At 57.4% G+C, this 115,343-nt stretch carries 90 protein-coding genes, 2 tRNA genes, 3 rRNA genes and 5 pseudogenes (2 of these 100 cut by a window edge); 48 read left to right on the top strand and 52 right to left on the bottom strand.

Annotated elements, in window-relative coordinates:
- The 14 genes and pseudogenes from BLU75_RS18820 to dksA all read right to left on the bottom strand — a co-directional run.
- Positions 1-905 carry the 5' portion of a class I SAM-dependent rRNA methyltransferase gene (locus BLU75_RS18820; protein WP_084379088.1) on the bottom strand. It extends 112 nt beyond the left edge of the window, so the window shows 905 of its 1,017 coding nt (coding positions 1-905); the start codon lies at positions 903-905; its stop codon lies beyond the left edge, outside the window.
- Between the two features lie 76 nt (positions 906-981).
- Entirely contained in the window at positions 982-1,851 is an 870-nt protein-coding gene (locus BLU75_RS18815) for an oxygenase MpaB family protein (RefSeq protein ID WP_084379089.1), read from the bottom strand.
- A gap of 16 nt (positions 1,852-1,867) precedes the next feature.
- On the bottom strand, positions 1,868-3,805 hold the full coding sequence (gene acs / locus BLU75_RS18810; protein WP_084379090.1) for an acetate--CoA ligase: 1,938 nt from the start codon (positions 3,803-3,805) through the stop codon (positions 1,868-1,870).
- A 106-nt stretch (positions 3,806-3,911) separates the two neighbouring features.
- A complete protein-coding gene (gene pgi / locus BLU75_RS18805; RefSeq protein WP_084379091.1) occupies positions 3,912-5,576 on the bottom strand; it encodes a glucose-6-phosphate isomerase in 1,665 nt (554 codons plus the stop codon).
- Between the two features lie 235 nt (positions 5,577-5,811).
- A complete protein-coding gene (gene panC / locus BLU75_RS18800; protein WP_084379092.1) occupies positions 5,812-6,666 on the bottom strand; it encodes a pantoate--beta-alanine ligase in 855 nt (284 codons plus the stop codon).
- Positions 6,663-7,463, bottom strand: a complete 801-nt coding sequence (panB, locus tag BLU75_RS18795; RefSeq protein ID WP_084379093.1) for a 3-methyl-2-oxobutanoate hydroxymethyltransferase — start codon at positions 7,461-7,463, stop codon at positions 6,663-6,665. The genes panC and panB overlap by 4 nt, the downstream gene beginning before the upstream one ends.
- 215 nt (positions 7,464-7,678) lie before the next feature.
- Positions 7,679-7,777: pseudogene (locus BLU75_RS27940) on the bottom strand (outer membrane lipoprotein carrier protein LolA); the annotation flags it as partial.
- 8 nt (positions 7,778-7,785) lie between these two features.
- Positions 7,786-8,268 (bottom strand): 2-amino-4-hydroxy-6-hydroxymethyldihydropteridine diphosphokinase, encoded by a 483-nt coding sequence (gene folK / locus BLU75_RS18790; protein WP_084379094.1) that lies wholly within the window; start codon positions 8,266-8,268, stop codon positions 7,786-7,788.
- 5 nt (positions 8,269-8,273) lie between these two features.
- A complete protein-coding gene (locus BLU75_RS18785; protein WP_084379095.1) occupies positions 8,274-9,680 on the bottom strand; it encodes a polynucleotide adenylyltransferase PcnB in 1,407 nt (468 codons plus the stop codon).
- A 723-nt stretch (positions 9,681-10,403) separates the two neighbouring features.
- A complete protein-coding gene (locus BLU75_RS18780; RefSeq protein WP_084379096.1) occupies positions 10,404-11,837 on the bottom strand; it encodes a sigma-54-dependent transcriptional regulator in 1,434 nt (477 codons plus the stop codon).
- Positions 11,838-11,859: 22 nt separating this feature from the next.
- Positions 11,860-14,814 carry a sensor histidine kinase gene (locus BLU75_RS18775; protein ID WP_165447498.1) on the bottom strand — a complete coding sequence of 985 codons (2,955 nt, stop codon included), beginning with the start codon at positions 14,812-14,814 and terminating at the stop codon, positions 11,860-11,862.
- On the bottom strand, positions 14,798-14,974 hold the full coding sequence (locus BLU75_RS18770) for a hypothetical protein (protein ID WP_003176118.1): 177 nt from the start codon (positions 14,972-14,974) through the stop codon (positions 14,798-14,800). The genes BLU75_RS18775 and BLU75_RS18770 overlap by 17 nt, the downstream gene beginning before the upstream one ends.
- Positions 14,975-15,143: 169 nt before the next feature.
- On the bottom strand, positions 15,144-16,031 hold the full coding sequence (gluQRS, locus tag BLU75_RS18765) for a tRNA glutamyl-Q(34) synthetase GluQRS (protein ID WP_084379098.1): 888 nt from the start codon (positions 16,029-16,031) through the stop codon (positions 15,144-15,146).
- An 84-nt stretch (positions 16,032-16,115) separates the two neighbouring features.
- Entirely contained in the window at positions 16,116-16,559 is a 444-nt protein-coding gene (gene dksA, locus BLU75_RS18760) for an RNA polymerase-binding protein DksA (protein ID WP_084379099.1), read from the bottom strand.
- A 309-nt stretch (positions 16,560-16,868) separates the two neighbouring features.
- Between dksA and BLU75_RS18755 the strand changes: the two genes are divergently transcribed.
- Together BLU75_RS18755 and sfsA are read left to right on the top strand one after the other, a co-directional pair.
- Positions 16,869-18,041 (top strand): pyridoxal phosphate-dependent aminotransferase, encoded by a 1,173-nt coding sequence (locus tag BLU75_RS18755; RefSeq protein ID WP_084379100.1) that lies wholly within the window; start codon positions 16,869-16,871, stop codon positions 18,039-18,041.
- Complete coding sequence (gene sfsA / locus BLU75_RS18750) at positions 18,041-18,754, top strand: DNA/RNA nuclease SfsA (protein ID WP_084379101.1); 714 nt, start codon at positions 18,041-18,043, stop codon at positions 18,752-18,754. The genes BLU75_RS18755 and sfsA overlap by 1 nt, the downstream gene beginning before the upstream one ends.
- Here sfsA and BLU75_RS18745 read toward each other — a convergent pair.
- On the bottom strand, positions 18,751-19,068 hold the full coding sequence (locus tag BLU75_RS18745; RefSeq protein ID WP_084379102.1) for a Rieske (2Fe-2S) protein: 318 nt from the start codon (positions 19,066-19,068) through the stop codon (positions 18,751-18,753). The two genes, sfsA and BLU75_RS18745, sit on opposite strands and share 4 nt — an antisense overlap.
- A gap of 206 nt (positions 19,069-19,274) precedes the next feature.
- Between BLU75_RS18745 and BLU75_RS18740 the strand changes: the two genes are divergently transcribed.
- Genes BLU75_RS18740 through BLU75_RS18730 form a run of 3 tightly spaced genes read left to right on the top strand, consistent with a single transcriptional unit; the run spans position 19,275 to position 21,954 of the window.
- The gene (locus BLU75_RS18740; protein WP_084379103.1) at positions 19,275-20,153 is read left to right on the top strand and encodes a heme/hemin ABC transporter substrate-binding protein; all 879 of its coding nucleotides are present in this window, start codon (positions 19,275-19,277) and stop codon (positions 20,151-20,153) included.
- Between the two features lie 50 nt (positions 20,154-20,203).
- A complete protein-coding gene (locus BLU75_RS18735; protein ID WP_165447499.1) occupies positions 20,204-21,187 on the top strand; it encodes a FecCD family ABC transporter permease in 984 nt (327 codons plus the stop codon).
- Positions 21,187-21,954: a heme ABC transporter ATP-binding protein gene (locus tag BLU75_RS18730; protein ID WP_084379105.1), complete on the top strand. Its 768-nt coding sequence runs from the start codon at positions 21,187-21,189 to the stop codon at positions 21,952-21,954. The genes BLU75_RS18735 and BLU75_RS18730 overlap by 1 nt, the downstream gene beginning before the upstream one ends.
- Before the next feature lie 256 nt (positions 21,955-22,210).
- Here BLU75_RS18730 and BLU75_RS18725 read toward each other — a convergent pair whose 3' ends face one another.
- From BLU75_RS18725 to BLU75_RS18715, 3 genes are all read right to left on the bottom strand, one after another.
- Positions 22,211-22,483, bottom strand: coding sequence for a TfoX/Sxy family protein (locus tag BLU75_RS18725; RefSeq protein WP_084379106.1), 273 nt, complete (start codon positions 22,481-22,483; stop codon positions 22,211-22,213).
- 206 nt (positions 22,484-22,689) lie between these two features.
- On the bottom strand, positions 22,690-23,034 hold the full coding sequence (locus BLU75_RS18720) for a pentapeptide repeat-containing protein (protein ID WP_084379107.1): 345 nt from the start codon (positions 23,032-23,034) through the stop codon (positions 22,690-22,692).
- Positions 23,035-23,126: 92 nt separating this feature from the next.
- Positions 23,127-24,683, bottom strand: coding sequence for a bifunctional aminoglycoside phosphotransferase/ATP-binding protein (locus BLU75_RS18715; protein WP_084379108.1), 1,557 nt, complete (start codon positions 24,681-24,683; stop codon positions 23,127-23,129).
- Between the two features lie 117 nt (positions 24,684-24,800).
- On the opposite strand from BLU75_RS18715, the gene mrcB reads away from it, so the two are divergent.
- The 17 genes from mrcB (at position 24,801) to BLU75_RS18625 (ending at position 44,095) form a co-directional block, all read left to right on the top strand.
- Positions 24,801-27,125, top strand: coding sequence for a penicillin-binding protein 1B (gene mrcB / locus BLU75_RS18710; protein ID WP_084379109.1), 2,325 nt, complete (start codon positions 24,801-24,803; stop codon positions 27,123-27,125).
- A 16-nt stretch (positions 27,126-27,141) separates the two neighbouring features.
- Positions 27,142-27,873 (top strand): tetratricopeptide repeat protein, encoded by a 732-nt coding sequence (locus tag BLU75_RS18705; RefSeq protein ID WP_090221524.1) that lies wholly within the window; start codon positions 27,142-27,144, stop codon positions 27,871-27,873.
- Positions 27,873-28,202, top strand: a complete 330-nt coding sequence (locus tag BLU75_RS18700; RefSeq protein WP_084379111.1) for a YqcC family protein — start codon at positions 27,873-27,875, stop codon at positions 28,200-28,202. Before BLU75_RS18705 ends, BLU75_RS18700 begins: the two co-directional genes overlap by 1 nt.
- Positions 28,203-28,633: 431 nt before the next feature.
- Positions 28,634-30,358, top strand: a complete 1,725-nt coding sequence (locus BLU75_RS18695; protein WP_084379121.1) for an acetolactate synthase 3 large subunit — start codon at positions 28,634-28,636, stop codon at positions 30,356-30,358.
- A gap of 2 nt (positions 30,359-30,360) precedes the next feature.
- The gene (ilvN, locus tag BLU75_RS18690) at positions 30,361-30,852 is read left to right on the top strand and encodes an acetolactate synthase small subunit (RefSeq protein ID WP_003176102.1); all 492 of its coding nucleotides are present in this window, start codon (positions 30,361-30,363) and stop codon (positions 30,850-30,852) included.
- Between the two features lie 47 nt (positions 30,853-30,899).
- Positions 30,900-31,916 (top strand): ketol-acid reductoisomerase, encoded by a 1,017-nt coding sequence (ilvC, locus tag BLU75_RS18685; protein ID WP_007948647.1) that lies wholly within the window; start codon positions 30,900-30,902, stop codon positions 31,914-31,916.
- Between the two features lie 144 nt (positions 31,917-32,060).
- Complete coding sequence (gene pssA / locus BLU75_RS18680; protein ID WP_084379112.1) at positions 32,061-32,918, top strand: CDP-diacylglycerol--serine O-phosphatidyltransferase; 858 nt, start codon at positions 32,061-32,063, stop codon at positions 32,916-32,918.
- Positions 32,919-32,980: 62 nt separating this feature from the next.
- Positions 32,981-33,994 carry a protein-methionine-sulfoxide reductase catalytic subunit MsrP gene (gene msrP, locus BLU75_RS18675; RefSeq protein WP_084379113.1) on the top strand — a complete coding sequence of 338 codons (1,014 nt, stop codon included), beginning with the start codon at positions 32,981-32,983 and terminating at the stop codon, positions 33,992-33,994.
- On the top strand, positions 33,994-34,614 hold the full coding sequence (gene msrQ, locus BLU75_RS18670) for a protein-methionine-sulfoxide reductase heme-binding subunit MsrQ (protein ID WP_084379114.1): 621 nt from the start codon (positions 33,994-33,996) through the stop codon (positions 34,612-34,614). Before msrP ends, msrQ begins: the two co-directional genes overlap by 1 nt.
- 544 nt (positions 34,615-35,158) lie before the next feature.
- Positions 35,159-36,695, top strand: a 16S ribosomal RNA gene (locus BLU75_RS18660).
- A gap of 81 nt (positions 36,696-36,776) precedes the next feature.
- Positions 36,777-36,853: transfer RNA gene (locus tag BLU75_RS18655), tRNA-Ile, on the top strand.
- 30 nt (positions 36,854-36,883) lie between these two features.
- A tRNA-Ala gene (locus tag BLU75_RS18650) sits at positions 36,884-36,959 on the top strand.
- Between the two features lie 233 nt (positions 36,960-37,192).
- A 23S ribosomal RNA gene (locus BLU75_RS18645) occupies positions 37,193-40,086 on the top strand.
- Positions 40,087-40,247: 161 nt separating this feature from the next.
- Positions 40,248-40,363, top strand: a 5S ribosomal RNA gene (gene rrf, locus BLU75_RS18640).
- The 16S, 23S and 5S rRNA genes sit together here with 2 tRNA genes alongside, the layout of an rRNA operon.
- Positions 40,364-40,529: 166 nt before the next feature.
- Entirely contained in the window at positions 40,530-41,189 is a 660-nt protein-coding gene (locus tag BLU75_RS18635) for a paraquat-inducible protein A (protein WP_084379239.1), read from the top strand.
- Entirely contained in the window at positions 41,176-41,799 is a 624-nt protein-coding gene (locus BLU75_RS18630; RefSeq protein WP_084379240.1) for a paraquat-inducible protein A, read from the top strand. Before BLU75_RS18635 ends, BLU75_RS18630 begins: the two co-directional genes overlap by 14 nt.
- On the top strand, positions 41,792-44,095 hold the full coding sequence (locus BLU75_RS18625) for a PqiB family protein (protein WP_084379241.1): 2,304 nt from the start codon (positions 41,792-41,794) through the stop codon (positions 44,093-44,095). The genes BLU75_RS18630 and BLU75_RS18625 overlap by 8 nt, the downstream gene beginning before the upstream one ends.
- A gap of 66 nt (positions 44,096-44,161) precedes the next feature.
- On the opposite strand, the gene mksF is transcribed toward BLU75_RS18625, so the two are convergent.
- The 3 genes from mksF to mksB are packed head-to-tail and all read right to left on the bottom strand — an operon-like array spanning position 44,162 to position 48,973.
- Entirely contained in the window at positions 44,162-47,002 is a 2,841-nt protein-coding gene (mksF, locus tag BLU75_RS18620) for an Mks condensin complex protein MksF (RefSeq protein WP_084379242.1), read from the bottom strand.
- Positions 46,999-47,706 carry an Mks condensin complex protein MksE gene (mksE, locus tag BLU75_RS18615; protein WP_084379243.1) on the bottom strand — a complete coding sequence of 236 codons (708 nt, stop codon included), beginning with the start codon at positions 47,704-47,706 and terminating at the stop codon, positions 46,999-47,001. The genes mksF and mksE overlap by 4 nt, the downstream gene beginning before the upstream one ends.
- Positions 47,696-48,973 (bottom strand): Mks condensin complex protein MksB, encoded by a 1,278-nt coding sequence (gene mksB / locus BLU75_RS18610; protein WP_084379369.1) that lies wholly within the window; start codon positions 48,971-48,973, stop codon positions 47,696-47,698. The genes mksE and mksB overlap by 11 nt, the downstream gene beginning before the upstream one ends.
- Before the next feature lie 198 nt (positions 48,974-49,171).
- Between mksB and BLU75_RS18605 the strand changes: the two genes are divergently transcribed.
- Both BLU75_RS18605 and rimI read left to right on the top strand, forming a co-directional pair.
- The gene (locus tag BLU75_RS18605) at positions 49,172-49,924 is read left to right on the top strand and encodes an energy transducer TonB (RefSeq protein WP_084379244.1); all 753 of its coding nucleotides are present in this window, start codon (positions 49,172-49,174) and stop codon (positions 49,922-49,924) included.
- The gene (gene rimI, locus BLU75_RS18600) at positions 49,917-50,369 is read left to right on the top strand and encodes a ribosomal protein S18-alanine N-acetyltransferase (RefSeq protein ID WP_084379245.1); all 453 of its coding nucleotides are present in this window, start codon (positions 49,917-49,919) and stop codon (positions 50,367-50,369) included. Before BLU75_RS18605 ends, rimI begins: the two co-directional genes overlap by 8 nt.
- Positions 50,370-50,457: 88 nt before the next feature.
- On the opposite strand, the gene BLU75_RS18595 is transcribed toward rimI, so the two are convergent.
- Positions 50,458-50,862 carry a serine kinase/phosphatase gene (locus BLU75_RS18595; protein ID WP_084379246.1) on the bottom strand — a complete coding sequence of 135 codons (405 nt, stop codon included), beginning with the start codon at positions 50,860-50,862 and terminating at the stop codon, positions 50,458-50,460.
- A 151-nt stretch (positions 50,863-51,013) separates the two neighbouring features.
- Here BLU75_RS18595 and can point away from each other — a divergent pair, with 151 nt between their 5' ends.
- Complete coding sequence (gene can / locus BLU75_RS18590; RefSeq protein WP_084379247.1) at positions 51,014-51,658, top strand: carbonate dehydratase; 645 nt, start codon at positions 51,014-51,016, stop codon at positions 51,656-51,658.
- On the opposite strand, the gene BLU75_RS18585 is transcribed toward can, so the two are convergent.
- From BLU75_RS18585 to BLU75_RS18570, 4 genes and pseudogenes are all read right to left on the bottom strand, one after another.
- On the bottom strand, positions 51,655-52,176 hold the full coding sequence (locus tag BLU75_RS18585; RefSeq protein ID WP_084379248.1) for an SET domain-containing protein: 522 nt from the start codon (positions 52,174-52,176) through the stop codon (positions 51,655-51,657). The genes can and BLU75_RS18585 overlap by 4 nt on opposite strands.
- A gap of 156 nt (positions 52,177-52,332) precedes the next feature.
- Positions 52,333-53,502, bottom strand: coding sequence for a hypothetical protein (locus BLU75_RS18580; protein ID WP_084379249.1), 1,170 nt, complete (start codon positions 53,500-53,502; stop codon positions 52,333-52,335).
- 125 nt (positions 53,503-53,627) lie between these two features.
- Positions 53,628-54,063, bottom strand: a pseudogene (locus BLU75_RS18575) (alkaline phosphatase family protein); the annotation flags it as partial.
- A 116-nt stretch (positions 54,064-54,179) separates the two neighbouring features.
- The gene (locus BLU75_RS18570; protein ID WP_084379250.1) at positions 54,180-55,598 is read right to left on the bottom strand and encodes a short-chain fatty acid transporter; all 1,419 of its coding nucleotides are present in this window, start codon (positions 55,596-55,598) and stop codon (positions 54,180-54,182) included.
- Between the two features lie 260 nt (positions 55,599-55,858).
- Between BLU75_RS18570 and BLU75_RS18565 the strand changes: the two genes are divergently transcribed.
- The 3 genes and pseudogenes from BLU75_RS18565 to BLU75_RS28345 all read left to right on the top strand — a co-directional run bounded on the left by BLU75_RS18565 (position 55,859) and on the right by BLU75_RS28345 (position 58,560).
- Positions 55,859-57,160: an MFS transporter gene (locus BLU75_RS18565; protein WP_084379251.1), complete on the top strand. Its 1,302-nt coding sequence runs from the start codon at positions 55,859-55,861 to the stop codon at positions 57,158-57,160.
- Between the two features lie 83 nt (positions 57,161-57,243).
- Positions 57,244-57,972 (top strand): annotated as a pseudogene (locus tag BLU75_RS28350) (PAS domain-containing protein); the annotation flags it as partial.
- 156 nt (positions 57,973-58,128) lie between these two features.
- On the top strand, positions 58,129-58,560 hold the full coding sequence (locus tag BLU75_RS28345; RefSeq protein WP_414860573.1) for a methyl-accepting chemotaxis protein: 432 nt from the start codon (positions 58,129-58,131) through the stop codon (positions 58,558-58,560).
- Positions 58,561-58,563: 3 nt separating this feature from the next.
- Here the strand turns inward: BLU75_RS28345 and BLU75_RS18555 are convergent, their stop codons facing one another.
- Positions 58,564-59,079 carry a GNAT family N-acetyltransferase gene (locus BLU75_RS18555; RefSeq protein ID WP_084379253.1) on the bottom strand — a complete coding sequence of 172 codons (516 nt, stop codon included), beginning with the start codon at positions 59,077-59,079 and terminating at the stop codon, positions 58,564-58,566.
- Between the two features lie 995 nt (positions 59,080-60,074).
- Entirely contained in the window at positions 60,075-60,887 is an 813-nt protein-coding gene (locus BLU75_RS18550; protein WP_084379254.1) for an AraC family transcriptional regulator, read from the bottom strand.
- 141 nt (positions 60,888-61,028) lie between these two features.
- Here BLU75_RS18550 and BLU75_RS18545 point away from each other — a divergent pair, with 141 nt between their 5' ends.
- Positions 61,029-61,667, top strand: a complete 639-nt coding sequence (locus BLU75_RS18545; protein ID WP_084379255.1) for a LysE family translocator — start codon at positions 61,029-61,031, stop codon at positions 61,665-61,667.
- Positions 61,668-61,712: 45 nt separating this feature from the next.
- Positions 61,713-62,807, top strand: coding sequence for a D-alanine--D-alanine ligase (gene ddlA / locus BLU75_RS18540; RefSeq protein ID WP_084379256.1), 1,095 nt, complete (start codon positions 61,713-61,715; stop codon positions 62,805-62,807).
- 60 nt (positions 62,808-62,867) lie between these two features.
- On the opposite strand, the gene ggt is transcribed toward ddlA, so the two are convergent.
- Together ggt and BLU75_RS18530 are read right to left on the bottom strand one after the other, a co-directional pair.
- On the bottom strand, positions 62,868-64,712 hold the full coding sequence (gene ggt, locus BLU75_RS18535) for a gamma-glutamyltransferase (RefSeq protein WP_084379257.1): 1,845 nt from the start codon (positions 64,710-64,712) through the stop codon (positions 62,868-62,870).
- A 34-nt stretch (positions 64,713-64,746) separates the two neighbouring features.
- The gene (locus BLU75_RS18530; RefSeq protein WP_084379258.1) at positions 64,747-65,526 is read right to left on the bottom strand and encodes a PhzF family phenazine biosynthesis protein; all 780 of its coding nucleotides are present in this window, start codon (positions 65,524-65,526) and stop codon (positions 64,747-64,749) included.
- A 174-nt stretch (positions 65,527-65,700) separates the two neighbouring features.
- Here BLU75_RS18530 and BLU75_RS18525 point away from each other — a divergent pair, with 174 nt between their 5' ends.
- A complete protein-coding gene (locus BLU75_RS18525; RefSeq protein WP_090221523.1) occupies positions 65,701-70,077 on the top strand; it encodes an AvrE-family type 3 secretion system effector in 4,377 nt (1,458 codons plus the stop codon).
- Between the two features lie 72 nt (positions 70,078-70,149).
- Here the strand turns inward: BLU75_RS18525 and BLU75_RS18520 are convergent, their stop codons facing one another.
- From BLU75_RS18520 to BLU75_RS18510, 3 genes are all read right to left on the bottom strand, one after another.
- A complete protein-coding gene (locus BLU75_RS18520) occupies positions 70,150-71,433 on the bottom strand; it encodes an OprD family outer membrane porin (protein ID WP_084379260.1) in 1,284 nt (427 codons plus the stop codon).
- Positions 71,430-71,861, bottom strand: a complete 432-nt coding sequence (locus tag BLU75_RS18515) for a DoxX family protein (RefSeq protein WP_084379261.1) — start codon at positions 71,859-71,861, stop codon at positions 71,430-71,432. The genes BLU75_RS18520 and BLU75_RS18515 overlap by 4 nt, the downstream gene beginning before the upstream one ends.
- Before the next feature lie 96 nt (positions 71,862-71,957).
- Positions 71,958-73,187, bottom strand: a complete 1,230-nt coding sequence (locus tag BLU75_RS18510; protein ID WP_084379262.1) for an MFS transporter — start codon at positions 73,185-73,187, stop codon at positions 71,958-71,960.
- Positions 73,188-73,289: 102 nt separating this feature from the next.
- On the opposite strand from BLU75_RS18510, the gene BLU75_RS18505 reads away from it, so the two are divergent.
- Entirely contained in the window at positions 73,290-74,258 is a 969-nt protein-coding gene (locus tag BLU75_RS18505) for an AraC family transcriptional regulator (protein ID WP_084379370.1), read from the top strand.
- Positions 74,259-74,337: 79 nt separating this feature from the next.
- Here BLU75_RS18505 and BLU75_RS18500 read toward each other — a convergent pair whose 3' ends face one another.
- A complete protein-coding gene (locus tag BLU75_RS18500; RefSeq protein WP_084379263.1) occupies positions 74,338-75,231 on the bottom strand; it encodes a LysR family transcriptional regulator in 894 nt (297 codons plus the stop codon).
- 94 nt (positions 75,232-75,325) lie between these two features.
- On the opposite strand from BLU75_RS18500, the gene BLU75_RS18495 reads away from it, so the two are divergent.
- Both BLU75_RS18495 and BLU75_RS18490 read left to right on the top strand, forming a co-directional pair.
- On the top strand, positions 75,326-76,492 hold the full coding sequence (locus BLU75_RS18495) for an MFS transporter (RefSeq protein WP_084379264.1): 1,167 nt from the start codon (positions 75,326-75,328) through the stop codon (positions 76,490-76,492).
- A 132-nt stretch (positions 76,493-76,624) separates the two neighbouring features.
- Positions 76,625-77,032 (top strand): annotated as a pseudogene (locus BLU75_RS18490) (transposase); the annotation flags it as partial.
- 67 nt (positions 77,033-77,099) lie between these two features.
- Here the strand turns inward: BLU75_RS18490 and BLU75_RS18485 are convergent.
- From BLU75_RS18485 to BLU75_RS18475, 3 genes are all read right to left on the bottom strand, one after another.
- Positions 77,100-78,344, bottom strand: coding sequence for a serine hydrolase domain-containing protein (locus BLU75_RS18485; protein WP_084379265.1), 1,245 nt, complete (start codon positions 78,342-78,344; stop codon positions 77,100-77,102).
- A gap of 293 nt (positions 78,345-78,637) precedes the next feature.
- The gene (locus BLU75_RS18480) at positions 78,638-79,666 is read right to left on the bottom strand and encodes a DUF4238 domain-containing protein (protein WP_084379266.1); all 1,029 of its coding nucleotides are present in this window, start codon (positions 79,664-79,666) and stop codon (positions 78,638-78,640) included.
- Between the two features lie 66 nt (positions 79,667-79,732).
- The gene (locus tag BLU75_RS18475) at positions 79,733-80,263 is read right to left on the bottom strand and encodes a hypothetical protein (protein WP_130909322.1); all 531 of its coding nucleotides are present in this window, start codon (positions 80,261-80,263) and stop codon (positions 79,733-79,735) included.
- A gap of 78 nt (positions 80,264-80,341) precedes the next feature.
- Between BLU75_RS18475 and BLU75_RS18470 the strand changes: the two genes are divergently transcribed.
- Entirely contained in the window at positions 80,342-82,447 is a 2,106-nt protein-coding gene (locus BLU75_RS18470) for an AAA family ATPase (protein WP_231982577.1), read from the top strand.
- Positions 82,448-82,973: 526 nt separating this feature from the next.
- Here the strand turns inward: BLU75_RS18470 and BLU75_RS18465 are convergent.
- The 10 genes from BLU75_RS18465 to phnD all read right to left on the bottom strand — a co-directional run bounded on the left by BLU75_RS18465 (position 82,974) and on the right by phnD (position 93,145).
- Entirely contained in the window at positions 82,974-83,420 is a 447-nt protein-coding gene (locus BLU75_RS18465; protein WP_084379268.1) for a GNAT family N-acetyltransferase, read from the bottom strand.
- Positions 83,421-83,516: 96 nt separating this feature from the next.
- Positions 83,517-84,293, bottom strand: a complete 777-nt coding sequence (locus BLU75_RS18460; protein ID WP_084379269.1) for a nucleotidyltransferase domain-containing protein — start codon at positions 84,291-84,293, stop codon at positions 83,517-83,519.
- Positions 84,294-84,638: 345 nt separating this feature from the next.
- On the bottom strand, positions 84,639-85,865 hold the full coding sequence (locus BLU75_RS18455) for an MFS transporter (RefSeq protein ID WP_084379270.1): 1,227 nt from the start codon (positions 85,863-85,865) through the stop codon (positions 84,639-84,641).
- A 306-nt stretch (positions 85,866-86,171) separates the two neighbouring features.
- Positions 86,172-86,996, bottom strand: coding sequence for a phosphonoacetaldehyde hydrolase (gene phnX, locus BLU75_RS18450; RefSeq protein ID WP_084379271.1), 825 nt, complete (start codon positions 86,994-86,996; stop codon positions 86,172-86,174).
- A gap of 88 nt (positions 86,997-87,084) precedes the next feature.
- Positions 87,085-87,957: a LysR substrate-binding domain-containing protein gene (locus tag BLU75_RS18445; RefSeq protein WP_084379272.1), complete on the bottom strand. Its 873-nt coding sequence runs from the start codon at positions 87,955-87,957 to the stop codon at positions 87,085-87,087.
- A gap of 54 nt (positions 87,958-88,011) precedes the next feature.
- Positions 88,012-89,307 carry an MFS transporter gene (locus BLU75_RS18440; RefSeq protein ID WP_084379273.1) on the bottom strand — a complete coding sequence of 432 codons (1,296 nt, stop codon included), beginning with the start codon at positions 89,305-89,307 and terminating at the stop codon, positions 88,012-88,014.
- Positions 89,308-89,436: 129 nt separating this feature from the next.
- Positions 89,437-90,528, bottom strand: a complete 1,092-nt coding sequence (gene psrA / locus BLU75_RS18435; protein WP_084379371.1) for an iron-containing alcohol dehydrogenase PsrA — start codon at positions 90,526-90,528, stop codon at positions 89,437-89,439.
- Between the two features lie 132 nt (positions 90,529-90,660).
- Positions 90,661-91,479 (bottom strand): phosphonate ABC transporter, permease protein PhnE, encoded by an 819-nt coding sequence (gene phnE / locus BLU75_RS18430; RefSeq protein WP_084379274.1) that lies wholly within the window; start codon positions 91,477-91,479, stop codon positions 90,661-90,663.
- Positions 91,476-92,279, bottom strand: coding sequence for a phosphonate ABC transporter ATP-binding protein (gene phnC, locus BLU75_RS18425; RefSeq protein ID WP_084379275.1), 804 nt, complete (start codon positions 92,277-92,279; stop codon positions 91,476-91,478). Before phnC ends, phnE begins: the two co-directional genes overlap by 4 nt.
- Positions 92,276-93,145, bottom strand: a complete 870-nt coding sequence (gene phnD, locus BLU75_RS18420) for a phosphonate ABC transporter substrate-binding protein (protein WP_084379276.1) — start codon at positions 93,143-93,145, stop codon at positions 92,276-92,278. Before phnD ends, phnC begins: the two co-directional genes overlap by 4 nt.
- Positions 93,146-93,254: 109 nt before the next feature.
- On the opposite strand from phnD, the gene BLU75_RS18415 reads away from it, so the two are divergent.
- A complete protein-coding gene (locus tag BLU75_RS18415; RefSeq protein WP_084379277.1) occupies positions 93,255-94,118 on the top strand; it encodes a LysR substrate-binding domain-containing protein in 864 nt (287 codons plus the stop codon).
- 15 nt (positions 94,119-94,133) lie between these two features.
- Here the strand turns inward: BLU75_RS18415 and BLU75_RS18410 are convergent.
- A pseudogene (locus BLU75_RS18410) lies at positions 94,134-94,496 on the bottom strand (transposase); the annotation flags it as partial.
- 334 nt (positions 94,497-94,830) lie between these two features.
- Here BLU75_RS18410 and BLU75_RS18405 point away from each other — a divergent pair.
- The 9 genes from BLU75_RS18405 (at position 94,831) to BLU75_RS18365 (ending at position 103,796) form a co-directional block, all read left to right on the top strand.
- On the top strand, positions 94,831-95,607 hold the full coding sequence (locus BLU75_RS18405; RefSeq protein ID WP_090221522.1) for a transporter substrate-binding domain-containing protein: 777 nt from the start codon (positions 94,831-94,833) through the stop codon (positions 95,605-95,607).
- 64 nt (positions 95,608-95,671) lie between these two features.
- Positions 95,672-96,349: an amino acid ABC transporter permease gene (locus tag BLU75_RS18400; protein WP_084379279.1), complete on the top strand. Its 678-nt coding sequence runs from the start codon at positions 95,672-95,674 to the stop codon at positions 96,347-96,349.
- A complete protein-coding gene (locus BLU75_RS18395; protein ID WP_084379280.1) occupies positions 96,346-97,080 on the top strand; it encodes an amino acid ABC transporter ATP-binding protein in 735 nt (244 codons plus the stop codon). Before BLU75_RS18400 ends, BLU75_RS18395 begins: the two co-directional genes overlap by 4 nt.
- A 21-nt stretch (positions 97,081-97,101) precedes the next feature.
- Entirely contained in the window at positions 97,102-98,337 is a 1,236-nt protein-coding gene (locus BLU75_RS18390; RefSeq protein WP_084379281.1) for a cysteine desulfurase-like protein, read from the top strand.
- Positions 98,338-98,370: 33 nt separating this feature from the next.
- Positions 98,371-99,243, top strand: coding sequence for a MurR/RpiR family transcriptional regulator (locus BLU75_RS18385; RefSeq protein ID WP_084379282.1), 873 nt, complete (start codon positions 98,371-98,373; stop codon positions 99,241-99,243).
- Between the two features lie 54 nt (positions 99,244-99,297).
- Positions 99,298-100,194: an allantoinase PuuE gene (locus BLU75_RS18380; protein ID WP_084379283.1), complete on the top strand. Its 897-nt coding sequence runs from the start codon at positions 99,298-99,300 to the stop codon at positions 100,192-100,194.
- Between the two features lie 178 nt (positions 100,195-100,372).
- The gene (locus BLU75_RS18375; RefSeq protein ID WP_084379284.1) at positions 100,373-101,506 is read left to right on the top strand and encodes an aminotransferase class V-fold PLP-dependent enzyme; all 1,134 of its coding nucleotides are present in this window, start codon (positions 100,373-100,375) and stop codon (positions 101,504-101,506) included.
- A gap of 110 nt (positions 101,507-101,616) precedes the next feature.
- Positions 101,617-103,053, top strand: coding sequence for a dihydropyrimidinase (gene hydA, locus BLU75_RS18370; protein WP_084379285.1), 1,437 nt, complete (start codon positions 101,617-101,619; stop codon positions 103,051-103,053).
- Entirely contained in the window at positions 103,050-103,796 is a 747-nt protein-coding gene (locus BLU75_RS18365) for a 2-keto-4-pentenoate hydratase (protein WP_084379286.1), read from the top strand. Before hydA ends, BLU75_RS18365 begins: the two co-directional genes overlap by 4 nt.
- 502 nt (positions 103,797-104,298) lie before the next feature.
- Here BLU75_RS18365 and BLU75_RS18360 read toward each other — a convergent pair.
- Entirely contained in the window at positions 104,299-105,564 is a 1,266-nt protein-coding gene (locus BLU75_RS18360; RefSeq protein ID WP_084379287.1) for a hypothetical protein, read from the bottom strand.
- A gap of 1,571 nt (positions 105,565-107,135) precedes the next feature.
- Here BLU75_RS18360 and BLU75_RS18355 point away from each other — a divergent pair.
- Genes BLU75_RS18355 through BLU75_RS18345 form a run of 3 tightly spaced genes read left to right on the top strand, consistent with a single transcriptional unit; the run spans position 107,136 to position 111,305 of the window.
- Entirely contained in the window at positions 107,136-108,974 is a 1,839-nt protein-coding gene (locus BLU75_RS18355) for an AAA family ATPase (RefSeq protein ID WP_084379288.1), read from the top strand.
- Positions 108,974-109,891: a sensor histidine kinase gene (locus BLU75_RS18350; RefSeq protein WP_084379289.1), complete on the top strand. Its 918-nt coding sequence runs from the start codon at positions 108,974-108,976 to the stop codon at positions 109,889-109,891. Before BLU75_RS18355 ends, BLU75_RS18350 begins: the two co-directional genes overlap by 1 nt.
- The gene (locus BLU75_RS18345; protein WP_084379290.1) at positions 109,872-111,305 is read left to right on the top strand and encodes a phosphotransferase; all 1,434 of its coding nucleotides are present in this window, start codon (positions 109,872-109,874) and stop codon (positions 111,303-111,305) included. The genes BLU75_RS18350 and BLU75_RS18345 overlap by 20 nt, the downstream gene beginning before the upstream one ends.
- A gap of 309 nt (positions 111,306-111,614) precedes the next feature.
- Here BLU75_RS18345 and BLU75_RS27335 read toward each other — a convergent pair whose 3' ends face one another.
- The 3 genes from BLU75_RS27335 to BLU75_RS18330 all read right to left on the bottom strand — a co-directional run.
- Positions 111,615-112,547: an HNH endonuclease gene (locus tag BLU75_RS27335; protein ID WP_084379291.1), complete on the bottom strand. Its 933-nt coding sequence runs from the start codon at positions 112,545-112,547 to the stop codon at positions 111,615-111,617.
- Positions 112,548-112,790: 243 nt separating this feature from the next.
- A complete protein-coding gene (locus tag BLU75_RS18335) occupies positions 112,791-113,633 on the bottom strand; it encodes a chromosome segregation protein SMC (protein WP_084379292.1) in 843 nt (280 codons plus the stop codon).
- A 98-nt stretch (positions 113,634-113,731) separates the two neighbouring features.
- Positions 113,732-115,343 carry the 3' portion of a DUF927 domain-containing protein gene (locus BLU75_RS18330; RefSeq protein WP_090221521.1) on the bottom strand. 1,277 nt of this gene lie beyond the right edge of the window, so only the last 1,612 of its 2,889 coding nucleotides appear in the window; its start codon lies off the right edge, out of view — the gene reads right to left on this strand; its stop codon occupies positions 113,732-113,734.

Below are 115,343 nucleotides of genomic sequence, written 5' to 3'. Positions count from 1 at the left end.
CAGCGCAGTACTTGCTCACGCCAGTCATTCATGCTGACTTTTGCCAGGTTGTTGCAACAGATCAGCGCGCCGTTATCGGCCGTCGCCAGCAACGCAGGCTTGAGCAAACTCTGGTAGTCGCGCAGCAGGTCGACGGTACCAAAGGCGCTTTTGGCCCAGGCTGGAGGGTCGAGCAGCACAAGGTCGTATCGGCGTTGCTCCAGGCGTGGGTAGCTGGGCAGTTTTTGACCGCGCCGCTGGGTAATCGGCAAGCCTGCCAATTGGCGGATGGCGGGGAAATAGTCGGATTGCACAAACTGCATTTCCGGCAGTTGTGGGTTCAACAGGCCGTTTTCGCGACCGACCGCCAGATTGCCCTCGGCAAAGTCCAGGTTACACACTTCGCGGGCGCCACCGGCTGCTGCGCTCAGGCCCACGCCACAGGTGTAAGCGAACAGGTTCAGCACACGTTTGCCGGCACTGTGTTCCTTGACCCAGCCGCGCGTGTTACGCAGGTCTAGAAACAGCAACGGGTCTTGTCCGGCATGGCGACCGCGTACGCGATAGTTCAAGCCCCACTCATGGCCGACCAGGTCTTCCAGGGCTGCGGGTTCGGCGTGGTAGACCATGTCTTCACGGTCGATGCGCGAGTTGCCACGGGAGCGATCGTTGTAGACCAGCAGCAGCTCAAGGCCCATGTGCTGGTTGACCTGCTGGTGCAGTTGCAGCAGGACGTCGCGTTCCAGGGACTGGTGAAAACTCTGCACCAGCAATTGCGGACCATAGCGGTCGATGGTCAGGCCACCTGCGCCTTCCTGGCTACCATGGAACAACCGATAGCAATCGCTGCCTTGGGCATGCAGCTCGGCGAGCAGGTCTTGGCGATGATCGAGAGCGGCGCGCAGCGCCTGATTCAGGGAAGACATGGAGCGCGCCTTGCTGGTTGATTGGGGCGCAGGAGTTTAACAGCTATGAGGTTTTCTGTAGGCCTCCCCCTTACCCCTACAGTAACCCCATCCGTCGATGAGCTCTTTGTGCCGAACCATTGCGCATCGCCCAGCGCAACAACGGCGCGCTACGCCTGACACCGGCGCGGATCAGCTGGCGTTGCAGCGGGTTTAGTTGTTGTCCAAGCATGCTGGCGGCCCAATCCGGCAACAGGTCGATGCCGGCGCGCATCATCAGCGAGCCGAAAGGCTTGGCCAGCGTGCTTGGGGCCGGCGCATCCAGCAGCAGGCGCAGTACTTCATGGCTGCGCGCGTCACACAGCAATTGCGGGCGGATACGTTGCAGGTAATCAGCCACGTCCTGGCGTGAACGCGGCACATGGCGCGCCCCCAGTCGTTCGGCAACCAGGGCAATCTCGCTGTAGTACCGATCCTGATCCCGGGGCGATAAATCGGGGTTTCGGTAGCGCAGGTGTGCGGCGAGGAAGCTACTGACCTCGGCAACATGAACCCAGGTCAGCAATTCAGGATCGCTGGCCGCATAGGGACGGCCGTCAGGTGCATGGCCGACCACTTGCAGGTGGATGGTGCGCACTTTTTCAATCAGCCAATCGGCGTCGCGGCGTGAGCCGAATGTAGTGCCGGAGATAAACTGCGAAGTACGCCGTAAACGGCCGAGCATATCCTGGCGAAAGTTCGAGTGGTCCCACACACCGGCCAGGGCCAGAGGATGTAGCGCTTGCAGCATCAAGGCACTGATGCCGCCGATCAACATGCTGCTGAAGTCGCCATGGACTTTCCAGCTTACCGAATCCGGTCCGAACAGTCCGGGATCGCCCTTGGGGTGTTCCAGGTCCAGGTTGCCCAGGGACAGGCCGGTCAGGCTCATCAACTGGGATTCGATGCGGCTACGCAGAAATTCCATGGCGGTTCAGGGGTTCCTATCGGTTCAGGCGCTTGTCGATCAAGCCGTCGACCACGCTGGGGTCAGCCAAGGTAGAAGTGTCCCCCAGGCTGTCCAGCTCATTGCAGGCGATTTTGCGCAGGATACGTCGCATGATCTTGCCTGATCGGGTTTTGGGCAAGGCTGGCGCCCATTGGATCAACTCAGGCTTGGCGAAGCTGCCGATCTCTTTGCTGACCAGATCCAGCAAGTGTTTTTTCAACGCGTCGCTGGGCTCGACGCCGTTCATCGGCGTGACGAAGGCATAAATGCCTTGGCCCTTGAGATCATGGGGATAGCCCACCACTGCTGCTTCGGCCACTTGGTCGTGGAGCACCAGCGCGCTTTCCACCTCGGCGGTGCCGATGCGGTGCCCGGAGACGTTGATGACATCGTCGATCCGCCCGGTGATCCAATAGTCACCGTCCGCGTCGCGCCGTGCGCCATCGCCGGTGAAGTAATAACCGGGATAGGGTTTGAAGTAGGTGTCGAGCATGCGCTGCGGGTCGCCGTAGACACTCCGGATCTGCCCCGGCCAAGTGGATTTTATGGCAAGCACGCCGCTTCCCGCGCCGCTGATTTCCTTGCCCTGTTCATCCAGCAGGACGGGCTCTACACCAAACATGGGCCGGGTCGCGCAACCGGGCTTGATGGTTTGTGCGCTGACCAGCGGACTGAGCATGATGCCGCCGGTTTCAGTCTGCCACCAGGTGTCGACAATCGGGCAGCGCTGCTCGCCGACGGCGTTGAAGTACCAGTCCCAGGCTTCGGGGTTGATCGGTTCGCCGACGCTGCCCAGCAAGCGCAAACTGGCGCGTGAGGTATTTTCCAGAGGGCCATGACCTTCGCGCATCAAGGCGCGCAGTGCGGTGGGCGCGGTATAGAAAATATTCACCTGATGTTTGTCGATCACTTGCCAGAAGCGCGAGCTGTCCGGGTAGCTCGGGACGCCTTCGAACATCAGCGAGGTCGCGCCATTGGCCAGCGGCCCGTAGACGATGTAACTGTGCCCGGTGACCCAGCCGACGTCAGCGGTACACCAGAACACCTCGCCGTCGCGGTAATCGAGCACGTATTTGAAGGTCATCGCCGCTTGCAGCAGGTAGCCGCCGGTGGTGTGCAGCACACCTTTGGGTTTGCCGGTGCTGCCGGAGGTGTAGAGGATAAACAGCGGGTCTTCGGCGTCCATTGGCTCGGGAGTGCAATCTTCGCTGGCACTGTCCACGGCCTGTTGATATTTCAGGTCGCGGCCTTCAACCCAGTCGATTGCCACGCCGGTACGCTCTACCACCAGCACCGAGCTGACATTCGGACAACTGGCCAGGGCCTTGTCGACATTCTGTTTCAGCGCCACGAGTTTGCCACCGCGCACGCCTTCGTCGGCGGTGATCAGGGTACGGCAGTCGGCATCGAGAATTCGGTCACGCAGGGCGTCCGGCGAGAAACCACCGAACACGACTGAATGCACGGCGCCGATGCGGGTGCAGGCCAGCATCGCATAGGCAGCCTCGGGGATCATCGGCATGTAGATGCAGACGCGATCACCTTTCTTCACGCCGCGACTTTTCAGCACATTGGCCAGGCGGCAGACGTTTTGATGAAGTTGGTGGTAGGTGATGCTGGACGCTTTCGTCGGATCATCGCCTTCCCAGATAAACGCCGGTTGTTCGGCGCGCTGGGGCAGGTGGCGATCGATGCAGTTGTAACTGACGTTCAGTTGGCCGCCGGCAAACCATTGGGCCTCACCGGTCTTGATGTCCGAGTGCCGGACGCGGTTCCAGGGCGTGATCCAGTCGAGAAATTCCCTGGCCTGTTCGGCCCAGAACGTCTCCGGTTGCTCGATGGACTGACGATAGAGGCGCTGATAATCCTCTTGACTGAGTTGCGCAGCCCGGCGGACGGCGTCGGCCTTGGGGAAAGTGCTGATATCGAACATGAGGGATCCTTATTCTTGTTATGTGCGACAAGAGATAAAGATGCACCCTGTGGCGGGTAGGTTCAAGGCCAACGTCCAAACGGACGTTGGCCCTGGTGACCGCGTATCAGCCGCGGTGGCGACCGCGGAAGTAGTTGATCAAACCCTGGGTCGACGCGTCCTCGGCAGACGTTTCCTCGTTGCCGGTCAGGCGATTATAGACGCCTTTGCCCAGCTCCTTGCCCAGCTCGACGCCCCATTGATCGAAGGCGTTGATGCCCCAGATGACGCTTTGCACGAACACTTTATGTTCATACATCGCCACTAGCGCGCCCAGGCGGCGCGGACTGATGCGTTCCACCACCAGCGTGTTGCTCGGGCGGTTGCCGGGAATCACCTTGTGCGGGGCCAGCTTCTGCACCTCGTCTTCGTCCAGGCCCTTGTCACGCAACTCGGCTTCGGCTTCGCTGCGGGTCTTGCCGAGCATCAGCGCCTGGCTTTGCGACAGGCAGTTGGCATACAGCCATTGGTGGTGGTCGGAAACCGGGTTGAAACTGACGATCGGCACAATGAAGTCGGCCGGGATCAGTTGGGTGCCCTGGTGCAGCAACTGGTGGTAAGCATGTTGACCGTTGCAGCCCACGCCACCCCAGATCACCGGGCCGGTATCGGTGGCGACCGGCGTGCCGTCCTGGCGCACGCTTTTGCCGTTGGATTCCATGTCCAGTTGTTGCAGGTGTTTGGTGATGTTCCGCAGATAGTGGTCATACGGCAGGATTGCGTGGCTTTGCGCGCCCCAGAAGTTGCCGTACCACACGCCAAGCAGCGCCAGTAGCACCGGCATGTTCTGCTCGAACGGCGCGCTCCGGAAATGCTGGTCCATGGTGTAGGCGCCGGACAGCAACTCCTTGAAGTTGGACATGCCGATGGCCAGGGCGATAGGCAAGCCGATGGCCGACCACAGCGAGTAGCGACCGCCCACCCAATCCCACATCGGAAAGATGTTTTCTTCACGGATACCGAAGGCCACGGCCGCGGCGTTGTTGCTGGATACGGCGATGAAGTGGCGATACAGCTCAGCTTCCGAGCCACCCTGGGCCAGATACCAGGCGCGTGCGGCCTGGGCGTTTTTCAGGGTTTCCAGGGTATTGAAGGATTTCGACGAGACGATAAACAACGTGGTCTCGGCGCGCAGCTTCATGGTCAGCTCGTGGAACTCGCTGCCGTCGATGTTCGCCAGGTAGTGGCAGCGCACACCTTTGTGGGCGTAGGACAACAGCGCCTCGGACACCAGCTGGGGACCGAGGAACGAGCCACCGATACCGATGTTGACCACGTCGGTGATCGGCTTTTCGGTATAGCCGCGCCACAGACCGTCGTGGATGCGGCCCACCAGATCGGTGATCTGGTTCAGCACCTTGTGCACGTCCGGCATGATATTCGTGCCATTGATCGACAGTTTGTCACCCACAGGCCGACGCAATGCGGTATGCAGCGCTGGGCGACCTTCGGAGGAGTTGACCGGCTCGCCGTCGAACAATGCCTTGATCGCACCTTGCAGGTCGACTTCGTTGGCCAGGCCCACCAGCAGGTCGCGGGTTTCACGGGTGATGAGGTTTTTTGAGTAATCGAGGAAAAGTCCGCAGCTGCTCAAGGTGAACTGGTTAAAGCGCTGGGGATCGGCATTGAAGGCTTCGCGCATGCTGAAGTCCTGCATGGCTTGGCGATGTTGATTGAGCGCTTGCCAGGCGGGCAGAGCGGTAACGTCGTGAGGGGTGCGGTAGTACGCCATCGCTGCGGGTTTCCTTGTTATTGCTGGGACTGCCTTTAAGACACTTGAAAGCCCGGAACGTCCAGCTTTTATAGTTGATGTTATAAAAGGGCGGGTTCCGACCAACTGCGTCAACGCTACAAATAGCGCCGGGCGATTACATTAAACCTAGCGTGTCGATATGTCTTGGCTTTGTCTGCGCTGCGGCCGGTACTTTTTTATACCGGCCCATCAGGTTGGGCCACGCAAGGGCTATTTAGGCGGGCAGATTCAGGTGCAGGTTGTCGATCAAGCGGGTCGCGCCCAGGTAGGCGGCCACCAGGATGACCACATCCCGATCCTCGGCGGTTGCCGGGCGCAGGTGCAGGCCCTGGCGAACTTCCAGGTAGTCCAGGCGCAGGCCGGCGGCCTCGATCTGCTGGATTTGCTCGGTGCGCAGCCTGGCAAAGTCCCGATCACCGTTTTGAATGGCGCTGGCCATGTGGCGCAGGCTGCGGAACAGCACCGGTGCAATGGCCCGCTGTTCTTCGGTGAGGTAACCATTGCGCGACGACAGGGCGAGACCGTCTTCGGCACGGACCGTGGGCTCGCCGATGATCTGTATCGGCATGTTCAGGTCGCGGACCATGGCGCGAATGACCGCCAGTTGCTGGTAATCCTTTTGGCCAAATACCGCCAGATCGGGTTGCACCATATTGAACAGCTTGCTGACCACTGTCGCCACGCCTTCGAAGTGACCGGGACGGCTGGCGCCGCACAGACCTTCGGAAAGCTGCGGCACACTGACGCGAGTCTGGACACTCATGCCGTCGGGATACATTTCATCGACAGTCGGGGCGAACAGCAAGTGACAGCCGGCCTGCAGGAGCTTTTCCTGATCGGCTGCGAGCGTGCGTGGGTATTTGTCCAGATCTTCGCCGACGCCGAATTGCAGCGGGTTGACGAAAATACTCGCCACCACGAAGTCTGCTTGTTCGGCGGCCTTGCTCACGAGTGTCGCGTGACCGTGGTGCAGGTTACCCATCGTGGGTACGAAGCCGATGCGTTTGCCGGCACTGCGCGCGTGGGTGACGGCCGCTCGCAGTTCGCGCAGGGTCTTGACGGTGTTCATGCGGAGAATCCGTGTTCGGTGCCAGGGAAAGTGAGCGCCTTGACTTCGCTCACGTAGGCGCTCAGGGCCGCTTGAATACTGTCCTGGCCAACCATGAAGTTCTTCACGAATTTCGGCGCGCGACCGGTGAGGGCCAGGCCGAGCATGTCGTGCAGGACCAGGACCTGGCCGTCGGTGGCAACCCCCGCGCCGATGCCGATGACAGGGATTTTCACCGCTTGAGTGATTTCTTCGGCCAGTTCGCTTGGCACGCACTCCAGCACGATCATGGCGGCGCCGGCCTGCTCCAGGGCAATGGCATCGGCGCGCATCTGCCGCGCCTGGGCTTCGTTCCGACCCTGAACTTTGTACCCGCCGAGGATATTCACTGACTGGGGCGTCAGGCCCATGTGCGCGCACACGGGGACGCCACGCTCAGCCAGCAGACGAATCGATTCCGACAACCAGGCGGACCCTTCCAGCTTGACCATGTGCGCGCCAGCCTGCATCAGTTGCGCACTGTTGTGCAGTGTCTGCTCAAGGGTCGCATAAGCCATGAAGGGCAGGTCGGCAATGATCAGGGCGCCATCGTTGCCGCGTTTGACACTGGCCACGTGATAGGCGATTTCCGCAGTGGTGACCGGCAGTGTGCTGTCATTCCCTTGTAGAACCATGCCCAGTGAATCGCCCACCAGTAACACCTCGACTCCGGCCTGGCAGCACGCCTGGGCAAAGGTGGCGTCGTAGCAGGTCAGCATGGTGATTTTTTCACCGTTGAGTTTGAGGTTCTGCAAGGTGGTCAGGGTAATGTCTGGCATGAAAAGGGTCCTCGTTCAGGCGCTTGGAAACAGCGAGTAACGCGCGTGAGTCTTCGTTTATACAGGCGCACTTTCTTCAGAGCAGTGCTTATAAGGCCTGGATTGCGCCCTTTAGCGCCGGGTTGGCGGCAGCGGGACGCCTATAGTCGTGAGGAGAACTCTGGAAGTCAATTGCATGTGTTACCGCATTGTTACGAGCGCGATGTTACCGCTGTTACGGATACAATCGTAGGAGCGAGCTTGCTCGCGAAAAACCTGAGGACGCCTTGGGTTGTCAGGTTTCCCATGTCATCGTTGACGACCTTCGCGAGCAAGCTCGCTCCTACAGTGGTAAGCGTTCCAAGCCGACAAACGGACAGGCCGCCAGCAAGTCGCCGAGTGTTGTCCCGTTGGGCAGTTGCAGGTCGGCCGGCGCCAGTTCCGCCAGCGGGTACAGCACGAATGCCCTTAGATGCATTTGGTAATGCGGCACCTTGAGGCGCGGCTCATTGATCAGTCGGTCGCCGAACAGCAGGATATCCAGGTCGAGAGTGCGTGGGCCCCAGCGTTCAAGGCGTTCGCGGCCCTGATCGTTCTCGATGGACTGCAGCGCATCAAGCAATGCCAGTGGCGCAAGGGCGCTGTCCAGCGCCGCGACCGCATTGGTGTAGCGCGGTTGGCCTGGGAGCAGGGAGTCACTTTGATAGAAGGCGGACACGCCGACGAAGGCGCTATCCGGCAATTGCGCCAACGCCTCGATGGCGTTGCGCAATTGTTGGTCCGGAGCGGCGAGGTTGCTGCCCATGCCGATGTAGATACGCTCCACGGCGCTTACTCGCCTACTGCGCCCGGGGTGTCGGCGGCGCTGCGCTTGCGTTTGCTGCCACTGCTGCGGCGACGCTTTTTCGGTGCATCGCCGCTGCCATCACCCTTGCCGCTCAGCTCACGAATCATCTCGCGGCGCTCGCTGTCGTTGGCGTCCTGATAATCGGTCCACCATTCGCCGAGGCCGTCGGTCTGCTCGCCGGCGCTTTCACGCAGCAGCAGGAAGTCGTAGCCGGCACGGAAGCGCGGATTGTCCAGCAGCAGGTCGGCGCGTTTGCCGCTGCGCCGTGGCAGGCGTTCCTGCATGTCCCAGATTTCGCGGATCGGCAGGGTGAAACGCTTGGGAATTGCGATGCGGTGGCACTGTTCGGCGATCAATTCGTGAGCGGCTTCCTGCATGGCAGGAATTGGCGGCATGCCACGGTTCTGCAAGCGCAGGACTCGCGCTGGCAGCGCGGGCCATAGCAAGGCCGCAAACAGAAACGCCGGGGTCACAGGTTTGTTCTGTTTGATCCGCAAGTCGGTGTTGATCAACGCCTCACTGATCAGCGTGTGGGTGTAGGTCGGGTTGCGCTCCAGGGCTTCGGCGCTGGCCGGGAACAATGGGTCGAACAATTGCAGGTCCACCAGCATTTCGAAGGTGTCAGCGGCATAGCCCGAAAGAAACAACTTGAGCACTTCTTCGAACAGGCGCGCCGAGGGGATTTCCCGCAGCATCGGCGCCAGGTCACGAATAGGCGCGGCGGTGTGTTTCTCGATACCGAAGTTCAGTTTGGCGGCGAATCTGACGGCCCGCAGCATCCGTACCGGGTCTTCCTGGTAGCGCTGCGTCGGATCGCCGATTAGGCGCATGAGGTTATTCCGAATGTCGTGTACGCCGTTGGCGTAATCGAGGATGCGTTCGCTGACCGGATCGTAATAAAGGGCATTGATGGTGAAGTCACGACGTTGCGCATCGTCTTCCAGGGTGCCGTAGACGTTGTCCCGCAGAATTCGCCCGCTTTCGTTGCGGGAAGACTGGTTACTGTCCTCATCTTCATCGTTTTGCGGATGGTTGGCGCGGAAAGTTGCGACCTCGATGATCTCGCGACCAAAGTGGATATGCACCAGTTTAAAGCGCCGGCCAATGATCCGCGCGTTGCGAAACTCGGCGCGCACTTGCTCTGGCGTGGCGCTGGTGGCGACGTCGAAATCCTTGGGCGTGATGTTAAGCAACATGTCCCGCACACAACCGCCTACCAGATAGGCCTGATAGCCAGCGTTCTGCAATCGTTCGACGATGTTCACCGCATAACGGCTGAATTGGGCGCGTTGCAGCGAATGCTGGCTGCTATTGAGCACTTCAGGCGTGCTGCGTTTGTGTTGCGTACGACGCAAGGGGGAACGGAATGACTGGAACAACTTCTTCAGCATGGGATGCACTGTTTGAAGGAATGTTCGGCCAAAACGAAGAATGACCGCATGATGGGCCGGGATTCTAGCATTTAGTCAGGGGATGGTGTAGGAACTAGCTGCAAACGTTGAGCCGTAAGCTCAAATGAGAAGGGGAGGACAGATCCCGAAAGCTAAATTTCAGAAACTACAAGGGGAGCCGAAGCTCCCCCAGAAAGTAGTTGCGTGCTCTATTTTTATTATTGGTTGCGGGCTTCTTGTTTTTGTTGATCGCCCTCGCCATGAGATTTCACCTTCATGACACTCCCAATCGGGAGTCAAGAGCAAACGGATTGCTTTGGTCGCTGTGTTGCTATGATCAATGATCCAACCAGTTCAGGCTCTGCCTTAGGGCAGTTTTTTGTTGTTCTCGGCCTGGTTGCGGGGCAAGCCCCAAATGCAACGCCTCTCCAAAAGAATCAGTTAGCTGCGCCTCCGCCGTGTTGTTTTTATTGTGCGTGAGTCGATTCGTCTTATTTTTATTGTCTTTGTACGGTGCTTGTTATTGTTCTTGTACCAAACATATAGCAGGGTGCGTGCCAACTTTTGTAATCCCCAGCAAAACAAAGGGTTCGGCGGGTTTTCTGGCTTTTGTTGGACAAAAAAAGCCGGGGCTTCGTTACCGTAAGCCCCGGCTTTTTGTTACGCGAATATCTGAGGTAACAGTTTTTTCACGTTTGAGGTGTTACCCCGTGTGAAGTGGCCTCAGCTTTCGCTGGCAACCCCGGTCTTGCGACGTGGAATCCCCAGGCGTTGGCGGCGCTCCCACAGGCACTTGCGGCTCACGCCCAGTTTGCGGGCCAGCTCTGTTTCGGTCATGTGGTCCTGATGTTCCAGAACGAAGTGCTGGAAGTAGTCTTCCAGTGACAAATCCTCCGTGGGTTCATGACTGGTGTTAGTGCCGCCCTGCTGCGGTGCCAGGCCGATGAAGTCGTCATCATCCAGGTCGCTCAGTTCGATATCGATTCCGAGCAGCTCAGCAGAGATTTCCGGGTTCTCCGACAGAATCACTGCCCGCTCCACGGCGTTTTCCAGCTCTCGCACGTTGCCTGGCCAGGCGTAATGCCGAATGGCCTGTTCGGCGTCTGCGGCGAACTTCAGGTCGGTGCGGTTGACGCGTGCGCTCTGGCGTACCAGGAACGCATTGGCAATTTCGTTGACGTCGGCCCCGCGCTCGCGCAAAGCCGGCAGTTTGAGAGCGATGACATGCAGTCGGTAGTAAAGGTCTTCACGGAACTGGCCGACTTTTGCCAGGCTTTTCAGGTCCCGGTGAGTGGCCGCGATCAGGCGTACGTCAACCTTTTGCGATTGGACCGACCCGACGCGGCGGATTTCACCTTCCTGTAGCACCCGCAGCAGACGTGCCTGGGCTTCCAGAGGCAGCTCGCCGATTTCGTCGAGGAACAGGGTTCCGCCGTCTGCCGCTTCCACCAGGCCCGCACGGCCGGCGCTGGCACCGGTAAAGGCGCCTTTTTCGTGACCGAACAGTTCGGACTCGATCAAGGATTCAGGGATCGCCGCACAGTTCACCGAGATCATCGGTGCCTTGGCGCGTTTGGACAAGTTATGCAGGGCGCGGGCCACCAGTTCCTTGCCGGTACCTGACTCGCCCTGGATCAGTACATTTGAGTCAGTGGGCGCCACTTTGCGGATCTTGCTGTACAGGTCTTGCATCGGCGGGCAGGAACCAATGATGCCAATCTCGCCGTTAGCGTTATCGGCTCCCGGCTTGTCAGCACCGTTGACGGTCTTGCTGGCGGGACGTTCAGCCGGTGCGTTGTTGGCCGTCTGTCGGTCGCGCAGGATCCGCGCCACGGCCTGGAGCATTTCATCGTGATCGAAAGGCTTGGCGATGTAGTCCACCGCGCCCATCTTCATCGAGTCCACTGCCGAGCGCAGGCTGGCGTAACTGGTCATGATCAGCACCGGAGTGCCCTGGCCGAGCTTGATCAGCTCGGTGCCAGGCGCGCCGGGCAGGCGCAGGTCACTGACGATCAGGTCGAACGTGGGAATGCTGAAACGCTCCTGGGCTTCCTGCACCGAGCCGGCTTCGCTGACCTGGTACTGATTACGTTCAAGTAGGCGACGCAAGGCAGAGCGGATAATGGTTTCGTCTTCGACGATCAAAATGTGCGGCATTGATTCAATTCTCTCGACGGTCTCAGTTCACAGCGGACGTCGCTTCGACATGACGCGGCAAGGTCACCCGAATACGGGTGCCGCGTTGGCTTTCGGTGTCAGCCGGGCTGTCGATGGTGATTTGTCCATAATGCTCTTCAACGATGGAATAGACCAGAGCAAGGCCCAGACCGGTACCTTCACCTGGATCCTTGGTGGTGAAGAAGGGTTCGAACAATCGGTCCATGATGTTCTGTGGAATACCGCTGCCTTCGTCCTCGATGATCAGGTCGACCGTATGCTCGAAAGCCTCGCTCTTGACACGTACCGCGCCCCCGGCCGGGGTCGCGTCGCGGGCGTTGGACAGCAGGTTGATCAACACTTGGGCCAAGCGTTGAGAGTCACCGTCGACCCAGTGTTCCGGGTCGCACAAGTTAAAGAACTGTACTTCGAAATTCCGTCGGTTCAAGGCCAGCAGCCCAATGGCATCCTGGGCGACTTCGGCGAGGCACACCGCTTCATCGAGATTTTGGTGACCGCCGGCGTGGGCGAAACTCATCAACGACTGCACGATGCGTGACACGCGCTTGGTCTGCTCAAGGATCTGCCCGCTGATTTCAGTGATTTCGGCGTCTTCTTCACGCTCTTCCCGCAGGTTTTGCGCCAGGCACGCGATACCGGTGATCGGATTGCCGATTTCATGGGCCACGCCCGCCGCCAGTCGGCCAATGCTGGCCAGGCGCTCGGAGTGAACCAACTTGTCTTCGAGCATCTGGGTGTCGGTCAAGTCCTCCACCAGCAGTACCAGGCCGCTGTTGCCTGGGGCCAACGGCTCGTCGATCGCGGCTTTGTGCAGGTTGAGCCAGCGGGTCTGGCCGTCCAGGGCCAGGTGTTGTTTGTGCAAGTGCTCGTCAGGCAGGTCGATAAACCCCTGGAGCAATTCTTTCCAAGGCTCGCCAATCGTATTCAGGCGCGAACCCACCACCCGCTGCGCGGCGATCCCGGTGAGTTCCTCCATGGCCTTGTTCCACATCAGGATTTCCTGATCCTTGGCCAGCGAGCAGACGCCCATGGGCAACTCCTGCAGCGTTTGGCGGTGGTAGCGGCGCAGGGCGTCGAGTTCGGCGGCAAGGCCGGTCAGGCGCGAATGGTAGTCCTCCAGCCGGCTCTCGATGAAGTGGATGTCTTCGGTGACATAGTTTTCGCCACCGGCCTTATAGGGCAGGAAGGTTTCCACCATGTCCTGGGACACGCTGGGGCCCATCAGGCCCGAGAGGTTGGCTTCGATGCGGTCGCGCAGGCGGCGCAGGGCGTAGGGACGGCGCTCGTCGAAAGGCAGGTACAAGTCGCGCAGCGCCTGCTCCACTTCCTTCTGCGCAGCCTTGGCGCCCAGGGGCTTGGCCAACTGCGTGGCGAACTCCTGGGGCGAGGCGGCGTGCAATTCACGTCGTTGCGGACGGCGCACGTTATCCACCGCGCAGGCTTCGGCGGCGCTGATTTCTTCCGGGCTGGCATTGGTGAACAGCGACGTGAGGGTGAACATCAGCACGTTGGCCGCCAGTGAGGCGATCGCCGCCATATGCCAACTGGTGTCGTCCAGCACGTAGATCATGTTCAACAGCGGAATGTAGAAGCCCTGCAGATTACCGATCAGCGGTAACAACATGGTCACCACCCACACCAGGATGCCCGCCAGCAAACCGGTAATGAAACCGCGCCGATTGGCGGTTGGCCAATACAGGACCGACAAGACACCCGGCAAGAATTGCAGCGTGGCAACGAAGGCCACGATGCCCAGGTTTGCCAGGTCTTGCTCGGCGGCCATCATCAGGTAGAAACCGTAACCGGCCATGATGATGGCCACAATCAGCGCGCGACGCGTCCATTTCAGCCAGCGGTAGATGTTTCCCTCGGCCGGCGGTTGGTACAGCGGCAGCACCAGGTGGTTGAGCGCCATGCCCGACAGGGCCAGGGTGGTGACAATGATCAATCCGCTGGCTGCCGATAAACCGCCGACATAGGCGAGCAACGCCAAGGCCTTGCTGTTGGCGGCGATGCCGATGCCGAGGGTGAAGTACTCCGGGTTGGTGGTCGCGCCCAGCTTCAGGCCTGCCCAGAGGATCAGCGGCACCGCCAGGCTCATCAACAGCAGGAACAGCGGCAGGCCCCAGCTGGCACTGACCAGCGAGCGCGGGTTGAGGTTTTCGGTGAAGGTCATGTGGTACATGTGCGGCATGACGATGGCCGAGGCGAAGAACACCAGCAGCAGCGTGCGCCACGGGCCCTCTTGCAGCGGCGTGTGCAGGGCGGCGAGGGCCGTCTGGTTTTGCAGCAGCCATAACTCCAGCTGATGCGGGCCGTCGAACACACCGTACAGCGCATACAGGCCAACACCGCCGATGGCGATCAGTTTGATCACCGATTCAAAGGCAATCGCAAACACCAGTCCTTCGTGTTTTTCGCGGGTGGCGATATGTCTCGAACCGAAGAAGATCGTGAACAGGATAATCAGCGCGCAGAAGCTCAGGGCGACCCGATGCTGCACCGGCTCCTGGGTGAGAATGCCGATGGAGTCGGCCACCGCCTGAATTTGCAAGGCGAGTAACGGCAGTACGCCGATCAGCATGAAAATAGTTGTCAGTGCGCCAGCCCAGGTGCTGCGAAAGCGAAAGGCAAACAGGTCCGCCAGTGACGACAGTTGGTAGGTGCGGGTGATTTTCAGAATCGGGTACAGCAGCACTGGCGCCAGCAGGAAGGCTCCGGAAACGCCCAGGTAACTCGAAAGGAAGCCGTAACCATATTGGTAGGCCAGGCCCACCGTGCCATAGAACGCCCAGGCGCTGGCATACACACCCAGCGACAAGGTGTAGGTCAGCGGATGGCGAATGATCGCCCGCGGAATCATTCCGCGCTCACTGATCCAGGCGACTGCGAACAGCGTGGCCAGGTAGGCGGCGCTGATCAGCAGCATCTGGGTCAGGCTAAAGCTCATCGGCATCTTTTTGGCTCTGCAGAATGAAGGTCACCACGATCAGGATCAGCCAAAGCAGATAGGGGCGGTACCAGGCACCCGTGGCGTCGATCCACCAATCCATGATGGCGGGGGAAAACAGATAGATCCCGACGACCAGCAGGAGGACCAATCGATAGATATACATACTGGCCTCTGATTGAAAATACGGCAGTGCGGTGGTTTTTTGTAGGAGCAAGCTTGCTCGCGAAGGGCGTCAAATGTTGACGCGTGTACTCCGGAATAAGGCGCGTTGTCTGTCAGTTCTTCGCGCTACCACGCGATGGTAACGGATGGCTGGCAGGCTGCAAGCGTCTTCAGCGCAATTGCGCTTCGGCCAGGGTCAGCACACCTGGGATTTGGCTGGCATCCCAGTGCTGGATGCCCCAGTCCAACAGCTCCCGTGGACTGGCGTGGTGCAGTTCATCTCCCGCATGTTGCCCGAGGGCACGCAACGCTCTGAGCAGCAACGCAGTGGCTTGATCACTGTCCAGCGGCGGGGAGCGGTAGGACTTGCCCAACTTGTTGCCGTCCGGCTGGGTGATCAGCGGAACGTGGAGGTAGCGGGGCTGGGGCAGACCGAGCAGTTCTTGCAGATACAGTTGGCGTGGGGTGGAGTCGAGCAGGTCGGCGCCGCGCACGATATCGGTTACCCCTTGCCAGGCATCGTCGAGGACTACGGCCAACTGATAGGCATAAAGTCCATCGCGGCGCTGGATGATGAAGTCGCCGACCTCTCGGCCCAGGTGTTGTCGGAATGCACCTTGAACCCGGTCGGTAAAGTGGTATTCCAGTTCCGGTACCCGCAGCCGGATGGCCGCATCTGCCTGGTTGTGGCCGGCGTTGCGGCATAAACCTGGGTAAATGCCGTGATACGGCTCGAGTTGCTTGCGCGAACAGGTACAGGCGTAGGCCAGGCCCTGGTTGAACAAGCGATTGAGAACTTCGGCGTAGGCCTCGTGTCTTTCGCTTTGTCGGACCAGTTCGCCGTCCCACTCAAAGCCATAGCGTTCCAGGGCATCGAGAATCGCCGCCTGGGCGCCTGGTTCTTCTCGGGGTGGGTCGAGGTCTTCCATGCGCATCAGCCACAAGCCCTTGTTGGCACGAGCGTCGAGGTAAGAGGCGAGGGCGGCAACCAGGGATCCAAAATGCAAATGGCCGCTGGGGGTGGGGGCGAAACGCCCGATGTAAGAAGAGGCTGTCATGGGCTGGATATTACTGGAAAAGACGCAAGCGCCAGAAACAAAAATGGAGCGTTCGCACGCTCCATTCGGTCAGCTCGGCGGTAATTACTTGCCGACCTGTTTTTCCTTGATTTCCGCCAAGGTCTTGCAGTCCACGCACAAGTCTGCGGTCGGACGGGCTTCCAGGCGGCGAATACCAATCTCGACGCCGCAGGATTCGCACCAGCCGTATTCTTCGTCTTTGATCAGTTGCAGGGTCTTGTCGATCTTCTTGATCAGCTTGCGCTCGCGATCACGGGCGCGCAGTTCCAGGGCGAATTCTTCTTCCTGGCTGGCACGGTCCGCCGGGTCCGGGAAGTTGGCTGCTTCGTCCTTCATGTGGTCAACGGTGCGGTCGACCTCCTGCATCAAATCCTGTTTCCACTTGTTCAGGATTTGCGTGAAGTGCGTGCGCATGGGCTCGCCCATGTACTCCTCGCCCTTCTTTTCCACGTAGGGTTCGAAGCCGCCGAGGCCTTGAGTCTGCTGTTGCTTTGCTTGGGTGGACATGAATAGACCGCCTCTCACTCTTCTAATCCATTGCGCAGGATTGCAACATCACCGACACCTGTCGGCCCTGCGGCTGCAAGCGGGCGAACTTACCAGATAGATTCAGGACGCGCCACTCCCGGTTGTCGAGGCGCCATCGCGTCGGGGTTGCAAGCTGCGAACTCTTTGGCAAGAGGGCCTTGAACGATAATTTTAGCCGCTTTGCCGGGCCCTGCCCGGAACATCTGCCGTGATGCGATGGAATACGACATGTTTTACGGCGCCGGTTGGGTAGAATCGTGGTTTGCATTTAACCGTTAAGGAAGGCAGATGGCTCAGCCCTACAGCGCACGCAGTCGCGCTATCGAACCTTTTCATGTCATGGCGTTGCTGGCGCGTGCCAATGAGCTGCAGGCCGCCGGTCATGATGTGATTCACCTGGAGATCGGTGAGCCGGACTTCACCACGGCTGAGCCCATCATCAAGGCAGGGCAGGCCGCCCTGGCGAATGGCAAGACCCGTTACACCGCCGCGCGTGGCCTGCCGCAACTGCGTGAAGCCATCAGTGGTTTCTACCAGCAGCGTTATGGCCTGGATGTCGATCCCGAACGAATTTTAATCACCCCGGGCGGTTCGGGCGCATTGCTGCTGGCCAGCAGTCTGTTGGTGGATCCGGGCAAACACTGGCTGCTAGCGGATCCGGGCTATCCCTGTAACCGGCATTTCCTGCGCCTGGTGGAGGGTGCCGCGCAACTGGTTCCGGTGGGGCCCGAAGTGCGTTATCAATTGACGGCCGAACTGGTGGCGCGCCACTGGGATCAAGACAGTGTTGGTGCGCTGGTGGCTTCCCCGGCCAACCCGACCGGGACAATCCTCACGCGTGACGAGTTGGCCGGGCTCTCGGGCGCGATCAAGGCGCGTAACGGTCATCTGGTTGTGGATGAGATTTATCATGGTTTGACCTATGGCACCGATGCTTCCAGTGTGCTCGAAGTCGATGACGAAGCCTTTGTGTTAAACAGTTTTTCAAAGTACTTCGGGATGACCGGCTGGCGCCTGGGTTGGCTGGTGGCACCACCGGCGGCGGTCGGGGATTTGGAGAAGCTGGCGCAGAATCTGTATATCAGTGCGCCGAGCATGGCGCAGCATGCCGCGTTATCCTGTTTCACCCCGCAAACACTGGAGATTCTTGAAGCGCGGCGTGACGAATTTGGCCGACGTCGTGATTTCCTGCTGCCGGCATTGCGGGAGTTGGGTTTCACGATTGCGGTCGAGCCGGAAGGTGCGTTTTACCTGTACGCGGATATCCGCGCATTCGGTGGCGACGCCTTTGCGTTTTGTCGGCACTTTCTCGAGACCGAGCATGTGGCGTTTACTCCAGGCCTGGATTTCGGACGTCATCAGGCCGGTCATCACGTGCGGTTTGCCTACACACAGAATCTTGATCGCCTACAGGAAGCAGTTGAGCGAATCGCCCGTGGCCTGCAGAGCTGGCAAGGCTGATGCGTTTTAATCCTCCCCTCGAAGAAGGTCGGTTGATTCGCCGTTACAAGCGTTTTCTCGCGGATATCGAAACCGTTGGTGGCGAGTTCCTGACCATTCACTGCCCGAACACCGGATCAATGCTCAATTGCATGGTTGAGGGCGGCCCCGTCTGGTTCAGTCGCTCCAATGACCCCAAGCGCAAGCTGCCCGGGACCTGGGAGATTACGCAAACCCCGCAAGGACGGCTGGCCTGCGTCAACACCGCGCGCGCCAATCAGTTGGTCGAAGAGGCGCTGCGTGCGGGAATCATTGACGAGCTCAACGGGTTTACCGGCTTGAAGCGCGAGGTAGCCTACGGGCAAGAGAAAAGTCGTATCGATTTTCGCCTGGATTACCCCACGGGCGCGGCCTATGTCGAGGTCAAGAGTGTCACGCTGGGATTTGACGGAACGTCCATCGCCGCGTTTCCCGATGCGGTGACCCAGCGTGGGGCCAAGCACTTGCGGGAATTGGCGCATCTGGCACGCTCGGGTGTGCGGGCGGTGCAGTTATATTGTGTCAACCTGTCCGGTATCGACGCGGTGCGTCCTGCCGAGGAAATAGACGCGGGTTACGCGGCGGCGTTGCGTGAAGCCAAGGCCGCCGGGGTGGAAATCCTGGCTTATGGCGTACGCCTCACCGCGCAGGAAATGTGTATCGACCGGCCCTTGGGCGTGCTGCTCGGCGACTAGAGTTGTACCCACACACCCTGTTCGTCCTCACGACAGTCCAGGGCAGTCAGGCTTTGGCCTGCGCAGGGGCCGGCCACGCATTCGCCACTTTCCACAAGAAACAGTGCGCCGTGGGTGGCGCACTGGATCAGGCTGGCGCTTTGGTCGAGAAACCGGTCGGGCTGCCACTCCAGTGGGACGCCTCGATGGGGGCAACGGTTGATGTAGGCGTAGGCGACACCGTCCCGACGCACGGCGAACAGCTTGCGGCCATCCATATTGAAGCCGCGGCTGCTGGCTTCGGCGAGTGCATTGGAGGCACAAAGAAACTTCATGTGGGTCCTCGAAGGGCGTGGATAAAGGGTTGCAGGATTCTCCAGGGCTCGCTGGTGTGCCCGGCGCTTGACGTTCAAATGCAAACAATTATCAAATGCCGTCTCCGCCCCGTAGCTGATTGACGTTCAATGCGATGCCAGATCATGGCGATCTGTCACATGACTGACTGTTTCAGCGGGCCTACCCTTTGCAAGGAAACCCTTTTATGCGCCTGAGTGCCAGCGCTGTCGCGCTTGTTGTCGGATTGCTGGTCAATCATGGAGTGCAGGCTTCGGAACTGCCGCAACGCTGGGTCAGCGCCGGCGGTGCGTTGTCGGAGTGGGTCACGGCACTGGGGGGCGAGTCAAGGCTGGTGGGGGTCGACACCACCAGTCAACATCCAGAATCTCTCAAGGCGTTGCCGAGCATTGGCTATCAACGCCAGTTGTCGGCTGAAGGTATTCTCAGCCTACGCCCGCAAATCCTCGTGGGCACCGAAGAAATGGGCCCGCCGCCGGTGCTGGCGCAGATCCGCAAGGCGGGCGTGACGGTCGAGATGTTCTCGGCCCAGCCTGATTTGCCGACACTTGAGCGCAACCTGCAACATTTGGGCAAGTTACTCGGCAGCGATGCCAAGGCGTCGGCGTTGTTCAGCGGCTATGAAAAACAACTTGAGCAACAGAAAGACTGGGTGGCGCACGCCCAGGCCACGCAAAAAGCGCCGGGCGTGCTGCTGGTGCTGGGGCACGCTGGCGGCAAGCCGCTGATCGCCGGTAAAGACACGGCGGCCGATTGGGTGTTGCAGCAGGCAGGCGGGCGCAATCTGGCGGAGCATAGTGGTTATAAGCCGTTTTCCGTCGAGTCCCTGGCGGGCTTGAGTCCCGAGGTGCTGGTGTTCTCGGATCGTGCCCTCAGTGGCGACGCGGCCCGCGTGGCGCTGTTCAAGGAAAATCCGCTGCTGGCCTCCACGCCGGCGGCCCGGCAGGGGCGGGTGTTCGAGTTGGATCCCACGTTGTTGGTCGGTGGCCTTGGTCCGCGGCTGCCGGCCAGTCTGACAAGGCTGTCCAAAGGCTTCTATCCGGCTCAGGGTGAAACCGCTCCATGAGCACACAGGTTAAACCTCGAACCTTGTTTATTGGCCTGACGCTGCTGTGCGTGTTGGCGATCTGGCTGTCATTGGCGCTGGGGCCGGTCAGCCTGCCGTTGATCGACACGCTGCGTGCCGCCTTGCGCTTGTCGGGCCTGCCGATTGACGCCGCGGGCCTGGAGCAGGCTGAGTTGATTCTCGGTCAGATCCGCTTGCCGCGGACCTTGTCAGGGCTGGCGGTGGGTGGCGTGCTGGCGCTGTCGGGGGTCGCGATGCAGGGATTGTTTCGCAACCCGCTGGCCGATCCCGGGCTGGTCGGGGTTTCCAGTGGTGCGGCGCTGGGGGCCGCGCTGGCGATTGTCGGAGGAACGTTTTTTGGCGGCCTGCCGGACATCTTGGGACCTTATGTACTGTCGTTATGCGCCTTTCTTGGTGGCCTGGGAGTGATAGCGCTGGTCTATCGCCTGGGACGGCGCAATGGCCAGACCAACGTCGCGACCATGTTGCTGGCGGGGATCGCCTTGACGGCATTGGCGGGGTCAGCTGTGGGGTTGTTTACCTACCTTGCAGATGACGCCACGTTACGCACGTTGACGTTCTGGAACCTTGGCAGCTTGAATGGCGCCAGTTACTCACGGTTATGGCCGCTGTTGTTGGTCAGTCTCGGCGTGGCCTTGTGGTTGCCGCGCCGAGCCAAGGCGCTGAATGCCCTGTTGCTGGGTGAGTCTGAAGCCAGTCACCTGGGGGTCGATGTGGAACGGCTCAAGCGTGAGTTGGTGTTTTGCACCGCGCTGGGCGTGGGTGCGGCGGTCGCGGCGGCGGGGATGATTGGTTTTGTCGGGTTGGTGGTGCCTCACCTGGTGCGCCTGTTGGCGGGACCTGACCATCGTGTGCTATTGCCCGCTTCGCTGCTGGCGGGCGCGAGCCTGCTATTGTTTGCCGATCTGGTGGCTCGATTGGCCTTGGCACCCGCGGAGTTGCCCATTGGTATTGTCACTGCATTTATCGGTGCCCCGTTCTTTCTTTACCTGTTAGTGCGAGGGCGCGCCTGATGCTGCGAGTGGAAAACCTGCAGATCCTGCGCGGTCGCAAAACCGTCCTCGCCGATGTGACCCTGGATCTCAAGCCAGGCGAAGTGCTGGGCGTGCTGGGCCCCAATGGGGCCGGTAAAAGTACCTTGCTCGCCGCGTTGTGCGCGCAGTTGCCTGTCGATAGGGGCCAGGTATGGCTCGACCAGCGCGAGTTGAAAGACTGGAGTGGGGCCGAACGGGCCCGGCGCCTTGCGGTATTGCCACAGACATCCACCCTGGATTTTGCTTTTCGGGTTGAGGAGGTGGTTGGCATGGGACGCCTGCCGCATCACACCGGTCAGCTGCGTGACGATGAAATTATCAGTGCTGCCTTGCAGGCCGCAGACGTCAGTCATTTGAGTGGGCGCAGTTATTTGGCCTTGTCTGGCGGCGAACGGCAGCGGGTGCATCTGGCGCGTGTGCTGGCGCAACTCTGGCCGGGTGAAGCGGGGCAAACGTTATTGCTCGATGAACCCACTTCGATGCTCGATCCGCTGCATCAGCACACGACTTTGCAGGTGATTCGCAGGTTTGCTGATCGGGGTGCTGCCGTGCTGGTGATCCTCCACGACTTGAACCTGGCTGCCCGCTACTGTGACCGCATCCTGCTACTGGAGAACGGCCGTCCCCATGCCCTTGACGTTCCGTCGAGCGTTCTGCGTCCGGAGCCGTTGAAGGCGGTGTTCGGTCTGGATGTATTGGTGCAACCCCATCCCGAACGAGGACATCCGCTGATCATCGCCCGTTGAAGGACGGCATCAGCGGTTTTTCCGCAGACAAAAAAAGACCCGGCAAGAGCCGGGTCAAATAACCGTGATTAGCCTGATGAGGAGATAATCTGAGAGTCCGAACCAATGGTCTTTCAGTTATCGGCTGATCTCGCGACCAGTTGTGATAATCATAACGATTCTCATTTGAGAGTCAACCTTTGTTTTTAGGCTTTTTCAGTTTTCATCAAGCGCCTGTCTGAAATGTCGGGAAGTACATGTCGTCCTGCAGCTCCTTTCAGTCTTTTTGTCCTTCTGACATGTGCTCGAACTGCCGTTTCAAGGCTTCTTTACGTTCCGCTGGGAGGTCATTCCAATGCACATCCATCAACGCTCCCTCGATGGCGTACAACAACACTTTGGATGCCCGGAAGCCGCGAGTACGGACCGCCCGGTAAGCGTCTACCGCGCCCAGGCGCCGCAGGTCCGAAGCGCTATGGATGCCCACCGCATGCAGCCATTGCGCTGACGTCTTGCCCAGATTTTTCAGGTGTTGCAGCTCATCATTCATCAAGCCTCCTTGCAACGGCCGAACGGTGCGATGGGTTTCGTGACCAGGCAAGCCTGCAAGGGAGTGTAGCGCTCAGTAGGAAAAGTGCAGTTCTTTGCTAAGAAACGACCTAAATGCTTCTAAGGCTGACGCTGGAATTTTGACGGGGGGGCAGCCAGCAAATGCCCGACCTGCGTTGCGCAGGATCGGGAATCGATGCAGAAAAATTACTTGGTGCTGTACCGCAGCCGTGTCCCGAAATTGACTGACATGAGGATTTCGTCAGCGGTCAGCGCGGCGGGGAAGTAAGTGCCCGAGATTTGTGCATGGGCCAGGCTGGCGCCTTCCAGGGAGCACTCGCGCAAGTCCAGCCCGCGCAAGTCGGCGGAGCGGAAGTAGGCATCGGTAAAATCCACGCCTTCGGCATGCAAGTCGCGCAGATCAAGTCCGCGAAAGTCGCCGCTGCGCATATCAACAGTGCCTTCCTTGGGGCGCGCCTGATTGAAGCCGCGAATATCATCTTTATGCAGCAGCGCGTAAAGCGGGGAGTCAAGAAGCTTCGGCTGGCTCACAACGGCATCTCCTGTTGAATATGTTATGCCATTATAGTGCCACTATTTCTTGGTCGTGAGTGGCTGGAGACTGCACGACCAAGAAATTTATCTTACAGGCCTGGTAGGCGCTGACGGATGTGCGCAACCAGTGCGTCCAACGTGCCGCTTTCATTGGTCTCGACCCGTTTGCTCAACAGCACCTCTTCGGCGCTGAGCGGATCGCGGTTGACCTGTTGCGTTTCGATGATCGCCAGTGTGGCGTCGGACGGATCGTTCTGGTCGGCCTGACGTTGCGCGAGCCAGCTGGCGATAACCGCCTGAGGTGCATTGCAATCGAGAATCAGAAACGGTGCTCCGGTCGCTTCAGCGACCTTGGCGGCGGCGTCGCGCTGAGCATGCTTGAGGTAGGTTGCATCGAGCACCACGGGGAAGCCTGCGCGCAGCACGGTATCGGCGATCTCGTGCAACCGCGTATAGGTCGCGGCGCTGGCGTCAGTTGCATAGATCCCGGCGTGCGCGGTGTTTTCGATTTTCTGTTCGCCGAACAGGCGCTTGCGCTCCACGTCGGAGCGTACGCGTATGGCGCCCAAGGCTTCCACCAGGCGCATGGCCACGTGGCTTTTACCGGTGGCCGATACGCCATGGGTGATTGCCAGGAAACGTGACGGGATGGTGCTGTAGCTTTCCGCCAGGTTCGCGTAGTTTCGGTATTGGCGCAGGGTCGTTGCGCGTTGCACGGCGGCCGCTTCAGCCGGCATGCTGAACAGCGCGACTTTAGCCCGAACCAGGGCGCGGTAGGCTTTATAGAAGTTCAGCAGCTCGAGGCCTTGATAATCGCCGGTCAGTTCCAGGTATTGGCTGATAAAACGTCGGGCCAGGGATTTCAGGCCACGGTCTTCCAGGTCCATGGCCAGGAAGCCGGTATCGGCATAGACGTCGGTGAAGCGAAATGGCTCATTGAACTCAATGCAGTCGAAGATCACCACGTGCCCGTCAATCAGGGTGGCGTTGCCCAGGTGAATATCACCGTGGCATTCACGTATGAAACCGTTGAGCTTGCGTTGTTCGAACAGTGGCTTGAGGCGCTCGTAACTGCTTTCGGCCCACGCCTCAAGCGCGGCTAGTTGCGTCAGGTCAGCCTTGTCGCTGAGGAACGGACGGATCTGCTCGAAGTTCTGGCGCACCGGGGCCATCACATCGTCCGGGGTTCCGGCGGAGTGCGCCTTTGGAACCTCGGGCGCGTTCAGGTGGAAGTGGGCAATCTGCCTGGCCATTTCATCGATGTGGGCGGCGGTCAACTCACCGTTGGCCTGCAAGGTGCTGAGCAATTGGCTTTGCGGGAACTGGCGCATTTTCAGCAGGTAATCGACGACCGGCCCTTCGCCGTTGAGTTGCGGCGCCTCTAGGCTGCCGGTGACCGGTAAAACCTCAAGATACAAATCTTCTGTCAGGCGCTGGTTAAGGCGCAATTCCTCGTTGCAGAAGTGGCCGCGGGCGTCCAGTTGGGTAAAATCGAGGAAGCCGAAATTCACCGGCTTCTTCATCTTGTAAGCGTAAGGGCCGGTGAGCAGAACCCAGGAAATATGGGTTTCGATGACTTGAAACTCATCTACCGGATGTGGAAACAGGGCCGGGTCTTGCAGGGCAGCAATCAGGGACTGGCTCACGGGCGATCCTTCAGAGTCTGGAAAAATAATGGCGCTCATTATGGCGGCTCACGCTGGTCGTGCAAACCGCTGTCCGGTTCATGTTGAACATCAATAAAGTGCGTATAATCCGCCGCCATGACTCGTACCCGATCTCCCCGTTCCCGAAAAAAACCTCCTTCTCGCAGCCTGCGTCCGTGGCTGGGCTGGGCGTTAAAGCTTGGCCTGGTTGGCCTGGTGATAATCGCTGGCTTTGCGGTTTACCTCGATGCCGTTGTCCAGGAGAAGTTCTCCGGCAAGCGTTGGACCATTCCGGCGAAGGTCTACGCGCGTCCGTTGGAACTGTTCACCGGTCAGAAGTTGAGCAAGGCCGACTTCCTCACCGAACTCGATGCCCTGGGCTATCGACGTGAAAGCGTGAGCAATGGTCCCGGTGCGGCCGCCGTCAGCGGCAACACGGTCGACTTGAACACTCGTGGCTTCCAGTTCTATGAAGGTCTGGAAAAGGCGCAGCAGGTGCGCGTGCGCTTTTCCGGGGACTACGTCGCCGGGCTGTCGTTGCTTGACGGCGGGAAGTTGCCGGTGGTTCGTCTGGAACCGTTGATGATTGGTGGGATTTACCCGAAGAACCTTGAAGACCGCATTCTGATCAAGATCGATCAGGTGCCACCTTATCTGTTGGAAACCCTGGTCGCCGTGGAAGACCGGGACTTCTACAGTCACTGGGGTGTATCACCCAAGTCGATTGCCCGTGCGCTCTGGGTCAATACGTCGGGCGGCAAGATGACCCAGGGCGGCAGTACGCTGACGCAACAGCTGGTGAAGAATTTTTACCTGACCAGCGAGCGTAGCCTGACCCGTAAGCTCACCGAAGCGATGATGGCGATGTTGCTGGAGTTGCATTACAGCAAGCAGGAAATTCTCGAGGCCTACCTCAACGAGGTGTTCGTCGGCCAAGACGGGCAGCGCGCGGTGCATGGTTTTGGCTTGGCCAGTCAGTTCTTCTTTGGCCAGCCACTGTCTGAACTGAAGTTGCATCAAGTGGCCTTGCTGGTGGGCATGGTCAAGGGACCGTCTTATTACAATCCACGACGCAACCCTGAGCGAGCCCTGGAGCGTCGCAATCTGGTGCTTGATGTGTTGGAGCAGCAGGGCGTTGCCACACCCGAGCAGATCGCTGCCGCGAAGAAAATGCCGCTGGGGGTCACCACTCGCGGCAAATTGGCGGACAGCTCGTTCCCGGGCTTTATCGATCTGGTCAAGCGCCAGTTGCGTGAAGACTATCGTGACGAGGACTTGACTGAAGAAGGGCTGCGGATCTTCACCAGTTTCGACCCGATCCTGCAGATGAAGGCTGAAGCCTCGGTCACTGACACCTTCAAGCGTCTGGCTGGACGTAAAGGCGCCGATGCAGTGGAAGCGGCGATGGTCGTGACCAATCCGGAGACGGGGGAAGTGCAGGCGATGATTGGCAGTCGCCAGGCCAGCTTCGCCGGGTTCAACCGTGCGCTGGACGCCGTGCGACCGATTGGTTCGTTGATCAAGCCGGCGGTCTATCTGACCGCGCTGGAAAAACCGAGCAAGTACACACTGACCAGTTGGCTGTCCGACGAGGCCTTTTCGGTCAAGGGCGCCGATGGGCAAGTCTGGAAGCCGCAGAATTATGATCGTCGCTCCCACGGTACGGTGTTTCTGTACCAGGGCCTTGCGCACTCCTATAACTTGTCCACGGCACGACTGGGCCTGGAGTTGGGCGTGCCGAACGTGCTCAAGACTTTGGCGCGACTGGGCGTGAGTCGGGAATTCCCGGCGTTCCCGTCGATGCTGCTGGGGGCGGGGGGCTTGAGTCCGATGGAAGTGGCGGCCATGTACCAGACCCTGGCCAACGGCGGCTTCAATACGCCGATGCGCGGGATTCGCAGCGTATTGACCGCAGAAGGGGAGCCACTCAAGCGTTACCCGTTCCAGATTCAACAACGCTTTGATCCGGCGTCCATCTATCTGGTGCAGAACGCCATGCAACGGGTGATGCGCGAAGGCACGGGTCGCTCGGTCTACCGTACATTGCCGGCCAACCTGACGCTGGCCGGCAAGACCGGTACCAGTAACGACTCCCGGGATAGCTGGTTCGCCGGCTTCAGCCAGGACTTGCTCGCGGTGGTCTGGCTGGGGCGTGATGATAACGGCAAGACACCGTTTACCGGCGCCACCGGCGCGCTGCAAGTCTGGACCAGTTTCATGCACAAGGCTGACCCGTTGCCTCTGAACATGCCGCAGCCTGACAATATCGTCCAGGCCTGGATTGACCCCCATACCGGCCAGGGCTCCGATGCAAACTGCCCGGGCGCGGTACAGATGCCGTATATTCGCGGCAGCGAGCCGCCCGCCGGTCCCGCGTGCCGTAGCGCAATTCCCACAGACGCCGAGTCGGTGATGGATTGGGTCAAGGGCTGGATGAATTAAGCAAAGAGGGTTTCAAGTGAACAAGTGGATGATTCCAGCTATTACAACACTGGCTTTGCTCAGTGGCTGCTCCAGCGTGCAGCGCGGGTCCATCCCCGTGGTGGATTCCGGTACCGCCGTTTCCAATAATGACCGGATCTCGGCCACCGGTGGTTTTCGGCAGACCGTGACCACACGTCCGACCGCGGCGACCACTCAAGCCGTCCCGCAGGATTCGGGTGTGGTGGTGATGGTGCCAGGCGGCGGTGCGACCACCTCCGCGCCGATCAGTACCCAACCATTTACGCCGGGGCCGATCACACCGGGTCCGGTGGACTCGGCGCCGATCCAGCCCAGCCCGGTCAATCAGGGCAGCTACAACCTGCCCTCGACGCCGAGTGGAATTCCATCCGCCAATACCGGTGGCTTGTCGGCCGACGAGCAGTTGGACGGTCCAGTCCTGGCCTTGCTCACTACGGCCCAGCAACAACAGGCCGGCGGCGACTTGAATGGCGCATCGTCGAGTCTTGAGCGCGCTCAGCGCGTGGCACCGCGTGAGCCGCAAGTGCTCTATCGCCTGGCGCAAGTACGCCTGGCCCAAGGCGATGCGCCGCAAGCCGAGCAGTTTGCGCGCCGTGGCCTGACACTGGCCAACGGCCGTCCAGACTTGCAGGCAAGCCTTTGGGGGGTCATTGCCCAGGCTCGCGAGAAACAGGGCGATGCCACCGGTGCGGCCCAGGCGCGCCAAAAGGCTAAGGTTAGCCTCTGATGGATGTGCGTTTTCCGGCGATTGCCGAACAACTGTTGTTGATCGAGCGTGAGCTGCGCCTGCAGGGCTGGTGGGATGAAGAGTCTCCCGGTGTCGAGGCGTTGAGCAGCGTCGAGCCGTTTTCGGTCGACACCCTGGACTTTCACCAGTGGCTGCAATGGATCTTCCTCGCTCGCATGAAGCAGATTCTCGAGCAGGACCTGCCGTTGCCGAATGCCTCGGGCATTCTGGAAATGGCCGAGATGGTCTACGCAGACCGGCCGAAAGAGAGCCAGGGCTTGCGCACGGCGCTGAAAAAATTCGATCAACTGATCGTCGACGCTGGTTAATTGCCTGACTGCCGGTTTTTCCGGCAGTCTTGCGCACATTTCTACCGCTTGACGACATTCAGGCGAGTTTTATCCCTCCTCAAACCTCTTTCTTATGCGTTCTCATGCGCTTAGATGGAAAAAAGCGCAATTATTGCTTGACTTGAAGAGGCTGAAACAGAAGAATCCAAAGTCCGCTGTAGAGGGACTGCCAGAAGCAGACCCATTCAGCAGATCATGAGGCGCACATCCGCGCCGACCTGTTACACCCGCAACGCGTTACCTCGCGCTGGGTGGGAAAAGCCCGCAACACTTGGGACGATCCCAATACTTGCTCAGTCAGTGCTGACGTAGTCGGCGACCACCGTCGCTCATGCTCTGTTGAGAAGTAAACCTATTAAGACCCGTCGGTTTTCAACGGACGGTATTCTGGCGTTTTAGAGGTGAACAACGTGGAGCTTTTATCTGGCGGTGAGATGCTCGTCCGCTTTTTGCGTGACGAAGGCGTCGATTATATCTACGGGTACCCGGGTGGTGCTCTGCTGCATGTCTACGACGCGCTGTTCAAGGAACCGGCTGTCAACCACATCCTGGTTCGCCACGAACAGGCCGCGACCCATATGGCTGACGGTTATGCCCGTGCCACCGGTAAAGCCGGCGTGGTTCTGGTGACTTCCGGCCCAGGCGCAACCAATGCCGTGACCGGTATCGCGACTGCCTATATGGACTCCATTCCGATGGTGGTTATTTCTGGCCAGGTGGCAAGCACCATGGTCGGTACCGATGCATTCCAGGAAACCGACATGATCGGTATCTCCCGGCCGATCGTGAAACACAGCTTCATGATCAAGCATGCCTCGGAAATCCCGGAAGTCATGAAAAAGGCGTTCTACCTCGCACAATCCGGTCGTCCGGGGCCTGTGGTGGTCGATATCCCGAAAGACATGACCAACCCGGCGGAAAAATTCGAATACGTCTTCCCGAAGAAAGCCAAGCTGCGTTCCTACAGCCCGGCGGTTCGTGGGCACTCGGGGCAAATTCGCAAGGCCGCGGAGATGCTCCTGGCGGCCAAGCGTCCGGTGCTTTACTCGGGCGGTGGCGTGATTCTGGGAGGCGGTTCCGCACCGCTGACCGAATTGGCCAAGATGCTCAACCTGCCGGTGACCAATACGTTGATGGGCCTGGGCGCATTTCCGGGTACCGATCGCCAATTCGTCGGCATGCTTGGCATGCACGGCAGTTACACGGCGAACCTGACCATGCACCATGCCGACGTGATTCTTGCGGTCGGTGCGCGGTTCGATGATCGGGTAATCAATGGCGCGAGCAAGTTCTGCCCGAATGCCAAGATTATCCACGTCGACATCGATCCGGCGTCCATCTCCAAGACCATCAAGGCCGATGTGCCGATCGTGGGACCTGTGGAAAGCGTGTTGAGCGAAATGGTTGCTGCGCTCAAGGACATCGGCGAGACGCCGAACAAAGAGTCCGTTGCCAGTTGGTGGAAGCAGATTGATGAGTGGCGCGGTGATCGTGGTTTGTTCCCTTACGATAAGGGCGACGGCAGCATCATCAAGCCGCAGACCGTGATCGAAACCCTGTGCGAAGTCACCAAGGGCGATGCCTTTGTCACTTCGGACGTGGGCCAGCACCAGATGTTTGCCGCGCAGTACTACAAGTTCGACAAGCCTAACCGCTGGATCAACTCCGGTGGCCTGGGCACCATGGGCTTTGGTTTCCCGGCGGCCATGGGGGTGAAACTGAGCTTCCCGGACACTGATGTTGCGTGCGTTACCGGCGAAGGCAGCATCCAGATGAACATCCAGGAGCTGTCGACCTGCTTGCAATATGGCTTGCCGGTGAAGATCGTTTGTCTGAACAACGGTGTGCTGGGCATGGTTCGCCAATGGCAGGACATGAGCTACAACAGTCGTCACTCTCATTCCTACATGGAGTCGCTGCCGGATTTCGTAAAATTGGTTGAAGCCTATGGCCACGTCGGCATTCGCATCACGGATCTGAAGGATCTGAAGCCGAAGATGGAAGAGGCGTTCGCCATGAAGGATCGCCTGGTGTTCATCGATATCAAGGTCGACACCAGCGAGCACGTCTACCCGATGCAGATCAAAGACGGCTCTATGCGCGACATGTGGCTGAACAAGACGGAGCGTACCTAATCATGCGGCACATTATCTCCCTGCTTCTGGAGAACGAACCGGGCGCTTTGTCTCGTGTGGTCGGCCTGTTTTCGCAACGCAACTACAACATCGAAAGCCTGACTGTGGCCCCGACCGAAGACCCGACGCTGTCGCGTCTGACATTGACTACAGTGGGGCATGATGAGGTGATCGAGCAGATCACCAAAAACCTCAACAAGCTGATCGAAGTGGTCAAGCTGGTCGACCTGTCGGAAAGTGCCCACATCGAACGTGAGTTGATGCTGGTCAAGGTCAAGGCCACTGGCGCCCAGCGTGCCGAGATCAAACGCACTACTGATATTTACCGCGGGCAGATCGTCGATGTGAGCGCCAGCGTTTACACCGTCCAACTGACCGGTACCAGTGACAAGCTTGACAGTTTCATCCAGTCGATCGGAACAGCTTCGATTCTGGAAACGGTACGCAGTGGTGTCACCGGGATTGCCCGTGGCGACAAAGTACTCAGCATCTAACCCAAATTAGTGAATGGCCTTACGGCCTGGATATATAGAGGAACCTCATGAAAGTTTATTACGAAAAAGATTGTGACCTGTCGATCATCCAGGGCAAGAAAGTCGCCATCATCGGCTACGGCTCCCAGGGTCACGCGCAAGCCTGCAACCTGAAAGATTCCGGTGTTGACGTGACTGTCGGCCTGCGTAAAGGCTCGGCCACTGTTGCCAAGGCAGAAGCCCACGGCCTGAAAGTGACTGACGTTGCTTCCGCCGTTGCTGCTGCCGACCTGGTCATGATCCTGACCCCGGACGAGTTCCAGTCCGCGCTGTACAAGAACGAAATCGAACCGAACATCAAGAAGGGCGCTACCCTGGCCTTCTCCCACGGTTTCGCGATTCACTACAACCAGGTTGTGCCGCGCGCTGACCTCGACGTGATCATGATCGCGCCGAAAGCGCCAGGCCACACCGTGCGTTCCGAGTTCGTCAAGGGCGGCGGTATTCCTGACCTGATCGCGATCTACCAGGACGCTTCGGGCAACGCCAAAAACGTTGCGCTGTCCTACGCCGCTGGCGTCGGTGGCGGTCGTACCGGCATCATCGAAACCACCTTCAAGGACGAGACTGAAACCGACCTGTTCGGCGAACAAGCCGTTCTGTGCGGCGGTACCGTTGAGCTGGTCAAGGCTGGTTTCGAAACCCTGGTTGAAGCTGGCTACGCGCCGGAAATGGCCTACTTCGAATGCCTGCATGAACTGAAGCTGATCGTTGACCTCATGTACGAAGGCGGTATCGCCAACATGAACTACTCGATCTCCAACAACGCCGAATACGGCGAGTACGTGACTGGTCCGGAAGTGATCAACGCCGAGTCCCGTCAGGCCATGCGCAACGCCCTGAAACGCATTCAGGACGGCGAGTACGCCAAAATGTTCATCAGCGAAGGTGCAACCGGCTACCCTTCGATGACCGCCAAGCGTCGTAACAACGCCGCCCACGGTATCGAAATCATCGGTGAGCAACTGCGCTCCATGATGCCGTGGATCGGTGCCAATAAGATCGTCGACAAAGCCAAGAACTAAGTCGAACGGATCAACGAAAAACGCGGCTTAGGCCGCGTTTTTTCGTTTGGGGGGCTGGTTCTGGTATAAAGCTGCATCGTTTGCGGGCGAACATTCGCCGCAAGCTTCTGTCGAATTTTTTCACACCGTTGCAAGGTAAAGTCCATGAGCGAACGTCCCGAAGAGCCAAACCAGGCCTCTGACGCCGAAAGCCTGCTACCGATCGATGAGCATGTCGAGGAAGGCCATGATGCTGAAGGCCGTAAAGTCCGGCACCGTGGCATCTATCTTCTGCCAAACCTGTTCACCACGGCGAACCTGTTTGCCGGGTTCTACTCCATCATTAACTCCATGAGTGCCCAGAGCGCGCTGGCGGCCGGCGATGCAGCCAGTGCGAGCAAGTACTTTGGTTTCGCCGCAATCGCGATCTTTGTTGCCATGGTCCTTGATGGCCTGGATGGACGCGTCGCACGGATGACCAATACCCAGAGTGCCTTCGGCGCCGAGTATGACTCGCTGTCGGACATGGTTGCCTTTGGCGTGGCGCCTGCGTTGCTGGCATTTGCCTGGGCGCTGGGGGATATGGGCAAAGTCGGCTGGATGGTGGCCTTCATCTATGTGGCGGGTGCCGCGTTGCGCCTGGCGCGCTTCAATACCCAGGTGGGTACCGCCGATAAACGCTATTTCATCGGTCTGGCCAGTCCGGCAGCGGCGGGTGTCGTGGCGGGTATTGTCTGGGCGTTCAGCGATTACGGAATCCAGGGTTCCAGAATGTCGTTCCTGGTTGCCTTGATGGTGGCGGCAGCGGGCATGCTGATGGTCAGCAATATAAAGTACAACAGCTTCAAGGAGCTGGACCTCAAGGGGCGCGTGCCGTTTGTTGCAATCCTTGCGGTAGTGCTGGTGTTCGCCGTGGTGTTCAGTGATCCGCCACGTATTCTGCTGCTGGTGTTCCTCGCGTATGCCGCGTCGGGCCCGGTGCAATACTTGCTGCATCTGCGCAGACGCAAAACATTGCCTTAATGTAATGTTCCCCATACTCCGCAGTCTATTGGTGCATCACCCTCCAAAACTGCGGAGTTGCCATGTTGATCAAAGTACCCAAAGCTTCCGACTGCCAAGAGTCGGAAGTGACCCCTGAATCCCTCTATTTTTCTCGTCGCAGCCTGCTCGGTGGCGCGCTCGCAGGTATTGCCGCGAGCAGCCTTCCTCGCTGGGCCAGCGCCGACGAAGCTGCGCGTTATGCGGATGTAGCGCCCGGCAAGGCTCCAGACTGGTTTGCCGAAAAACTGCCGAGCACCCAGTGGCAGGCCGTTACCGTCAAGGACGAGGCTATTACACCGTTCAAGGACGCAACCCATTACAACAACTTCTATGAGTTCGGTACTGATAAAGGGGATCCGGCAGCCAATGCGGGATCGCTCAAGACCGAACCCTGGAGTGTGGTGATTGATGGTGAGGTCGCGAAGCCTGGGCGTTATGCCCTGGAAGACTTCATGAAACCCTATCAGTTGGAAGAGCGGATTTATCGTCTGCGCTGTGTCGAAGCATGGTCGATGGTTATTCCGTGGATCGGTTTCCCGATCTCGGCCCTGCTCAAGCAGGTCGAGCCGACATCCAAGGCCAAGTACATTCGCTTCGAGACCCTGCAGGATCCGAAAAGCATGCCGGGGCAGCGCTCCGGTTTTGCCTTGATCGATTGGCCTTATGTAGAAGGGTTACGCCTGGATGAAGCGATGAATCCTTTGGCGATCCTGGCGGTGGGGATGTATGGCCGGGAGTTGCCCAATCAGAATGGTGCACCGTTGCGGTTGGTGGTGCCTTGGAAGTACGGCTTCAAGAGCATCAAGTCGATCGTGCGGATCAGTCTGGTCAGCGAGCAACCGAAAACCACCTGGCAAAGCATTGCCGCGGATGAGTATGGCTTTTATGCCAACGTGAATCCCACGGTTGATCACCCGCGCTGGACGCAGGCACGGGAGCGTCGCCTACCGAGTGGGTTGTTCAGTCCTAACGTGCGTGAAACGCAGATGTTCAACGGCTACTCCGAAGAAGTCGCTGCTCTCTATACCGGCCTTGACCTGCGGAAGAATTATTGATGCGTTACTCGATCTGGCGAGTCGGCGTGTTTATTGCGGCCTTGGTGTGGCCGTTGCTTTGGCTGTATGAAGCCTGGAGTTTTGCGCTTGGGCCTGACCCGGGCAAAGTGCTGGTGGATCGACTCGGCTTGGGCGTGCTGATTCTGTTGCTGATCACCTTGAGCATGACGCCTTTGCAAAAGCTGAGTGGTTGGGCGGGGTGGATCGCCGTACGACGGCAATTGGGATTGTGGTGTTTTGCTTATGTGGTGCTGCATTTGGCGGCTTACTGCGTGTTCATCCTGGGGCTTGATTGGTCGCAGTTGGGCGTGGAGCTGAGTAAGCGTCCCTACATCATCGTCGGCGCGTTGGGGTTCCTGGGGCTGTTGGCGTTGGCAGTAACCTCTAACCGCTACAGTCGGCGCAGGCTGGGCGTGCGTTGGAAGAAGCTGCATCGTCTGGTCTATGTGATTCTCGGGCTTGGTTTGTTGCACATGTTGTGGATCGTGCGTGCGGACCTCAAGGAATGGGTTATCTATGCCTCGATAGGGGCGCTGCTTCTGATCATTCGCGTGCCACCGGTGATGCGTCGAATCCCTCGTCTGACGGCTAAAAAGACTTCTTCTGCAACAAAAGCGTAATTAACGGTTGACGGGGAATTATATCTGTCTATAATTCGCCCCACTTCCGGCGCAGTCGAAACGGAAAACTCCTTGGTAAACAAAGAGTTATGCAGAGTTCGACAGCGGCCTGCTTCAGATCATCGAAGCCTGGAAGAAGTTGCTGGAGCAAGGTTGTATGGCTCTATCAACGGTTCGATCTTCTCGGTCGAAAGTGGTAAAAAAGAGGTGTTGACAGCAGCGTGTAACGCTGTAGAATTCGCCTCCCGCTAACGAGAGATCGGAAGCGCAAGTGGTTGAAGTTGCAGAGGAAACTTTGAAAACTTCTTAAAATAACCGCTTGACAGCAACAGAGGCTGCTGTAGAATGCGCGCCTCGGTTGAGACGAAAGATCTTAACCAACCGCTCTTTAACAACTGAATCAAGCAATTCGTGTGGGTGCTTGTGGAGTAAGACTGATAGTCAACAAGATTATCAGCATCACAAGTTACTCCGCGAGAAATCAAAGATGTAACCAACGATTGCTGAGCCAAGTTTAGGGTTTCTTAAAAACCCAAAGATGTTTGAACTGAAGAGTTTGATCATGGCTCAGATTGAACGCTGGCGGCAGGCCTAACACATGCAAGTCGAGCGGTAGAGAGAAGCTTGCTTCTCTTGAGAGCGGCGGACGGGTGAGTAATGCCTAGGAATCTGCCTGGTAGTGGGGGATAACGTTCGGAAACGGACGCTAATACCGCATACGTCCTACGGGAGAAAGCAGGGGACCTTCGGGCCTTGCGCTATCAGATGAGCCTAGGTCGGATTAGCTAGTTGGTGGGGTAATGGCTCACCAAGGCGACGATCCGTAACTGGTCTGAGAGGATGATCAGTCACACTGGAACTGAGACACGGTCCAGACTCCTACGGGAGGCAGCAGTGGGGAATATTGGACAATGGGCGAAAGCCTGATCCAGCCATGCCGCGTGTGTGAAGAAGGTCTTCGGATTGTAAAGCACTTTAAGTTGGGAGGAAGGGTTGTAGATTAATACTCTGCAATTTTGACGTTACCGACAGAATAAGCACCGGCTAACTCTGTGCCAGCAGCCGCGGTAATACAGAGGGTGCAAGCGTTAATCGGAATTACTGGGCGTAAAGCGCGCGTAGGTGGTTTGTTAAGTTGGATGTGAAATCCCCGGGCTCAACCTGGGAACTGCATTCAAAACTGACTGACTAGAGTATGGTAGAGGGTGGTGGAATTTCCTGTGTAGCGGTGAAATGCGTAGATATAGGAAGGAACACCAGTGGCGAAGGCGACCACCTGGACTGATACTGACACTGAGGTGCGAAAGCGTGGGGAGCAAACAGGATTAGATACCCTGGTAGTCCACGCCGTAAACGATGTCAACTAGCCGTTGGGAGCCTTGAGCTCTTAGTGGCGCAGCTAACGCATTAAGTTGACCGCCTGGGGAGTACGGCCGCAAGGTTAAAACTCAAATGAATTGACGGGGGCCCGCACAAGCGGTGGAGCATGTGGTTTAATTCGAAGCAACGCGAAGAACCTTACCAGGCCTTGACATCCAATGAACTTTCTAGAGATAGATTGGTGCCTTCGGGAACATTGAGACAGGTGCTGCATGGCTGTCGTCAGCTCGTGTCGTGAGATGTTGGGTTAAGTCCCGTAACGAGCGCAACCCTTGTCCTTAGTTACCAGCACGTAATGGTGGGCACTCTAAGGAGACTGCCGGTGACAAGCCGGAGGAAGGTGGGGATGACGTCAAGTCATCATGGCCCTTACGGCCTGGGCTACACACGTGCTACAATGGTCGGTACAAAGGGTTGCCAAGCCGCGAGGTGGAGCTAATCCCATAAAACCGATCGTAGTCCGGATCGCAGTCTGCAACTCGACTGCGTGAAGTCGGAATCGCTAGTAATCGCGAATCAGAATGTCGCGGTGAATACGTTCCCGGGCCTTGTACACACCGCCCGTCACACCATGGGAGTGGGTTGCACCAGAAGTAGCTAGTCTAACCTTCGGGAGGACGGTTACCACGGTGTGATTCATGACTGGGGTGAAGTCGTAACAAGGTAGCCGTAGGGGAACCTGCGGCTGGATCACCTCCTTAATCGACGACATCAGCTGCTCCATAAGTTCCCACACGAATTGCTTGATTCATTGAAGAAGACGAAAGAAGCAGCCCGAAATTGGGTCTGTAGCTCAGTTGGTTAGAGCGCACCCCTGATAAGGGTGAGGTCGGCAGTTCGAATCTGCCCAGACCCACCAATTTTGTGTGGGAAACGCCTGTAGAAATACGGGGCCATAGCTCAGCTGGGAGAGCGCCTGCCTTGCACGCAGGAGGTCAGCGGTTCGATCCCGCTTGGCTCCACCACTACTGCTTCTACTGTTTAAAGCTTAGAAATGAGCATTCCATTGTGATGATGGTGAATGTTGATTTCTAGTCTTTGATTAGATCGTTCTTTAAAAATTTGGGTATGTGATAGAAAGATAGACTGAACGTTACTTTCACTGGTAACGGATCAGGCTAAGGTAAAATTTGTGAGTGATTGCGAATTTTCGGCGAATGTTGTCTTCACAGTATAACCAGATTGCTTGGGGTTATATGGTCAAGTGAAGAAGCGCATACGGTGGATGCCTTGGCAGTCAGAGGCGATGAAAGACGTGGTAGCCTGCGAAAAGCTTCGGGGAGTCGGCAAACAGACTTTGATCCGGAGATGTCTGAATGGGGGAACCCAGCCATCATAAGATGGTTATCTTGTACTGAATACATAGGTGCAAGAGGCGAACCAGGGGAACTGAAACATCTAAGTACCCTGAGGAAAAGAAATCAACCGAGATTCCCTTAGTAGTGGCGAGCGAACGGGGACTAGCCCTTAAGTGGCTTTGAGATTAGCGGAACGCTCTGGAAAGTGCGGCCATAGTGGGTGATAGCCCTGTACGCGAAAATCTCTTAGTCATGAAATCGAGTAGGACGGAGCACGAGAAACTTTGTCTGAATATGGGGGGACCATCCTCCAAGGCTAAATACTACTGACTGACCGATAGTGAACTAGTACCGTGAGGGAAAGGCGAAAAGAACCCCGGAGAGGGGAGTGAAATAGATCCTGAAACCGTATGCGTACAAGCAGTGGGAGCCCACTTTGTTGGGTGACTGCGTACCTTTTGTATAATGGGTCAGCGACTTATTTTCAGTGGCGAGCTTAACCGAATAGGGGAGGCGTAGCGAAAGCGAGTCTTAATAGGGCGTCTAGTCGCTGGGAATAGACCCGAAACCGGGCGATCTATCCATGGGCAGGTTGAAGGTTGGGTAACACTAACTGGAGGACCGAACCGACTACCGTTGAAAAGTTAGCGGATGACCTGTGGATCGGAGTGAAAGGCTAATCAAGCTCGGAGATAGCTGGTTCTCCTCGAAAGCTATTTAGGTAGCGCCTCATGTATCACTGTAGGGGGTAGAGCACTGTTTCGGCTAGGGGGTCATCCCGACTTACCAAACCGATGCAAACTCCGAATACCTACAAGTGCCGAGCATGGGAGACACACGGCGGGTGCTAACGTCCGTCGTGAAAAGGGAAACAACCCAGACCGTCAGCTAAGGTCCCAAAGTTATGGTTAAGTGGGAAACGATGTGGGAAGGCTTAGACAGCTAGGAGGTTGGCTTAGAAGCAGCCACCCTTTAAAGAAAGCGTAATAGCTCACTAGTCGAGTCGGCCTGCGCGGAAGATGTAACGGGGCTCAAACCATACACCGAAGCTACGGGTATCATCTTCGGATGATGCGGTAGAGGAGCGTTCTGTAAGCCTGTGAAGGTGAGTTGAGAAGCTTGCTGGAGGTATCAGAAGTGCGAATGCTGACATGAGTAACGACAATGGGTGTGAAAAACACCCACGCCGAAAGACCAAGGTTTCCTGCGCAACGTTAATCGACGCAGGGTTAGTCGGTCCCTAAGGCGAGGCTGAAAAGCGTAGTCGATGGAAAACAGGTTAATATTCCTGTACTTCTGGTTATTGCGATGGAGGGACGGAGAAGGCTAGGCCAGCTTGGCGTTGGTTGTCCAAGTTTAAGGTGGTAGGCTGGAATCTTAGGTAAATCCGGGATTCTAAGGCCGAGAGCTGATGACGAGTTACCCTTTGGGTGACGAAGTGGTTGATGCCATGCTTCCAAGAAAAGCTTCTAAGCTTCAGGTAACCAGGAACCGTACCCCAAACCGACACAGGTGGTTGGGTAGAGAATACCAAGGCGCTTGAGAGAACTCGGGTGAAGGAACTAGGCAAAATGGCACCGTAACTTCGGGAGAAGGTGCGCCGGTGAGGGTGAAGGACTTGCTCCGTAAGCTCATGCCGGTCGAAGATACCAGGCCGCTGCGACTGTTTATTAAAAACACAGCACTCTGCAAACACGAAAGTGGACGTATAGGGTGTGACGCCTGCCCGGTGCCGGAAGGTTAATTGATGGGGTTAGCTAACGCGAAGCTCTTGATCGAAGCCCCGGTAAACGGCGGCCGTAACTATAACGGTCCTAAGGTAGCGAAATTCCTTGTCGGGTAAGTTCCGACCTGCACGAATGGCGTAACGATGGCGGCGCTGTCTCCACCCGAGACTCAGTGAAATTGAAATCGCTGTGAAGATGCAGTGTATCCGCGGCTAGACGGAAAGACCCCGTGAACCTTTACTATAGCTTTGCACTGGACTTTGAATTTGCTTGTGTAGGATAGGTGGGAGGCTTTGAAGCGTGGACGCCAGTCTGCGTGGAGCCAACCTTGAAATACCACCCTGGCAACTTTGAGGTTCTAACTCAGGTCCGTTATCCGGATCGAGGACAGTGTATGGTGGGTAGTTTGACTGGGGCGGTCTCCTCCTAAAGAGTAACGGAGGAGTACGAAGGTGCGCTCAGACCGGTCGGAAATCGGTCGTAGAGTATAAAGGCAAAAGCGCGCTTGACTGCGAGACAGACACGTCGAGCAGGTACGAAAGTAGGTCTTAGTGATCCGGTGGTTCTGTATGGAAGGGCCATCGCTCAACGGATAAAAGGTACTCCGGGGATAACAGGCTGATACCGCCCAAGAGTTCATATCGACGGCGGTGTTTGGCACCTCGATGTCGGCTCATCACATCCTGGGGCTGAAGCCGGTCCCAAGGGTATGGCTGTTCGCCATTTAAAGTGGTACGCGAGCTGGGTTTAGAACGTCGTGAGACAGTTCGGTCCCTATCTGCCGTGGACGTTTGAGATTTGAGAGGGGCTGCTCCTAGTACGAGAGGACCGGAGTGGGCGAACCTCTGGTGTTCCGGTTGTCACGCCAGTGGCATTGCCGGGTAGCTATGTTCGGAATAGATAACCGCTGAAAGCATCTAAGCGGGAAACTAGCCTCAAGATGAGATCTCACTGGAACCTTGAGTTCCCTGAAGGGCCGTCGAAGACTACGACGTTGATAGGTTGGGTGTGTAAGCGCTGTGAGGCGTTGAGCTAACCAATACTAATTGCCCGTGAGGCTTGACCATATAACACCCAAGCAATTTGCGTCGGCTCTCTAATCCAGAGCAACCAGATTGCGGTGTGTGAAGACGATACAAACCGAAAGTTTGCAGCACACACAAATCTATTACATACCCATTCGCTGGAACGTGATCTCGTTAGAGAAAACGCGCCGGCCACCGAATTTCTTGACGACCATAGAGCATTGGAACCACCTGATCCCATCCCGAACTCAGTAGTGAAACGATGCATCGCCGATGGTAGTGTGGGGTTTCCCCATGTGAGAGTAGGTCATCGTCAAGATTAAATTCCAGAACCCCTGTCTGCCTACGCAGACAGGGGTTTTGTTTTTGGGCGTTCGGAAAGTGACGGCGAACAAACACTGTAACTTGCCGACAAATTTGCACAGTTATTTCCGGGCCAGAACACTAGAATAGGCACCTGATCATTTTTAGAGCTCGAGCCCTATATGCCCGATCCGGTTGATACCTTAAAGGTGTCGGATTTGCCGCTGGACGATTTGCTGGCATGTCACGAATGCGACTTGCTGATGCGCAAGCCAGCGCTGGCCCATGGTGAAAAAGCCCAATGCCCACGCTGTGGCTATGAGCTGTACGCCCATCGCTACAACGTCATCGAGCGAAGCCTCGCCTTGGTGCTCGCCGCGTTGTTGTTGTACGTCCCTGCGAACTTTTTACCCATCATGCAGCTCAATCTACTCGGGCTGACTTCTGAGGACACGGTATGGAGTGGTGTCGTCGCCTTGTTCAATACCGGCATGCAAGGTGTTGCCGTGGTGGTGTTCCTTTGCAGTATGGGTATTCCGCTGGTCAAGCTGCTCTGCCAGCTCGCGGTACTGCTCAGTATTCGCTGGAATATCGGTCGTAACTACGGCCTGCTGCTCTACCGTATTTATCATCACCTGCGGGATTGGGGAATGCTTGAGGTCTACCTGATGGGAGTGCTGGTCGCGATCGTAAAGCTGGTCGATATAGCTTCTCTCACCTTGGGCCTGGGACTGGTGTGTTTTATCAGCCTGTTGATGGTTCAGATTCTGCTGGAGGTAGTGATGTCGCCTCACCAGATCTGGCAAGCTTTGTCTGGAGAGGATGTTCATGCGGGCGATTGATGCAGGCATTCTGATCTGTACGGAATGTCACGAACTGAACAAGCAAGATCCCAATACCGACGAACAAACGTGCACCCGGTGCGGCGCGCTGGTCCACGCTCGGCGTCCGAACAGTTTGATGCGCACCTGGGCATTGCTGATCACCGCTGCGATTCTATATATCCCGGCGAATCTGCTGCCGATCATGACGATCAGCTCTTTGGGGCAAGGCGCTCCTAGCACGATCATGGCCGGTGTGATCGAGCTGGTTCAGCATGGCATGTTCCCCATTGCCGCCGTGGTGTTTATCGCCAGTATCCTGGTCCCGACCTTCAAACTGGTAGGTCTCGCGTTGTTACTTTTTTCGGTACAGCGCCATCAGCCGATGTCTGCCCGCCAACGCATTATCATGTACCGCTTTATCGAATTCATCGGTCGCTGGTCCATGCTGGATATCTTTGTGATCGCCATCCTCGTGGCGGTTGTCAACTTTGGTCGACTTGCCAGCGTCGAGGCCAATCTCGGCGCCGTGGCTTTCGCCAGCGTAGTTATTTTGACAATGTTTGCCGCAGTAACCTTTGATCCCCGACTGATTTGGGATAACACGGAGTCGGACGACGACCATGACTGATTTGCCAACGGCTAAAACCCGCCCCGCTTCGAACTGGTCGGCCATTTGGGTGCTGCCTCTGATCGCCTTGGTGATCGGCGGCTGGCTCGGATGGCGTTCCTACAGCCAGACAGGCATCGAGATCCAGGTGCGCTTTGAAAGTGGCGAAGGCATCCAAGCCAACAAGACCGAAGTGGTCTACAAAGGCATGCCCGTGGGTAAGGTCAAAACCCTGGCCTTGGATGATGAAGGCAGTAATCGCGGGGTGATTGCGACCATCGAGATGGACAAGGACGTTGATCAGTACCTCAAGTCCAACACGCGCTTCTGGCTGGTCAAGCCCAGTGTCACTCTGGCCGGGATCACTGGGCTCGAAACCCTGGTCTCGGGTAACTACATCGCCGCCAGCCCCGGTGATGGCGAACCCACACGCAAGTTCAAGGCGCTCTCCGAAGAGCCGCCATTGTCCGACGCCAAGCCCGGTTTGCACCTGACCCTCAAGGCCGATCGACTCGGTTCGCTCGACCGCGGCAGCCCGGTATTCTACAAACAGATCCAGGTGGGCCAGATTAAAAGCTACCTGTTATCCGCCGATCAGAACACCGTCGAGATCAAAGTCTATATCGAGCCGACCTACGCCAATCTGGTGCGCAAACACACACGTTTCTGGAACGCCAGCGGCATCAGCATCGACGCGAACCTGTCTGGCGTCAAAGTGCGCAGCGAATCCCTGGCCAGCATCGTGTCCGGTGGTATCTCCTTCGCCACACCGGAGAATCGTACGGATAGTCCGCCCACGGATCCAAGCCTGCCGTTCCGTCTGTATGAAGACTTTGATGCCGCCGCCGCAGGTATCCGGATCAAGGTCAAACTCAGCGACTTCGAGGGCCTGCAAGCCGGTCGTACGCCGGTGATGTACAAAGGCATCCAGGTGGGTAGCCTGAAAGCCCTGAAGGTCGATTCTGACCTGTCCAGCGCCACTGCCGAATTGACCCTGGACCCATTGGCCGAAGATTATCTGGTCGACGGCACGCAATTCTGGGTGGTCAAACCTTCCATCTCCCTGGCGGGTATCACCGGCCTGGAAGCCCTGGTCAAAGGCAACTACATTGCTATTCGCCCCGGCGACAAGGGCGCCACACCCCAGAGAGAATTCGAGGCTCGGGCCAAAGCTCCGCCGCTGGACTTGCGCTCGCCAGGCTTGCACCTTGTCTTGCTGACCGACAGCCTTGGTTCCCTGGAGGTCGGAAGCCCGATCCTCTACAAGCAGGTCAAGGTCGGTTCGGTCCAGAGTTATCAGTTCTCGCGCAAGCGCAAACAACTGGTGATTGGCGTTCACATCGAGAAGGAATACGAAGGTCTGGTCAACGGTTCGACGCGTTTCTGGAACGCCAGCGGCGTGACGTTGACGGGCGGGCTCACCGGCGGCATCCAGGTGAAAAGTGAATCCCTGCAAAGCCTGATGGCCGGTGGTATTGCTTTTGAAACCCCGGAGCAGAATGTCCCGCTGAAAAAACGTATTCCACGTTTCCGCCTGTTTGCCGATCATGAAACCGCCAGTCAGAGCGGAACACTGGTGACGATCAAGCTTGATCGGGCCGATGGCCTGCGTGCCGGCTCACCGATTCGCTTCAAGGGGCTGGACGTGGGCAAGATCGAAAGCGTCGATCTGAGCGCCGACATGCAATCGGTGATACTCAGCGCGCGCATCACGCAAGTGCCTGAGAAAATTGCCCGTGCCGGCAGCCAGTTCTGGGTGGTCAAGCCAGAGCTGGGCCTGATGAAAACCGAGAACCTGGAAACGCTGGTTACCGGTCAATACATCGAAGTCTTGCCGCCGGTGAAAAGTACCGGCCCACAAAAGAACTTCGTGGCCCTGGCTCAACCGCCTGAGGTCGATGTGCCGGAAGCCGGTTTGAGCCTGGTGCTCAGTGCCGCTCGCCGGGGTTCGCTGAAAGTTGGCGTGCCGGTAACGTACCGAGAAGTCACCGTGGGCAAAGTCACCGGTTACGAACTGGGCAAGACAGCCGACCGTGTGCTGATCCATGTGCTGATCGAACCCAAGTACGCGCCATTGGTGCGCGGCGGCAGTCGCTTCTGGAACTCCAGCGGTTTTGGTCTCGACTTCGGCCTGTTCAAGGGGGCGACTGTGCGTACCGAATCGTTGGAAACCCTGATCCAGGGCGGTATCGCCTTTGCCACTCCGGAAGGCGAACGCATGGGTAACAGGGCCCTGCCCGAGCAGACGTTCCCGTTGTTCGACAAGTTTGAAGATGAATGGCTGATCTGGGCGCCCAAGATTCCGCTGGGTAAATAAAGGCAGCGCCCAAAAAAAGGCCGCGATCCATGGGATCGCGGCCTTTTTGCATTTCAGTGCGGCAGATCAGACCTCATCCAACTCCGGCTCATCCGCCTGCACATTGACCGTCGCTTTCACCACATCATGGCGACGGATGTATTTCCAGTCCGCCTCGTCGATGTAGATTCCGTTCGGCCCGCTACCGCCTTCCAGGTCAATCGCGACCTGGGCGGAAACCTGTGGTTTCACACTGGCCAGAATCGGCACAAAGCCCAGTTGCAAGCTGGTTTCCAGCAACGCCGCCTGGTTCTTCTCGTCGATGTCTGCCGCTTCGTCGAGATAGTAGGGCAAGCGCACACGACCCGCCTGTTCGCGATCCATCAAGTGCAGCAACAAGTACATGTTGGTCAGCGCCTTGATGGTCATGGTGGTGCCGTTGGACGCGGCGCCGTCGATGTCGGTATGGATCACCGGCTGGCCGTTGACCTTGGTGATCTCGAAAGCCAGCTCGAACAGATCCTTGAGACCCAATTGGTTATGGTTCGCCGCTACCAGGCGTGCCAGGTACTCTTTGGCCTCTTCGTTCTTATTGTCCTGTTCGGCGCTCTGACTGAGGTCGAACACCGACAGGGTTTCGCCTTCCTCATACTGTCCGGCGCTGTGGATGATCTGATCGATGTGCTTGAGGGCTTCCTTGTTCGGCGCCAGCACAATGCGGAAACTCTGCAGGTTGGATACCTGGCGTTTGTTGATCTCACGGTTGAACAGCGCCAGTTGATGCTCAAGGCTGTCGTAGTCGCTGCGAATGTTGCGCAGGGTCCGTGCGATATCGGTGACCGCCGCGCGTCGTGCCTTGCCCAGGGTCAGGGCTTCGTCGGTGCGGTGAGCGTAGGCGTTTATCAGCAGTTGCAGGCGACGCTCCATATCGTCTTCGCTGTCGAACTTGGCCACACCCTTGAGGCGGACCTGAGCGTACAGCGCTTCGATCTGCCCATCAGCGCGCAGCAGACCTTGCCAGCTGTCCTGATAGTCATTGAGCAGCGGCAACAGGTTGTCCATGGGGTCATCGACGGGATCCATGAACGGCGTGCCGAACGGCAAGTCTGCCGGCAGCAACTGGCGACGACGCAAGGCGTCATCCAGGGTGCGCTGCTTGGCTTCCATGTCGGCGATCTGGCGACCCACCAGTTGCAGCTTCGCCGACAGTTGCTGGACGCGCTCGGTAAAGGCATCGCTGGAACGCTTCAATTCGTCCTGCGCCGCTTCCATCTGCGCCAGTTGCTCGAGTTTTTCGCCTTCTTCGGCACTCAGGGTTTGCGTGCGACGGAAATCTTCCAGGGCCTTCTGCGCGTCCAGCACCTGTTGGTACAGCGCTTCGGTCTGGGTCTTGCTCGCCGCGCGGTCAGATACCACTGCCGCCTGGGTCTTCAGTTGCTTGAGTTCTTTTTCCAGGCGTTCTTTCTGGTCGCGTAACGCCGCGCGGTCGGCGAGGGCCTGCAATGCGGGTGGTTCGATGTGCGAGATATCGATGCACAACCCCGGCACTTCGAAACGCTCGCCCTTGAAGCCATCGAGGATCAGTTCCAGCGACTTTACCCACTGGCCGTCTTCATCCAGGGTGATGCCATGCTCACCCAGCGGCAGGCTGAACAGCGAACTGTTGAACAGACGCATCAGTCGTTCGACATCTTGCTGTGAGAACTCTTCCCGCAGCTTGGCGTAGCTGTTGTTGTCCGCATGATCGAGCTGTTGCTTGACCGACTTCAGGCGTTTTTCCAGGTCGCGCAGGCGTTCGTCCAGATCCTCCGCGCTGAACTGCCGCGACTGCGCCAGGGCGCCCGCCAATTCATCGTGGGCATCCTTGGCCGCCAGCAGTTGCTGTTCCAGGACCTTGACGTTATCCACCAGGGCAAAGCGATGCTTGAGCACCGACAGCTCGCCCAGCCAGCGCTGAACCCCGCTGATTTCCCGCTCCAGGCGCATCAGCTCTTGAGTACCGCCGCGCTGATCATTCTGCAGGGCGTCTTGCTCGTTGCGGTAATGCTCGGCCTGGATTGTCAGTTCTTCCTTGCGCGCGCCGGCGTAATCCGACCAGGTACCCAGCAGCGAATCCAGCAGTGGCGACAGACGATGCAATTTGCCGCGCAGGGTGTCGCGGTGTTTCACGCCATTGGCCAGCGCTTCGACCAGCGGCCCGGCAGCCACCAGCGAGTTGTAATCCTGCTCCATGCGTCGTACGTCGCGGAAGGCTTCTTCACACGCGGCGATGTAGTCGACACTGCCGGAGCGCAAGCTGTGCTCGAAGGCATCGAGGAACAGCTGCTTGAGCTTGGCCGCGGTGATTTCGCGCATGTGCAGCAAGTTGATGAACAGCGCGCGGAAGGTCTTCAGGCTCTGCTCGCTGGTAGAGCGCAGCGGAATCAGGGTCAGGTCCAGCGGAATCGAGGTGTGACCGCCGACCAGCAAGCGCCGCAGTTCATCGGGCTTGAGTTCGTAGGCTTTCAGGCCTTCGCGCTCAAGGTTGGTGAACAGTTCTTTCTGGCGCAGACAGGTGTCATTCTTCTGGTAATGCGCCAGGTCCAGTTTGCCCGCGTAGGCAAAGAACTGGTGACCGAAACCGCCGCCCGGGCCACGACCGACCACGCCAATCACATGCGGGCCATGGGGCAGAGACACTTCCACGAGAATGTAGCTGGTGTCGGTGGCAAAGTAGAAACGCCGGGATTGCTCCAGGGTGTACTTGCCGAAACTCATGTCCGACATGCGCGCCAGAATCGGGAACTGCAAGGCGTTGATCGAGGCCGACTTACCCAGGTTGTTCGCGCCGTATACCGACAGCGGTTCTTCCAGCGGGAACAGACCCAGGCTGTAACCCGCAGTGTTCAATAGGGCGAAGCGGCGAATGCCGTAGCGTTCCTTGCTCATGCATCGGTCTCCTGTTCTTCGGCAATGGCGCGGGCCAGGGCGTCTTCTTCGCTTTCTTCAGCGAAGTCACTGAGGTCCAGCGGATCTTCGGTCTGCAGCAGCTTTTCATCGCTGTCTTCGTCGATGATCACCGGCGCCGGTAATGGCAACACACTGTGGACGCTGGCAGCGAGGTCGCGGTCTTGCTGCACCGACAGGCACACGTCAAGGAAGCGGTGCATCGGCGGCAGGAAGCGGTAGGTACCGTTGTCCTCGCTGGCAAACCCGAGTTGGGTCATGCGGCGCATGATTTTCTCTTCCAGCTCCTCCTGGGTCTGCACTTCGGCCTGGATAAACAGGTCGCGGTACTTCTCCAGCAACGACGGCAGTTCATCGCGGCCCAGACTGCCGCCGTCCAGCACGGCAATCGGATCGCGACCCTGGTCGGCCAGGTGTTCGACCAGGATGAAGGTGAACAACGCCAGGCGCTGAGCGGTCTTATTGACCTGCGCGGCGGCAGCGGCGGTGTCCGGGACGAAGTAGTAGAAACCACGGGTATCGCATACCAACTCAAAGCCCAGGGCCTTGAACAGGGTGCGGTACTGATCCTGGAAATTCGACAATTGCGCGTACAGCTCCGGGTCGCGGCGGCTGACGTGGTAACCCTTGAACAGCTCGCGAAAAATCGGCGCCAGCTGGGACAGTTCGGATAGATCAAGATGCATAAGGGGTGCTCGCAGAGTGCTCGGCCGCATCAGTGCTGGCCGGGAGCAGGGCGAATGAGCGCAGGCTGACCTGGTGCTCGTGAGTGTGGTAATCCCGGCGTTCCAGGCGCTCGCGCTTGAAACGCTTTTCCCGCGACAGGCGCGAGAACCAGTACAGCAACTCGTCGGTGGCGCCGTCCGGTTCCTGTTCCAGCAGCCAGGTCATCAGGTCCGGCATCGGCAGCGCGTCTTCGCAGCGTTCGAGCATTTCCTTGACCGTGCGCGGTGCGCGAGGCGCCTGGCCCTTGTGGGATTTGTGAGTCTTGGGGAAGCGCGCCGGCTTGGGTTCGAAATTCGCCAAGGCGTACACATAGGCTTCGACCTGGCTGGCGCTGCCGAGAAAGGTGCTTTGCGGCCGGGTGAACATCGGCATTGCCGCTTGCGGCACCGCGTCCAGGCCCTTGCGGCGGATGGCCGACAAGGCCAGGGCCGCGCCACGGGTCACGGCATTGTGCCGGCGTGCTTCTTCACGCAATGGCAACAGCAGCTCGCGGGCATGACGCAAGGTCAACTGGGCGCTGGTCTGCATTTCGAGGATGCGCGCGTGAGTGCGCAACAGCATGTCGTCGTCCACCAGGTGGCCGAGGCGCTGTTGCTCGGTGAGCATGCGCAGCAGCACGTTCTCGACCTTGCGCACACCTTGCTCGAACGCGCCGTCGGCGTTCACCAGCTGAATCATCGGTTCGACGTATTCGTCCCAGGTGGCCAGCACTTCGGCATAGCGCTGGCGCAACGGGATTTGCCGGTCGCTGGTCTTGGCCCGGTCGGCCACGGCGGCGAGGGCCTGTTCGTCGTTGGCGAGTTTTTTCAGCACGTCGCGCACACGCATGTCCAACAACCGCAGTTGGCGGGCCAGATCATGCCCGTCGCGGATGTCGAAGGCATCCTGGATATAACCGGCCAGGCGCTCAAGGTGGCGCAGGTAGGCTTCGATTTCCAGGCACAGGCCTAGCCGGTGCTCCTTGCGAAGATAGGCGAGGAAGTCGTGGATCTGTGCGTTGAGCTCGAAACGGTTCGGGCTCTTGGCGACAGGCACCAGGATATCCAGGCGAATCCACACGTCCAGCAGGTTGGTGATGTCCTGCGGCGTGCTGTCCAGTTGTTGGGCGGCCAGTTGTGTACGCAGCTCGCCAAGGCTCAAGGTACCTTGGTCGAAGTGTTCGCACAGTGGCTCAAGCAGGGCCCAGTGTTCGGCGAGGGCGCGCAAGACGCGCTTGGGTTCGATCATTGGAATGGCCGGCTGGTTGGCGATTAAAAGCGGCGATTGTACTGCATCGGCGCCGGGATTTATCCACAGCCGGTCAGGGCGCTGACTGTAACGGTGGGCGATCAACCCCGAAGGGCGGTAGAATCCCCGCTCTTTTAGTTATCCACAAGTGGCTGAGCTGTGCTTATCGAGTCCCGACGTCGTGCTTATTTGACCGCCATGCAAGTGGTCAACTGGCTGCCGCGCACCGAGTTGCCTTTTGCCGCCCCATCGCGGCCCGAACTGTTGCAGGCGCTGGAGCCGTTCGAGCCTTTTGAAGTGTCGGGCGAGGAAGCTGCCGCAGCTGTGGCAGTGGCCAAACCCGCCGCTCAAGCCCTGGAGCGACCGACGGAGCGGGCCAGGGTCGAAGTACCGCGCCCTTCATCGGCTGCCAGGCCGACCCCGGTGGTCGAGGACACTCCGGCTCCGGTGGTCAAGGCGCCCGTCGTGCCGCCGCCGCGCTTTGCCTTGCAACTGCTGCGGGCCGGGCGTTGTTTGCTGTTGGTGGAGTTGCCCACCGGCGAGCGCTTCCAGACCCGCGATCCCGCCTATTTGCTGCTCAAAGACATGTTGCGCGCCGCCGGCCTGCCCGACAGCCCGCAAATCGTTGGCGAGCCGGTGCGCTGGCCGCTGCTGGTGCGTGGCACCATGGATCAGGGCCCGGAGGCTGCGCGTGATTTTGTGCAAAGTTTTGTGTCGGCCCGCCTGGAGGACGAACCTTGTGCCTGCCTGTGGCTGATCGGCCTGCCCGCCGTGCGTTTCGCCGGTGAAGCCAACGCCGAAGCCTGGTACCGCCAGTTGCAGGTCGAGGGCCTCGGTGTTGTCTGGGCATTGCCGGGTCTCGAATTATTAATGGAAGAGCCACAGCGTAAGGCTGAAGTCTGGCAAGCCATGCGCCGGCTGATGGCGCTTTGGAAAAGTACCCATGAGTGACGCTGTATCCTTTCGCCCGATGACCGAGGCGGACCTCGACGCCGTACTGAAAATCGAATACGCGGCATTCAGCCATCCCTGGACCCGGGGGATTTTTCTCGACGGACTGGGCAAGTACCAGATCTGGCTGATGTTTGAAGGCGAGCAGCAAGTGGGGCACGGCGTGGTGCAGATTATCCTCGACGAGGCACACCTGCTGAACATTACCGTCAAGCCCGAAAGCCAGGGGCGTGGCCTGGGATTGGCACTGTTGGAGCATTTGATGTCTCGCGCCTATGCGGCCAATGCTCGGGAGTGTTTTCTTGAAGTGCGTGACAGCAATGCCGGCGCATTTCGGTTGTATGAGCGCTACGGCTTCAATGAGATTGGCCGCCGGCGGGATTACTACCCCGCCGTCGGGGGGCGCGAAGATGCGGTCGTCATGGCCTGCACCCTGGTCGACTAAACACACGTGCACTGTGGGCATAGGTTGTAGGTATCTACACAACGTTTAGAAACTGACGAATTCCCCTGTGGGAGCGGGCTGCGGTGTGTTAGCGATTACCGTCTACCGGGTCTCGCTCCGCCAATTCCGCCTCGTCCAGCCCATTGCCGCCACCAATCTCATCCTCATCGACAATACTCAGGTCGTAGTCCGCCGGGCCGTCCTCTCCTTCCTCCCGCGCATCGCGCGCGCCATCTTCGTGAATTAGCGTTTCGGGACTCATGTCATCATCGGTCGATGCATGATCCTCGGTGGCGGCCCCGGTCAGCCCGGCTTCACGTACCCGTTCGTCGGGCATCAGGTGCTCGCGCTCACCTGCCGGAATCTCGTCGCCAATCTCGGCGGTGGGCTCCTTCTCGTCAAAATCCAGCTCTCGCATCGAACCCATGCGATCTTCATTGTCATCAATCGGTTCCGGCTGTGTAGCGCCGTAAGGACGTCGTGATTCAGTCATGGCCAATCCTCATACTGTGGGGCTTATAGTGTGTGGACTGGTATGACGCCCTAAGATTCAAGCTAATTTGTCTTGGCTTTCTGCCGGCAGGGCGTGACCCGGACGAACGCACCTGTGTCATACGTGAGCATCATTCCTGAGGCTTTCCCTGATGAACGAACTACAAGACCTGCTAGATAACAACGAACGCTGGGCGGATGCGATCAAACAGGAAGATCCCGAATTTTTCGCCAAGCTCGCCCGCCAGCAAGCTCCGGAATACCTGTGGATCGGTTGTTCCGACGCACGGGTTCCGGCCAATGAGATCGTCGGCATGCTGCCCGGCGACCTGTTTGTACACCGCAATGTGGCCAACGTGGTGCTGCACACTGACCTCAATTGCCTGTCGGTGATCCAGTACGCGGTAGATGTACTCAAGGTCAAACATATCCTGGTGACCGGCCACTATGGCTGCGGCGGTGTGCGAGCCTCGATGCAGGACCGTCAGTTTGGCCTGATCGACGGCTGGTTGCGTACGATCCGCGATCTTTACTACGAAAACCGCGAAACCCTGGCGCAATTGCCCACGGAAGAAGAACGCGTCGACCGCATGTGTGAACTGAATGTCATCCAGCAAGTGGCCAATGTCGGTCACACCAGCATTGTGCAAAATGCCTGGCATCGCGGACAGAGCCTGTCGATTCACGGCTGTATCTACGGGATCAAGGATGGTCGCTGGAAAAGCCTGAACACCACCATCAGTGGGTTCGAGCAGTTGCCGCCGCAATATCGCTTGCGTCCGCTGGGCGAAAGTTAAACGCGCTTACGCTGGCGTCGCTGCTCCATGAACCGTTGTCCTTCCTCGTTCAACGGTTCTTTATTGCCCGTGATCCAGCCTCGGCAGTTATCGGCGCCGCAATGGCACTGGAACTGCTGATGCAACACGTTCTCGGTGCTGGCGTAGTCCATCGTCAGCAGTGTGCCTGGGTGTATGGCCTGAGTTGTCCATAGCTCGAGCTCGGTGATGTCGAGAAAAACGTTCGGATCGCACGAGTGCATCAACAGGCCGCTGAACCAGGGATCGTAAAGATAGATGTGCGAAGACATCTGCAGGGTATGCAGGCGTCGCTCGTCCACGACATGTCCCGACACCTTGGCAATGCTTATCCGTTTGTCGAAGGCCACCTTGGCCTTGATGCCGGTGCTCCGACCGTTGCGGGTACGCACGACCTGGAAATGTTGGTCAGAAGGATAGCCCTGCGCTGTCTGCAGCGTCTCGAAAGGATACAGACAGTGACTGGCAGTGGAGGGCGGTTCCGTGCGTTGCGTTTTCATAAGACTCCTTGTCGGGCTGCATTGACCTCCTGGTATTGATATGACTGCCAGTCTTGCAGCGAATGGGACGTCTCAGCCTCGCGCAAATTGGATCCGATATCTACTGTCAAATCTAACAGTAGATATCGGCTATTGCTGGCGTAGGCTAAGGCTGACTTAAAGCACCGGTGCGCTGATGGAGAGTGCCGGTGTGGGTTTTTTCAAGTGTTTCAATTGCTCCTTGATTGACGGGGTGGCGCATTTTTCCTTTGCCTGCTCAGGGGGCAACTCGCGAATCGAGGTGTAGAACAACTCGCATGTCTGCTCCTTGCGAGTCACTTGCCAAGTATTTATGCAGCCTTTGAGTTGCACATTGGGGTCGCTGCCAGGCGCCTGGCCCATTGCGGCCTGCCAGCACGCGGCACTCAAATCCTGGCCCATGATCTTCAAGCCGGCCTCGTCGGCTTTTTTCTGGTCGTCGTCGTAGGTGTCGGGGTTGGCGCCGAACCAGATATAACTGGGGTGATTGGCGCCCAGTACCGCGACCGTCGCGCCTTCGACCGGATTGATCGGTGCCAGGCCCAGCACCGGCAGGGTTGGCCCGTACTGTTGTTTGATCCAGTTGCGCACGGGAGCCCCGAAGGCCACCATCGGCAGCGCCCCGTCGGGGCGCACGCTCAATTCCCGGACCATCCGCGTCTGGTAAGCGGTGAAGTAGCTGTAGACACCTTCCAGGTCCTTGCCGGCCGAAGAAGGCGCAGCGATCGGCGCAATATCGATAATGGTCTGGTACTCCGGCGTCTGGGCCGCCGGTATGCCGTTGGCCGTCAACAGCGTGGCCCAACGATCGGTGGTGGCTGACTCCAGGTAGTCCTGGTAATGCGTGAGGGAATAATCCGGCGGAAAATGCAGCAACTCAATGCTTTTGCGGTTTTCCAGGGCCATGCCCAACGGCAGGAACAGAGACCAGTCGAACTGCCATTTGCCATCGCGATTGAGTTGACTGGCGCCCTGGTAGGCCAGATCCGCGGTGTTCAACAGTGAGGTCAAAGGTTGGCCGTAGCCCTCAGGGACACCACTGAACTGGGCGAGCACCTGATTGTCAGCGGTTTTCACGCTGACTCGGGCGCGGTTGTAGCCGTCCCGCTGCAGGCTTTGGGTGAGGTAATGCTCGACCGTCTGTTCCAGTGTCCAGGGTCGAAAACAGATCACGTTGCAATTGTTGGGGTAGGCGAACAGTTGGGTGACCCGTTGCGGGGTTCCCAGGTCAAGTTCGACATCGGCGTGTACGACTGCGCTCAAGGTGAGTGAGGCGAGGGTGAAGGACAGCCTGGTCAGTTTAAACATGCGTGGTTCCTTGTCAGCGAAAGCCCGTCTGCGCGGGGTGGGTGCCCACCCTCACACAGTAGCGCTTGACCAGGAAAAAGCGCGTCGGTTGATCCAATTTTTTGCCGGGCACCTGGCAAAACTGCTTAATTCGCGAAGCGCAGGGCGTTGCTCAGATCACCCATGGCGGCATCCCGTTGCTTGAGGCCGTCCAAGGGTTCCAGTTGGAACACGCGGTAACCAGACGCAGTATCGAGGCGGTGTCGTAGACCGTATGGTCGACTGTGCCTTTACGTGCAAAAGGCGAGACCACCAGCCGCCGTTTTCATCGACCGTGACGATGACCACCCTGTTTTCGCTCTGCGGGCTTTCCTGCAGCACCTTCAAGACGCGTGTGATATGCCGATCACCCGAGGCCACGTCGACGTAACCGGCGCGCATATTCAGGTTGCCCTGGGGGTTGTAGAAGGTCACGGCGGGCAGCTTGCCCGCTTCGGCATCGGCCAGGAAACGGTTGCTGCTCGACTCATCCCCCAGTCCGCCAGCGCGCAGGCGGTCGTCGTGCTCATCACTCATCGCGGGCATTCCTGGCTAACTGTTACAAGATACTTTGTTGGAGCGCTAGCCATGAAATATGACGCAATGAAGATGGTTGCAAGCTGCAAGCTTCAAATCTCAAGGCTTGCAGCTAACCCCCTCTAAGGTATTAGCGGCGGCATATACGTCAATGTCGTCCCCAGCGCCCACAGCAGGAACAGCACCAGCGGGGTGTGCACCAGCAACTGCACAAACGAAAACCCGATCAAGTCTCGCGCCTTCAGCCCCAGGACCCCCAGCAACGGCAGCATATAGAACGGATTGATCAGGTTCGGCAGCGCCTCGGCGGCGTTGTAGATCTGTACCGCCCAGCCCAGGTGATATTGCAGGTCATTGGCCACTTGCATCACGTAGGGGGCTTCGATGATCCATTTGCCGCCGCCCGAAGGGATAAAAAAGCCCAGTACGGCCGAGTACACACCCATCAGCAGTGCGTAAGTGTCATGGGAGGCGATAGAGGTGAAGAATGTCGAGATGTGGTGAGCCAAGGTCTGGCCGTCGCCGCCTTTCACGACAGTGATCAATGCCGCGATCGAGCCGTACAACGGGAATTGGATCAACACCCCGGTGGTGGTCGGTACCGCACGGGCCACCGCGTCGAGGAAACTGCGCGGGCGCCAGTGCAGCAAGGCGCCGACCATCAGGAACAGAAAGTTATAGGTATTGAGCCCCGAGATCGCACTGATCGCAGGTTTGCTGGAAAACTCATGGAACAGCCACCCGGCCGCCAGCAATGCCAGCAGAATCGTCAGCAACGGACTGTGTTCCAGCCATTCTCCCGGACGGCTCGGTGGCTGTGGCTTGGGCAGGTTGAACGCCGGATCAACACCGCAGGCCTTGGCGTCACGCGCGGAGTTGGGGCCGGGCGCGGTGACATAGGCAATAACCAGTGACACCACAATCAGCGCCAGCAACAGCACGCCTGATTGCCAGAGAAAGATGGTGTCGGTGAAGGGAATCATCCCGGTGATCGCCAGAATCGACGGTGGCAAACTGGCCGGGTTGGCCTGCAGTTGCGCGGCCGACGACGACAAGCCCAGCGCCCACACCGCGCCAAGTCCCAGATAAGCCGCCGCTCCGGCTGCGCGATAGTCCATGCGCAAATCCGTGCGCCGCGCCAGGGCTCGTACCAGCAACCCGCCAAACACCAGGGACAGGCCCCAGTTGAGTAATGAAGCGACCATCGAGATCAACGCGACCCAGGCCACGGCGGAGCGACCGTTCCTGGGGATGCGCGCCAGGCGGTCAATCAACTTCACGGCGGGTGGCGAGCTGGCGACCACATAGCCGCCAATCACCACGAAGGCCATTTGCATGGTGAACGGGATCAGGCTCCAGAAACCATCGCCGAAGGCCTTCGCGGCCTCGGTCGGCGCCGCGCCCATGCCGAGTGCCGCCACCGCGACGATGATCACGGCGAGGGCGGCAAACACCCAGGAGTCAGGAAACCAGCGTTCGGCGAAGTTGGAGCAACGCAGGGCAAATCGGGCATAGCGGCTTTCTTCGATAGGATCGGCCACGTTTGATTACCTCTTGTATTTATAATGGGGGCGGGATGACGGCAGCGAACACGCAAACCGGAGCCGCCAATCCCGTTGCCGGGGTGAGCGCCAGTGACGTGTCTTTACAGGGTTTCGAGCATCATCGCTCAGGGGGCGCGCGTTGGGAATGTTGTTATTTTCATCGATCAATGAGTAAAACCAATATATCGCCGGTGATTGCCATGACCGTGCGCAGCTCATAACCTGCACGCCATTTTGTTTGTCTGCCGAGCCTCTTCATGACTGCCACCGCTTATCCACAGGCGCAGCGTTTTTCCCGCTCCGACTACAGAACCCTGGGCCTGGCCGCCTTGGGCGGTGCCCTGGAAATCTACGACTTTATTATTTTCGTGTTTTTTGCGCTGACGCTCAGCCAACTGTTTTTTCCGCCGGAAATGCCCGAATGGCTGCGCCTGCTGCAAAGCTTCGGGATCTTTGTCACTGGCTATCTCGCGCGTCCCTTGGGCGGAATTCTGATGGCGCATTTCGCCGATCACTTGGGACGCAAACGGGTGTTCAGCCTGAGCATTCTGATGATGGCCTTGCCGTGCCTGCTGATCGGCATCATGCCGACCTATGCGCAAATCGGCTATTTCGCACCGCTGATCCTATTGCTGCTGCGCGTCCTGCAGGGCGCCGCGGTCGGTGGTGAAGTGCCCAGTGCCTGGGTATTTGTCGCCGAACACGCGCCAGATAATCATCGGGGTTATGCCCTGGGTTTCCTGCAGGCCGGGCTGACCTTCGGCTATCTGCTCGGGGCGCTGACGGCGACGCTGCTGGCGCAGGTTTATACCCCGGAGCAGATCCTCGATTACGCCTGGCGTTTCCCGTTCCTGCTGGGCGGTGTGTTTGGTGTGATCGGCGTGTGGCTGCGGCGTTGGCTCAGTGAAACCCCGGTGTTCCTCGAAATGCAGGCCCGCCGCCAGGCGGCTGCCGAACTGCCGCTGCGCACGGTCTTGCGCGATCACCGCCACGCGTTGTTGCCGGCGATGGTCCTCACCTGTGTCCTTACCTCGGCGGTGGTGGTGCTGGTCGTCATCACCCCGACCATGATGCAAAAAATATTTGGCATGAGCCCTGGCGATACCTTTGCTTTGAGCGCGTTGGGCATTGTCTTCCTGAATATCGGTTGCGTGCTGGCGGGCTTGCTGGTGGACCGCATCGGCGCCTGGCGTGCGGTGCTGGTTTACAGCCTGTTGCTGCCAGTGGGGATTGCCGTCTTGTATGCCAGCCTGATCGGTGGCGGAGTGTGGCTGGGCGCTGCATACGCAGTGGCGGGCTTGAGTTGTGGGGTGGTGGGCGCGGTGCCCTCGGTGATGGTCAGGCTGTTTCCGGCGCAAATCCGTGTCTCGGGGATTTCCTTCACCTACAACATCGCCTATGCCGTGTGGGCGAGTACCACGCCATTGATGTTGATTGCGTTGATGCCCACCAGTCCGTGGATTTGCGTGGGCTATTGCGTGGTGATGGGCGCGGTGGGAGTGGTGTGTGTAGCGCTGTTCAGCCAGCGTCATGCCTCAACCTGTACTAAATATAATTGAGTGGGGCGATCCCCTGCTCTTCAGAAAATGTCCTTCGCGCCGATGGCTAAGATATCCGTGTCCCCTTACCCTTCGGTGCTCTCATGTTCAATACCCGCTTAAAACAGGAGTTGGCCGCTCTTCGCGAAGAACTGTCCAGTTTGCATCAGATCAAAGAGAGCCTGGATCGTGAGATGCTTGCCCTGAAACTTGATTGCGAAGGGCGTGTCGAGTCGGTCAACCAGAACTTCCTCGATGAAATGGTCTACAAGGCCAGCGACTTGCTCGGCCGTGTGATTCATGAGTTTGTACCGCTACATGTGAAAAACGATGAGTTTCAGCAGCGCTTTAACCACGCATTAAGCCGTGGCGAGCACTTCGCGGGCACTGTGCGCCTGCTGCGGGGCAACGGCAAGGACGCTTGGCTGCGCTCGATCGTGCAACCCGTGCTTGGTGCGGACGGGCGTATCAAGTGTTTTTCGATGTACTCCAGCGACCTGACCCGTACCATCGAGACCTCCCGCGACCACCAGAACCTGCTCACCGCTCTGCTGCGTTCCACGGCGGTTATCGAGTTCGACCTCAGCGGTAACGTGCGGTCTGCCAATGAACGTTTCCTCAACGGCATGGGTTACAGCCTGGCGCAGATCCAGGGCAAGCATCACCGCTTGTTTTGCGACCCGCAGGAATACAACAGTCCCGAATACCAGGATTTCTGGAAGCGCTTGAACACGGGTGAGTTTGTCGCCGGGCGCTTCAAGCGTATTGACGCGCATGGTCAAGAGGTCTGGTTGGAAGCCTCCTATAACCCGGTGTTGGATGCCAACAACCGACTGTATAAAGTGGTCAAGTTCGCCACGCTGATCACCGATCAAGTCAACCGCGAGCGAGCCGTCGCCGAGGCCGCGGATATTGCCTACAGCACCTCCTTGCACACCGACAGCAGCGCCCAGCGCGGCACCGCAGTCGTCACTCAGGCGGTGACTGTGATGCGTGACCTGGCCAAGCACATGCAGCAGGCCGGCGAGGGTATCGAGGCGCTCAATGCCCAGTCCCAGGTAATTGGCAGCATCGTCAAGACCATCAGCGGGATCGCCGAGCAGACCAACTTGCTGGCGCTGAACGCGGCCATCGAAGCCGCCCGCGCGGGTGAGCAGGGGCGCGGCTTCGCGGTGGTGGCCGATGAAGTGCGGCAATTGGCGTCCCGCACCAGCAAAGCGACCGAGGAAATTGTCGGCGTGGTACGTCAGAACCAGGACATGGCTCGTGACGCCGTGGCGTTGATGACCGACGGCCGCTCCCAGGCCGAACAAGGTTTGTCCCTGGCGGCAGAGGCGGGCACGGTGATCGTCGAGATTCAGGATGGTGCGCAAAAAGTGGTCAATGCCGTCGGACAGTTTGCCAACCAGCTGTCCACGTAAGCCTCAGGGGGCGTGGATTTCGAAGTGCAACAGGTCGAACCATTGGTCGTGAAACAGAAAGCTCTTGTGTGAGTGGCCATACTGGGTAAAACCACTGCGCTGCAACACGCGCAATGAACCCGGGTTTTCTGGACGTACCGTGGCTTCGACCCGCTTCAGGGCGTGCTCGCCGAAGGCTTTCTGCAAACCCAGCGCGACGGCGTGTCGAGCCACGCCACGGCCAGTGTATTCGGCGCCCATGCGATAACCCAGGGATGCGGAGTGATAATAGCGGCGGCGCACCTGACTGAAGTTGATCCGTCCCACCAGCACACCGTTTTCGCGTATCAGGTACTGATAGGCGCGGTCTTCATTGGCTTCCTGTAATGCGCTCTCGATGGCTCGGGTTACCCCGTCGACGCTGTAATAGGTGTCCAGTCGGGCATTGATCCAGCGCTCGAAAAACGCCCGGTTGGTCAGCTCGAACGCAAGTAATTCGCTTACGTCATCCCACTGTGGGGGCGTCAATGTCAGGTTCATCCTTGGCTAGCCTCGCGGTTGGTGTGGCCCACGGTGTTTATTCTCACACCCGGCGCGTGGATTCAAGCGTTGGCCCACACGGCGCGCGCCCCAAGGCTTCTGTAAATGCTATTAGCTTCCGGGAATATTGTCGGCATCAGGCGGCCTGAAAACCGACCTGTTTTTGCGCACGCATTCCATCCCCTGTAGGAGCGAGCTTGCTCGCGAAGGTCGTTAACGATGACGCGCAAAGCCTGATACCTCGAGGTGTCCTCAGGTTTTTCGCGAGCAAGCTCGCTCCTACACGGGGCTAAGCTCAGGTACGCCCCAGCATCCTCACCCAGCGCGAAGGCGGCAACAATGTCAGGTTCATCCTTGGCTAGCCTCGCGGTTGGTGTGGCCCACGGTGTTTATTCTCACACCCGGGGCGTGGATTCAAGCGTTGGCCCACACGGCGCGCGCCAAGGTTTCTGTAAATGCTATTAGCTTCCGGGAATATTGTCGGCATCAGGCGGCCTGAAAACCGACCTGTTTTTGCGCGCGCATTCCATCCCCTGTAGGAGCGAGCTTGCTCGCGAAGGTCGTTAACGATGACGCGCAAAGCCTGATACCTCGAGGTGTCCTCAGGTTTTTCGCGAGCAAGCTCGCTCCTACACGGGGCTAAGCTCAGGTACGCCCCAGCATCCTCACCCAACGCGAAGGCGGCAACAATGTCAGGTTCATCCTTGGCTAGCCTCGCGGTTGGTGTGGCCCACGGTGTTTATTCTCACACCCGGGGCGTGGATTCAAGCGTTGGCCCGCACGGCGCGCGCCAAGGTTTCTGTAAATGCTATTAGCTTCCGGGAATATTGTCGGCATCAGACGGCCTGAAAACCGACCTGTTTTTGCGCACGCATTCCATCCCCCGTAGGAGCGAGCTTGCTCGCGAAGGTCGTTAACGATGACGCGGAAAGCCTGATACCCCGAGGTGTCTTCAGGTTTTTCGCGAGCAAGCTCGCTCCTACAAGGGGCTAAGCTCAGGTGCGTCCCAGCATCCTCACCCAGCGCGAAGGCGGCAACCCATAGGTACTGCGAAATTGCCGGGTCATATGACTCTGGTCGGTAAACCCTGCCGTCAACGCCGCATCCACCAGCGAATGCCCCTGACCGAGCAAGGTACGCACCAGATCGAGACGGCGCATGGTCAGATAACGGTAAGGGCTGGTACCGAACAACAAGCGAAAATCCCGCGACAAGGCCCAGCGATCACGCCCGCAGTGCTCGGCCATTTCGTCCAGGGTGATGGTACGGGTCAAGGCGCCGTGGATAAACTCTCGGGCGCGCTCGGCGGCCTGGTAATCAAAGGTCTTGCGGCTGGTGTTCACGCCCGCCGCATTATTCAGTGCGTGGGCCAGGTCGAACAGCGCATCCTGTTCCAGCAATGGATCAAGCCCGCAGTCGAGGCGTTGCACCAGCACTTGGCAGGCGCGGTACAGCCACGGGTCGTTGGACAGTCCGTTGTGGATAAAGGGTAGCGGCTTGCCGCCGAGAATCTGTTGGATCAGCGCCGGTTCCACATAAATCATCCGGTACTTGAAGCCTTCGTCACTGCCGGCCCAGCCGTCGTGGACTTCATCGGGGTGCAGCACCATAGTCGTGCCCGGCAGGCTGTGGGTTTTTCTGCCGCGATAGTGAAAACTCTGCACGCCAAGCAGCGTGTGGCCGATGGCGTAGGTGTCATGGCGATGCGGGTCGTAACCGAACCCGGAAAAATACGCTTCGATGCGCTCCAGGCCACTGACAGGTGGTGCGCGATGCAGCCAGTCGATACTCGCGGTGGATTTGCCCATGGGATATTTTTCGAAAAGTGTCAGATGGAGTGACGTTAACCGAGTATGCGCCGGTTGTCTGCCGGCAGCTTGTACGATTGTGCACCGCCTGAGCGCTGGCCTATGCTTGCTTTTCCAACACTGCCTTGGCGGACGTTCACCATGGACTTTTTCAATCCGGCCTATGCCACGCCGCTGGTGTCGCTGGCTTTGCTGTGGACCGTCGCCGTGGTAACCCCGGGACCGAATTTTTTCAACACGGCGCGGCTGGCCGCCAGTTGCTCGCGCCGCCATGGTGTGATGACCTCCGCAGGCGTGTCCACCGGGACCATGATATGGGGCCTGGCGGGTGGGTTGGGGATCAAATCGTTGTTCACTGCCGCGCCCATGCTATACCTGGCGTTCAAGATCATCGGTGGCTGCTACTTGATTTACCTGGGGCTCAAGCTGTTCAAGCGCGCTGCACCGGACGTGGACCAGAGCCTGCTGCCCGACGGGCCTCGGCGTTCGTTGTTCTGTGCGTGGCGCCTGGGGTTGCTGGGCAATCTGTCCAATCCCAAGGCGGCGCTGTTTGTCGCCACCATCTTCGCATCCACCATGCCACCGGCGCCTTCGCCGATGTTGTTGACGCTGGCTGTGATCACCATGGCGAGCTTGTCATTCAGTTGGTACACCAGCGTGGCGCTGGTATTTTCCAGCGCGCGCATGACCCATCTCTACAGCCGTTCGCGCAAGTGGCTGGACCGCGTTGCCGGCGGTTGTTACGTGCTTTTCGGCGCACATCTGGTGGCTAACCGCTGACGGCTCGTGGTAATAAACCTTATTTTTTAAATGTGAGGCGGACGCATGAGCAAGTTGCGGGTAGGGATTATTTTTGGTGGGCGCTCGGCAGAGCACGAAGTGTCCTTGCAGTCGGCCCGCAACATCGTTGATGCCTTGGACCGTTCGCGTTTCGAGCCGATCCTGATCGGCATCGACAAGGCTGGCCACTGGCATCTCAATGACACCTCGAACTTCCTGATTAACCAGGAAGACCCCGCTTTGATCGCCCTCAACCAATCCAACCGCGAACTGGCGGTGGTGCCAGGCAAGTCCAGCCAGCAACTGGTCGAAACCTCCGGCCAGGGCTTGCTGGAACACGTCGATGTGATCTTCCCCATCGTTCACGGCACACTCGGCGAAGACGGTTGCCTGCAAGGTTTGCTGCGCATGGCGGACTTGCCGTTTGTAGGCTCCGACGTGCTGGGTTCGGCGGTCTGCATGGACAAAGACATCAGCAAGCGCCTGCTGCGTGATGCCGGAATTGCGGTGACGCCTTTTATTACCCTCAACCGTGGCAATGCGGCGCGCACCTCGTTTGCGCAAGCGCAACAGAAGCTCGGCCTGCCCATGTTCGTCAAACCGGCGAACCAGGGTTCCTCGGTGGGGGTGAGCAAAGTCGCTAACGAAGCCGAATACCACGCCGCCGTCGAACTGGCCCTGGGTTTTGATCAAAAGGTGTTGGTGGAGTCTGCCGTCAAAGGTCGGGAAATCGAATGTGCGGTACTCGGCAACGAGCGCCCCATCGCCAGCGGTTGTGGCGAGATCGTGGTGCGTGACGGTTTCTATTCCTACGACAGCAAGTACATCGACGAACAGGCCGCGCGCGTGGTGATCCCCGCCGATATCAGCGCGCAATCCAGCGAGCGCATTCGCGCGCTGGCCGTCGAGGCGTTCGAGACCCTGGGCTGCTCGGGTTTGGCCCGGGTCGACGTGTTTCTCACCGAAGCGGGCGAAGTGCTGGTCAACGAAATCAATTCGCTGCCTGGCTTCACCCGTATCAGCATGTACCCCAAGCTGTGGCAGGCGGCGGGGATGAGCTACAGCGAACTGGTCAGCCGCTTGATCGAGCTGGCGCTGGAGCGGCATGCGGGGCGCAAGGACTTGAAGATCAGTCGGTAAATCGGCGTGGGGGACCAGGCTCGACGCACAAAATCCCCCACCTCTAATAACCGCTCTACCTCAATCCCCCAACGCCTCCCCCTCGCGCCGAGGGTCCGCGCCGCCACTCCATGCCGCCTTGCCCTGGGCATCACGCACACGCACGACGGCTTGGGTGCCGCTGGTCATGTCGATCTCGCTGAGCGCGTGCCCCTTGTCCTTGAGTGCCTGTTTCAACGCCGGGCTGAACAGTCCTTGCTCCAGCTCGGTAGCGCCATTGCGGCTGCCGAAGTTGGGCAGGCCGATGGCGGTTTGCGGGTCGAGGTTCCAGTCGAGCATGGCCACCAGGGACTTGCTGACGTATTCGATGATCTGTGAACCACCGGGCGAGCCGACAGCCGCCAGCAACTCGCCTGTCTGTCGATCAAATACCAACGTTGGCGCCATGGACGAGCGCGGGCGTTTGCCGGGTTCGATACGGTTCGCCACGGGTTGACCGTGTTCGTCGGGGATAAAGGAAAAGTCCGTCATCTGATTGTTGAGCAGAAAACCCTGGACCATGACGTGTGAGCCGAACGCAGCCTCGATGGTGGTGGTCATCGACACCGCGCCACCTTGGTCATCCACCGCCACCACCTGGGAGGTGGAAATGCGCAAGGGCGAGCGATCGGGTGCATACGCCACTTGAACCCCCGCCGGTTGACCAGGCTTGGCGACCCCCATGCTGCGCTCGCTGATCAAGGCGGCGCGCGCCTTCAGGTAAGCCGGCGCGACGAGACCGGCGACCGGCACCGGGACAAAGTCCGAGTCAGCGATGTACTGCGCCCGGTCGGCGTAGGCCAGGCGATCGGCTTCGGCGATCAAATGCACGGCTTCAGGCGCGGGTTCGAGGCCGGCGGGCGTCGTGGTCTTCAGTGGTTTGAGCGGCGCCAGCGACCAGCGTGGATCGCGCGCTTCCAGGGCCTGTAAGGTGCCGAGGATCTGCGCGATGGCGACGCCACCCGACGACGGTGGTGGCATGCCGCAGATTTGCCAGCGCTTGTAGTCGGTACACAGCGCTGCGCGTTCCTTGGCGCGGTAACCTTTGAGGTCGCTCAGGGACAGGCTTCCGGCGTTACGGTGGCCCTGGACCTTACGCGCAATCTCCTCGGCAATCGGGCCCTGGTACAGCGCCTGCGGACCTTCCTCGGCGATGCGTTTGAGTACGCGGGCCAATGCTGGATTTTTCAGCAGCGTACCGATGGCTTTTGGGGTGCCGTCGGCATTGAGAAAGTAGCTCGCCATATCCGGCGACTGACTGATGTAACGGTCGGCGGCGAGCAGGTTGTGCAGGCGCGAAGAAATCGGAAAACCGTCCTCGGACAAACGGATCGCAGGCTCAAACAATTGCGCCCAAGGCAGCCGACCGTTCTGTTCGTGGGCCATTTTCAACGCACGTAGCACGCCGGGCGTGGCCACCGAGCGGCCACCGATCTGCGCCTGGGGAAACGCCATCGGTGTGCCGTCGGGGTTCAGGAACAGATCGGCGGTGGCGCCGGCCGGCGCGGTTTCGCGTCCGTCATAGGCGCGCACCTGCTGGCCATCCCACACCATGATGAAGGCACCACCGCCGATCCCGGACGATTGTGGCTCCACCAGCGTCAACACCGCTTGCATGGCGATGGCGGCATCAATCGCCGAGCCACCCTGGCGCAAGATTTCCCGCCCGGCTTCGGCCGCCAGCGGGTTGGCGGCGGCGGCCATATGGCGTTCGGCGTGGCGCACGCGCATGTCGGTGCGATAACCCGAACCCAGCTCCGGAGCCGGTGGCAGTTCAGGGACCGTGGCGCTGTGACAGGCGCTCAGGGTCAGGGCGGCGACAAGTACCGAAAGGGGCGCAAGGCGTTGGAAGCGGTGGATGCAATGCACGCGGTGAACTCCGTTCATGTTGAGAATGATCTGTTGCTCCAGGGATGACGCGCTACAGGTAAATCGTGCCTTGTAGATACAGCGTGGCCTTGCCGGAAATAAACACGCGATCGCCTTTGACTTCGCAGGTCAACTGGCCGCGCCGCGTGCCGCCTTGTTCGGCGCTTAACCGGTGCTTGCCCAGGCGCTCGGCCCAGAACGGTGCCAGCGACGTGTGGGCGGAACCGGTGACCGGATCTTCATTGATCCCGACATTGGGGCCGAACCAGCGGGAGATGAAATCAACGCGTGAACTTTTGGCGGTCACCGCAATACCGCGCTTGGGCAGGCCGGCGAGGCGAGAAAAGTCCGGGGCGAGGGCCGCGACCAACGCTTCATCGTCCACCTGCACAATGTAGTCGTCGGTGGCGAATACCTCGGCATTCTCGATGCCCAGTGCTTCGAGCATACCGGCCGGCGCTGCACACGGTTGAGGCGTCTTGGCCGGAAAATCCATCACCAGCTCATCGCCGTTACGGCTCACTCGAAGCTCTCCGCTGCGCGTGGCAAAACGCAGCATGTCGGGTGCCGCCGCCAACGCATGGATCAGCACCCAGGCCGTGGCCAATGTCGCATGGCCGCACAGGTCGACCTCCACCTGCGGGGTGAACCAGCGCAATTCGTAGACGTCGCCGCGTGACACGAAAAACGCGGTTTCGGACAGATTGTTTTCCGCGGCGATGGCCTGGAGTTGTTGATCGGGCAGCCACTCGGTGAGCGGGCAAACAGCGGCCGGGTTACCGCCGAAAGGCTGGTCGCTAAAGGCGTCGACTTGGTAAATGTCCAGTTTCACCGTGGGGGCTCCGTCTCGAGGGATGAGACCGGACACTAACAGTGCATGGCGGGAGCGTCAAAAGCCGGTTTCGCCTGGCGCGCCGAGGTTGATGCGTTATCGGTGCCCCGCAGTGGAACCGGGAGCTGCAGAAGATCACTACGGTTTATCCACAGGCGTATTCTGGAGTTTGCTATGCATCTGAGATTTGAAGGTTGGGTGGGAACGCTGCGCAATACAATCGACAAGTCGGCGGCACGGCCTGCACATGCATCTTCTCGAGAAACACTCGGCGAGTGTCTGCCTCGAGATCGAGGTATTGCCAAACCGTTATCGAAAAAGTCCACGGCAGCCGCGGCGATCGAACTGACGCGTTTTCAATCGCTGCGTCCGACCTCGATGTTGTTTGGTGTCACCCTGGAGCACGGGCGCGTGCAGGCGGACGCGACCCTGGCGGGTCAAGACATCGCGCGTCATCTCAACCAGGCCAGCCCGCATTACGTCGCGGATGACCTCGGTGGCGATGCCCACACGCTGCGTCTCACCTATGGTCGGCAGCGCGTGCTCTATCTCCACTCCACGCCGGCTGTGGCGGCGGTTATCAACAGCAGCCGCACCGCCGACAGTGGGCCAGCTCCCGACAACCCCGGCCGCGCGCACCTCGGGCCTGTCAGCCAGGTGCAGACCACGCTGGATGGCAAGCAGTATCGCCTGGAGCAAGGCCGCCTGTTTCGATTTGAACCACAGACCGATCGCTGGCTGGCGGACGCAGACACACGCCTGCTCAACCGCATTGGCCTGACCGCACAGGGCCAGTTGCTGAAGATGCCGCAGGGCGTGGCAGATAGCAGCGTCGAAGGCAACAACGTGCTGTGTCTGAGCCATGTCGAAGGCGCTTCGGTGTTGTCGCTGCAGGGCGTTGGCGAGCAGTCTCTGAGTCCGCTGGATGAGTCCGGCCGGCCTTTGCAACTCACGCGCATTGGGCTGGCCGGCGATACGCTGTATGGCTGCACGGTGCAGGGCGAACTGTTTCGAGGCAGCCGCGAGCAGGCTCGCGACGGGCAGCTGCCGATGACCTGGCAACCCCTCGAGTCACTTGAGCAGGCGCTGAGCGGCGAGGTCAGCGTTGAAGGGTTTTTCCATGCGGATGGCGGCCAGCTCAACGCGCTGATACGTGATGCACGTGAGCAACTGCACAGTTGCCCATTGATCGAGCCGCATGCCCTGAGGCCTGAATGGAACCTCAGTGATGCGCTGGTCAAGGGCATTGAGCAAGGTTTGCCTCAGCCGAGTCTCCAGGCGCTGGCGTCGGCGATTGATCTCGGGCCACGCGGAAAGGTCACGTGTGACGAAGGCAACCTGTTGTGCTGGGACGCCCGGTCGCAACGTTGGGAGGACAGCTCTCAGGGTGTTGAACGGATGGCGCGCGGGCTTGATGGGCGTGCCTATGTCTTGCAGGAAGGCCAGTTGAAGGCCGTGACGAGCCAACAGGTCTGCGCGCCGAGCTATGAAGGCGCCAGCTACATGCTTTCAGGGCTTGCGGTGCCGCGCACTCAGGCCACGCTTGACGAGGTCATGGCGCAAGGACCGTCGCGCATCACCGGGTTCGCCGTCGAAGACGGGCGCAGCTTCGTCACGCTCGATGAACATGGGCGGCTTCAGGCCCAACTAGATGGCCGGGTCCAGCCGTTGACGTTTACCCAGGCAGTCACCGCGCAAGCGCTGGCGCTGGACGCTGAGGCAAACCTCTACGCGCACAGCAAGGGCGGTGAGTTGTTCAGGGTGGCGCGCGCAGACTGGCAGGGCGCGGGTCATGCGGCATTGAGCTGGACCCGGATTATCTTGCCCAAGGCGCAACGACTGGATTCGCTGCGGATGGGCGCGGACAAGCAACTGATCGGCGGCTGGGCCAAGGCTTTTCATCGCTTGGAAGTCGCTGCCGACGGGGCGTTGACGTGGGGCGCGGTGCAGCCCTCGACGCCGGCGCCGGGTGTGTCGCTGGCGGAAAAAATGGCCGGCACTCAATGGCGCGGCGTGGTGCTGGACGGGACTGTGTCGGTCGGCAGCAATGTGTTGGGGCAAGCCAGTGAGGGCGTTCCGCTCAAACGCAATTATCTGCAGGGCTTGAAAGCGCACTTTCATCCCATCGAAAGCCTCAGGCAGGCCGGCAGAGATATTCAACATCACTTTAACGGCCGCCAGGGTCTGGCGCAGCTCTACGCCGACGACAAACGCCTGCACGCCCAGCTCAAGCCGCTTGCCCACGCCGTGCCTGTCGCGGGCGGCCTGGGCCAGCGGCTGGCAGCGTTGTGCGAGGCCGGCCCGCGACAGGCGCTGGCCAGGGACATCGGCGCCGCACTGGAGCGTGTGGAAAACAACAGTGAAACCTGCGCCCGTCGCCTCGGCGAGGTGCATGGCATGTGGTTTGATCCGCGGCCGCAGTTGAGCCGGGCGACGGTCCAGCCCGACTCGACTGTGCATCAGTTGTACGAAGCGTTTAAAAGGCTGTCGCCGTCGCCGGACAAAACCACCGCGCTGCTGCTGGCCAACTTTGAAGGGCAGGCCTTGAACCTTCCGGCAAGAGACCCCGAACGCAAGCGCGATAGCCAGCATCCTTCGGCGTTGCTCGTGGGCGATCTGATCCATCATGCCGCCACCTTGAAACAGCTCGGCGACCTGGTGCTCGAACTGGAGCAGGCCAGCGGCCACAGCCCGTCAGCGATGGCGCGAGTGGAGCAATCGCTGGGCACCCTGATGCAGCAGTATGCGCAAAGCCCGGTGCATAAACTGTCCAGCCAGAACATCGTCAGCCATGGCCAGGCCGAATCGATCTACGACAACTTCAAACTGTTGGCAAAAGACCTTGGAACCCCGGGTTCCGCGCTCCATTGGCACCTTTCGGGCGTGCTTGGGTTGGCTGCCGATGCAAGCCTCAAGGAGGCAATGACGCGCGAGGTTCGGCAACTTGAAAGCGGCCAGAAACTGGCGCCGAGCCGCACCCACGGCAAATCCTTCGGCATGATGCTGACGGGGATAAAAACGGTTTCGCCCGTGGCGTTTTTTGTCGGGGTGTCCAAGGCCCACGCGAATGGCATCAGTATCAGCCGTACCGATAGCGGCGCGCGGATTGAAATCAGCATGGACGACACGCGGCGGGTGGCGACTTCGATTGCTTCGGGCACAACCCTGGGTCGTGGCGAAGGCGCGCTGGGGACTGGTCTGAGGGTGGGGGCGGAACTGACGGCGGCGGTGGCAAGGACGCACGGCGCGTCCATCAGTTTCGATGTGAAGGAAGCCGATTTTGCGAAAATGATGGCGATCCTCACGGCAGAGCAGGGCAATGTTTACGATTTGCTCGACCTGGGCGCGGCGCATGTCACCGGCGAAAGTGCGAAAACCCATGTCGACCTGCACCTGGACCTGGTGGCGCAACAGCGCCTGCTCTACAACCCGCAGGAAAATATCAGCGAGATCGATTCGGTGGTCCGGGCCGGCGTCGGCCTGGTAGGCAACCTCAATTTGGCGCATGCAGACCTCGGCCATTCCGTCAGCCGCAGCAGCACCTCGACCACGCACGGTCGCTCGGCGAATGTGCAACTGCTCAGGCAGGGCGGGGTGGGCGCCAACGTGGTGCCGTTCAATGCCGCCGCGCTGGGGCATCTGCAGGACGGCGGTTCCAGCATCGCGGCGTTTGCGCTGCCGGAGATGTCGGTCATGGTCAGGCTGGATCGCTCACAGTCACGCAGCTTCAGCTTCTCCTTCAAGCAACCGGAAGCGCTGGAGCCGTCGCAGATCGACGAGCTCGTGCAGCGGTTGTCGCGTTATTCCCCGGCGTACCGGGCGGATTTAGCTGCTGTTGAACTGACCGGGCGGACGCCGGGTGAGCAACTGGCCAAGCTGCAGCAGTTTTTTGCCACGCATTCGCCCTTGCCGACCCGGTTGCAGGCGTATCAGGCGATTGCTCAGTTAGTGGATAACCTGACTCACCAGCACGATCTGCAGCAGCATCAGTTGCGCCAGTTGGCCGCGGTTGAAACCAGCGTGACCCGGATTGGCTTGAACGATGACGAGCGCCATGCCTGGTTGGATGACGTCGCACCCGCCAACAAGGCGGCCATTGTGCAGTGGCTCAACGACGCGCCGCAGTTTGCCCAGATGCTCGGGCATTTGAAGAGCGGCGAGGGCACTTCGGTGAGTGTCAGCCTGGAACTCAAGCCGCAGGTGCTGCGCAGTATCGAGCGTGAATGTTTCAGCGCCGGGCGCAAGACACCGCTGATCGAACAGGCCCTGAACAACCGCGATAACCTGCGCATCAAAAGCCTGAGTCTCGCTTACAGCGCGAGTCGCTCCCATGCCATGGCGTTCCCGCCGATGAGCGACCTGGGTTTCTCAAGCACCGCCGGACTCAGTTACTCGCAAAAACGCCTGAGTGCCGAATTTGAATACGGGGCAGACGCCGACAAACCCCTGAAGATGAAACTCGACGACCGCCTGGGCGCTCTGCCTAGCCACGACCTGACCCTGGACCTGGCGGATGCGCGGGTGAGGACACCGCGCTCGCCAATCGCCTGAGTTTATTGCTCGCATGAGAAACGGCTTGCCTTGGGGTGAGCCGTGTCTGGCGGGTGGGGCGCTGAGGACTGCTCACGGTGCAAATCCGCCTTGCAGATCCAGCGGGTATTCGATGATCAGGTAGATACGGTCAATGTCCGGCCCACCCTGTGCAGCGTTAGCTCGGTGAGTGACATGGGCCATGCTCAGCGACAGGCCACGTGCCGCGCCGGACTGGACCACGTAAGCCACATCCAGGTCGCGTTCCCAGTGTTTTCCGCCCCGGCCTTGCTGCGGACGATAGCCGCTGCCGTCGAATGGATTGTAGGCGCCGCCCTGTGGGGCATGGGTTCCATCGATATCGCTGCCGCGTACATAGCGCGCTGAAATCGACAGGCCGGCCAGCCCGATGTCTTTACCGCTCCATTGGTAGCGAGCCTGCCAGGAACGTTCGTTGGCGCCGTTGAAATCGGCAAATTTGACGGAGTTTGCCAGGTAGATCGAGTCACCGCCGACAAAGTCGAACGGTGTATCACCTTCGACCTTCTGGTAACCCAGGCTCAGCGTATGCGCGGCGAGTGAGCGACGCGTGATGAGGCTGTAGGCGAGGGTATCGATCTTGCCCGCCCGGGCTTCCCCGGCATCGACAGTGCGGTACAGGTTGGCGTCCAGCGACCACGGGCCTCGGTGCAGATTGAGGTTGGCATAGGTTTGCTGCCAGACATCCTCAAGCGAGGACGCATAGAGCGCGCCACCCCAGACTCGATCCGCCGGCGCCCAGGTTGCGCCAGCCAGGCTGATGCCGCCAAAACGCGTGGTGGCGCCATAACCAGCAAAGTCGCCACGTCCGGAGCTTGAGTCCTGATTTTTGAACGCAGTAAACCGCCCGGCCTGGAGCGTGAGGCCCTCCACTGTTCGATCATCGAGAAACCAGCCAGTCGCGTATTCCGGCTGAAGACGCTTGTCAGCGGTAGCGAATACTGGGGTTTCCACGCGCATCTCGCCATAGGCAAGCGTGCTAGCGCCATGCACGACTCGCAGCGCCCCACCGGCCGATGAATACTCCGAGCGGCTGCGGCCATCGCTGTCAACCGGTAGAAGGCCGGTTCCGGCATGCCCGCGTCCGCCATCCAGCTTGACGCCGAGGAACCCATGCAGATCAACCCCCAAGCCAAAGGTGCCAGGCGTGAGGTCACTACGGTAGCGCCCGATGAAACCTTGCGCCCATTCGCGCGTGAGGTTTTTTTCGCTCCGGTTATCAGAACGAAAATCGTTATGGATCAGGTAATTGCGCGACAACAAACGCACATCCGCCGCCATCGCAGGCGCGCAGGCGGTAAGCAACATCCCGACGGCAACGCCCTGACCTGCCTTCATTCCCGTACCTCCATGGCGGTGGAAGGCACGACGCGACGCAGCCGATCAACACTCAAAGACCCAGGGCCGGCAATCGCCAGGCCACCGAAGAGAATTATCATCAGCCACGCAAACTGACCTTCGGCCAGAGACCATTCGGGATGCACCAACACCACCGAAACCAGCAGCACCGCAAGTACCGGCAGACAGGCGAGACGCGCATAAAGACCGAGAATTATCAGCAACGGACACAAGACCTCAGCAAACACCGCAAAGCTCAAGGTCAGCGCGGCGCCAAGATGAAGCGGATCCTCGATCAAGCCCAGCTCGGCATGCCAGTTCAGCACTTTCGGTAACCCATGCACGACCAACAACAGCACGGCCGCGCTGACACGCATATACAACAGCGCCCAGGCAATGGAGGGACGCAGGTGAGGAGAGGGCTTCATAGTCGACTCGCACAGTGAACAGGAGCCCCACTATCGGCCCAGGTTCGTCCGATTGATTGGATGGGTGTGCTGAGAGGTTACGTTGAGGTGCATTGCCTATACTTGCCGCGCATCGGCAGAAGGGACCCGGACACGCAACGCAATCAGCAACGCGGCCAGCAGCATCAGCGCGGCCGCCGCTACGAATACGCCGGCGCTGCCCCCCAGGCTGAACATCGCACCGCCAGCGGCTGCGCCTGTTGCGATGGCCGACTGCACAGACGCCACGACCATGCCCCCGGCGCTTTCCGCCTGATCAGGTACCGCGCTGGCGACCCAGTTCGACCACGCCACCGGCACACCACCAAAGGCCAGGCCCCAGATCGCCAGCAGTACCGCCTGCCCCGGCACCGAGGCCGGCAACAGAACCAATGCCAGTGCTGCAACGCCCACCAGCGCGGGCATCAACACCAGGGTAGCCAGCGGGTGGCGCTCAAGCAGCCACCCGCCCAACAGCGTGCCGACGAAGTTCGCCGCGCCGAAACCCAGCAGCATCAACGCCAGCCCTTGCGGGCCGATGCCGGTAGTCCCTTCGAGGAATGGCCGAACATAGGTGAACATCGCGAAGTGGCCGCTGTGCACCAGCACACAACCGAACATACCCATGGCGATGCCCGGGCGCAGCAACACCTCGAGTACGGTGCGCAGGCGTGCCGGCCTGCGCGGCGCAAGACGCGGCAGAGTGCACGACTGGAAAACCAGGGTCACCACACCTACCGCCGCTGCCGCAAAGAACGCGCTGCGCCAACCATATAGCCCGCCCAGGTAGCTGCCCAGCGGGACCGCAACCACCGTCCCGACGGCAATACCGCTGAAAATGATCGAGAGCGCTCGGGGCAACAAAGCACCCGGCACCAAGCGCATCGCTACCGCTGCCGCCATGCTCCAGAATCCGCCAAGGGCAATACCCAGTAAGATACGCATCACCAATAGCACCGCGAAACTGGAGGAAACGGCGACCAGAAGATTGGATGCGATCATCAACGTGGAAAAACCCAGCAGCACCCAGCGGCGGTCGATACCGCGGGTCAGGCCTGGCACCAACAGGCCAGCGAACAGTGCTACCACTGCTGTCACCGTTACCGCCTGGCCAGCCAGCGCTTCGGACACACCCAGATCGGTAGCTATTGGCGTCAACAGGCTGGCCGGAAGGTACTCGGCGGTCAGCAATCCGAACACGCCCATTGCCAACGAGAATATTGCCATCCACGCCGGGGTTGCAGGTTCTACATCCGGCTCGGTGCCGGGACGGCTGTCGGATAAGGCATTACAAACACAATCATTCATTGCACGGATCTCCCAAGCTTAATCGCGACCGGCAGTCTAGGCGCGGGGATCTGGATGATCTATGATCAAAAGTCTTGTTCTTTTGACTGAAACACCTGAATGATGCCTGCAGATCAGTTTGCTCTTTCCTCGGATCTCATCAACGAGCTGTTGCGCGGCATGCGCCTGCGTGGCGTCGAGTATCGGCGTATTCAAGCCGGTCCAGCCTTCGGCTTGGGCTTCGCTGCCAAACCTGGGCATGCCTGGTTCCACTTCCTGGCGGTCGGCAATGCGGTGCTGCGGATGGAAGACGGGACAACGTACGCGCTGTCAGCCGGAAATGCCGTATTCATCTCCCATGGCGCAGCCCATCAACTGTTTTCCCATACGGACGTGCCTCTTCAGGACATCGACCGTTTAGACGGCGCTCCTCTCGGTGACAGCGTCAGCGCGGTGGATACCGGAACCGACGCCAGCCCAACGCCGGCCACCATTTTGTTCAGTGGCTGCATGGAGTTTGAGCTAAGCAGTATCCATGACCTTGGCGGGCTGATGCCGGGCCTGATGCTAATTGATGCCGGCGGCCAGCGTTACCCCGGACTGGTGCCTATCCTTGCCACCATGGAGCGCGAGGTCAGCGCCGCACGTGTCGGCTTCGCCGGCATCCTCGCGCGTTTGGCCGACGTGGTGGCCGCCATGGTCGTTCGCGGTTGGGTAGAGTGCGCCTGTGGCAATGCCTCTGGCCTGGTCGCCGCATTGCGCGACCCACGCTTGGCAAGTGCGCTTCTCGCGCTCCATCAACAACCGGGGCGCGACTGGACCGTTGCGCAGTTGGCGGAGCAATGCAATACCTCTCGCTCGGTCTTCGCGGACCGTTTCCAGGAGACTATTGGCATGGCCCCGCTGCGCTACGTCACTGAATTGCGGATGCGGCTTGCGAGCCAGTGGCTGACGCTCGAAAGGCTGCCGATCGAAGAGGTGGCGCAGCGCTTGGGTTATACCTCCCAGGCTGCTTTCAGTCGTGCATTTAAGCGCATTACGGGCAACACGCCTGGATTAAGTCGCCGGTTGCGGCAGCCCGCTGTTCCCTGAAGCAGAACGCAAGCAGCCTCTTGAAGGTGACTACGAAACCAGCGGCGACTCACCCGGTTTGATCAGGTGACGCCATCGCTTACATCCGGTGATGTTCCAGTAAGAAGTCCACGAACAACCGCACCCGCGCCGGCATTGCCGAGCCACCTACGAACACTGCATGAATCGGTTCCTGGTCGCCGGGGTTCCAGGCTTCCAGCAGCGGTATCAGGTCGCCGCGCTGCAGATCCTCGCTCACGCTGAACTCGCCGATACGCGCAATGCCGGCACCTACTCGCGCGAGTTGTGCCAGTGCTTCACCACTGCTGCATTCGATGTTGCCGCTGACCTTAAGGGAAAACTCTTTGCCGTCGCGGATGAACGGCCAATTGGGCTCTGCACGCCGGAAATTGAAGCGTAGGCAGTTGTGGCGCAGCAGGTCTTCCGGTTCCTGGGGGATGCCGTGGCGCTGCAGATACTCAGGCGATGCCACCACCACCTGGCCGGTGTTGCCGATCCTGCGCGCGGTCAGCGGGCTATCGGGCAGATGGCCAAAGCGTACCGCCACGTCGGCCTGGCCGCCAAGAATGTCGACCACTTCGTCGCCGAGGGTGAGGTCGACGACGATGTTCGGGTAGCGAGCGCTGAAGGCTGCCACCAAGGGAACGATGGCCAGCCGCCCATGGCCAAGGGCGGCGCTCACCCGCAATCGGCCCCTGGGTACGCCTTGGTCGGCGATGGCTTCTTCGACCTCGGCCATGTCGGCCAGGATACGTCTGGCGCCGCGCAGAAAAGCCTCGCCCTCGGCGGTGAAGGTGATCGCTCGGGTGGTGCGCAACAGCAGCCGGGTACCAAGACGTTGTTCGGTACGCGCGATGATCCGACTGACCGCCGAGGGGGTCAGCCCCAATGCACGCGCTGCGGCCGATAGGCTGCCCTCCTGCGCCACGGTGGCGAACACGCCCATTTCACCTGATCTGCCGTTGAAGTCCATTTGTGCCTCTTGCGCAAAGGTGATTGCCAGAAATACTGTCTACCGCCTGAAAAGGCTGGATCGTAGCATTGGCGGCATAGATAAGGAGCCTTTCATGCGTATCAATCCACCACTTGTCGCACTCGCCATTGGTGCTTTTGGCATCGGCGTTACCGAGTTCGCCCCCATGGGCATGTTGCCGGGCATCGCTGCGGATCTCGGCGTTTCCATCCCCGCCGCAGGTTTGTTGGTCAGTGCTTACGCCCTGGGCGTACTGCTCGGCGCGCCACTGATGACCCTGACCACCGGCAGGATTCCCCGGCGCTACCTGTTGATCGGACTCATGGCGATTTTCACCCTGGGTAATCTGATGTCAGCCCTGGCTACCGATTATTACAGCCTCATGGTCGCCAGGGTGGTGACCTCACTGAACCACGGTGCGTTCTTTGGCGTTGGCTCAATCGTCGCCGCCAGCGTGGTTGCCCCGCAGAAACGTGCTGGGGCTGTTGCGGCAATGTTCATGGGCCTGACCTTGGCAACCATCGGCGGTGTGCCGCTGGCCGCCTGGTTTGGCGAACTGTTCGGCTGGCGTACCGCATTCTGGGGTATTACCGGTCTCGGTGTGGTGGCCATGGGGGCGTTGTGGTTTGCCCTTCCCAACCTGCCGGCGCCACAAAGCGTTGGTGTACTGGCCGAAATTCGGGTACTGGGCCGTGGCCCGGTGTTGGGGGCGCTGGCCCTGACCGTAGTCGGCTCGGGTGCAATGTTTACCGTCTTCACCTACATCGCGCCGATCCTCAGCAGTGAGACCCATGCGTCCACCGCCTATATCACCGCCATGCTGGTGCTGTTCGGCGTGGGGTTAACGCTGGGCAACATGTGGGGTGGCAAGGCTGCCGACCGCTCGATAGATCGCACCCTGATCGTTTCGCTGAGCGTGCTGATTATCGTCTTGCTGGCGTTCACCGTACTGATGCGTTGGCCGTTGCCGGCCGCCGTTGCCATCCTGATATGGGGTATCGCCAGCTTCGCCTTGGTGCCGCCGCTACAGATGCGCGTCATGGAAGCGGCTAAAGACGCGCCCAACCTGGCCTCGGCGGTGAACATCGGTGCCTTCAACTTCGGCAACGCGATTGGGGCGGCGCTGGGCGGAGCGGTGATCAATGCCGGGCTGGGTTATCCGGCGATTTCCCTGGCCGGAGCGGCAATGGCGGGTCTGGGGCTGCTGATGGCGTTGGCTTTTGCCTGGCATTCCAGAACGATTTCAACTGCGGTGGTGTGACGATGATGTGAAGGGCGAGGCTGTTAGTTGCCATTGATGAGTGGCGGCTAGCGGCCGATTCTGTTGAAAAAGTAGCTCCCCTGCCTGGCCTGCGGCAAAATCTCTGCAGTGGTCGGCGGGGGATCACACAGCATGATCGGACAGTTATCGAGTGGGCAGGAACGACTGTTTTACTCATTCAACCTTGAAGATCACATCCCAGCCAATCACCTTCTGCGCAGTATTGATCGGTGTCTCGATCTGAGCGACCTGCGCCATTACCTCGCTGATTTCCATAGCCCGATTGGGCGCCCTTCAATTGATCCTGAACTGATGATCCGCATGCTGGTTGTGGACTACTGCTATGGCATCCGCTCCGAGCGGCGGTTGTGCGAAGAGGCCCATTTGAACCTGGCGTATCGCTGGTTCTGCCGATTGAGCCTTGAAGATGACGTCCCCAACCACTCGACCTTTTCCAAAAATCGACACGGCCGTTTTCGGGACAGTGATCTGTTTCGCTGGTTGTTCAATGAAGTACTGCGTCGCTGCATGGACGCAGGGTCGCTCTTCGTTGCTCCCGCACTTGTTCTTCCGCGCCGCGAAGATTAACGTCATCCGACGCGCGAATTTACTTCAACGCAGCTACCACGGCATCGAAGAATACCATCGGGTCGATCGGCTCTTTGTCAACCGGCTTGGGCTGGGCACCGAAGGTGACAATCACCACGTTATTGGCAGGGTTGACGTAGATGTTCTGGCCCTGGATACCGACCGCCGCATAGGCGCCGTCTTTCACCGACGGCTCGGTCCACGCCGTCCACCACATGTAACCGTAGTCCAGGGATTTTCCGCCTTTGAGGGTGGTCGGCAGCGTCGCTTCCTTGACCCAGCCTTCGGGCAGAATCGACGTGCCATTGATCTTGCCGCCGTTCATGAAAAACAGCCCGAAGCGTCCATAATCGCGCAGCGTGGCGCTGATACCGCTGCCACCGATTTCCACGCCGTCAGGCGAATCGAGCCACCACCGGGCATCACTCTCCATACCGAACGGCTGCCAGATCTTCTGCGATAGATAATCGGCCAGCGGCATCTTCACAGCACCACGGACGATCTCGCCGAGTACCTGCGTTTCGCCAGTGCTGTAAGTGTTTACCGTGCCGGGCTCGGCCGCTCGCGGCAAACTTGCCATCAAGGCCATGGCCGAACGCGGTTTCTGCGATATCTGCGCTTTGAGTAGCGCGCGACGATCGGACGCCGGATCGGTGTAGGTCTCGTTCCATTTCACGCCCGAAGACATCATCAGCACGTTGCGCACGGTCACGCCTTCGTAGGCGCTGCCCTTGAGCTCGGGAACGTAATCCACCACTTGCGCATCAAGGCCTTTGATGAGGCCGTCTTTGATCGCTGCAGCCGCCAGCGTGGAGGTGATGGACTTGGCTATCGACATCGACATCCATCGGGTTTTCTCGGTGTTGCCACGCTGGTAGGTCTCGAACACGATCTTGCCGTCCTTGAGCACGAGCATCGCCGTAATGCTGTCCAGTGCGACGAAGTCATACAGGTCGTACTTTTTGTCCCCGACAGTGAAGCGAACGTTGGGCAACTGTTTATCTGATTTCGGCAGCGCATACCGGTGATCGCCGGCTTTAATCCTGTGGGTGGGGAACAGCCGGTCGATGTTGCGGTAGGTACTGACTGCCAGATCGGGGAGCATGGCGCCGTCATAGATCTGCTCCACGGTGCCAATCGGTTCCTGGGCGTGGGGATAATCCTCAGCCCATGCGCCCGAGGTGATACCCGCAGCGAGCAGACCGAGCGAGAGAAGCAGTGAACGACCAGGCGCAGCCGCACGAAAAATAGCGGATGAGTGCATAACCTATCCTTTTTTTGTTTTGTTATTCACGCACGTTAAGACACGCGCCCGCTTGAACCATAGCCTACTCATTGGAATCGCGCCCGAGCTGAAGGACGATGCTGTTTGCGTCTTGTCAGGGATAAAGAATTGCGTGTAACTCAACGTCATCTACAGACACGAGTCCTGGCATAAGAGGTGAAACCAATAGGCCAAAAACTGGGCGCTGCGCGAGTATGATCGCCGTTCTGTCACGTTAATTGACAGACTGCTCTCGACCCGAAGCTGCCTTTCAGGGGGAGGACAATTATGGGTCAGAGGTCAGGATAGTGTGCTTCCTCTCTTGATTGGCTTTCATGCCACTCCGCCCAAAGTTTCGCATCTGCATCAAATAGTTCACGAGAGACAGTGCGTGGCCTGATCTCATCGATATTCTGTATATCCGTTGCAAATACGTAGCGGTTGGCACCATTGAGGATCATCGTCCGAATAAATACTGCTTCGGTAAGACTCAGCGTGGTGCCTCGTTGAGGGGGTCGATAGCCAACACAAGCGAATAGAAGATGCTTGGGGCTCAGAGGAAGGAAAAGTCTTGTGCCTGGCACACCCCAGCCACCTTCAAGGCTCAGCTTCCCGTTCACTCCAACGCCCAGCCTCGTGAACGGGTTATCGGTGGTTGGCCAAGTGATTCCAGGTGGAGCCTGCAGGATGGTCCATCGATGAGTTGGTATGCGATGGATTGTGCTCTTGAGGATGTGTTCGAGCTGCCAAATCCAAAATTTCCGTCCGTTCAACACCCGCGCTTCGATACCTTCCTCGCCATCCTCATTCTTTACACGATGGAGTTTGAGCGGAAGCTTGCTGTATGGGTCTACAACTGGGGCGGGCTCAAGCTTGATACCGGCAGCTAACGCTGCGCCAACTTTGGCAACCGACCCTTCCATCGATTCAGACAAAAATGCTCCAAGCGTTTCGTCCTGGCGCTTCATAAATCGCTGCAAGCCGGCGGGCGTCCTGACAGATTGCGCTACGGCAAAGCGGAATAAATTGTTCCAATCCTCGCTGGTCAATCGCGACTCGCTCACCACCTTAGCAATTGACGCGAATGCAGGCCCTTCAAAGTCACGATCAAGCCAGCGCTCTATCTCATCGCTGTCTTTAGTCCCCGAGAAGTAAGTGTACAGGTGTTGGTGTTTCGCAATACTTTTGGGTGAGTGCGGCTTCCAGGGCTCGCATTTTTCATGTGGCACCAAAAGCCTGTAGGTGAGGATTTTACCATTATTCGTCCACTGCCTCAGGTAGGCCTGAGGTACATAGTGGTTGTCCTTTTTAAAGCTTTCCATCTTGGGGTTAAATCCTCATTGCTCTGCCATAGTGCAGTAAGCCGTCTTCAAGATTCGTGAGCGGGATCAGGAAAGCTGACGCACGCGCCCTTCAAGCAAGCTTCTTCCAAGAGAAAAGAACCAGCACTGTGCCAACAATGCGAATCCCCAGACGATAAAAAAGCTAGCCTTCGAGAGCTGAAATGTTTCGGGTTCATACCACCACCAAAGAACCGGGATAGCAAAGAAAAGTCCTACCAACACACGCCACAGCGAGTGGAGTGCTGTCCCGACTTCTGTCCAGGTGGAGCGCCAGAATGCAGAACGAGCTTTGATCAGCTCTGTTTTCTTCCAAACAAAGCGGTCAAAGAGGACTGCTATGAGATAAGGCGCCGGCAAGGTGATCAGGTACCAGAGTACTTTATCAGGCGGCATCTGAGCCTTAACCGCAGCGTCCAGCAGCTTAACTCCACCTGACCAGTAAGCGATGAAGGTAGGGACGCTTCCCAAAGCCAAAGCAATGAAAAACTCTTGATACAGCCTCTTGCGCTTATCCATAGCTACCATAAAGTCAATTTTAGAGCGCCATGATAACGGCGTTACGCCAGGAGCGGACATTTGGATCAAACCACGAAATCCGGGGCGGTTTGGCCACCGCTTTGTCGGCCGTCAAACGACTGCGTTCGGCTACGAAAAATGTACAGCCTGACCCACGATTCCATTCGACGAACACGTCAAATTGGGTTTATAAATAAAACATGCGTTCAGGCCACATATAAAAATCAGGAAGACATTATGATAACGGGGATAGGAAAGATTAAAGGGCTTGGTGTTTATCAGAACTATACCAAACCAGCCGGAACTCAAAATTTTGTTAGCAAAAACCTTATTTACGGATGGAATTATTCAGGCAAGACTACACTTTCACGTTTATTTGCTCAGCTGGAGTCAAAAACCTCGAACCCGGATCTTAATGGCTGCGAATTTAGTTTTGAAACTGCCGATCAAACAATTAACGAAAAGAACTTTCAACAATGTGAGCTTACCGTTAGAGTATTTAACTCAGACTTCATTCGTCAAAATATACATTTCGAAGGAGGCGGATTTAATCCAATTCTGATTTTGGGCAAAGATTCTGAGGAAGCAGAAAAGAAAATTGAAAAACTCAACACACGCATTGGACGCTCCACAGCCACCCAAAAAATCATTAATTCTAAATTCGACGCACTCAAAGCTGAGATTGCTAGAGCAAAGACTTCAGCAGCTGAAAATATAAGGCAAGTCCTTAAAGTCACTCCCTACGACGCTCGACACCTAGGAAATGATGTAAGCATCGTCGGTGTTCTTGACTCGCAGACTTTGTCGGATGAAGATCTCGCCTATAACTTTGAGCTAGCTGTCACCCCTGACAGTAAAAAGCCGAGCACAGTTGAGCAGGTCTTCGGCAAGCCTTCCATTGAAGCTCTATATAACGAAGCGTCCAATGCTCTAGCTGCCACACCGAGCTTTTCAAATACAATCAAGCATCTTGAAGATAATCCAGCAATTGAGCGCTGGGTGGAAAATGGTTTGCACATACATCCCGCTGCTGGTACCTGTGAATTTTGTGGGAATGAAGTAACTCAAGCTAGACTTGAAATATTCCGAGCCCATTTTTCAAAGGATCTCGCGGATCACAAAAATAGCGTGGAGGCTTTACTTTCCAAAATCCAAGCAAGCGAATTTACGCTCGTCTTGCCCAATGAGGCTCAGTTTAATAATCAATATCGAGATGCCTATCGTAACGCCGCAGAACCACTTCCCCACGCAATAAAATGTTTCAATCAGGCTGTGAATACGCTAGCCAAAGATATTCAAAGCAAGATTGAAAATTTACGTAAACCCCTAGTTCCTTCGGTTCTCGCTCCTGGACTGGCAGAAACAATTACCAAAGCCATACTGGCGGTTAATGCTGTAATTAAAAGCAACAATGAGCTTGCGGAAAATTTTACTAAAGCCAAAGCCGAAGCCCATCAAAAGGTCAAAAATCATTACATCCAGCAATTCATTGACAAGCAAGAGACCTCTGGACTTGAGCGAAAAAAAGATTGCCAAATCAAGCGATCCGAACGTTTGAAAGCATATAGCACACACCTTCAACTTTTGATAAACAAACTTCAAGCCCTTATTAGTCACGCCCAACGCGGTAGAGAAAAAATTAACGATCGACTAGCTTCCATGCTTGGCAATACAGCCGTCCAGATAAACGTTGTTACTGATGCTGCGGGTCAAGAACGATTCCAGCTTGTAAGGAAAAATGGTCATATCGCCAAAAACCTCAGCGATGGTGAGCGGACAGCCATTGCTTTTTCTTACTTTATAATAAAACTACAAGAATTAAGCCCTGAAAAATTTAAAGATTCAGTTGTTTATATTGACGATCCTATTTCAAGCCTAGACGGAAACCATATATACCAAATCACCTCGGCAATAAATGAGATTTTTTTTCACAAAATACAAAATGCACAAGGCAGCGAGATATGGATAACAAAGTGCAAACAATTATTCATCTCAACTCACAGCTTTGAGTTTTTTAACTTATTAAGAGAGTTAAAGCCAGATGGAGGCAACCACGCTAGACTTTACTTGATCAATCGAATAAATGACGATTGTTCAAGCTTTGGAAACATGCCTAAATCGCTGTCGAGCTATGGCTCTGAGTATCACTTTCTATTTGAAAAAATATACCGTTTCCACGAAACCGAGGACAAAGCCAATATTGAACTCCTCATGCATACCAAATGCAGTCCGGCGTTTCGTTGAACTCTACACCTATTCTAGAATCCCCAGCACCCAAAGAGAAACCGTAGATCAAAGAGCTAGTGAATTATTCGGCAAGGAAAAATCCAAGTCAATCCTAAAGCTTTTACATACGTTCAGCCATGGAAATACAATTGATCGCCTGGCGGGCAATAATGAATTAATATTCCTACTGGAGCAAACAGTGAAAGATCTATTTGAAGAGATTCAAAATAGTGATCAGCGCCACTGGAGTGCTTTAATAAAGTCGTTACCGTAGCGCTGCTATCACTTTAATGAACATCTTATTTTTTAGAAGATCAGCCACCGCATTTAATCGAAAGGACTTAGAGTTGAATGTCAGCTTCTGGCCGAGGCTGTGTAAAAACGTTTTTGAGCGCGACATGCACTCAAAACCGGACTGGAAATCGCGCGGCTACGCGAAATCCACGTCTGCTGACGTGCCGATAAATTTCAGATTTAACGCAGACGCGCGGGCTTCAAATTTGGCTAAGCGTTTTTACACACTCTGGGCCGATAACTGCCTGACTCAGGCGTCCCCAAGCAGCATGATATGGGTGGCGTGGGCATCATCTGTTCGTTTGAAACCACAGTGCCTATAAAATGCGTTTCCTTCAGACGTATCGGTGGAAAGACGCACGATCTGAAACCTGAGAGCGGCACGTTCAATAAGCGCCTTTACTAGCGTCTGTCCGACGTGTTGCCCCCTTGACGAAGCTGCGACGTACACCCGTCGCAGTCTTGCCGCATTGTTGTCAGCATATGGATCAACCGAAAGACCTCCGATGCCTATCAGTTGCTTGTTCAAGTATGCCGCCATCAGACACTCGCCGGGTGCATCAAAGCGATTTGTTCCGGAGTGCCACTCGGTAATCAGCCGGGTGAGAAACCTGAAACCCTCTCCAACTGCCTCCTTTTCCAGCGTCAGAATCTGTGGCGGAAGGTGTGCGATCTGTTGAATCTCAAATCGTTTCATATCGTCCCTGATCTGGTGTGAAGCTCGTTTGCTGCTGAGAATTTTCGTGTGTACGCGGTGAGCGTTGCAAGGTGCTGCAATCGACCCACAGCAGACCTAACCGGTTTCTAAAGCCATCCAGGTCAAAAAATCATGGACCTGAGTCGTAAACTCTTTTGGCTTCGGGTATGGGTTCCTTGCCTGGGACAAGAAAAAAGAGATCTGCTTTCTCATGCACGGGTAATGCTGAACAAATAGCTCGACATGCTCCTCCAGTGTTTGCGGCCACATCAGGTCCTGTTCAGAGCGAAGTACTTGGGTTGACCGGATGAGTTTGCGCGAGGCTTCGCGTTGCAGGCGTAGGGATTGCGTCGGTGTGGTCGCCTGATCGATAAGATCGGCATACCGGGTCAGTACGGATTCAAAATCACCATTCACGGCAATGGCGATATCACGCGACGGCTTGAACCGGTCGAAGCGCTTGGCCAGATCATTCCCCCATAAGCAACGACAGTGATGTTTGAGCCAATAACCCCAGCTCAATCGATTGTTGGCCGCCAATACTTCAGAACGACTACCGATGTCGAAATCGATCTTGGTGACTTCGATATGCCGACTTTCCAGCGTGCGCTTTTTCGACTCGAGCATTTCCAGATCCTGCGATGCAGGAGAGCTATGCAGAACAAGGGTTAGGTCTAGGTCGGACACTCCCGGTACGGCGTCGCCTCTAGCGACGCTGCCATAAAGATAAATCCCATCCAGCAGAGGTTCCGACTGGGCGAGCGTCATGCAAACGTCCGCCAGCAAAGCCTGAAACTGTGGCTGCACCTCGACGTTGGGCACGGTGAGGATATAACCGTCTGCATCAATGCCACGAGGATGGAATTGTTCCATGAAGGCCTCCGAGAGTTGTGTTCAGGGAGGTACTTTAACAGAGACGATAGTGGCTGCTTTTGGCCGAAAGCCGTCCTTTAGCGCGGCATGATCGGCGACTCAATCATACGAAGCTTGAGAGCGCCGTCAGGTACCAACGATTTGAAGTTGACGGTGCCCTGTAATTGGTAGAACAAACCGAGATGTGCCCATGAATAGCTGCGGTCGAAGTCGGACCGTAGCTATTCGCCGTGTTGCAACCAGTCAGCCGGACAAAATGATCCGACCCTTTTATTTTCCGGCCGCGTCACTGTGGAAAACTCAGGAATGCTCAATAACTAATATCAGCTATTTACCCGGATCAGGTTAGCTGGGTTGGGCCGCTAGGCTATTACTGACGTTACGCCCCAGTACAAGCACCATAACAAAACCGCAGCCAACCAAGATCGTAGCTAGACTCAACAACACCGAGCTGCCCAGATGATCGACGATCTGCCCGCCGAAGAACGAGCCCAGCGCAATAATTACCTGGAACAAGGCGACAAATAGTGGCATGCCGCGTTCGACATCCTTGGGTGCTACGACAAACATCCAAATGCTGGAGCAGGCCGGGAAGGCGCCGAAGGCAAAGCCCCAGAGCGCGATCAGCATCGCCGCGCCGGTCATGCCGGTGGCGAAGTAGGGGAAAAGGGCGGTGCTGCTGCCGATCATCAGTGCGACCAGCAACAGGGTGTGCCGCACGCTACGGTTGGCGGCGAAACCGGCGAAAATATTACCCATTACCCCTGCCACGCCATAGAGCAGCAGCAGTGAGCCAATAGTCGGCCCATCGAAGCCAGCACTATGTTTGAAGAAGGGGGCAACGTAGGTGTACGCGGCAAAGTGCGCCAGGCCAATCAGCAATACAGCGATCAACCCAACCCGAGCTTGTGGATTGATAAACAAGGCTGGGAGGTCACTGATGCGAATGGCCTTGTCCGGGTTGAGCCGCGGTAGCAGGAAGATCTGCGCCAGTAGCACTGGTACGCCCACCAGCGCGGTTACCAGGAAGGTCATGCGCCAGCCCATCAGGCCACTCAGCCAAGTACCTACCGGCACGCCCAGTACGGTGGCCAAGGTCACACCGACCATGATGATCGAGGTAGCCTGGGCTACGCCAACTCCCCTGGGGGCCAAGCGGCCACTGAGGGCAATGGCAGTCGCCCAGAAACCGCCGATACTGATGCCCAGTAGTACGCGACCGAACAGCAGCAGGCTGAAGTCGCTGGCGAAGGCCACCATCGAGTTGGCGATGATCATCAGCAGCGTAAGGCCGATAAGCAGATAGCGACGGTCCGAGGCACCAATGCCCACAGACAGCAAGGGGGCGGCGAGGGCAGCCGCTATGCCGGGCAGGGTAACCATCAGACCGGCGTGGCCTGCACTGATACCGAGGTCGCTGGCGACATCGTTGAGTACGCCTACCGGGAGGAACTCGCTGGTAACCAAGGCGAAGGCACCCACGGCGACCGAGAGAATCGCCAGCCACTGCTGTTTGACACTCTGTTGATTATGTTCGGGTAGGCCGTGATGGGCCGGGCTGGCGCTTGGCATAGTGCTGGGTCCCAAGGAGGAATGTCGCCTGAAGACAGGCGGGGGAAGCGGGGGGGGGAGAAATCGGAGGCGATTATATGGGTCAGTTTGGCAACCAAACAGGCGGGCCTTTCGATAGTAATCATCAGCGTAATCGATGAGCCGCCCTGAAGAGAGCGCCATCTTTTGGCCGTTTTCTGCCTGTAGTGGCCGGCTGAAAACGACCCAGAGCAGCCCTTCGTGAAGACTGAGGCCGGCCAGAAGAAGTCAAAGCCGGCCTCTGGGTATAGCGGCATAGGGACGGTCACTGTCACCTAGCCGGCAGGGTCAACCCTGAGGCGTTTCACCGCGCGCCAGGCGGGCATTGATCTGTTCGATGACAGCCGGCAACTCGATGATGGTGTCGATCAGGTAGTGCGGGCGGGAGCCTTCGAACATTTTGATTATGCGGGAGCGTTCTTCGGCCAGTTTGTCGGAGGACAGCGCTTTGTACTGATCGTAAGTCAGGCCCAGTGCGTTGCCCGAGCACGTCAGTGCGACCGTCCACATGCCTGCGCTGCGACCTTCGAGGATGCCGGGCCAGGTGTCGTCGACCTTGACGCAAGCGGCGACGTCACTGATCCCCAAAGCGATCACGTTAGCCAGCGCTTGCGCCGGGTACGGGCGACCGTTGGGCACATCGTCGGTCGCTACCACGTGGTCTGCGACGTAGCCGTTTTGGCTAGCCAGGTCCACCACTTTTTCCATTACGACAGCAGGATAGCCTGAACAGGAACCAATTTTCAGACCCTGCTCACGCAGTGCAGCGATGGCGTCCAGGGCGCCAGGAATCAACGCCGAGTGCAGCGCGATCTTTTCGATTTGCAGCGGCATGAAACGTTCGTACAGCGCTGTGACGTCTTCATCGGTCGGCAAGCGATTAAACACCGCGCGGTAACGCTCGGCGATCTGTGGCTGGTTGCATAACGTACGAATGTGGTCCCACTTGCCCATACCCATCGGGCCACGTGCTTCTTCAAGAGAAACCGCTACGCCAAACTCGGCGAAAGCTTCGACGAAAATTTGCGTGGGGGCGAAGGAGCCGAAATCAACGACGGTGCCTGCCCAGTCCAGGACCACGGCTTGTACTTGGGAAGGTTGTTGGTAGTGCATGGTGAATCTCCACGTCAGGGTAGGGGGGGGAGCCGTCCCTCTCATTGGCGAGAAGTAGGCGTTTCGATTGTTCAAGTGTGTTACTGAATCAAATGGCCGGCGTTGGGCTTGAGTCGAATAACTCTGCGATCATCGGCCGGTTTCTGCGAATGCCGAGGCAGCACAAGTGGTAGTCAATGGAAAAGGGGTGATTTACAAACGTGATCGGTCTGGTGCCTGGTGTTTCGGCATACTCGACGGCCGAGACAAAGCCAATGCCGATGCCCTTGGCGATGGCATGGACAATGGCTTCGCGACTGTTCAATTGCATGACGCAGTTCAGCGAGACGTCGAGGCGCTTGCAGCTTTCCTCCACCAACTGGCGCGTGCGTGAGCTCTTCTCTCGCAGCACCCACTTCTCGTTGCTGATTTGCTCGACGTGCACCTCCTTCTGACTTGCCCACGGATGGTCGTCGCGAACGACGGCAATTATCGGAAAGCTTCGGTAAAGCTGCGTATCAAACCGCTGGTCGAACTCGGACAGCGCCAGAATCGCTACATCGATGTCGAAGTTGAAGAGGCGGTCTAGCGTCTCCTTTTCTGGGGAAAACGAAGTTTCCAGTTCGATGTCCGGATGCCTCTGCATCAATTCGTAAGTCAGGTTCATCGCGATGGGCGGGGAGACGGCGCCCAGGCGGAACATACCTGTCTTGCGTTGTTTGAAGCTTTGTAGAAGTCGTACCGCTTCATCCTCTTGGCCGAACAGGCCCTGGGTGATCGAGTAGAGTTTGTGTCCGGCCGAACTCATTTCGATAAAGCGCCCCCGGCGGTGAAACAGTTCCACGGAAAACTTCTTTTCAAGTGCGTTGACCTGCTCACTGACCGTCGGTTGGCCGACGCTCAGGTATTCGGCAGCGAGGGTAAAACTGCCGGTCTTCGCTACCGCATGAAAAGAACGCAACCACTTGTGGTACTGATACATAAAAGATCCTGTTCTTGAGCCGCAGGCTTTGACTCATGGCTTTAAGCTGGGCACTCAACGTCTGATGAACAGCGCGACCATGGCACTGCAAAGGCACGCTGACGTCACCACGACGAAGATCAACGATGTGTTACCGGTACTGTCGAGCATACTGCCGATCAGCGGTTCCGCCAGGCCGGCAAACAGATAGGACGAGAAGTTCATCACGCCGGTTGCCGTGCCAGCACGCTTTGCCCCAACCAGATCTGGGCAGAGCGCCCAGAAACTCGACGCCGGTCCGTAAACAAAAAAACCGCAAAGGAATAAGGCGATAAGACCCGTTGCACTGTGGGGCGCTAGCGTCCACATCCACAGGCTGGTGGCTGCACCGAGGACCATATAAAGGATGATCGCCAGGTAGCGTTTGGAGCCGAATAGCTTGTCCGAAATCCAGCCGTTACTGAGTGCGCCAACGGCCATACCTACCGGCAGGGCGACGGTGATCCACTTCGGATCGACCATGCTGTCGCCACTCTTCCAGTTGGCACCGAGGAAATGCACTGGCACCCAGACGATCAAGCCATAGCGCGCGGCATTCTGGAAACCCAGGGACACGGCCGCGATGATCAGGCGAAAGTTCTTCAGCACCGCCTTGTAGCGCTGTGCGGATGTTTCCTCTTCGCCCGTTGCTACTTCGTGATTTTTGTCATCGGCATTGGCAACGCCGGTGTCCGCGGGCGGTTCGAAGCCCATGTCTTGCGGACGTTCACGCGCCACCAGGTAGAAGATGATGCCTCCCGCCAGCATCAGCAGCACAGGCAAGCGGAAGATCCAGCGCCACTCTAGGTGCATCACTTCGAGCACGACGATGGACGTGACGTAGGACAGGACGGAAGCGCAGCCGGCGGCGAATACGTAGAGGCCGTACACCTTGCCGCGTTCGCCGGCGCTCCACCAGTTGGAGATCAGCCGACTGCCTGGTGCCCAGCCCAGTGCCTGAAAGTAGCCGTTGATGCCCCATGGCAAAATCAGCGAAGCAAAATTGCTGGCGAAGCTGGTCACCCAGTTGGCGCCGCAGGACAGCACTGCGCCGAGGGTCATGATGCGTCGGCCGCCATACTTATCGGCGAGGTTGCCGTTGATGGCCTGGCCGATGGCATAAGCCCACAGCATGATGGCCGAGGCCCAACCCAATTGTTCCTTGGTAAAACCAAATTCGGCCTGAATGCCAGGGATGGCAAATCCGAAGGTTTGCCGGCCGGTGTAAAAAAATAAATAACAGAACATCGCCGCCAACAGCATGCGCCATTGGGCAACCCGGAACGAGGCAGAGTGTTCAGCTAGAACAGGTATGGTTTGCGCACGATTCATGATCTTTTCCTATTATTTTTTCGGCCCCGCCGATTGGCTTCAGGGGGGGCGCACCCTTTTTGGGTGCAGCAGGAAATGCCGCGGCGATTCACGTCGCTGGCAGTGCTTGGTGATTTAATTTGTCGGGCTCTAGGCAGCTAGCGAGCCGATGAAGTTCTTGCCTCGTGCGCCCTGCATGGCGCACTGGATCATGTGCTCGGCCTGCGATACCGACACGCCGTAGTCGGAGAATTCGGTTTTAACGTCGAGGCTGTGCAGGAATTCACGCAGTTGATCCTGGGCTTTCGCCAAGTCGTTGCCGAAGATTCGCTGAAGGGTGCAGTCGCGCGCTGCATCGTGGCCCCAGGCAAGGCCAAGCACCAGCGGCAGAGTGAAGGAGCAGGCGATACCGTGTGGCAGGCCGTAATGCAGGGTCATTTCATAGGAGATGGAATGGGCGAGGGCGGTCTTGGTATTGGAGAATGCCAGCCCGGCCTTGAGCGCAGCCATGGCCATGCGCGAGCGCAGTTCTCTGTTGGCCAGGTCGTGGCGCAGCAATGGCAGGCATTCGAGAATGTCGGCAATCGCGGAGATCGCGAAGGTGTCGGAGACCGGATTGGCATTGATGTTCCACACCGATTCCAGCGCATGGGACAAGGCATCCAGACCGGTTGAAACGGTAACGCCACCCGGCACGGTCAGCATCAGTTCCGGGTCGACGATGGCGACCTTGGGCCATGTGCATTCCAGGTGCAGCGAGTATTTTTTGTGGCTGGCCGAATCCCAGATCGTCGCCCAAGGCGTGACCTCGCTCCCGGTGCCCGCCGTAGTAGGCGCCGCGATCAGTAGCTTGCGGCGCGTCGGGACAAACGGTTTGCCGGTTGCCAGCAACGCGAGCAATTCATCGAAGCGTCCCGATTCAGTGCCCACGATCAATGCTTTGGCGGTATCGATGGCGCTGCCGCCGCCGACTGCAATGACCACGTTGCATTCGCCGGCCTGCTGCCAAAACCGTTCATAGGTATCGCGCAGTTGGGCCACGTCCGGATTGGGCTGAACATCCTCGATCACATACACGAGCCGGTCCCCCAGCAGGTCTTGAATGCGATCGACCAGCCCCAAACCACGCGCCTCGGGGAAGGTCACCAGGGCGACTGTCTGGTTTTCAGTGATGTCGGCAAGCTCGTGAAGGCTGCCCCAGCCGAAACGCGTATCAACTGGATTGTGGAATCGGGCAATCATAGCGGGTCCTTTGTTTTTGTTGTTGGTGGCCTCATACTCGGGGCGCTTCAACAACAGCTCAAATCGATAATTCGCAGGCTTTCATCGGCTGAGCCGATACCTGATTCCGTCGGAGTGCTTGCTTGAGAGTGTTTAGTGGTGAGCGCCGCGCTGGATTGCAGTGCGCAATCTGCCGGACACCGCGTCGGCCGCGATCACCATGAGGGTGATGACGATGATGCAGGTGGCTGTCTCCTGATACTTGAACAGCTTGAGGCTGCTCACCAGCTCGAATCCAAGCCCGCCAGCACCGACCATGCCGAGTACCGTGGCCGAGCGCAGATTGACTTCAAACCGGTAAAGCACCACGGCAATCCAGGCGGTGATCACTTGGGGCAGCACGCCAAACACGATCACCTGCAACGGCCGCGCACCGGTGGCCTGCAGCGCCTCGATCGGGCCTTGGTCGATTTCTTCAATGCTCTCGGCAAAGAACTTTCCAAGCATGCCCATGCCGTGCAGTGCCAGTGCCAGAACGCCGGGGAAAGGGCCCAGGCCTACGGCCGAAACAAATATCAGCGCCAGGATCAGTTCGTTGATGCTGCGGGTGATATTGAGAAATTGCCGAGTCGTGTGGAAGACCAGGCGGTTTTTGCTCAGGTTGCGTGCCGCGAGAAATGACAGTGGAATGGCCAGCAACACGCCGAGCAATGTCCCCCAGATAGCGATCTGAATGGTCTCGATCGCAGGTGCCAGCAATCGCGGGAGAATGCTCAGATCGGGTGGAACAGTGCGAGCGAGGAAATCGCCGATTTGTGGCAACCCGGCCGCCAGCTCACCGACGCTCAACTGCGCGCCCGTGGCACTCCAGTGCAGTGTCAGAACGACCGCGAGCACCATTGCGGTGGTGATCAGCCAGCCTCGCGTTCCACGCGGCAGGTCCACGGTCCACTGATAGCTTTGATGTTTCATGCTCCAACCCTCAGTTGCGTTGCGTGGTTTTTCGGGTTGAGCGTTGTCGCTGGAACATTTTGCGATTCGTCTGCCTGGCCCGGATAGATGCGCTGCAAGTCGGCGTCGGTCATGCTGGATGCGTCGCCGTCGTACACCAGTTTTCCGTGAGCCAATCCGACAATTCGATCGCCGAATTCGCGGGCGTAATCAACCTGATGCAGGTTGCACAGCACCGTGATACCAAGTTCCCTAGTCGCATCGCGCAAATATTGCAGGACCAGGCGCGCAGTCTTGGGATCGAGACTGGCCACCGGTTCGTCCGCCAGAATAACTTTGGGGCGTTGCGCCAAGGCACGTGCGATCCCCACGCGTTGCATCTGCCCGCCGGAAAGTGCGTCGGTACGTTCGTGGGCCTTGTGCCCCAGCTCTACACGCTCCAGGCATTGCATGGCCAACACCACTTCTTCACGACGAAACAACTGCATGATCGAGGTAAGGGTTGAAACACTGCCTAAGCAACCAGTCAGCACGTTCTTGAGTACGCTGAGGCGTGGCACGACGTTGTGGTGCTGGAAAATCATGGCCGCCTGACGTCGCAGAACGCGGGTGTCGCGGCAGGAGAGTGCATCGATTTCGGCCACAGTCAGCGTCCCGGAATCGGCCTGAACCAGGCGGTTGATGCAGCGCAATAACGTGGATTTGCCTGCGCCGGATTGACCCAGCACCACCACGAATTCTCCCGGTGCAACGTCCAGGTCAATCCCGCGCAATACCGGGTTGCTCCCGTAATGCTTGGTCAGTTGGCGGATGCTGATCATTTCATCCTCCGCAAATCCAGATCGAGTACTTTGGCGGTGTCGCGCACGACGTCATAAGCGCCATCGGTGGTGGGTTGGAAGCCATCCAGCTGGCCCTGGTCGCCCCAAGGCAAATCCTTGATCGAAGCCAGCGCGGCTGCGACTTTTTCCTTGAGTGCCGGGTCGAGATTTTTACGCCACACCATTGGCGACTCCGGGATCGGGCGGGAACTCCACACCACTTGGAAATCATCCTGCTTCACCAAGCCTCGGGCCACGGCGTTGGCCAAGATGCGATCGGCGACAGCGGCGGCATCCACTTTCTGGTTGGCTACCGCGAGGATGCTAGCGTCATGCGAACCGGAGAAGATCACTCGTGAGAAAAGTTTCGCGGGATCAAAACCAGCCTGTTCCAGGCCGGCCTTTGGGAACAGATGGCCGGATGCAGAGCTGGGGTCGACAAATGCGAAGGTGCGCCCCTCGAGATCGGACAGTTCACGCATGCCGCTGTCCTTGCGAGCAAGAATCAAACTCTTGTAGGCGCTCTGGCCGGTTTTTTTGGTGACCGCTACGGCGAAGGCTTCCACGTCCGCAACCGACGTCGCCAGAACGTAGGAGAACGGACCCAGGTACGCCACATCCAGTTTGCCTGCACGCAGTGCTTCGATGACGCCGTTGTAGTCGGTCGCCACAAAGGGTTCAACGGGCATGCCCAATTTGGTTTCGAGTCTGCTGAGCACCTGTTTGCTCGACTCGATCATGGCCTGTGAATCCTCTGACGGGATTAGGCCTATCCGCAATTTGTCGCCTGCCGCTGCGTGAGTGGCAGCGCTGATTGAGAGGCATGCGAAGGCGGCAACGCGCAAAAGTCGGGATAGGTTTCTCATGGCATTTCCGTAGGTGGGTTAGAGTCACCCAAGGTTAGAAATGTCACGTGACAGTCATACGATCAATTCAATATCGGTTTTCACGACTAACTATTGATGGAGTCTATGGATGTCCACCGCCAAAATGCGCGCCTTTCTGGCCGTTGCCAAGCATGGCAGTTTCAGCGCCGGCGCGCGGGCGCTGGGGCTCAGCCAGCCGACGCTCACCACCCAAGTACAAAGCTTGGAGCGCCAATACAACCTTGAACTGTTTCATCGTCGCGGGCGGCGTATTGAGTTGTCCGATGTCGGTCGGCAATTGTTGCCCATTGCCCAAGCGATGGCCGCACTGGATCTAGATGCGCACAACCTGCTGCGTGATTCCGGCCGGCTCGACAGCGGTGAACTGAGGCTCGGGGCGGTGGGGCCCTTTCACGTAATCGAAATGGTCGACAACTATCTTCAACGCTATCCACGCATCGACATCTCGATACGGGTTGGCAACTCAGCGCAGGTGCTCGCGGATCTAGAAAATTACGTGACTGATATCGCGGTACTTGCCGGATGGCATGATGACCCAAGACTCAGCGCCGTACATTACGCGCGTCACGCCATCATTCTGTTTGCCCATCAAAATCATCCTTTCGCGGGACGCGATTCGATACGACTTGAAGAGCTGGAAGGCCAGAGGCTGCTACAACGGGAGTCTGGTTCCACGACTCGTCTGGTTTTGGAACAGGCATTGATGGCGGCGCAAGTCGTGCCACAAATCGCCATGGAGGTCGGCAGTCGCGAGGCATTACGTGAAGCCGTTGTGCGTGGCATCGGGCTGGGGGTGGTATCGGAAGCGGAGTTCATTGCCGATCCTCGTATTCGGGCGATCCGTATTGAAGGTGATCCGCTCTACACCGAAACCTATCTTTATAGCCTGGCCGATCGACGCTCCAGTCGACTCATTACATCGTTTTTTGATGTGGTTCTTTCGGCGGGGTGAACGCTTCAATTTAAGTTGTTCATGTTGAACGTCCGCTTTGGCTCCAGAGGTCATCGGCTTGGGCACATAGGCAGTGATGCCTGCATCGTGACAAGCCAGGATTTCTTCGCTTTTGAAGTAACCTCGGTCAGCCACTACCGACAGCGTTTCTGACGTCATCGCCTCGCGGGCCTGCTTGGCCATCGAGCTGAGTTGATCGCGGTCGGAACCGACGTTAGTCACCTCGTGAGAAACGATCAAATGGTGCTGGGTATCGACCGCTGTCTGCACGTTGTAACCGACGATTTCAGTGCCGCGAGTCATCATGGAACGGGCGTCTGGATCGGTTAGTGAGACCTGTTTATCCGGCGATTCATTGAGCTGGATTTCGATCGTCTGACGACCAGATGTTCTCCGAACAGTCCCAACTGGTAAGCAGGCCGGCCAGTATCTGCCGGTATGACGCCTTAAAAACCCAGTTTGACCAAGTCGAGTTCGTCGACAAACACGTCGACTACGCGCAGCGGATGGGTGTCCGTGTCCTCCTGGGTTTGTTCTGACCGCAACTAGCCCTTTGGGCGTGACATTTACGGGAAACTGATGGCGATAGAGGAGTAAAATATTCACGGACAATCGGTATTGAAATAAATGCTCCATTGATTTAGTCTCGGTTTCACGTTGTACGAGATCAACCGCTGTTAGCACCTAAAAAAACAAATAATCGGGAGCAGACATGAAAGCGAAAGTGATGTTGGGATTGTTCATGACGGCCGCAGTTTCAATGCCAGCCTGGGCCGCGGACTGGACCGTAGGTGCTAACGTTGGCAACGTTCCCTGGGAGTTTCAGGATGCCAAAGGTGAGTTTGTCGGCTTTGAAGTCGATGTTGTAAAAGAGGTGGCCAAACGCGCCGGAAAAAGCGTCGAGTTCGTCAACATTCCTTTCAACGGCCTGTTCAGTGCCGTGCAATCAAAACGTGTCGAGATAGCTATTTCGTCGATCACCATCACCCCTAAGCGCCTGGAGTCGGTGGCCTTCGCACAGCCTTACTTCGACAGCGATCAGTCCCTGACCTCGCTGACGACGTCCAAGGTCAAGAGCCTGACCGACATGAATGGCAAAGTGGTTGGCGTCGATACCGGCTCGACCGGCGACATGTGGATCGGCCAACACAAGGACGAGTACAAGTTCGCTGATGTTTCGCGCTACGAAGGACTCTCTCCGGCCATGCTCGATTTGGCTTCGGGGCGAATCGATGGCTACCTCAGTGACATTCCGGCAGTGCTCTACTACATCAAGGACAAGCCGCAATTTAACATCGTTGCTCGAATCCCTACCGGTGAGCGCTACTCGCTGATGCATGCCAAAGGCTGGGCGATGAGCGATCAGGTCAACGGCATCATCAGCAAGATGAAAGAAGACGGCACGCTTGGAAAAATCCACAAACAATGGTTCGGCACCGACGCCGATAAAGAATCGAGCACTATGAAAGTGACCCCTGTCCTCAAGTAAGCCCTGCCGATAATGCGTGAAAGTGGCGACACCCGTGCGCCACTTGTATTGACCGAGGTATCCCATGGATCTTTTGCAGACATTCTTCAACTGGAACGTGCTCGTCGATTCGCTTCCGCTGATGATGCGTGGTTTGGGCGTGACCATTTTGCTTGGGGTGGTGAGCATCGTCCTGGGCCTGGTCGGCGGCCTTTTGCTAGCGTTGCTCCGGTTGTACTCCTACGCACCCATTCGAGCGCTCGCACGAATCTACATCGATATCATGCGCTCCATTCCGTTGCTGGTTTTGCTGGTACTCATCTATTACGCGCTGCCTTTTGTGGGCATCCGACTGTCTTCTTTTGCGGCCGCTGCTAGTGCGCTCTCGCTTGTCTCCTGCGCCTACAGCGCAGAGATTTTTCGGTCGGGCATCGAGGCCATTCCCCGGGGCCAGTTCGAAGCCGCGGCGTCTCAAGGCATGAGCTTTTTCAACACCATGCGCGACGTTGTTTTGCCGCAAGCCATCCGCATCGTACTGCCGCCCATGACCAGCAATTGCATCAACGTCATGAAAGACACGGCGCTCGCTTCGGTGGTAGCGATGCCTGACTTGCTGAAACAGGCTACCCAGGCTCAGGCACTGGCTGCGAACCCGACACCGCTGGTTGGGGCCGCCTTGCTGTACCTGTTGCTGCTGTTGCCGCTGGTGCAAATGGTCAGTTGGGTTGAGCGTCGTAATGCTTCTGGAGGAAAAACCGCATGAGCACCTTGATCGACATCGAAAAGCTCGACAAGTACTACGGCAGCTTCCAAGCGTTGAGCGACATCAATTTGCAGGTTGAAGAAGGTGAAGTGGTGGTCATTCTTGGCCCGTCCGGTTCGGGAAAGTCGACCTTGATCCGCTGCATCAACCTGCTTGAAAACTACCAGCAAGGCGATATCCGCGTGGCCGGTGAGCGGGTGGAGAACGGCCCGCGACTGGCCGCCATCCGCAGTGAAGTAGGCATGGTGTTTCAGAGTTTCAACCTCTATCCGCACCTCACTGTTCTCGACAATGTGTCGCTGGCGCCGATCCGTGTGCGCGGTCTGAGCCGGCGTGACGCGCATGCGCGGGCCAGGGAATTATTGGTGAAGGTCGGGATGGGCGATCACGCGCACAAATACCCGAGCCAATTGTCTGGCGGCCAACAGCAGCGTGTTGCGATTGCCCGCACCATGGCGATGGAACCTCGCGCGATTCTGTTCGATGAACCGACTTCGGCGCTGGACCCGGAAATGGTTGGCGAGGTACTCGATGTCATGCAAAACCTCGCGCGCTCCGGCGTCACGATGGTCGTGGTCACTCATGAAATGGGGTTTGCCCGTCGGGTCGCCGACCGGGTGATTTTCATGGAAAGCGGACGCATTGTTGAGCAGAACATCCCTGAACCGTTTTTTACCGCACCTCAGGAACCTCGCACACAAGCGTTCCTGCAGGCCATCTTGCATCATTGAATCCGGCTGGAGAAAACTAGAGTGAATCCTCTCGATATTGATTACGTTCGCAAGCAATTTCCAGGTCTGGCCGATGGCTTTGCCTATATGGACAACGCCGGTGGTTCAATGGTGCTGAGCGCCGTAGCGGAGCGGGTCGTTGATTACATGCTTAACAGCAGCGTGCAATTGGGCGCTTCCTACCAACCTTCTGTCGACGCCGGGGCGCGAGTGATGCAGGCACGGCATTCGGTGATGCAGTTGATCAACGCCGAGCATCCCGAAGAAGTGATCATGGGCGGTTCGACCACCCACTTGTTGCAAATACTGTGTCGTGCCATCGCCCCGTCAATCGTTCCGGGCGATGAAATCATCGTCACCAATTGCGATCACGAGGCGAATATCGGCCCTTGGGTCAAGCTTTGCGAAAGCCGCGGTGCGACCCTGCGCGTCTGGCAGGTCAACCAGGAGAGTTGTGAGCTGGAGCTGGATGACCTGCAGGTCTTGCTCAATGAGAAAACCCGTTATGTGGCCATGACCCACACCTCGAATATTCTCGGTTCGATCAATCCAGTGGCCGAAGTTGCGCGGCGTGTTCACGCGGTGGGGGCCAAGCTGTGCGTGGACGCGGTTGCGTATGCGCCGCACCGCTTGGTGGATGTGCAGGCCAGCGGCGCCGATTTCTACGTCTACAGCTTCTACAAAACCTTCGGCCCGCATTTTGCCGTGCTCTGGGGACGTCGTTACCTGTTGCTGGAACTGCCGAGCCTGAACCACTTCTTTATCGGCCAGGACGTGGTGCCTTATAAATTGCAGCCGGGCAACGTCAATTATGAGCTGTCCTTCGGTTGTATCGGCATCACCGATTACCTGCTCGACGTCAGCGCGAGACTGGGCGCCCAAGGCAGTGAGCGTAAACGTATGCAGGCTGCTTTCGATGCGTTCGAGGTGCAGGAAGATCTGCTTGCCGAACGCCTTCTGACATTTTTGCGCCAGCGCGAGTGTGTTCGCATCATTGGCAAAACGCACATCCGCGATCGTGTACCAACAATCAGTTTTGTGGTCGAGGGCGTGCAGTCCGAGGCGGTAGTGCGCAGAATCGATGAGCACCGCATCGGCATTCGTTTTGGTGACTTCTATGCGCGGCGACTTATCGAAGCCCTTGAGCTTGACCGTTTTGGCGGGGTAGTGCGGGTGTCGTTGGCGCATTACAACACGCTGGAAGAGGTCGACCGGCTCATCACTGCGCTGGATCAAGCCATCACCGCGTTGCGTTGACGCACACACTTCAAACTTTTACGAGCCTACCCTATGGCCTTACCTCAAACCCTGCCAGAGCTGCGTGACTGTATCGCGGCCCAGCATGAACACCTGACAGGTCGCCTGCGCGATGCTGCCCGATTTCTGATCGACAACCCGCATGAGATAGCACTGAACACAGTGGCCGAGTTGGGAAAGCGTTCAAGCATCGCACCGTCGGCTTATATTCGGCTGGCTCAGGCGCTTGGTTTTGCAGGGTTCAAGGATTTGCAGCGGGTGTTCCGTGCGCCGCTGCAACAGGCAGCCGATACGCACAGCGAGCGAATTCGCCACTTCGGTGGTGAAACATTGCTGGAGGACCCGAGTGATGTTGGGGGAATTCTGCGCGAATTCAGCCAAGCCAATATCGTTTCTCTCGAACACCTGGCGCAAGGCGGTGAACAGGCCAATATTGAAGCGGCTATCGGCCATCTGCAGGTCGCGCGCACCACTTTCGTTATCGGCATGCGCCGTGCCTTTCCGGTGGCGGCGTATCTGAGCTACGCGTTGAGTCGCGTGGGCCGGCGAACCGTGCACATCAGCGGCGCTGGCGGCACGCTGCCCGAGCAGATCAGTGCCATTGCCGATGATGATTTATTGATAGCCGTCAGCTTTCCGCCCTACGCCAATGACACCGTCGAGGCCTGTCGCCAGGCGACGCAAGCGGGCGTGACGCTGGTTGCAATCACTGACAGCGTTCTCAGCCCCATCGGGCAGATCGCTGACACCGTGATCGAGGTCAACGACGCCGAATTATTGGGCTTTCGCTCGCTCACAGCGTCTTTCTGTATTGCGCAAACCCTGGCCATGGGACTGGCCTTCAGCGAGAGGCAGTCGGACAGCGGCACCCTTAGCCATGATCGGTTGGAAGATATCGACTGTTAAGTCGCAACTTTCTCCGCGTACTTATTCAACCCGTCACTTCAGGAGAATATCCCGATGGTTTCACCTGCACGCGATTTAGTGGGTTACGGCAGACAACGCCCACAAGGCACCTGGCCCAATGGCGCACGACTGGCCATCAGTCTGGTGATCAACTACGAAGAGGGTTCCGAGCGCTCGCTGGCCATGGGCGACCCAGACCAGGAATCAATGACCGAATGGGGCAGTTATTCAATACCCGACGGCACTCGCAACCTGGCGATGGAGTCGATGTACGAGTACGGATCACGCGTCGGGATCTGGCGGATTCTGGATATTCTTGAACAGCAATCGGTGCGTTCCACGTTTCACGCTTGCGCAGTGGCGTTTGAACAGAATCCGGATGTTGCACTCGCTGCAGTTGCAGGTGGTCATGAAATCTGCAGTCACGGTTATCGCTGGGAGGAAGTGTTTCGCCTGACTGAAGAGCAAGAGCGTGAACACATGCGTCTGGCAATCGAGTCGTTCGAACGCACCTGCGGCAAGCGGCCCGTTGGCTGGTATTGCCGGTATGGCGCCAGCGTCAATACCCGTCGCCTGGTCGCTGAGGAGGGCGGTTTTCTCTACGATTCCGATGCCTACAACGACGATGTTCCCTACTTTGTCGAGGTCGAGGGTAGGCGTCATCTTGTGGTGCCTTACACCGCCGACGTAAACGATTTCCGTTACTGGAACTCTCCGGGACTTTCGCAGGCATCGGATTTTTTCGAGTACATGAAAGAAAGCTTTGAAGTCCTTTATGAGGAGTCGGCTCAAGGGCCACGCATGATGTCGATCGGGCTACACCCACGCATGGTGGGCCGTCCAGGGCGGGTAAGGGCGATCAAGCAATTCATCGAGTATGCCAAGCAACACGCCGGTGTCTGGTTTGCCACGCGCGAAGAAATCGCCCGTGCCTGGCTTGAACGAACTTGATTGCGTGGCAATCACGCGCGATCAAAAATAGGCTGCGCTATACCGCACTGTGGTGAAAAAGCTCAGGGGGAACAGCCTGCCGCTCGGCAGAAGTCGCTCAGTCCCGAGCAATCTTGTCATTTGCCAAGGCTTAGGGCAGGGTCGATACCACTGACATCTCTGCCAAAGGAGTCATCCCATGTCAAAGCTATATCCCAGTATTGATCCTGAGGGACTGGTCGAGTACTCCGTGGTCTACACCGACCGCTCGCTCAACCACATGTCGCAGTCATTTCAAGCCGTGATGAAGAACATTTCCAGGACCTTGAAACAGGTCTACAACGCCCAGGCTGTTGCGGTGGTCCCGGGCAGCGGCACGTTCGGCATGGAAGCGGTGGCGCGACAGTTTGCCACCGACCAGCAATGCCTGGTAATACGCAACGGCTGGTTCAGTTATCGCTGGAGCCAGATCCTTGAGATGGGCAACATCCCGGCGGCCACCACCGTGCTGAAAGCCCGACCGGTCGACACGGGTCGCCAGGCTGCCTACGCCCCAGCCCCTCTGGACGAAGTGCTGGCCGCCATTGCGGCGCAGAAGCCGCAGATTGTTTTCGCGCCCCACGTTGAAACCTCATCAGGAATTATTCTGCCCGACGACTACCTGCGGGCCGTTGGCGACGCCGTGCATGCGGTGGGTGGCCTGTTCGTGCTGGACTGCATCGCCTCAGGCACGCTTTGGGTTGATATGCAGAAATGCGCAGTCGACCTGCTGATCAGCGCACCGCAGAAAGGCTGGAGCGCCTCCCCATGCTGCGCCCTGGTGATGCTCAGTGCCTTGGCCCTGGAGCGCATCGAACAAACCCAGAGCAGCAGCTTCGCCTGCGACTTGAAAAAGTGGCTTCAGATCATGCAGGCCTACGAACAAGGCGGGCATGCCTACCATGCAACCATGCCCAGCGATTCCCTCGCGCGGTTTAACGAAGTGATGAAAGAGACGCAAGCCTACGGTTTCGACAAGGTCCGCGGCGAACAACAGGCTCTGGGCGACCGAGTGCGCGCAATGTTGACCGGCAGAGGCATCAAAAGCGTGGCCGCAATCGGCTTTCAGGCCCCTGGTGTAGTGGTGAGCTACACCGATGATGCGGACATCAAAAGCGGCAAGAAATTTGCCGACCTCGGCCTGCAAATCGCCGCCGGAGTGCCGTTGCAATGCGACGAGCCGGCGGACTTCCAGACCTTCCGCATCGGTCTGTTCGGACTCGAAAAGCTGCACAATATCGAGCGCACGGTCAGCACCCTCGCGCAGGCTCTGGACGAGGTGATGGTTAACTAAGCCGGTACCCGTCAGCGTTACCACCGTGGTCAAGGACATGTTGAAAACCATGGGCGTAGACACGCGCCGCCTGACCGGCCGGGGCCGGTTACTTCTGGAAGAGGCCTGATATGCAACCTTTTGATACGGTGATTCGCAACGCCCGCGTGGTAACCGCCGCGGACACGTTCACCTGTGATATCGGTATTCGTGATGGGCGCATCGTTTCCCTTGGCCTGGACCTGCCGCAAGGTCACCAGGAAATCGACGCGGCAGGCCGGCATGTCACCCCCGGTGGCATCGACAGCCACGTGCACCTCGACCAGCCAACTGGCGACGGCTCGGTGATGGCCGATGACTTCTTCAGCGGCACGGTCTCGGCGGCCTGCGGCGGTACCACCACCGTCATGCCATTCGCCTGCCAGCAGAAGGGCGCAAGCCTGCGCTCTGCCGTCGATGACTACCATCGTCGGGCGGGTAACAAGCCGGTGATTGATTATGCGTTCCACCTGATCGTCACCGACCCCACCCCGCAGGTGCTGCGTGAAGAACTGCCGGCCTTGATTGCTGAAGGCTATACATCGTTCAAGATTTACATGACCTACGATGCGCTGAAGCTGGGCGACCGGGAGATTCTCGAGACCTTATCGGTCGCGCGCCGTGAGGGCGCCATGGTGATGCTTCACGCGGAGAACAGCGATTGCATCGCCTGGCTTACCGAGCGACTTGTGGCGGCGGGGCTGACTGCGCCGCGCTACCACAGCGCCTCGCGGCCGATGCTGGTGGAGCGCGAAGCGACCCATCGTGCCATCGCCCTTGCCGAGTTGGTGGACGTACCGATCCTGATCGTGCACGTGTCGGGCCGCGAGGCCGTGGAGCAGATTCGCTGGGCCCAGAGTCAGGGGTTGAAGGTGTACGCCGAAACCTGCCCGCAGTACCTGTTCCTGACCGCCGACTCGCTGGGGTGTGACGACAGCTTTGAAGGTGCCAAGTGCATCTGCAGCCCGCCACCGCGCGATGCCGCAAACCAGCAGGTGATCTGGGATGGCCTGGAGAACGGCTCGTTCGAGATTTTCTCGTCAGACCACGCACCCTTTCGCTTCGATGGCCCGAATGGCAAGAAGGCCCACGGTGAAGAGGCATCGTTCGAGCAAATCGCCAACGGCATTCCGGGTGTCGAAACCCGCATGGCACTGCTCTGGTCCGAAGGCGTGCGCAGTGGGCGCATCACCGCGCAAAGCTTTGTTGCGCTGACCTCCACTAATGCCGCCAAGATGTATGGGCTGTATCCGCGCAAGGGCAGCATCGCTATTGGTGCGGATGCCGACCTGGTGATCTGGAACGAAGGTGAGTCGGTGCACCTGTGCAACGAAATGCTGCACCACAACGTCGATTACACGCCTTACGCGGGTATGACGCTGAGCGCCTGGCCGGCCATGACCCTCTCTCGCGGTGAGGTAGTCTGGGACGGCGAGCCGCGCGGTGAGGCGGGTCGGGGCCGGTTTCTGCCGTGCGAGCGCCCGGCGCCTGCGCAACTGCGCCGACGGAAGACTGAGTTGGCATTGTGAGTGCGGTCGCACAGGTGGCCGCCAGCCTGATTCGTGGTTGGCGTGAGGGGCGCCAACAACCGTTGCCAACCCTGGAACTGGCTAGCGAAGCAGAAGCCTATGCGGTGCAGCACCAGGTGGCGGAAACCCTCGGCTGGTTCGCCTCCGGGCCGCCAGCGGCCTGGAAATTGGGCGGCGCTCCGGGAGGGCTGATCAGCGCCGCCGGGGTACCGGCAATGGCGGTACACCCGTCGGGTTGGCAGGTTCCGCCGGGCGATGCCTTTGGTTTCGGGATCGAGGGGGAATTGATCGTGCGCCTGTCGCGAGACCTCGACCAGCACACTGATCTGGCCATGGCCCGTGCGGCAGTCGATGTGTGGATGCCGGGCATCGAACTCTGTGGCACGCGCTGGCTGCAGGGCGATCAATCCGCGCCACTGCTTCGGCTGGCCGACCAGCAACTCAACCGCGCGCTGGTACTCGGTGCACCGCAAACGCTGGGAGAAATGCCGGATTGGTCAAGACAACAGGTGACGTTGCGGGTGGCCGGGGAGCCTGAGTTCGTCGGCTTTGGCAGCCATCCATTCGGCGAGCCGCTCAGTTCGCTGCCCTGGCTGGCGCGTCACGCTGCAGCACTGGGCACCCCCTTGCGAGCCGGTGACCTGGTGGCTAGTGGTGGCTGGACGGGTATCTACTGGGCGCCGGCCGGGGTGCAAGTGGAAGTTGAGTTTGCCGGGATAGGACGGGTTGCCTTGTCGACTTGATGCGTTTCAAAGGCTTGCTGATTTCCAGTTTACGGAGCCAGCCTGCGCATTGTTCTGGCTTAAAAAGCGTGGGCTTTTCAGACTTGCCGCTGGATGCGTGCCACTCTACCTTTCGTTGCTTCTCTTGCATCCCCTCGGGAGATATCACCAGAAACAAGAAAGCCCGCACTAGGCGGGCTTCTTGAGGTGGTTTAGAGACTCATGTAGACATCTGTAAACCGGTACTTGGTGGTACACAGTCATTTGAACTGGAGTTATAAGACATTGTATTTAAAGGGATTGGTATCTTATCTTCCAGTTAGGCATACATGTAGGCATACACGCCGCATGTTTCTGCCCACTGATATCGTGCTGTCACCCAATAGGTGAAGCACCATCAGATGGTTGTTGGTATGTCGCCACTCGGCCGGGTAATTACGTCTTGTTCCGACCTTCTGACGCAACTGAGACGAGGGCGTTCGAACTTTGTTGGCCCGGTTGTGCGAAAAATTGAAGCCACAATCTACCGCTTCTTTCCTGCCCGTTCAGGAGATACGTATAGGTTGAAACAGAAGACGTGAATGATTACCTCCCGTCCTTGGTCCTCCTTAGTCCTGAATGTAAATCTCCATTCCCCTAATTGCCCTGGCTGAGATCGGATGAAAAGCTCATGCTTCGGCAGTACTTGAGAAATAGTCTCTTGTACTCCGGCGAATCCAGAAACTGACTTATTGAATAGGATTAGGGCTGCCTTGCAGTCCCTCCAAGTCAAATAATCAAGCAACTGATCAAGGGCCGCGACAAGGATCTTTTCTCCCCCCCAAAGCTTGCACTCTCCTACGAACGCAGAGCGAGTTTCTTCTTCGATTCGGATATCAGTTTTACCATACTTGCGGAATGCTTCTCCGGTGGCAGCTCCCTGATAAACGCCATTTAAGCTAGCCAGTAAAATGTCGCGAAGACCCTCCTCACCTAAGGATGAATACGTTTGAGGCGTGCCCTCAAAGGTTGCACCCATATGACGAATATTGCTCAAGATCTCTGAGTACAGCTCATTCGTGATCGCTGGCTCAGGCTTGTAACCAGTTGGAGGAACTCTCGGAAGGGCCTGCGCAGTTTTTTTCTTAACATCTACCGACCTGTACTCAGGCATGCCCGTTTTTTTGACCATTGGAATGTTAAAGGCCGATGCCAGACCATGAAGCTTTTCTACCTGCAGTCGTCGGTGCTGCACACAATCTCGCACTGAGCGCGGTAGCGAAGCATGGTATTCCGTCAGCATCGAGCTTTGAGCCGAAATAGATTCCCGGATGAGCCTCAAACTATTCTCAAGCTCCTGTTGATACCACTCGGGCTCTGTGTTGCTGGTATTCCGAAAAGAGAGAGTTAGCAATTTTTTTCTGCTATCTATTTCTCCCCGAGGGATGCTGGTTCTCCAGACATTGGGTTTGAGTTTCCAAAGCTGAGGTTCTCCTGAAAATGGAATGAAAAACCGGAGCTGATGACCGTCCGCGGTTGCGGTGCGTCCAGGGAATCTGTCGTAGTCAAAACGGCCAGTGACATCGATTTTGACCTCTCCGTGTTCCATCTGTATCTGGTCTTCGTGTAGTACAAGGGGATCGATTGAGAGTCTATCTACGAGGTTTTCAACCAACGTATCCTCACTGATCGATAAAAACTGGTCCCGTGGGATTTGCTCAACAAGCTCTTTGATTGACCGTAACTGATTATCCAGCGTTGCCGTTAGGCCCCCATCGTAAAACAGGTTATCTCGATCGCTTCGGCTCATAGCATCCCTTCAGTTCTGACGTTGGTTTTCAAACATACAATAGATAAAAGGTGTGGAGTGCAATGGTACTTCCGTCAGTAGGGGGGTGTTTTTGTGTTGATGAAGGTCGCCTCTAAGGTCGCTGGGGACCCTGAGCTTTTCCTTGCCACACGGGGCATGAAACCCGCGGGATCGAGTTAGTGGGAGGCATTGGAAGTTACTGAAATTTCAATCGTTGAAATTGAAAGGATCTTGAAGAAAAAGGGCCATCGTTACAGCTTCGGTAAAGGTGGCTGCATCTGTTGCTGATAGCGAACACCTGCATGGCGTCAACCATGGTGATGGGTGTCAACCTGTCAACCGACGTAGGAAAGACTGCCGCTAGCACGATCCTGCGGGTTCTATTCCCCGTGTCTTTTCAAAATGTCCAGGGTCCCCTCGATGGTTTGACCCATAGCGTAAGAGAACTGGTAAACAGTATCTCTCCCCTTTACCAGATCACTAAATTGGACACCTTTCGGCTGACTCGATCACCCGAGTTTTCTACCCCAGCAGGGCACCCCACAATTCTAGCGAAGCCAAGAACATCATCGATCTTCCCTCGCTGAAGGAGGAGTCGCAAATGGGGCCGGGGGGATCCTTTCTGAAAGCATGTTACGGGTGTTACGCTCGTTACTATCTATATCAAGGTACTGATTTATAAAGGATTATTGTACGTTACACATTGGAATTCTTTTATTGCGAAGGTGTGTTACACATTCATTCGGTGTTACGCCTCAGGGCTTCTCATGATCTGAGGGTATGATGGTCTTTGCAGCGGTGTCCCCCAGTTTCCTAGGATAAATATCTGTGGATCGTTGAGTCGATATGTGCGTGAGCGGAATGCGGATCTGTTAGCGCGGTGGAACATGAGCCAGGCAGAATATTTCAATCGTGGCGGGTATGTTTCAGTTGGCACCGAGGCTTTCGCTTATGAACGCTCTACGCTGTACCTCGTAAAGCCTACGGCCTCGACGAGGCAGGCCTACTGAGTAACGTCTGACGCTATGGGAACGCACCGGTGCCAAACCCTAACTAGCATCGGTTATCCCGGCACCGCGACACGGGACCCCTAGACGGATCGCATGCAGGCTGAAAAATATTTCAGAGTATGCGAGTTTTTGACGAGGGTTTTGATAAGGCCGGTGGAAGAACCAAAGTCTGGCAGGTATCAGACCAAGCCAGCGTTTGGAGTAGTTCTACAGGCGGCAAGCGGAGCGGGGTGTAGGGAGTTTGTGTCTGGAGTCGACCACAGAAAAATCACTGGAATAGCATATCGAGCCACGGATTTGCACCGTGCGGCAAAAGATATGCCTTGGCGTTTTTGTCTCATTGTCCTGTGTAAGGTGCTGAAGCTACGATTGGCGAGTAGACGTGGTAAAAGCCGAGCAGTAGCTTAGGCTACCATTGCAAAGAAAAATCAAAAGATTAGTGACGGGGCCTGTCTTATGCTTGAACTTCTCCAGCGTGTTGCCAGGTTTGAGCACTGGTTCAGGGCTTGAGGCAGCGTAGGAATCGGGCAATCGGTATTTTTGTAGCAAAGGAGTTTTTCAGTGGACATCGAGCGATTACAAGTTGAAGGCGGATTTCTGGATGGTTTGGATCTTAGGTTTTCCAACGGCCTTAATGTAATCATCGGCGCGAGGGGCACTGGAAAGACTTCCGTAATCGAACTGATTAGGTATGCATTGGCTGCTCGCAACCACACCGTTGAGGCCAAAAACCGTTCGCTTGATCATGCGAGGGCAGTGCTGGATGGCGGAGAGGTGACGGTTGTATTAAATGATCTGATCGATGACGTCACCGTGTCGCGTACCGCCGGGGAAGATCAACCACGCTCAACTGCCCGCTTCGTTGCGCCGATTGTACTGTCTCAAACGGAAGTTGAAACACTAGGGCTGAGCGATGCAGGGCGTCTGTCACTGATTGATGGATTCATCAACGGGCGTACGAGCATGGCTGCGAACGAAGCCTCAGTTATTAGCTCGATAAAAAGTATATACAAAGAGGTGTTGGCGGTCGAGACAGAGATTTCTTTATTGTCAGAGGAGGTAGTTAAAGTACCGAGTTTGATATCGCAGGTTCAGGACTTTGAACGTCAGCTTCGTGAGCTTCAAGGAGATTCGGTTGAAGTTGCAAAAAAACAGGCGGAGTCCTCGCTTCTTACCGAAGAACTAGCCGCTGCATCCGCTCGTGAAGATATAGTTGCGCGTTTCGAAAGTCACGCTTCCGAATGGCGAAGCAAGTTGGATGAACTCCTTTTTGACGATTATGGCCCAGATGCATGGAGCGGCGAGCCGGATAAAGATCCGGTTAGTGATCTGCGCGATGTTTATAAGGTTGCTATCTCAAAGGTCTTAGAAGCTTCAAAAGTCTTTGAGCAGATTGAAAGCGTGTCTAAAGTGCGCCGAGAAGAAATATCATCTAAACACTTCGAGGTGGAACGTAAGGCTAGATTTTTACGGCAGGAGCTTGATAAGGTTTCTGAAGGTACTGGCGCGTTGAGTCGTAATATATCAAATATAAAAGCACAAATTGCTCAAATTAAAACCCGAGAAAATTTATTGGGAGAGCGTCGGAATAGGTTGGAGACTCTTCGCTCGCGACGGGATGACGCTGCAATTACATTAGAAAATATTCGTCTCAATAGATATGCGCTTCGATGCGAAGTGGCGGAGACCATTAATCGAGCTCTTAAGCCCTATGTGAAAGTTGAAGTTGAACAGTCATCGCAGCTGGGGGAATATTCTAAGGCGCTCACAGATGCGCTGAAGGGTAGCGGTATTAAATATAATGATCTGGCGTCGAAAATTTCAGAAACCGTTAGTCCTAGAGAACTCGTTAAGTTTGTTGATAGCGGTAGTTTTGAACAGCTTTCAGATGTGGTGGATATACCGAAAGAGCGCGCCGCTCGGGTGGTCGCGCAATTACGCGATTTTGGACTGGCTGATATATTGACTTGTGATGTACAGGATGATGTAAGTATGAGTCTTCTCGACGGAGTTGACTATAAGGACGTCTCTGCTCTATCAGCTGGTCAAAGGTGTACAGTAATTCTTTCCATTGTCTTACAGCACTCCGAAAGAGTGTTGATAATCGATCAGCCAGAAGACCATTTGGATAACGCATTTGTGGCTAACACAATAATAAAAACTCTAAATAGTCGTAAAGGACAAGGGCAGATAATTTTGTCCACGCACAATGCTAATATTCCTGTGTTAGGTGAGGCGGATTTGATTGTTGAGTTAACCTCTGATGGCAGAAATGGGTTTGTCCAAGTTAGTAAGCCCCTTACTCATCCTGATGCAGTTAACGCTATCACTACTGTTATGGAGGGGGGGTCTAAAGCTTTCGCCACTCGTGCGAAATTTTATCAAGAAAATTCATTGTGATGTCTCGTGATCAGGCAGTTTCATCTCTTTTCAGTAACTCAGTTGATGAGCGGCTGGAAGCTGCTCGCTATTTTTCATTAGCTGCAGAGGTTACTGACGCCCCGATGCTCTTACGCGCACTAGCGAAGGAGAATGTGCGATGGGTGAAGCGTGCCCTTGAGCGAGCTATGGATCGAGTTCAGGTTGGCCCACCAAAGCAAGATGTAGCGTCCATCGATGAGTCCGTTTTTGAAAACGATTCTGAGCGTTTGGCTAAAGATCTTCGAGCGCAGGCTGTGGATGAGGTTTCTAGAACCATATTGCATGAATTTGCACCGCTTATTGGATCCCTCCGCCTCGTTGCAGAAATGGAAGTTGATGCATACGAAAATTCTAGGACCAAACACTGCGTTGAGCGTCTGAACGGTTTGTTGGAGGCAGTCGGGAATCTTAAAAAGGCAGCATCTACGCCCCCATACAGCGAGTTTGATCTATCAGGGCTAGTTGCTGAGTGTGTTGCAGTTTTGAATATTTCGACCGAAGAAATCGTTTTACGAGTTGCCGGTATAAAACCTTACATAGTTCAGGCTGACCGTGACTCGCTGGGTTTGGCTATCGACAATGGAATTAGAAATGCCGTAGAGGCAGTTAGGGAGTTTTCAACACTACAGCCTGCCGAAATTTTAATAAACTGGGGGCCTGCCGGCTCTGAGAACTGGCTGGCAATTCTTGATTGCGGAGCGGGGTTTCCAGGGAATCCTGAAGAAGCTATCAAGCTCGGCGTCTCAAACAAGGATGAGCACTTTGGTTATGGGCTAGCCACAGCGCAGTTATCGATGCGGTCAATGGAGGGCGATGTTTTGGTCTCAAACAAAGCCGAGGGTGGGGCAAGATTTGAATTAAGGTGGTATAGGGATTATGCAAATATTATTCGTTGAGGATAACTTTTCTTACGCAGATACACTGGTTTCAGTGATGAGTGAGAAGTTTCCAGAAATAAGTTGGACTGTAATTGATAACTCAAGTTCGGCTGGAGAGTTAATAGCGAATAATTTTTACGATCTGGTCATTCTTGATCTTTGTATGCCTAGCGTGCCGTCTGGGCTTGAAAAAAATGTTGAGAATGGTCAGAGCCTTTTTTACCTCATTCAGCAGTTAATGCCTGGAACACCAATATATATTCTCACCGGCTCCGACCTAGACAGTTTTGCCACTGGGCTTTCTCGGCATGGTGAGAGGATTCGGTTGTGGGGAGGAGGGAGAGAATTCCCAACTGTGTTGTATTTTAGAAAAAATAAGACACTTGAGCTAATTGAAGAGTTGTCAGATATCTATCGTGAGATTCTTACGGTTAACTCTATCTCTATTAACACTAGGGGAAAGGCAGTAGCATTTGCCAAAGGGCAAGAGCGGGCGATAAAAACATTTGTGCGAAGTATGGGGGGAAGTGATGGGGTTTACTATCCTTTAAGTGGTTTGTCTGGCTCGTTGGTAGGGCGGGTTGAAGTGCGAGATGCTCGGCTAAATATCATTGGTGCGTTCGTAGCAAAGCTTGGGCTTTCTTCAAAGATTCAAAAAGAAAATGAGTCTTACTCTCGTCACGTTAAGCTTCTGCCTATTAATTCTTTCACCCCTTTATTGTCTGGAATAGATAAGGGTTTGAAGGAGTACAGTGCAATATTTTACACGCTGGCTGAAGGTTACAAGGATACTTTGTTTGAAGTTGTACGTCGCGATGCTAAAGCTGCGGTCGATGTGATCCAGCGGGTACGAGCTAGCTTACATCGGTGGAGCGCTGTTCGAGAAGTTTCAAAAGTTTCAGTCGCCGAAATACGAAGGGAAAAACTCGATGATGAGAGTTTTAATGCAATAGTCAAGCAATACGGCTTAGAAGAGTTACGGGATATTGAGTGTGTTCATGTGAGCGCTTCAATGTCTTGTATTCACGGAGATTTGCATGGCGGTAATGTTTTGGTTGATGAAGCTGGAACACCTGTTTTGATCGACTTTGGTGACGTAGGTTTTGGCTATGCGGGATTAGATCCTATAACTTTGGAAATGAGTCTTATATTTCATCCCGATTGCGTATTGTCTGGGGTGTCGCAAGAAATGCAATCGTTCTTGGAACATTGGCCGAACGTCGATGGCTACTGTAAAAGTAACCCTTTTGGTGATGTTGTTAAATATTGCCGAGATTGGGCGTATGATATCAGTGGGGATGATCAGTCTGTTTTAGCTGCTGGTTACGCTTTTGCAGTAAGACAGCTGAAGTATGATACGGTAAGGTCGGCTGAGACTATTGCGCTTATAATGCGTATCGCTGATGCTCTAAGAGTAGGTGGCAGAGTTTGATATCGTAGATGTTTACTTTTAATTTGATGCGCTCGGTTAGAATTATTGTTTTTGTGAGCGTTGGTGATTTAGCTCGTAGTGTGGGATGGGGTTTGGCGTAAAGCAGTTTTATCACGTGCGTGAAAACTTTATGGGGTTCCTGGGTTGATTTATGTGAGTTTGTCGTTAAATACTGTTAAGTTGTCTGGGTTTTCATATTTAAAGTTTTTGGCTTTTGGTTTATTTATTTTTTGTAGATGCTTATTAGTGTCCGGATTTTAACTGGTTTGCTATGGCGGGTCGCAAAAATGTAAGATGTTAAGCTGTGCGTCAATCCACATTTAAAAGCGTAAGGATGTCTGGCTTGACAATACCGTTTAATTCAAAGAATGATAAATGTATTTCAGGGCTGCCCAGTGCGTAGCCGGCCACTTGATATTCGGCGAAAATGAAGACTATTCCATATCGCTCAACTATAAATGGAGTCGATATGATAGAGTCCGTAGCTGTTCCTGATATAAGCCATTCTCCGCGAAACTCTGGAAGGTTCTCTGCAAACTTATCTCTAATAAGTTCAGATAGGTTGTTCAGGTGTGCTTCACTGATCAGAAGATTGTCCAGGGTTAAAGGGGAGAATGGAGATAGTAAAAAATTTTGAGCTCTTGTTTCTCTGTACCCGTGGGCACCACCCAAGTAGCCTTGTATGGTATATCGTACGCTCAATACGTATGCATCTCGTCTGCTGACTTCATATCTCCCTATTAAATAATTTCCTAGGTTGAAGTGGCCGTTATCTATTGCATGCTTTTTATTGTTTTCGGCTGTCGAATTATGTGAGTCGAGCAGTTCATTGCCCCAAGCTTCTATATTTTTCGATGCAATAATTATGTCGGCATTGCAAAAGTCTGGATACTCAAAATCAAAATAAGTGTCAGGATGATTTGTGTCAATTGTGTATATGCGCCTCTTAACCTCTACTATGGGGTGGTTGAAAGCGGAGTCTCCCAAGTCGCGAATAGCCGAGACTAGTGCTGATTTGTATTTGGTTAATGATTTTTGGTCTATTTCACCATCATGTACTCGAGTGTGGCAATTTGGGCAAAGAGCAATTAGATTTTGGTATTCATGCTTTTTGCATTTTGCCCAAGGAATAATATGATGGATTTCTACCCTTGAGTGTCTGCAAGCAGGAATTGCGCACTGATGACTTGCCTCAATTAATACCGCTCTCTGAATTTCTACTGGAATAGCAGGTCTAGTCATGCCATCTTATCCTTAGTAAGTCGAATATGTTTTTCACATTCGGCACAATCGTTGTACGTATGGTAAATATACAATTTTCATCAGATGAATGATGAGGATTTTTATGCGTTACGGAAACATTCTAGACAGGCTGCGACCAGCTGGAGCAAACCTTGCCGTCCAGTCGGCGGTTGGAAGCTGATCGGATAGTTGAAATGCCTAAAGCAACCTGCCCTCACAGGTTGCCTCAGGGCAGAGTTAAGTTCAGGCCGCTAACAGGTCAATTAGATTGTGTTGGCGCGAACGATCCGCAAGCTCTCGCCAGGTCCAGCTTCCGAAACGCTCGCCCTGTTCCGGTATATCCAGTTTCATCAAGGCAACCGAATCCCGATCAATCAGATTTCGTGCGGCCCACAGCTTACCGCCAGTTTCCAACAACTCTTTCGCAGCCTCGTTCCACTTTTCTTCCAGCACGGTGTTCGCGAGATGCGCTGCATTGTTCTCGATCTTGGCGTGTTCTTTTTGTGCCTCCATGATGTGCAGGTCAATCGTCACGAGCTCCTGCTCCAGAGCAGTGATAAGAAGTTGTTGGCGGCGGTGATGCTCAACCGCTGCCGTCAGGTTTTTTGCTGCCTTTTGAGCTTCAACGTTTGCCGCTTTTTCGCCCTCCACATCGCCCCAGGCGACAGCCTGTGCATAAGCGGTGGCTGCGTCCTTTTCGGCTTGTCGAGCCTTTGCCATGTCTTCCTGATCGCTTTGGCGGACCTGCTGCAACCGGGTCTCGATGCTGCTACGCTTTTCATTGAGTTCCATCTCGTCGGCTTTCCAGGTCGCCATGCCACTGAGATAGCCCGCAGCCAAGCTCTCACGGTTCGCCAGTGCTTCAAGACGATCAATCTTTTGATTCAGGAGGTGGATCTCAAGGCCTAGCGAGTCGATGCGTCTTTTGTGGTCGTTGATTTCATCTTGCACGGCCCGTTGACGGCCCTGCTGGATAACCTCGGGGCTTTCTAGCGCCTCTTCGAAGGGCATTAAATCGCGCTGAATGCTCTTCATTTCGAGGGTCAGTGTGTCGCGGCGGTCTTTCAGTTCTTGGATAGTGTTCATCTGTATTGTCTCTGGGTATTACGTTCGATAGGGATGGTTGTTGAACGGCTGGCGAGGCCGGGAATGAGCCGGCGCTACCTCTATCAGCAGGCATGCCGTCAAGCGGCCTTGGCCTCGCCTTCGTCCGTTCCGGGAACTGTCTTCACCACATAGCAGCGTTGAGGTCCTAATCCGGGCAGGCGAATCAAGCTGTACGCCTTTCCGTCGCTTCCCGGCTCAAGCACGCCCCGTTGCAGCAGCTCCTTGTTCACCGCGCTGATATTCATGCCTTTGAAGATTTCGGCTCTCCAGGCTTCCGGCAGCACGTAGTAAGTGTTGGTGGTGTGCAGTGCGTCGCCCATGCCGTGTTCCAGCGTCTTGCGAAAGCCCAACCGATCAATCGTGCGTGGGCCGTGCTCATCAATCTTGGCGGCGGCAGATTCCCAGCGGGTAAAGCGGCTTTCTCCAAAGTGCTCGATGACCTGTCTCAGCCGCGCCAAAATCGCATCGCCCTCGAAATTTCCGGCGCCGCCACGCTCGGCTAGCCACGCATGCAGACACACCCTTGCGGCGGTCGTGGCTGTTCCATCGGGCCAACCGGTGACGCCGAAAGCGGTGGCCAACTCTCCGGCCGCTGCTGCGAGGCCAAAGCGAAGGGCGGCACGTTGGGCCTGCCCGCTGGCCGAGGCGGGCAGGTTTTGGGTGATGAACTTTTCTACCGTGCGGCGAACGATCACCGACCACCTGAGCATTTCTCCAGGCGCGCAAAGTGCGTGCAGGAAGGCGGTAAGGGGTGTGCCGTAGTATTTGGCGACACGGGCCTTGAGCGCATCGGAGAGGGCAGCAGCATCCTCAAAACCGTTCAGCACATCGAACATACCGAGACCTTTGCTCGCATCGGCTGGAACGGCGAGCATGCGGACCTCCATACCGGCTTTCAGCTCCTTGTTGGCGTCTGCCATGTGCTGCGCCAACGTCTTCTCGCCCGTCGAGAGAAACAGCAAGCGCCACTCCTGTACCTGTCGGCCCGCTTGTCCTCGATCATTCGCCCGCGCCTTACCAGTGCCGTTACCGAGCATGTAAACCGTCTCGCCAATAATGCGTGGGTCGCACATGCCGATTTCATCCAGCACCAGGAGGCCGTCTGAGTGCGCAGCGGCGATGGACTCCAAGGCGTTATCTGTCGAGCGCCACGAACGCACCAGACGCGGTCCGCCATAAACCGAGGCAGCGACCTGCAAGTGGGTAGTCTTGCCCCCGGAACTGTCGCCGTAGAGATGGAAGCCGCCCGACTCATGCCCGAGCAGGTTGAGCAGAGGCCCTGCAAAGGCCACAGAGACGACAAACGCCAAGCGATGGTTACCAACGCACAGTGCGCCGATTTGCTGCTGCCACTGCTCCAGAGAGCCCGCCTCGCTGATCGGTGGCAACTGCGCACCTGCCTCATAAAAATGCAGGTGTTCGGCGTGCGAGCCAATCTGTTGTTCGGGCAATAGAAACGCCTCGTCGTGCCAGCCCAATCGCGTTACCAAGCGTGCGCGCTGGGCGCTGTCGAAGCCGCCGAGATAACTCTGCAGATCATTGCGTGCGTTGCGCCCAGATCGACTTCCGGCAAGGCGCAGGCCCATGTCTACCAAGGGGCCGAGTACGTCTTTGCCGAAGTCACCGGTCATGGTTCGGGCTGGAATGTTCCAACGTTTTTTAGCGCCGTCCGGGTCATCGAACTCAACC

This window comes from Pseudomonas mucidolens (assembly GCF_900106045.1).
GTDB classification, from domain to species: Bacteria; Pseudomonadota; Gammaproteobacteria; order Pseudomonadales; family Pseudomonadaceae; genus Aquipseudomonas; species Aquipseudomonas mucidolens.
Note: the sequence above shows the minus strand (reverse complement) of the source record. Positions and strands in the feature narration are given on the sequence as shown.

What these genes read in the sequence shown, in the direction of transcription:
- BLU75_RS18395 (WP_084379280.1), top strand. Translation starts at nt 96,346, where the DNA reads ATGAGCACCTTGATCGACATCGAAAAGCTCGACAAGTACTACGGCAGC.
- psrA (WP_084379371.1), bottom strand. Translation starts at nt 90,528, where the DNA reads ATGATTGCCCGATTCCACAATCCAGTTGATACGCGTTTCGGCTGGGGC.
- BLU75_RS18625 (WP_084379241.1), top strand. Translation starts at nt 41,792, where the DNA reads ATGACTGATTTGCCAACGGCTAAAACCCGCCCCGCTTCGAACTGGTCG.
- BLU75_RS18465 (WP_084379268.1), bottom strand. Translation starts at nt 83,420, where the DNA reads ATGAAACGATTTGAGATTCAACAGATCGCACACCTTCCGCCACAGATT.
- BLU75_RS18350 (WP_084379289.1), top strand. Translation starts at nt 108,974, where the DNA reads ATGTCTCGTGATCAGGCAGTTTCATCTCTTTTCAGTAACTCAGTTGAT.
- BLU75_RS18815 (WP_084379089.1), bottom strand. Translation starts at nt 1,851, where the DNA reads ATGGAATTTCTGCGTAGCCGCATCGAATCCCAGTTGATGAGCCTGACC.
- BLU75_RS18485 (WP_084379265.1), bottom strand. Translation starts at nt 78,344, where the DNA reads ATGCACTCATCCGCTATTTTTCGTGCGGCTGCGCCTGGTCGTTCACTG.
- can (WP_084379247.1), top strand. Translation starts at nt 51,014, where the DNA reads ATGAACGAACTACAAGACCTGCTAGATAACAACGAACGCTGGGCGGAT.
- phnX (WP_084379271.1), bottom strand. Translation starts at nt 86,996, where the DNA reads ATGCACTACCAACAACCTTCCCAAGTACAAGCCGTGGTCCTGGACTGG.
- BLU75_RS18470 (WP_231982577.1), top strand. Translation starts at nt 80,342, where the DNA reads ATGTACAGCCTGACCCACGATTCCATTCGACGAACACGTCAAATTGGG.
- BLU75_RS18745 (WP_084379102.1), bottom strand. Translation starts at nt 19,068, where the DNA reads ATGAAGTTTCTTTGTGCCTCCAATGCACTCGCCGAAGCCAGCAGCCGC.
- BLU75_RS18520 (WP_084379260.1), bottom strand. Translation starts at nt 71,433, where the DNA reads ATGAAGGCAGGTCAGGGCGTTGCCGTCGGGATGTTGCTTACCGCCTGC.
- BLU75_RS18635 (WP_084379239.1), top strand. Translation starts at nt 40,530, where the DNA reads ATGCCCGATCCGGTTGATACCTTAAAGGTGTCGGATTTGCCGCTGGAC.
- BLU75_RS18785 (WP_084379095.1), bottom strand. Translation starts at nt 9,680, where the DNA reads ATGCTGAAGAAGTTGTTCCAGTCATTCCGTTCCCCCTTGCGTCGTACG.
- BLU75_RS18755 (WP_084379100.1), top strand. Translation starts at nt 16,869, where the DNA reads ATGGCTCAGCCCTACAGCGCACGCAGTCGCGCTATCGAACCTTTTCAT.
- ddlA (WP_084379256.1), top strand. Translation starts at nt 61,713, where the DNA reads ATGAGCAAGTTGCGGGTAGGGATTATTTTTGGTGGGCGCTCGGCAGAG.
- BLU75_RS18775 (WP_165447498.1), bottom strand. Translation starts at nt 14,814, where the DNA reads ATGCCGATGAGCTTTAGCCTGACCCAGATGCTGCTGATCAGCGCCGCC.
- BLU75_RS18405 (WP_090221522.1), top strand. Translation starts at nt 94,831, where the DNA reads ATGAAAGCGAAAGTGATGTTGGGATTGTTCATGACGGCCGCAGTTTCA.
- BLU75_RS18455 (WP_084379270.1), bottom strand. Translation starts at nt 85,865, where the DNA reads ATGCCAAGCGCCAGCCCGGCCCATCACGGCCTACCCGAACATAATCAA.
- dksA (WP_084379099.1), bottom strand. Translation starts at nt 16,559, where the DNA reads ATGTCCACCCAAGCAAAGCAACAGCAGACTCAAGGCCTCGGCGGCTTC.
- BLU75_RS18500 (WP_084379263.1), bottom strand. Translation starts at nt 75,231, where the DNA reads ATGGACTTCAACGGCAGATCAGGTGAAATGGGCGTGTTCGCCACCGTG.
- BLU75_RS18440 (WP_084379273.1), bottom strand. Translation starts at nt 89,307, where the DNA reads ATGAATCGTGCGCAAACCATACCTGTTCTAGCTGAACACTCTGCCTCG.
- BLU75_RS18380 (WP_084379283.1), top strand. Translation starts at nt 99,298, where the DNA reads ATGGTTTCACCTGCACGCGATTTAGTGGGTTACGGCAGACAACGCCCA.
- ilvC (WP_007948647.1), top strand. Translation starts at nt 30,900, where the DNA reads ATGAAAGTTTATTACGAAAAAGATTGTGACCTGTCGATCATCCAGGGC.
- rimI (WP_084379245.1), top strand. Translation starts at nt 49,917, where the DNA reads ATGAGTGACGCTGTATCCTTTCGCCCGATGACCGAGGCGGACCTCGAC.
- BLU75_RS18585 (WP_084379248.1), bottom strand. Translation starts at nt 52,176, where the DNA reads ATGAAAACGCAACGCACGGAACCGCCCTCCACTGCCAGTCACTGTCTG.
- BLU75_RS18700 (WP_084379111.1), top strand. Translation starts at nt 27,873, where the DNA reads ATGGATGTGCGTTTTCCGGCGATTGCCGAACAACTGTTGTTGATCGAG.
- BLU75_RS18345 (WP_084379290.1), top strand. Translation starts at nt 109,872, where the DNA reads ATGCAAATATTATTCGTTGAGGATAACTTTTCTTACGCAGATACACTG.
- BLU75_RS18730 (WP_084379105.1), top strand. Translation starts at nt 21,187, where the DNA reads ATGCTGCGAGTGGAAAACCTGCAGATCCTGCGCGGTCGCAAAACCGTC.
- BLU75_RS18545 (WP_084379255.1), top strand. Translation starts at nt 61,029, where the DNA reads ATGGACTTTTTCAATCCGGCCTATGCCACGCCGCTGGTGTCGCTGGCT.
- BLU75_RS18740 (WP_084379103.1), top strand. Translation starts at nt 19,275, where the DNA reads ATGCGCCTGAGTGCCAGCGCTGTCGCGCTTGTTGTCGGATTGCTGGTC.
- BLU75_RS18510 (WP_084379262.1), bottom strand. Translation starts at nt 73,187, where the DNA reads ATGAATGATTGTGTTTGTAATGCCTTATCCGACAGCCGTCCCGGCACC.
- BLU75_RS18360 (WP_084379287.1), bottom strand. Translation starts at nt 105,564, where the DNA reads ATGAGCCGAAGCGATCGAGATAACCTGTTTTACGATGGGGGCCTAACG.
- BLU75_RS18630 (WP_084379240.1), top strand. Translation starts at nt 41,176, where the DNA reads ATGCGGGCGATTGATGCAGGCATTCTGATCTGTACGGAATGTCACGAA.
- BLU75_RS18565 (WP_084379251.1), top strand. Translation starts at nt 55,859, where the DNA reads ATGACTGCCACCGCTTATCCACAGGCGCAGCGTTTTTCCCGCTCCGAC.
- BLU75_RS18495 (WP_084379264.1), top strand. Translation starts at nt 75,326, where the DNA reads ATGCGTATCAATCCACCACTTGTCGCACTCGCCATTGGTGCTTTTGGC.
- BLU75_RS18385 (WP_084379282.1), top strand. Translation starts at nt 98,371, where the DNA reads ATGGCCTTACCTCAAACCCTGCCAGAGCTGCGTGACTGTATCGCGGCC.
- BLU75_RS18400 (WP_084379279.1), top strand. Translation starts at nt 95,672, where the DNA reads ATGGATCTTTTGCAGACATTCTTCAACTGGAACGTGCTCGTCGATTCG.
- BLU75_RS18525 (WP_090221523.1), top strand. Translation starts at nt 65,701, where the DNA reads ATGCATCTGAGATTTGAAGGTTGGGTGGGAACGCTGCGCAATACAATC.
- mksE (WP_084379243.1), bottom strand. Translation starts at nt 47,706, where the DNA reads ATGCATCTTGATCTATCCGAACTGTCCCAGCTGGCGCCGATTTTTCGC.
- acs (WP_084379090.1), bottom strand. Translation starts at nt 3,805, where the DNA reads ATGTTCGATATCAGCACTTTCCCCAAGGCCGACGCCGTCCGCCGGGCT.
- panB (WP_084379093.1), bottom strand. Translation starts at nt 7,463, where the DNA reads ATGCCAGACATTACCCTGACCACCTTGCAGAACCTCAAACTCAACGGT.
- BLU75_RS28345 (WP_414860573.1), top strand. Translation starts at nt 58,129, where the DNA reads ATGCGTGACCTGGCCAAGCACATGCAGCAGGCCGGCGAGGGTATCGAG.
- BLU75_RS18415 (WP_084379277.1), top strand. Translation starts at nt 93,255, where the DNA reads ATGTCCACCGCCAAAATGCGCGCCTTTCTGGCCGTTGCCAAGCATGGC.
- BLU75_RS18605 (WP_084379244.1), top strand. Translation starts at nt 49,172, where the DNA reads ATGCAAGTGGTCAACTGGCTGCCGCGCACCGAGTTGCCTTTTGCCGCC.
- BLU75_RS18515 (WP_084379261.1), bottom strand. Translation starts at nt 71,861, where the DNA reads ATGAAGCCCTCTCCTCACCTGCGTCCCTCCATTGCCTGGGCGCTGTTG.
- phnD (WP_084379276.1), bottom strand. Translation starts at nt 93,145, where the DNA reads ATGAGAAACCTATCCCGACTTTTGCGCGTTGCCGCCTTCGCATGCCTC.
- BLU75_RS18550 (WP_084379254.1), bottom strand. Translation starts at nt 60,887, where the DNA reads ATGGGCAAATCCACCGCGAGTATCGACTGGCTGCATCGCGCACCACCT.
- phnE (WP_084379274.1), bottom strand. Translation starts at nt 91,479, where the DNA reads ATGAAACATCAAAGCTATCAGTGGACCGTGGACCTGCCGCGTGGAACG.
- BLU75_RS18505 (WP_084379370.1), top strand. Translation starts at nt 73,290, where the DNA reads ATGCCTGCAGATCAGTTTGCTCTTTCCTCGGATCTCATCAACGAGCTG.
- BLU75_RS27335 (WP_084379291.1), bottom strand. Translation starts at nt 112,547, where the DNA reads ATGACTAGACCTGCTATTCCAGTAGAAATTCAGAGAGCGGTATTAATT.
- BLU75_RS18780 (WP_084379096.1), bottom strand. Translation starts at nt 11,837, where the DNA reads ATGCCGCACATTTTGATCGTCGAAGACGAAACCATTATCCGCTCTGCC.
- BLU75_RS18445 (WP_084379272.1), bottom strand. Translation starts at nt 87,957, where the DNA reads ATGTATCAGTACCACAAGTGGTTGCGTTCTTTTCATGCGGTAGCGAAG.
- BLU75_RS18375 (WP_084379284.1), top strand. Translation starts at nt 100,373, where the DNA reads ATGTCAAAGCTATATCCCAGTATTGATCCTGAGGGACTGGTCGAGTAC.
- BLU75_RS18770 (WP_003176118.1), bottom strand. Translation starts at nt 14,974, where the DNA reads ATGTATATCTATCGATTGGTCCTCCTGCTGGTCGTCGGGATCTATCTG.
- ilvN (WP_003176102.1), top strand. Translation starts at nt 30,361, where the DNA reads ATGCGGCACATTATCTCCCTGCTTCTGGAGAACGAACCGGGCGCTTTG.
- gluQRS (WP_084379098.1), bottom strand. Translation starts at nt 16,031, where the DNA reads ATGACAGCCTCTTCTTACATCGGGCGTTTCGCCCCCACCCCCAGCGGC.
- BLU75_RS18595 (WP_084379246.1), bottom strand. Translation starts at nt 50,862, where the DNA reads ATGACTGAATCACGACGTCCTTACGGCGCTACACAGCCGGAACCGATT.
- BLU75_RS18335 (WP_084379292.1), bottom strand. Translation starts at nt 113,633, where the DNA reads ATGAACACTATCCAAGAACTGAAAGACCGCCGCGACACACTGACCCTC.
- BLU75_RS18580 (WP_084379249.1), bottom strand. Translation starts at nt 53,502, where the DNA reads ATGTTTAAACTGACCAGGCTGTCCTTCACCCTCGCCTCACTCACCTTG.
- BLU75_RS18480 (WP_084379266.1), bottom strand. Translation starts at nt 79,666, where the DNA reads ATGGAAAGCTTTAAAAAGGACAACCACTATGTACCTCAGGCCTACCTG.
- BLU75_RS18725 (WP_084379106.1), bottom strand. Translation starts at nt 22,483, where the DNA reads ATGAATGATGAGCTGCAACACCTGAAAAATCTGGGCAAGACGTCAGCG.
- pgi (WP_084379091.1), bottom strand. Translation starts at nt 5,576, where the DNA reads ATGGCGTACTACCGCACCCCTCACGACGTTACCGCTCTGCCCGCCTGG.
- sfsA (WP_084379101.1), top strand. Translation starts at nt 18,041, where the DNA reads ATGCGTTTTAATCCTCCCCTCGAAGAAGGTCGGTTGATTCGCCGTTAC.
- mksF (WP_084379242.1), bottom strand. Translation starts at nt 47,002, where the DNA reads ATGAGCAAGGAACGCTACGGCATTCGCCGCTTCGCCCTATTGAACACT.
- ggt (WP_084379257.1), bottom strand. Translation starts at nt 64,712, where the DNA reads ATGAACGGAGTTCACCGCGTGCATTGCATCCACCGCTTCCAACGCCTT.
- panC (WP_084379092.1), bottom strand. Translation starts at nt 6,666, where the DNA reads ATGAACACCGTCAAGACCCTGCGCGAACTGCGAGCGGCCGTCACCCAC.
- mrcB (WP_084379109.1), top strand. Translation starts at nt 24,801, where the DNA reads ATGACTCGTACCCGATCTCCCCGTTCCCGAAAAAAACCTCCTTCTCGC.
- hydA (WP_084379285.1), top strand. Translation starts at nt 101,617, where the DNA reads ATGCAACCTTTTGATACGGTGATTCGCAACGCCCGCGTGGTAACCGCC.
- pssA (WP_084379112.1), top strand. Translation starts at nt 32,061, where the DNA reads ATGAGCGAACGTCCCGAAGAGCCAAACCAGGCCTCTGACGCCGAAAGC.
- mksB (WP_084379369.1), bottom strand. Translation starts at nt 48,973, where the DNA reads ATGATCGAACCCAAGCGCGTCTTGCGCGCCCTCGCCGAACACTGGGCC.
- msrP (WP_084379113.1), top strand. Translation starts at nt 32,981, where the DNA reads ATGTTGATCAAAGTACCCAAAGCTTCCGACTGCCAAGAGTCGGAAGTG.
- BLU75_RS18555 (WP_084379253.1), bottom strand. Translation starts at nt 59,079, where the DNA reads ATGAACCTGACATTGACGCCCCCACAGTGGGATGACGTAAGCGAATTA.
- BLU75_RS18460 (WP_084379269.1), bottom strand. Translation starts at nt 84,293, where the DNA reads ATGGAACAATTCCATCCTCGTGGCATTGATGCAGACGGTTATATCCTC.
- msrQ (WP_084379114.1), top strand. Translation starts at nt 33,994, where the DNA reads ATGCGTTACTCGATCTGGCGAGTCGGCGTGTTTATTGCGGCCTTGGTG.
- BLU75_RS18475 (WP_130909322.1), bottom strand. Translation starts at nt 80,263, where the DNA reads ATGTCCGCTCCTGGCGTAACGCCGTTATCATGGCGCTCTAAAATTGAC.
- phnC (WP_084379275.1), bottom strand. Translation starts at nt 92,279, where the DNA reads ATGATCAGCATCCGCCAACTGACCAAGCATTACGGGAGCAACCCGGTA.